This window comes from Symmachiella dynata (assembly GCF_007747995.1).
Classification (GTDB): Bacteria; Planctomycetota; Planctomycetia; order Planctomycetales; family Planctomycetaceae; genus Symmachiella; species Symmachiella dynata.
In genome coordinates, this window is record NZ_CP036276.1 from 1218014 (window position 1) to 1333356 (window position 115343).

A 115343-nucleotide genomic window follows, 5' to 3' on the forward strand; every position below is an offset into this window, starting at 1 on the left:
AGCATCCTTTCTGGTCATTCTTTTGGGTGATACTACTTAGATAACTTGTCATATTTTCCTAGCTGAGCATTTTATCGATTTCAGATCGTGAGAGTGAAAAGTCCATGGTCGCAGAAGATTACTCTGGCCGCGCCCTCACCGATGTCGTTGTCAATCGGATTCTGCTTATCGAAGCGGACGCCGAGACGGCGCAGTCCATGAAGACGCTGCTCGAAAGCCAAAAGTTCACCGTGTTAACTGCCAAAGACGGTGGCCAAGCGCAGTCGATCTTTGTCATGCGCAAGCCCGACTTTGTGATCACCGAATTGATTTTGCAAGGCGATACTGGATTCGAGATTTGCGAACGATTCAAACAAACAGATAAAACGGTGCCTGTCTTGGTCGTGTCTGAGATCGAACTGGATCAAGCCAAGAAGCTTGCCTCCCGAGTCGGCGCTGACGGTTATCTGGTCAAGCCGGTCCAGCCCGAAGTCCTCTTGTCGAAGATCCGAGAAATCGCCGAAAACGCATGGTGGGAAGTCCATTCGGATCGTCCACGCGAAGACCGTCGCGTCCGCTTTTCTTGTTCCTGTGGAAAGCGGTTTCGTGTCAGTCCCGTACACCGCGGCAAATCGTTAACCTGTCCTGAGTGTGGAGAACCCACGATGGTTCCAATTCACGATTAGCCGATCACCTCTTTTAACTGGTTTGCACGGGTTTCCCTTTCTGTTGAGAAGTTCAGAACTGACGTCGACAGAGTGTCAGTTCCAGGTTCGACCGCGCATTCCAAGCGGTGACTGTTGAGTTTTGACAATTATTATTTGCGGCATTATCCTTCCCGGTTTTTGCGTTTTATGCCGTTGATCTGAGTATTATTCCTATCCTTTCGAGGCGGTTGGTCATGGCGACGTTGATCGTTCAAAACGGTAAACACCAAGGCACAAAGATTCCGCTTCCCAACCGGGAAGTGACTGTCGGCCGCGACGACAAATGTTACGTCCGTTTAACATCGGGTGACGTCAGCCGGGTCCACTGTTCACTGCTGGCTACCAATGAAGGGATTCTCATCAAGGATTCCGGCAGCCAAAATGGTGTGATCATCAACGGCATGAAGATCGAAGGGGACCACATGATGCGGCCGGGGGACCTGCTGAAAATCGGTCCTGTGAAGTTCACCATGGAAATCCCACAATTGGCCGCACCGGCGGGGTCAGCCGACGACGATAGTATTGCGACCTGGCTGGCCGAAGGGGACACCAACGCCAGTGCCGCCGATTCTGAAACGACCGAAATCCAAACTGTCGAAGCGAATCGCGAGCATTCAACCACCGCTGAGCTGCCCCCCGCCGAGCCGGAAGCCAAGTCGATTGCCGAAGAGGCACAAGACATCATCCGCCGGCACTTTGAGATGAAAAAGAAGTAACCCGCTTTTTAGGCGGTTCAATCAGCAACGAACAAGCGACGAGACCTCGAAATTCACCATAGATGCGCATTATTTCCGGAAAGTACCGTCGTCGTAAATTGCTCGCTAATCCCGGTCAAACCACCCGCCCGATCATTGATCGGGTCAAAGTGGCCTTGTTTGATCGCCTAGAAGAAAAGCTTCAAGGCGCAGCGGTCGCCGATATTTTCGCAGGGACCGGTAGTTTTGGTTTGGAGGCCCTCAGTCGCGGCGGGCGGCTAGCGGTCTTTATTGAGCAGGACCATCGCGCCTGGGAATTGCTCAAGCAAAATGTCGAGTCGCTCAAGGCCGAAGAAGAGACGCTCTGTTGGCGCACCAATGCGTTACGGTCCTCCTTCAAACCCAAAGGGCTGAACGATTGGAGCCCTTACGACATTGTTTTCTTCGATCCCCCGTACCGATTCATGGAAGGGGCCGACGAAACCTCCGAGCCTTACAAGGCGCTCACGCGCTTAGCCCGCGCCGATGTCACAGCCGACGATGCGTTGCTGGTCATCCGCACTGGGGGCAAGGCTGAATTTGCTGTCCCCCCGGAATGGACGCTTCAGGAATGCCTTAAGCCGTCCAGTATGGCTTTGCACTTCTACGTGAAAACGACTGATCCCCCGGCTCCCGGCACCGCCCAGGAGTAATCACCGCCACGGTGGATTGCAATTCGCCGCCTCCTTTTGCATAGTCGGTCCAGTGACTAAGCAAAAATACGGAGACCAGCGATGAGCATTTGGGATCGATTGCGGTTAGATGGGCGGAAGCTCTTCATCACCGGCGGGAGCCGCGGATTGGGCCGGGAAATGGCGCTGGCCATCGCCGAAGCAGGTGCCGATGTCGTGCTCGTTGGCCGCGATGCGGAGAGTTTAGAACGAACAGCTGAGGATATTCGCGGATTCGGACGCAACGCGCACACGATCATCGGCGACATCGGGCAACCGGAACAGGCGGAACAAATTTGCCGCGATGCTCTCGCCGAACATGGTCCATTTGAGATTCTGATCAACAACGTGGGCGGGCGGCGGATCAATGTCCCGACCGAGGAATTGCCGCTGGATGATTGGCAGACGATTCTCGATTTGAATCTCACCAGCACGTTCCTCTGCACAAAAATCATTGGCGGGGCGATGCTCAAATTGCCCGGCGGTGGACGGGTGATTAACAACGCGTCTATTTCAGGCATGATTGCCAGCCGCAACATCGGTGGCCGCAGCTACGAAGCCTCCAAGGCGGCGGTGATTGCTTTCACGCGGGCGACAGCCGCCGATTGGGCGCCGCAGGGCGTGACGGTCAATGCGATCTGTCCCGGCGGATTTATGACCGAACCCAACCAGCGCTGGGCCAAGGACAATCCCTCGGTCATCGAGTCCTTCGAGGCAGCGATTCCCGCGGGGAAATTCGGCGACCCGGAAGACCTGGGACCGTTGGCGGTCTATCTCGCCTCAGACGCTTCACGTTACATGACCGGGGCGACCTTGGTCATCGACGGCGGATATACGTTGTGGTAATGTTCACAGTCCCTCGGATACTCTCCGCGGGGACAGGGACAGCGCCCTCCCGATTATCTCCATCAACCCTCGGATCCGCCGGGGGATCAATCCACCCTCCTTGGAAAGGCACTCCATGAAATCCTCCTACCGATTGGCCGCCTGCGGCTTCGCGATCCTTGCGGCACTGGTCGCCACCACACGATTCACCACAAGCAACGACAGCCATGCCGACGAACCGGCCGAGAGTCGTATTTTTGAATTGCGGACCTATACCACTAACCCGGGAAAGCTGCCCGCACTGCACGCGCGGTTTCGCGACCACACAATGAAACTGTTCGAAAAGCACGGCATGAAAAATGTCGCCTACTGGACGCCAAGCGATGAAAAACTGGCCGACAATACGTTGATCTACGTCGTCTCCCACGCCAGCCCCGAAGCGGCCAAGGCATCCTGGAAGGGTTTCATCAGCGATCCGCAATGGAAAGAGGCATACGCCGAATCGATCGCCGATGGCAAACTCGTCAAAAAGGTCGAGAGCGTGTACATGACACCGACTGATTTTTCTCCGATGAAGAAGTGACGCACCACATGGCAACGACGAACCCCACCGACATCCCGCGCACGCTTTCCTGGCAAGGGGAGACGACTGGTTGTCTGCGGATGATTGACCAAACATTACTGCCGATGGAGTTGCGCGAAATCGATTGCGACTCCGTCGAGCAGGTTTGGGAAGCGATCCGCGCACTGCGCGTCCGCGGCGCCCCGGCCATCGGCGTCGCAGCGGCCTACGGCGTGGTGCTGGGCGTGCGCAGCGCAGCGTCCGGTTCGCGTGATGAATTCGATGCGGCACTCGACAAGACAGCCACATACCTCGCCAGCAGTCGGCCGACGGCGGTTAATCTGTTTTGGGCGCTCGACCGCATGCGGCAGTTCGCCGGTGGACATCCGGAGGCGTCACCGTCAGAGTTGACGGCGCTGTTGTTGGACGAAGCGCGGCGGATCGATGATGAAGACCGCGCCATGTGCGCCGCAATCGGACGCGTCGGTGCGGAGTTGCTCAGCGATGGCGATGCGGTGCTGACCCATTGCAATGCGGGTGGATTGGCGACCGCCGGTGACGGAACGGCCCTCTCGGTTTTCTTTGCTGCCGCCGCGGCTGGCAAAAAGATCGAAGTCTATGTCGACGAGACCCGCCCGTTGTTGCAAGGCGCGCGGCTGACCCAATGGGAATTGATGCAGCGGAACATTCCAGCAACGTTGATCTGCGATTCAATGGCCGGCTGGGTCATGAAGCAAGGCCGCGTGCAAGCTGTTGTGACCGGAGCGGATCGTATTGCCGCCAATGGCGATGCCGCGAATAAAATCGGCACGTACTCTGTTGCCACGTTGGCCAAAGCGCATGGCATTCCGTTTTATGTCGCTGCTCCGACCAGCACATTCGACCTTGCGCTGCCTGACGGCTCGCAGATCCCGATCGAAGAACGGGCTGCGGAGGAGATTACGCATGGTTTCGGCCGGCAAACCGCGCCCGACAATGCCCAGGTGTTTAATCCGGCCTTCGACGTAACCGACGCGGCGCTCATCCAAGCAATTTTCACCGAGCGGGGAGTCATACGTCCTGTGACGACGGAAAATGTGCGCAAAATGGTCGGCAGTTCCGCCGCGGACAATTGATCACTATAATACGGCTGCGCTCCCGAAATCCGATGCACACACCGCGCGCCCGATCGAAAGCCGAGTGATGAATTTTGCCCTCTTGGGTGACGCCCCCGAAGTCCAACCGCTGCTCAGGGCCATCTGCGCAACCCCTGACCATCAAGTGACGGCCCTCTACAAAGCCAACGACTCAGCCGGTTGTTGTCCTGCAGCGGTCGATTGTCCGTCCATCCAGGCCGTCCAACAGGATGCGACCATCGAAGCGGTGATTGTGGCCAGTGAATCGGATGAAGTTTTGAAGGCGGCCCGTGAAATGGCCGAAGCGGGAAAATCGTTGCTCGTGCTGCCGCTCTACGGCCAGGATTTGGGGGTGATTTATGAGTTATCGCTGGTGACGGCCGATGAACCGATCACGTTGTTCCCCATTTGGCCGCTCCGCCAACATCCGTTGGTGGTGCAATTGCGGCAATTGCTCGATGACGGGGAATTGGGCGTCGTGCAGTATTTGGAATTAAACCGCACCCTCGTTCCCGCGAGCGACAACAAACAATCGCCGTTTTTGACCAAGTCGCAAGTTGACCGTGCGTTTTTAGCGGACATCGATCTGCTGCGGGATTTGGGTGGGAATTACAGCCTCGTCACGACGCTACGGACCGGTACCGACGAAGCGCTTTCGTCACTGACCACCACACTGGCTTGCGACCAAGCGCCGCAGGCGACTTGGATGGCGAAGGTGGACCGGGAAGAATCGTGGCAACTGAAAATCGCCGGTATGCGTTCCACGGCGGTCCTGAGCGGTAATCCGGCTGACTCGTCTTTGACATTGCAGGCAGACGGTCCAGATTTTGAGTTGCCGCAACAAACGGCTGTCGACGATTGGGGACCGGCGGTCCTGGCATCGTTTTTGGCGGCGCGGGACAATGACACATCTGAGCCGAAATGGGAAGCTATTCAGCGAGGCATGGAATTGATGCATGCGACCGACCGTTCGCTGCGTCGCAAACGAACGATCGAGTTGTTCTTCGAAGCGCATTCGGAGCGGAGCAACTTCAAAACACAAATGACGGCCATCGGTTGCTGTTTGATCATGCTCACGTTGTTGGGAGTGATTGTGGTCCTTGTCGGTGGCCAAGCGGGGCTGCCACCGGTCGTCATGTCGGTGTTGCGGGTCGCGGTCTTCGCGCCGCTGGGGATTTTTCTGCTGTTGCAAGCATTGTATGTGCTGGCCAAGCCGGCAGCGCCGGCGCGGCCTGCGGCAACGGCGCGGCACGATTCGTCTTGATCCCTTGCATCGCGTATAATCGACCGGCAATCGACGTGCGTTGACCATCGCATTCCTGAGAACCAATTGCAAAACTGAGTTGAGCATGTTCTAGCAATTTGTAGGTTCCTGTCAGTGGTGCGCGTCAAAAGGTTTTGAAACGAGTCGTAGAGAAAAGACCATTCATGTCCGCTAGTGTGAGCAGTGCATCGATTCTCGGTCCCGACGGTCGCATTGCCGCGCGGTTGACTGACTATGAGCATCGGCCCGAACAATTGGAAATGGCCGAAGCGGCCGAACACGCGATTCGTGAACGGTCGCATCTAATTGTCGAAGCGGGAACGGGCGTGGGGAAGAGCTTCGCCTATCTCGTCCCGGCGATTCTACATGCCACTGCTGCTCAAGGAGCCACGCCCAACAAGAGCGACAAAAAGCCGATCATCATCTCCACCAACACGATCAGCTTGCAAGAACAGCTCATCCTCCGCGACATCCCATTTCTCAACGCGGTGCTGCCGGTCGAATTCTCCGCTGTGTTGGTCAAAGGACGGTCGAATTACATCAGTTTGCGGCGGATGAATGGCGCCATCGATCGTGCGAAAACGGTCTTTTCCCAGTCCGAAGAGACCGAGCAATTGGCGCAAATCGCTGAGTGGTCGCAAGAAACGGGCGACGGCAGTAAGTCGGATTTACGGTTCCGCCCGCTGCCCAAGGTTTGGGATGAAATCCAAAGCGAGCATGGCAACTGCCTCGGCAAACGCTGCCCGACTTACGATGCTTGCTTTTACTACAAAGCCCGTCGCCGCGTGTGGAACGCAGATATCTTAGTTGTGAACCATGCGCTGTTCTTCTCCGACTTGGCCCTCCGTCGCGAAGGGGCCAAGGTGTTGCCCGATTATGATGTTGTGATTTTGGACGAAGCTCACAGTGTCGAAGGGGTGGCGGGCGCGCATTTGGGGATGACCATCTCTAGTGGACAATTCGAATATCTGCTCAACAAGCTCTACAACGACCGGACGCAAAAAGGGCTGCTCGTTCCGCACGGTCTGACCGCAGCACAGAAACTGGTGGTTCATTTGCGGCATGTGGTGGGCGATTTCTTCGATGCGTTGAAGGATTGGTTGCGCCTGCACGGCAACTCCAACGGTCGCTTGCGCACGCCACCGGATGTGATCAACGAAGTCAACGGTCCGTTGCGGGAATTGGCCGGCAGTATTGCCGTGCATGCGGAAAAACTCAAACGCGAAGAAGAGAAGGTCGAACTGACCGCCGCGGCCAATCGTTGCGTGACATTGGCCGACGGCTTGAGCAATTGGCTGCACCAAACGATGCCCGATTCGGTCTATTGGACGGAGTACATGAGCGGACGCCGCGAGCGGGTGACTTTGTATTGCGCGCCGATTGAAGTGGCGGCGACGCTGCAAAAGGAACTGTTCGATAAGACGCCGACCGTGATTTTAACCAGTGCGACGTTGGCTGTGGCGGGGAAGGATTTTAATTTCACCAAACTGCGCTTGGGTGTCGGCAACAGTTTTGAGAACAAACTAGGCAGCCCGTTTGACTACCGCCAGAACGTGCAATTGATTTTGCCGAAATCGATGCCCGACCCGGGCGGGTCGCCGTCGGAGTACGAAGCGGCGGTGTGTGAGAAGATTAAAAAATACGTCGCGCAAACCGAAGGCCGGGCGTTTGTGTTGTTCACCAGTTACGGCATGCTCCGCAACTGTGCCGCACGTTTGCAGTATTGGTTCTCCGACAATAGCTTCGGACTGTACCAACAAGGGGAGGGGATGCCGACGTCGCTGATGTTGGAGCGATTCCGTAAAGACGAGCGGGGAGTGATCTTCGGCACGGATAGTTTTTGGCAAGGCGTGGATGTGCCGGGAGATGCACTGCAAAATGTGATCATCGCCAAATTGCCCTTCAGCGTACCCGACCATCCGCTGTTGGAAGCTCGCATCGAAGCCATCAAGTCCCGCGGCGGAAATGCCTTTATGGAATATCAAGTCCCCGAGGCGATCATCAAACTCAAACAAGGCTTCGGCCGCTTGATCCGCCGCAAAACCGATCACGGCCAAGTGGTGATCCTCGACCCCCGCGTCCGCACCAAACAATACGGCCGCATGTTCCTCAGCAGCTTGCCCGATTGCCAAGTCGTGATTGATGATGAATAACGGGATTTGCTAGACGACATTGCTTAAATACAAAATTGGCATATTGACCCGTTATTCGACTAGGCATAAAATTGCCATCATGAGTATCTTTCGTCTGCAATACGTCTGTCTGTTCTTGGCGCTGGCAATCGCCTTGCCGCCGATGACGTGTTGCGCCGAGAGCACCTCTGCGAAGCAGCCACCTGCCTGTTGTACGGTTCATGACAGGCAACCGCTGGGTGATGACCACCCAGCGCCAGTGGACGGGCAGTGCGACTGTTGCCTAGAGCGCGTTGCCGTGACGGCTGAAACAGTTGGCCTCACGCGCGTCGACGTGCAGTGGCAATGGGCTTTACCGCCTCTGTCCATCATCGTTCCCGCGACTCCCTGCTCGGGAGGCAATGAGTACCGTCTCGTCGACGGGGACACCTCTCTCCAAACACTCCAGTGCGTCTGGCGGATATAAGCTGCTCTTCCACGGATGATCTGTGAGTTTTTTTCTGTTTTTCAAAACGGTCTCCGTGCGCGCTGAAGTGCGCGATGTGAGGACCGCCTTTATGGAGAGATATCATGTTTACGAAATTTGCATTGGCCTCGTTTGCAGCACTCGCAATGGCAATCACAACGGTAAATGCCGGCGGCACCGCCAATACCGGCGAAGACTGTTGTGCGTTGGGTTTACCCTGTTGTGAAGCGGGAGCCGCATGTTGCGCCTCTGCTGAAAAACCGGCTTGTTGCCAAAACGGCGAAGCTTGTTGCGATGGCCAAGAGAAATGTTGTGACGCCCAAGCCGAGTGTTGTGCTGCGGAAAAGGCCTGTTGCGAGAGCGGCAGCCAGGAGTGTTGCACAACGGCTCAACCCTGTTGTGCGGCTCAGACATCGTAAGTCGCCAAGTTAGGCAACTGACGTTTCAACGATGAAACTCACCCCGGCAGAGCCGTTGCTTTGTCGGGGTGCTGTTTTTTTATCACTGGTGGAGCAGGCAGGGCAGCGAAACTGCTTGGCAGGGGCGTGAATTGCATAGCATGTAATTCGTCGCGGGGATGGCTTCCGGCGGATTTCGTGGTTGCCTTTGGTGTTTCTGGATTGGTAGGATGAAGGTTGTGCGGGCTTTGCGGAAAATGCGCGTTTTTTCTGCAGTCGAGGTTTGATAGGTCGGTCCGCTGCGATTTTCACCGACATTCATCATTGGTCAAGAGGTGCAACATGTTGAAATTGAACTGTTTACAGAAAATGGTCCTCAGCGGATCGGCGATCTGCGCGGTTGTCTTGGCGTTGCCTGCTGCCACTGCGTTGGCTCAGGACGATGCGGATTGGGAAATCACGATTCGTTATGCCGAAAAGGAAGAGGCCCCCAAATTTGAGAAGAACGGTGTGACCTACGAACAGGCTTACAATGCCATTCCGTTCAATCGCGCCGAGTACGATGCCAACCCTTCGTATCGCCACGATTCGGCCATGGAGTTGTTGTTTGACCAAATGCGTCCCACGACAATCATCCGCACGCAAGATGCCCGCGCTTCGAAATTTCCCGCTTACAACCGTTTGAACTACCGCTGGTCGCATCCGTTCAACTATGGATACGGCGGATATTACTACGGTGGATGGCGTCGGGGGTATTAGACGACCACGATATGGTCGCATTGCTATGCGTTGGAGGCTAAAGCCGTTGCATCGAGAACCCCCGTGAACGGGGGTTTTTAGTTCGGTGGATGTTGCAATCAAACCCGCCGTAAACGACGGGCCTACGACCCGCTTTCAGCGGGGCAAGTCCCGTGAACGGGACTGTTTCAGGGACGCGTTCCATTGATCGGGAACGGTTCTGTGATTTGCCTCGAACCGCGCAGCCCATAAAGGAGCGGGTGCATCACCCACGACGTAACCGGGAGGGCGAGGCTCCGCCCGAGCCGCGCGCTATCGGGCGTGTCATTTTGCCCGATGATGTTGCAAGCCAAGTCGCAGGGACCGTTGCGGTCCAAACCGACGGCCTACGGTCTCATGCCTACAGCCTCCGTCCCGTCATGCGGTGGCGTGGCGGTGGCGGATGGCTAGCCAGAGGGCTGCCAGCATCACGATCACGAATCCCACGGGGGCCAGCGGCAATAGGAAGTACCAGACGCCGCCGGCGATCATCAGGGCGATGGGCGCTAAATTCATAATGGCAGCCGAGGCGGTTGGGCGCCGTAGGGCGAGGACGATGCTCAGTCCCAATCCGGCCCAGACGACCAGCCAAGCGGTGTCGAACAGGGTGTCACGAAAAGCTTGCGGTCGCAGGCTGAGAGCTAACTTTGGACGGCCGCCAACCTTGGAGAGGGTCAGTTTCTGGCCGGTGGTGGGGACATCGATCAACAATGACAGCCCGCCGGCGGCGGTCCATTGTTGGTCTTGGGGTACCGCCTCGCCATCATCGAGTGCTCTGCCTCCTCGTCCTGCGAACAGGACGCTTGACTCAAGAATGGCTTCGCTTACCGGACCTGCAATCCGAGAAAAATCATTCTCGCCGCGGCCCTGGTCGGGCTTCTCCCCATCAATCTCAGCTCCCGCGGAAAAACCATTTTGGTCGGAAAAACCAACGATACTGCCGTGCGTCGGGTACGAATCCAAATCTAGAAGGGCTTGAGCCGGCGGTTCTGCTTCGCCGTCTCCCTGCGTTTGGCCTTTCCCGCGTCCCTGATCTTTGAGGGCGCCTTTTTGCTGCGCGAGCTGTTCCTGCAGGCGTCCGCGGCGTTGTTCGATGCTTTTAGATTTTCCCATTTGGGATTTGTCTTGCGGGGCGTCGTCTAGTGTAAACATGCTGTCCGAGTTGTCGATCGTGATACCGACTGCGCTATTGCTGTTGAAGAGATCGTTGCTGATGAAGCTGTTGCCGATAGCGCCGTTGTTGTCGCTGTTCACGCCGACTCCGATCATGAGTCGTCCCGTGCTTGCGGTTTGGGATGGAGACGACTCCTTGACGGTCTGTTCTTCAAGCTCAAGTTTCCGGCGGACTCTGCCTAATTTATCCTGCAGACGCGCCTGTTGATTTTTCAACTCGGCGAGTTTTTTCTTGTCGTTCGTCTGAGAAATGCTTTCGTTCAGGCCGCGGTTGATCGATTCGATTTTTTCCTCAGTGGAGCTAATCGAGGAAGATGAAATGTAGCGGCTGGCGCGGTTGCCTTTTTCTAAAGCCGTAGTGAGGACCTCCTCCGCTTCCTTCATTAAGGTGATTCCCAAGTCATACCGCTGTTGGTCGGTGGTGACGAGTTTTAGGTTCGAGCGGGCGGGGTCGTCGATGATGCTGGCTTCGATGTCGTTGGGTAAGTAGACGGTCCAAGCTGTTTTTGAAACAGGTATGCCGAATTCGTCGTCCTCTTTAGGGGTTACGACGTCGGCGTGCGGTAGGTCGAAGTTCAGGGACGTGGCGCGGACTCCGTTGGGGAGCCGCTGGGGCAGGCGGCCGGCATAGACGATATCGACGGTGAAGGAAAAATCACCGGCGACTGTTTTGGGCAGCGCGATCAGTGTGAGTTGTTTTCCATCCTTGGTCGTCTGCACGGGGCGCGACGGTTTGCCGGCGACAAACACCGACAGGATCCGTGATTCGGTCGGCATGGTGAGCGCCAGGAATTGCCGGTTGCGATTGTTGATGCGATAACTGGCCTGCGCTCGCCATGATCCGTCTTGGGCGATGACTAGTTTGTTGTCGGCCAGGTTTACCGAAGCGGGGAGCGATTTGACCTGTTGTAGTTTTCGCAGGTTCCAAGTGACGGTGACGTCTGGTTGCGTGACCCGCAAGATGTCGACTGCTTGTTGCAGCAGTGAGTCGGGCAGGTTGATGATGCGGACTTCTTCGGCATCAGTGGTCTGGACCGCATCGGTGGTAGCCAGATCAATTTGGTCGCGGGAATGGTTGACCAGAATGAGATACTCGGTCTGCGTCTCTAGCTGAGAGATGGTGCCGTCGTCGTTGGGTTGCGCGTTTTCGAATTGAATCGAGGGGGCGATGATCTTGCCGTTGGATGGCGGCGGCAGGGTGACGTTGGCGACGACGAAAAACTCATCGCGGCGGGGATCGTCTAATTCGACGGTCCAGCGGACGCGTTCCTCACCGGCGGGAGTTTCGGAGATTTGCCGGTAACCGGTCCCTTGGAAATCCATTTTGCCGGACAGCCAGGCGGGGGTGGTGAAGGAAAAGGTATCGGCCGCGGCGCGGGTGATTTTCCATTTGCAGGCGATTGAATACTCAACAGCTGTGTCTTTGGCGATGATGGTTGTCAGTGCGGCGGCGGCCAATAGCGGGCGGCGCTGCTGCAGAGTCAAACCGATGTCCGGCAGTTCGGTCCCGGCGGCGGTGAAGGCGAATTGTACAGGCCGTTGAATGCGGCTGCGCAGTTCTGATGACAATCGCTCGGGGTCGACAGATCGCCATTCGCCGATGTTGTTCATCGTGCCGGAATAAATCGAATCGAGCCAGACTGCCACGGAGGAACGCATGCTGTCCGCCTCAGTCGCTGTCGGGACTTGCAGGGCGGGATTCAAGTCGTCGGGCTGCCTTGGAATGACTCCGGAGATTTCCAAGGGGACCGCGCCTGTCATCGGCGAAGCCAACTCCAGGTGCAGGAGCGCGCCGTTGTCTGTGTCTGTCGTGGACCAATCGGACAAGTGGGGTGAGACCGCATCGAGCAACAAGTAATTCGGCGGGAGTTGCACGGTGATGGTCGATTTGGGAGCACCGGCCAATTTCAGATGCATTTGCGAACGCAGGCGAATTTTGCGCGTGCTAATCAAGATCGCATGTTCGGCCGATCCGGTCAGCCCGGGTTGTTGCCGTCGCACGAGCAGATCCAATTGGAAGGGCCGCGTGGTGAAGCGATAGGCGGCGACCGCTTGTTGTTTTCGAGGATCGACATGCGCGTAGCGGACCGGCAGGACGAGGTTTTTGGTTTCGATCTGCGTCAAACCGGAGATCACGCTGCTGGTGACGGCGAATTGGTTGCCGGCATAGACGGCAATGCGGCCTGTTTCGCGGGTGATTTGTAACGGCGCGAACGCGGGCAATGTGAGTACGTTGGACTCGGCGGTGAATTGTCGCGCGACGAACAGGTCGAAGGTCAGTTCGGTTTGGTCTTCGACTTTGCGTCCCAGAAAAACGCGCAGTTGGCGATCGTTGTCAGGTCCTTCGATGGCCCAACCGGCGACGTCATTTCCGCTGATTTTGCGTACAGTGACATCGGCTGGTAGCGCGAACAGGGCGAAGTTCATCGAACCTTGGCGTACGCGATAGTCGAACGTGGAGGTGATATTCACGCCCGCATCATCAACCGAGAGGGCGGTGGCTGTTTCGGTGTGGATCACGCCATCGACTCCCGCGCGGGTTTGGCGGGGTTGCCAGGCGACTTCGATTTCGCCACCGCGATCGACGGGAATGACCGCCAACTCGGCGTCGCCCAATTTTTGACGTCGATAGGCGCCGCTGCCGCCATTGATGCGGAGGTTCAGATCGCTGCCGGGGAGTTGGAACCGCAGTGCTCCGGCGGCGACCGGGCGGAGTGGGAGGGTGAAGCGTCCGGCTGGTCCGGTTCGTTCGTAGGGGATACGTAATTTCAGGTCGATGACGTGCATGCCGGGCCGGTCGAGTAGGATTTCGTAGTTGGTCCCCAAGTCACCTGTGCGCGGTGTGAGCGCTGCCGCTTTTCCGTCGACCTCGACCGAGTCGAGTGCGATGTTTCCCAGCGGCAACGTGAGCGCGACTTGCCGGTCGCGATAGCTGTAAGCGACGATGCGGCCGGTGATATTGATGATGGCCGATTCTTGCCGGGCAGTGGCATCGATTTCAGCGGCATACATCGCTTCGGCAACCATGACTTCGACGGGAGCAGGGGCGAGGATGCGTTGGTCGGGATGCGCCTGGTTCCACAATTCGACGAATTTTTCATGCGGCAGGAAAATCCGTTCGGCCGCGGTTGGGTCGTTGCCGGTCTCGTAGGGAATCACGATCGATGGTTCGCGGATGGGTTGCGGCTGTACGATTGGTGGCGCGGGTTTTGCGATCCGTGTTTTTGATCGAGGAGTTGATTTCTGGTTCTCATCCGCTTGAAGTGGGCCGGCGAGGGCGGTGGTGATCAAGCTGACGAGCAGCATGGTGGCTGTCCGTTTGAGGATCGAGGTTTTCAGCGTACCGCCGAGGCTTTGTTCGCCGTCGAAGCATTCGCGGATAATAGGAATGGCAATCCAGACGGCGATGCCGGCCAGCGTGCCCAGGAAAATTCCATCGAGTGCGGGCATCCAATTCGCCGGGGCCAGCGCAGCCAAGCCCAATGGCAAGCTGAGCCCTAGCACGGCGACGGCGGCGCGGGCGGCGAGCAGTTTGGCCCGCAGGAACCAACAGACAACCAACATCCCGGCCATCCAGGCGATGGTGACAAAGGGGACGGGGCTGTCTTTGAGGTAATCGACTTCCAATTTGGGACCGACAGCAGCATCAGCGGCGCCGACGTAGTAATACTTCGATTCCCGACTGCCGGCTGGCGGGGTGAGTTTTACGTCCAGGGAGAGTAGTCCGCCGAGACTTGTGGGCTTTGCCGTGCTCGCTTGCTGGTTGGCGGCTTGCGGAGCTTGGATGGCATTGGCACCGAATTGCGCAGCGAACGGCTCAGCATTTTCGGCGGGGGCGTTGGGTTCTTGTATTCCGTCGCCGTCTTGGTTTTGGGCGAGGTTATCGTTGATGTCAGCGATATCTGTGCGGAAACGGGATTGCGCGCCGAATCCTTGCTCTTTGACGACCGGATGGCTTCCTTCATTGCCAGCGACGTTTAAGCTTGGCAGTTCGCCTTCGCTTATTTGTTCGTCCGCAACAGGCAAATCTGCGAGTTGTCTGTTGCGGCTTGACCGTTGCTGTTGTGGTCTGGTTCGGGATAGGGGACGGCTCAATTGTTTGCCGCGAGACGTTCGTCGTAGATGACTGAGTTCCAGCCATTCCTTTTGGATTTCGACAGAATCTTCCTCGACTGGTTGTTGCACGGTAACGACATCAGCCATTTCTTGTTGCCCTTGTTGGGGAGTGTCTAACTCAAAGGCGATCTCGGTTCCGGCGCTCATCTGGGTGTGCGCCGATGTCTTGTTTCCGTACTGCGTTTCGCCCATGCTGCCGGTTGAACTCATGTGGACTTGTTGTACCGCCGGCATCATGGAGGCCAACACGAACACGCCCACCAGACAGGCGATGCCTACGCCGACAGCGCCGCTGGCGCCGAGTTTGCGGTAACCCACGGTGACCAGCAATAACACGGCCAAAGCGGTGATGAGCACGAACGCTTTTCCTAACAGGTCCTGCCAACTGCCGATGGAGACGCCCCGTTGCAAGCCGCCCAGCAGGCTGGGGGCGACTGGTTCGACTTCGGGTTGATACAGATCGTGGGCGGCTAGGAAACGGGTGTCGCGGGGATGATGGACGGTCCAGGCCTGGCGGAGAATTTCGAGGGGTTGTACCGCGCCTGCACCGCTGACGATCGCCAGTTGCGGCGGCGTCTGTGACAAACGGCCGGTGGCATTCAGAGCGCCCATTTGTGATGTGTAGGAAAGAACGATCTGGTGTTCTGATTCGTCGTTGCCTGAGACGGGGAGCGGAACGCGATAGGCATCGCCGATGCGACGGACTTCGACGGGTTGATCGTCGACGAGTGTCGCCCACAGCGCGGCTTCACTCGGCAAGCGGACTTCAAGTCCTTGCACGCCGACCGCGCGGAATTTGAAGGAGGCCTGATGTTGCAAAAATCCGGTTTCGCCCAATACGCTTTCGACAAGCAACTCGTCGCAAATGGCCGTTGGCACCGGCAGGCGTTCGAAACGGGTTTCGGAGAGCGAAATGTGCTCAGCCGGTCGGACATGGTGATAGGCGGCAACGATCCGTTCCTGCGGACGATAATTGGCCGGGAGGGGTAAATCCTCGGGTGCGATTTCGGCCAGCGGCGCGTCGTTGGCGTCGACGGCGGTGAGCGTCAACTGCTGTTCGCCACTCCCTTCGATGGCGGTAAAGCCGTTTTGCCGTTCCGCACCGACGATTCGTAGGTCGGGGACGGTGAACGTTTCCGCATCGCCGCGGGGCATTTCAACATCGACACTCAACCGCAGCACGCCGCGATGTCGTTGGTCGAATCGTAACGTCCAGGTCCGTCGGCCCTCGGCGATTTCTGGGGCGGCGTGTTGTTCGACAATGCGCAGGTTGCGGTTGTGGAGGCGAAACCGTAAGTCCTCGCCGCTAGCTTCGGGGAGTTCCAAACGGAGTGACCGCAAGCCGCCGCCGTCGATGTTGACGGCTGCTTCGAGGTGTGCGTGCCATGTTTCCGGTTCGAGCCGCGCAAAGCTGAGGGTGGTGGCGGAGATCCGCGAGGGTTTGCGTTCGATGCGCAACTGTCCGGCAAAGCGCGTGTCCTGATAGTCATAGCTGAGCCATTCGCCGCTGCTGCCGTCTGTTTGAATGTCGCGCGACGGATCGAGTCCGGAGAGCCCCCTCGGCACGACCCGCAGGTCCTTGGTGGAGCGGATCGTGAACGTGCCTTCCAGCACATCGACTTGCGGCAGTCGGATTTCGGGGATCGCGAATTCGAGTGGTTGGTCTTCAACCGGCCAATCATCCGGTCGCCATTGGGCGACGAGTCCGATTTGCAGCATTTGGTCGGCGGGGAGTGGTTTTTCAAAGGGGATTTGCACGTGCTGCACGCCGTCGGCCAGTGATGTGACGCGCCAGGCAGGCGTTGTATTGCCGACAGTGATTCTGGAAATTTCCCAAGCTGCCAGCAACGAGAGATCTAATCCAAACAACGGCGCAAAACGTGGTTCGATGCTGATGCTGGACCGCAAGTCGAGTCCGATGGTGCCGACGTCTAATTGTGTGGCAATGGCCGCTTGCAGTTCCCCCGCCTTGGGTTGCGTGACAAAGGCCAGTTTGAAATCTTCTTGCCAAGCGGCGAAATACAGCGACTGCCAGTTTTTTTCTCCCGGTGCGGTGTCGGCGGCGATGCGGCGAATCTCGGTGGCCACTTCGTCGGAATCGGCAATGCGGCGTACTCCGTCGAGTTGATCGGCTCGCAAGCGTAGCATCGGCGCGTGTTGTACGATGATGCGGCTGGTGTGCGACGTGGCGTTGCTGAGGGTTAAGTTGGGAACGTTCCAAGGAGTCCCGGTCGTGGTGGAGGTCACGCCGCGAAAGACGATCCGCCGGGTGTCGCGAAATGCCTGCCGGTAGGAGAGGGTGAGCATCGTGCGTTTTTCTGCCGGGTTCGGTTCAAAACCCCAACCTTCTAGGCCGGTGGATTCGACTGAGACGATGTCCAGTGAATCGGGAATGCTGAAGGTCAATCGGTCGATCGGTTTTCCGTAGACGCTCACGTCGCTGATCGCCTGCCAAGTCAGTTCTTCGGGAGCGACGCGGACGCCGATGCCGGTGGTTCCAAATACCAACGCGTCTTCGCCTTGCTGGGCTTCTTTGCCGGTGATGCGCAGGCTGATGTTCTGCTTTCCGCCGATGGCTTCGCTGTAGTGCGCCGGTTGATCCTCGTCGGCGCCGCGTTGGGGCATCACGCTGTTGAGCACCAAATACCGCCCGGCGGGTAGATCGATTTCTAGTGTGGCAGAGGGAATTGCCAGGCAGCCGAATTTCGCCAACTGATCGCTGCCGCTACTGACCAAGGGGGCGGATAGTTCCAGCGTGAGCGTTTGCTTGCCGACTTGGTCATTCAACAGATAGACGGTATCCACCTGTTGTGTATGCCGACCTAATTGCGCGGGGCCGTCGCCTAGTTTGGCCTGCTCCACCGACAATCCCGAAAATCGCAACGGGACCGCATGCCAACCTGCTTCGAGTTGTGTGACTTCAATCGTGGCGGTGATTAACAAACGGTCGCCGGAGGTGCGTGCGCGATAGGCGGCCTGCGAGAGAATCACACCGTGCGGCGGCTCTGCGGTTTGTTCGTTGTTTTTCTTGGCTGCGGCATAGAGTTCGGAGAACTTGTCGCGGGGCAGCAACACGCCTTGTTTGTCGCGGTTAAGGACAACGTCCAGGTCTTCGACGGGCACGAAGATGCGTCGTCCCGGAATTTCCGCCGTCGGTTGTTCCTGGGCGATGACTGGCCGCTGTGGAGAGATCGCGGCAGCGAAGAGCAGTAAACCGACCGTAGCGATCGCGCACCGTCGCGGTCTGAATTCGAAGCGGGTGGCCGACAAGTCGTGTGGGGTGCGGCGCTGTAACATGACGATTCCTACCTGAACTTTGTTGCATCTGGCTGGGTGTTTTGACTCAACGATTCGGTCGACTGGGGCGACGATTTAATCGCGCCGCTTGCGGAAGTTTGCATTCCAGTCCGCAAACACGCCCGGAGGGGGGACGACGGTTGCAAGGGAAACCGGTTGCGCGAGTTGAGAAACGTTTTCGCCAATCGGTAAATGCGGACGTAGCCGGAATAAGCTATGCACGCACCACAGGACGGCCATGGCGATGATACCGAGTAGGGCGGCGCTGAATGCGTGGACGGCGAGATTCGGGAAGCGGACCGCCAACAGGGCCAACACGAATCCGCCGATAACCAACACGCTGAGTTTGTTGTGCCATGATGTTCTGCTCAACAGCAGTGCCACCAAGAACAGCGCGCCGCTAATAACGACCATATACATCGCGGACCGCCAGTAGGTGACGGTAAAGCGGTCGGTGCCGCCCAGGTTGGTGTAACTATAGGCGTGTCCGGAGATGGGGAATTCAAACAGCCCCGCTGAGTCTCCGCCAATCCAGGTATTGAGGTCGTTGGGGTTGTCGGTCGAGGCGATTGCCGCGGGATTCCAGTTGGGGAAAGCCTGACGGTCATTGCTGAATTGCTCGGGGGACCCGACCAGTGCGTATTCGTCAGGGACCCAGGCAGCGACGCGAAGTTGCTGGACCGGTACGGCGTTGGATCCGCCAATGCGGGGAATGTCGATGGAGAGCGGTCCGCCCCATTGAGGAAAGGTCGCGTTTACGCGTTCGACGCGGAACAGGACCATTAGGTGAAATGGTTTTTCAGAGCTGCCTTCGCGGGCGACGTTCACAAAATATGATTCCCAACCGGCTGGGGGTGATCCGGCGGCGTTGCGTTCGAGCGATCCCCGTTTACCGGCGACCGTTACGCCCAGCAACTCAGCTTCGGCGGGCAAATCGATCGAGAGGCGTTGGCGTTCGCTGGAGGTGATTTTGTAGCGGCAGCGATAGGTCGTTCCCGCATCGGTGCTCGTGACGGCTTCGATTAAAGCGCGGGGGACGACCGTTTCGACGACTTCCTGGATTTCGTGTTTCGAGGCGGTCAATTGAACTTCGACCGGCTGCTTGAAATAGCGATAGGCCAGATCCGTGTTTTGATTAAGCAGTTTGAGTTCGCGTACGTCGATGGCTTCCAGCGTCTCGGTGGCAGCGGCGACGGACAATGCGCGATCCTTGTTCACCGCGACTTCGCCGTAAACGCGCGCCGGTGAGACCGCTGCTGTGCCGCGGGAAGTATTAGCCGGAACGTCCAACACGCGCGGCGGTTCGATCAGCACCGTTGCGGTTGTCCCCTCGGTTTCGGGTTTGAGGTCATATTTAATGCGAAACTGTTGTGAACCGGTGACATCGCGTTGCATGGCGACGGTCCAAGTGACCCAACCCTCTTCGGCTTCGTCCGCGCGACTTCTCTGTTTGATGGCGGTGCCGTTTCCGGAATCGACATTTTCAATTTGAACGTCCTCTACGGATTCGGGCACGGCGAAGACAAACGTATCGATGCCGGCGTATTGAATGTCGAAGTGCAACAGGGCGTTGACTTCGACAAGTTCTTGTTTGATGTTCACCTGCGTTGCGACTGATGCGGTCAAACGCGTCGGTTTGCGGAGGGTGGTGACGGTGATTTCCATGGGACGCTGCGTATAAGCCCAGACGGCTGTGATCCGCATGTTGGGTACGGGATGGATGTTGCGGGGACGGATGGGTTGTGCGGCGATGACCGCATCTTCTTCGGTGACGATTTCAATCGCCTCGGGCGCGAAGACAGCGACGGTCCCCGTTTCGCGGGTGGTGCCGATGGGTGTCAGCACGGGGAGTTTGAGTTCGGTTTTTTCCTTACCGGCCTGAAAATCCACATTGCCGCTGATGACGACATAGATCTGGCCCATGTTTTTTTGCGAGAGAGCAACTACCAATTCTTGCGTGTCCTCGGTGACTGTATATTTTTCCATTTGCTCGCAATGGACGGCGGCGACTTTGAAGTTTTCGGGTAATTGGTAGCGGAGTTCGAAAACGCCGGCTCGTTCGACGGTATAGATTGTTGAGGTATCGACGTGCAGTTCGTCATCACGGAATTCCAATCGCGTGTTTTGCACGGCGGTTATCCGTGGTTCAACGGGTTTGGCGCGCAGTTGGAAGTCGAAATCGCGGGTGTAGAATTTGAAATACATGCCGCCCGGTCGCCGCATGGCTTTGGGGATCTCAGCTGATTCAATCCGCGTGAGGCCGGTTTGAGTTTCGATCGGCAGGGTGATGTCCGCAGCGTGGTTGACGGAAATCAAACCGCTTTCGCGAACCGCGCCTCGCGCGTGAATCCCATGATTGACGCCATCGGGATCGATGCCCGCGAGGGAAAATGTGTCGTCCGGGACGGGACGTTCGGTATGGACTTCGATCGTGATAGTGCGTGATTTGCCCGGCAACAGATCGACGGTGATCACCTGTCCCGATTGTTCCTTGGCCGCCTGCCAGCCTTTGAGCGCGGGAGAGGCGACATCGAGAATGCGATGTCCAGTGGGAACAGCGATGCGGACTTGGTCCAAATTGCCCCGGAGAACTTTGTAGGCCAGTGCTGCGTGCGTATGGATCAGCCCGTCCGCCACGCGAATGTCCAATTGGTTTTCAACGCTGGCCAGCAGGTCCATTTCGGGAGCGGAACTGACACGGGGATGCCACCGCGCGGAAATGGTCTTCGTCGCCCCCAGTCCCGCCTGCACGCGGGTGAGGTTGCCTTCGGTTTTGATGGGCGTGGAGACGAGATGCGGCGTGACTTCGACTGTTTGGTCGGCGGCGGGGATTTCCAAATCGAAGTTGGTGATGCCGACCGTGGGGCATTGCAGTGAGAAACTCCGTCCATCGGGCGACGTGCGGATTCGTGACACGAGTTCCAACGTCACCGTATGTTCCCCTTTTTCGGGAAGCAGTAAGGCATACGTCCCTTCGCCGGTGCCACGTAGTAGAATCCGTTCGTTGCTGGCAGTCATTTTTCCGACAGCGGCGTCGCCGAATTGCAAGGGGACTTCGGCCCATGGTTTGCCGAGCACTTGCACGGTGAAGACCGCTTCGATTTTTACCAAATCATTGACGACTTTTCCGCGATAATCCGCCCGAGAAATCACCGCCCCGATCGGGGGTTTTTCGGAGTCGCCATCGGGTATGGTCTTGCCGGCCCACAGTTTGAGGTACTGGGAGTACGGCATGAAGACGGTCGCCGTTTCCTTTTCAAAGACCTGTTTGAGGTTTTTGTAGGGTAGGTAAATTAGCCGTTCCCAGTCCGCGGCCGGATTGGGTTCCGCGTCCGGAGTCGGTTCCTCGGCGGGGCTGGTTTCCGGTTGCGAATCGTCCGCGACTTCCGTGGCGGGCGTCTCTTGGGAGAAGGCGTTGACGGGCAGCGCGGCGACGAGTCCGCAGCACAATGAGCCAAATAACATGCGTGTGGTGAGCGAACGGATTCGCATGGGACAATGCCTCGCAGAGTTAAACAGAAGAGTTGTGGTGTCTGGCGGATTCAAAAAGCGGTGAGCAATGTGTCGGTCTCAGGAACCGATAGATGCAGTGTTCCCCGTTATAAGACGTCGAGAATGATAAAATCATTGCAAGAAATCCAGGTTTTTTTAAAAATTGCGCAGCATTTCTCACGGGAGTGATTGGTTTTGTGACAACGATGTCACAATCGTGAGCTTGTCGCGTACCGCATGGGGGCACTGCGCGCAAAGATCGATCATGTCGGCGAGACGCCGAAAAGCGAATGTCGATGATTTCGTTCCCCCTGTGGTGACGCCGACTGCCAATCCCGTGTCGTTACGCGTCCCGTGCCGCCCAGCGGGCGGCGGCTTCTCCAGCGCAGAGAAGCGAATCGTTATCTCGGCCTCACGCAGCCCGCGCTGGTGCAATCGTCTGAGATGTTTCGCTATCCATCACTTCTTCGATGAGCGCGCCATAGTCTTCCGAGCCATGACATTTGGGTGCATATTGAAAAATAGGTTTGCCGTGACTAGGAGCCTCGGCCAATTTGATGTTTCGGCGGATTTTGCTACGGAAGATTCTAGCGCCCGCCCAGGGAGCATGTGGATCGGCATGTTCCAAGAACTCGGCCAGATCCTCGGCAATGTCCGCAGCCAGGCGCGTTCCGGTTTCATACATGCACAGCACCACGCCGCTGACCCGCAGTTGCCGGTTCAGTCGGCGATTGACGAGAGCTGTGGTTTCAAACAATTTCGAGAGCCCGTGCAGCGCTAAGAAGTGCGGTTGCAAGGGGATGAATACCTCTTCGGCGGCCGCCAACGCGTTGACGGTTAACACCCCCAGTGACGGGGGGCAATCCATGACGACGTAGTCGTAGGGTTCATTTTGCCGCAATTCGTTGATCGCTGCTTTCAAAATGAGTTCGCGGCCCGGGACATCGGCGAGCTCCATTTCAGCGGCGGCCAGATCAATGCTCGAGGGAATGCACCACAAGTTCGAAGCGACCAGTTGTCGAGCCTCGGTCATGGTTTTGGAGTCGGCGAAGACATCGTAGATGGTGGGGGTTTTGCCGTGGGCTTCGATCCCGACGTGGAGCGAGGCGTGGGCTTGCGGATCGAGATCGACCAGGCAAACGCGGCGTCCGGCATTTGCCAGTCCGGCGGATAAATTGACGCTGGTTGTCGTTTTGCCGACGCCCCCTTTTTGATTCATTACAACGATCGTGCGCATGGGATTCCCTTCCCTCTATATCTATTGGGCAACGTCTAAAACGGCTCGTGTGTCGATCACCTACTCGTGGCGCCCCGGTTTTCTCCGAAGGCAGGCAGGCGCGGAGTATAGACGTCATCCCAAAAGAGCGAAAGAGGAGTTCGGCGGCAGGTCGTCGACAAGTCGTTTCAAAATCCTCCGGCGCGTCCCACTGACACCGATTTGCAAGTTTCGAGAACCAGCGCAAACGGGTTTTGAAGATGGTTTTAAGGTTTTAGGATAGGAAAGCGGGGCAAAAGCGGTGTTGCGTCAGCGGTCCGGATTCCGTAAAAACCGTTCGCTCGATATTCCGAAATGGCGGACGGCTCCAGGTAACTTGTTGTGTTATGTCAAAACTCCCCAAAAATCGAATGATGCGGACGATGGGGTGGTTGCTCGTCGGTTTGCTATTCTTAGGGGTCGGCTGTTCCCGAAGACCACGCACATCGGCGCTTCCCCGTCCCTCGTCGGCCGGATTTAGCCGCGTGAACGGTGCGTCCGCTGCGCGAGATGTCGCTGAATCGGGCGATGGACAGGCGGAACAGGCTGGTGTAGTCAGCAACACCGCTACCACATTGCAGGTCCCGGCCGCTGATGAAACTGTTTCGGAACTGGATGGCGCCATCGCCGCCGCTACCGAAGGTGTGGCCATTGAAGATCAGACCGTGGCGGAGCATCCGGCGGACAAGACCACTGAATCATTCAATCCATTGCGGCGGTTGATCAACTGGAATAGTGGTGATACGCCGAAATCGGAAACGCTCGAAGATGTCGTTGAAGAGAACGACGTCGATGTGGCCGAACAAATTGACACGAACGCAGATCCCGAAACAAAAGAGGCACCCGTGCCTCCGGTCCGCACGCGCGGCCAACGATTGTTGTCGATGTTGCGGTTCCCTTGGGGAAATGAGGCTGAGGATGCGACTGCGACTGATACGGACGAATCGGACTTAACGGATGCCGAATTCGAACCCGATCCCTTGGATAGCTTACCGGCGTTGGGGGCTAGTGAGGATCAGTTTTCGGACAGCGCGGAATTGTCCGAAGAGATCGGCGTGATCGAGATCGACGAATCGATTCCAGAGAGTGTGCCGACCGTTCGCGAACCACAACCTTGGAGCGAATCCCCTTCCACGACACCACCGACCGGTGTCTCCAATCAGTCCATCGCAACATTGGCTGACTTTAACTTCGACGAATCCGCGGAGGGAGGGGCGGAGAGATCGTCTGCGGAGGCTGCTGATGTTTCAGACACTGAAGGTTCGTCGGAGCGTCCAAAGCTTTCGAATCAATTCCGTTCGCCGGCACGGCCCTTGGCCGACAGAGCGCATACGCCGGTGGACGATCTTCGCCGCGCCATTTTTCCCGAGTCGTTGATCCCCGAAGGAGACGTGGACGAGATTGACGCCGGTCTGGTTGCCCAAGAAGAAGAGGAACAAGCTCCCGCCGCTGTCGTGCAAATTCCGAATCGGCTGCCGGCTCCCAAATTTCGTGGAGTCGCCAAGGCATGGCCGACGAAATTGGCGAATCGCAATTCGCTCCTGATCGGCTCTCTGGTGGGCTTTGGACTGTTGTTCGCGTGGGGCCTCTGGCGGCGATCGCGCGCCCGTGATGAGGTGTGATCCTCCGGCCACGAAACGCTCGCGCGCCGGTCAATGACGCTGCTGAGCGACACCCAGTTCACTCAAGGACGTTGGGTATCACGTTGGTTGCTCGCGAAATTCCGGTTGCAACGATTATCGGAGCAAGGGATTTGACCCGACCGGATTTGTACGCCCGCCTCACTGCCGGCGGCGACCTATACTTCAGGGAATTAAACCGCGTCTTCGTTCCGTAAATCAACGTACTTTGCAACTTGGAGTGGCAGCGATGTCGAGCGACCCCTGGAGCCGACCCACGACAGATGACTTGAAACGTGTTCTGGAAAGCATCGGCGATTCCGAGGACCATCATGATCGCGCGGTCGAGAGGTTGGATCTATCCGTGCCGGCTGAGATTGTCACTTCGCGGGGCAACATCATCGCCTGTATGACGCGTGAGATCAGCCGTTTGGGGATAGGACTGTTGCACAAAGGCTCGGTGACGCCTGGAGTCGTGTTGGTGAAATTGGCCAGCGACAGCCGCGAGTTTCACTATCGCGTGCAGCTGGAGTGGTGCCATCCTTGCGAAGGAGGTATGTTCATCAGCGGCGGAACATTTCTGGAAAAAGTCGACCCCAACGAGTAGAGCGGAGATGAACCTCGCTATCGCTCGGTCGAGCAAGTTGTGAAATCAGCGTGCTTGCCGGGAATAAAATGCGTCTGCAGCGCATCGTAGTTTGTATGCAGACGCTGTATTCCCTACTTGCCGATGCCGTCGTGTTTCTGCACGGCGCCTATGTGGCCTTCGTGATCTTTGGCTTGCTGGCCGTATTGGTCGGATCACTCTGGGGCCAGCGGTGGGTCTCTAACTTTTGGTTTCGCAGTCTGCATTTGACGATGATTTTGGTCGTCGTCATTGAATCCTGGTTGGGGATTGTCTGCCCGTTGACGACGTTGGAGAAGTTCCTCCGTGAAAAAGCGGGGATGGGCGACTATACTGGTGACTTCATCGGACGGTGGGTGCACGATGTGCTCTTCATGGATTTGTCGCCCGCTACCTTCACGGTGATGTACACGCTATTCGGATTATCGGTGGTTGCGACATTGATCATCGTGCCGCCCCGATGGCCCTGGCGGAAATCGGATTCGCGGACTGCGGATGATATCAGTGGTTGATGACTTGGCGGTTCCGGCCCTGAGGCTTTAAACTTGGGGGATGGAAACACACGCTCTTAACAACCTGCCGCGCTATGACCCGTGTCGAAGTTATGCCTGGAACTACGACCATCCGCCGGGACCTGTCGAGTTGGGTCTTGCGCCCGTTGAGGGGACATGGTCGTTTTTCGGAAAGCCGGTTCCTTCACCGTTGGGAATTCCAGCTGGGCCGTTATTGAACGGTGCCTGGCTGTTGTATTACGCGAGTTTGGGTTTTGACGTCTTGACCTACAAGACGGTTCGCAGCAGCGCGCGGGAATGTTATCCGCTGCCCAACCTACAGCCAGTCGAAGTTGATGGCATGATGCGCGGCGGCGAGTCGGCGCTTCCCGTCTCGGCAACGATGCGGGGAAGTTGGGCCGTTTCGTTTGGAATGCCCTCGCAACCGCCGGACGTTTGGCGGGCCGATGTGCAACGTACGCGCGATCGATTGGCGCCGGAGAAAGTACTGTCGGTGTCAGTCGTCGGTAGCATTCAGCCGGGGTGGTCCACCGAGGACTTGGCGGCCGACTATGCACAGTGCGCGAAATGGGCGGTCGACAGCGGCGCTGACTGCGTGGAGACCAACTTCTCCTGTCCCAACGTGAACACGTGCGACGGCCAATTGTATCTGCAACCCGATGCTGCGCGTTGTATTGCCGAGGCGGTTCGCCAAGCCGTCGGCCGCACACCCTACATCATTAAGATCGGCCATGTCACGGATGATGCAGCGATGTCGGCGTTGATCGCAGCTGTGCAACCTTTTGCGGATGGATTGGCCATGACCAATAGCGTGGCAGCGACAGTTGCTGCTGATGGAGCGGACTTGTTGTTCGGCGGCGATCCGCGCGGAATCTGTGGTCTCGCTACGCGCGACGCTGCGCTTGAGCAAGTTGAACGCTTCCGGCAAGAGATCACCAAGCAGCGGGCTGAGTTGGAAATCATCGGTGTTGGAGGGATTGGCAGTGCGGATGACGTGCGTGCCCATTTGCGTGCTGGGGCGGTCAGCGTACACATAGCGACAGCAGCGATGGTTGATCCATTGATCGGTGAGAAGATTCGCCGGGCATTCGGCTCCGAGTCACGGTGAAGTGAGCGCACAAAAAAACGGTTCGACTCTTTTTTGAGAAGAGCCGAACCGCGTTATGCGTCGTGGTTCGTTGAGCATGGCCAGACAGCAGTTAACGACCGCCGCCATAGTATTGGCTGTGGTTCATGAACGATGAAGTGTGTCCGGTGACGCCCAAGCGGGAGCCGGCAGCCTGTCGGCGAATATAATTCACCGTGTCTTGCTGTTCCAACTGCAGGTTATTGGTTTGCTGCCGCAACTGACCGATCTCTTGGTTGTTATTCACAATCCCTTGACGGAATTCTTGTTGCGGACGGACGAGGTTGAAATAATTCTCGCCAATCGAGGCGTCGCGGCGCAACAAGTTCAAGTAAGGGCTGACGGGAGGATTACTGCGGACGCTGGGCCGGCGCGGTCGTCGAACTGGTGATTGTGCGTTCACATCAATTTCAACAACAGTGCTCAGAATCAACATCACCGCGGGTACGAGCAGAGTTCGTCGTAACATGGTTCGTCACCCTATTTAAGTCGTTGGGGGTTAGTCACATCCGGAGCCATCGAAAATCCGTTGATCCGAATGTGCTTGCCTCATCAACGATTATACCTGGAAAAGCAGCGAAGTAAACTAAAATGTCTAGGCCGTTCGCCGCATCAGACTTGGTAAACTATTTACTCGGCATTTTGTGGATACCATCGCTTCTAATTTACCAAGTCTGCTTATTAAATGTTCGGCATCCGTAGGATTAGCAATTAGAATCCGCCGCCACCGCCTCCGAATGAGGTACCTTGCTGAATATTCCGCACGGCACCGTTGCCGAGAATCGTGAATCCAAACAGTCGTTCAAACGGTGCAATGACTTTGGCAATGAAGATGTCTGAGGCGAACATCGGGTCGGCGGCTACGTAGATGCGGTCACCCGGGAGAATTTGGTAGTTCGTTCGCGTCGATCCCCCTTTGACGATGGCATCCCAGTCGACCGGCAGAATCTGTTCGGCATCCAATTCCGCCGGAGCGGGGCGTGCGACCCAGATCTTTTTCTTGCTACCGATCGTCGGCAGTCCGCCAACTTGGGCGAAGGCGTCGAGCACGGTTTCATTTCCCTTAATCGGCAAGCTGTAGAGTTGGTCTCCTTCGCCGCCTCCGTCGTTGATGATGTAGTAGACCTTGCTGTTGTAGCCGGAGACATCAACATTGACTTCCGGATTGAGGATATATTGCGACAGGTGCTCTTCGAGCAGCATCTTGGCTTGTTCCAATGTGTAACCGGCGACAACCACGCTGCCGTAAACTCCCAGGTGAACGGTCCCGTCCATACGGACGAGGTGCGGACCGTCGACGACTTGCTTACCGCCGAGTTGTTCCAACTCAACAGAGAGCTTGGGAGGATTGATGAAGATTTCATTCAAGTGATCCAGCACCGCGTTTTGAGCTTCGTCGATGGTCATTCCAGCGACCTCGACTTTGCCGTATTCCGGCCCCAGGTTGACCTTGCCGTCATTCTCGATGAGGTAGGCGCGGGCAATTTCCTTAAATGAGACCGTGACTTCAGAGTCTTCCGGCAAGATCGGAATGGTCGTGTTCGACAGGATCCGCAGGCTATCCCCGGGAAGAAGTTTATCGTCGCGACGACGGATGTTGTTGACCGTTTGGATCAACAATTCGTCAGGCGGTTCGATGACGTATGCCGGCATCATCGTTTTCTGCAGCTCTCTGGGCACATTCGTATAAATGGGCGTCGGAGTATCTGTCCGATTCGCCGCTGCGCACCCGGTGGCAAACAGAGAACTGATAGTAATCAAAGCCAATAGGCTAGCGCGTTGAAGGCGGCATGAGTGTCGCATGGCTGGGTCGATGCTCGCGAAAGGTTGGGTCGTTGTCCATCGAGCACGAGAACTAGTAGTGCGAGTGCGGGAACACCGCCCGTTGTTCTCGTGTTGTGTGAACGAACCGGTTTTGCCCGTCCGCCACACGATAATCGATCTGAAACATTCCGTTCATCGACCAGCGGCTGAGGACCCTTTGAGCGAATCGTGACGATTGTGCCAGATTTTCCCCTTCTACCGTGATTAACATCTGCGCCCAGTCGGTGAGCAGTCGGCGTATTTCCTGTCCCCATCGAAACTTGCAGCGACGGCAGTGCCTAACCTGTTGCTTGAAAAGGTTTTGCAACATTCAAAGGTCCGGTTGGGTAGACTTTAACGCTTGTAGCGATTGCGCCGGGGCGTGGTTACCGATCGTACCTGTTCCTCCGGCAAAACCCGATTGTATTGTGCCGGTTTTCCTGAAAATGTCGACGTTCGATACCACAAGACGTGGTCCCGGCAGTTACGTTTCGGCGCTGCCAGGGGAGTCTTGTTTGCGACAAATTTTGCGATAACGAGCGGGTATTGATCAGTGGAGGAATATGATGGTGGCAATTATCCAAAAAAACCGCGGACGATTTGTGAGCTTGTCCTTGGCGTTGGCCATCGGCTGTTCCGGATCTCAAGGGTACAACACGGTTGCTCGCCCAGCCGGTGAGTCGGATATTGCTCAGGCGCCACAGACCTCCTCCCCAGCGGTTGTGGTACAACAGCAAACTCCACAACTTCAGGCTCCACAGTCGCGTCAACCGGTTCAGCCAATCGCAACGGTTCGCCGTCCCACGAACGGCACAGTTCGCTTGGTGGGGCATACGGAACCACAGCATAAGGTGATTCAACGTGCGGCCGCCTCGCATCCGCAACATGTGGCCCCGCCGATTAGCGCACTGCACCTGACGCAGATGGAAAAGGACCGGCGTTCGATCGGTACGAAACCGGAAACGCCGGTCTTGATTCTCACAACGTTGCCGCCCAAGGCGGAAGGTGACGTCGCTGTCTTACTCTCGCAAGTTCGCTCGGGGGATGCGGCGACGTGTCGCGAAGCCATTTATCAGTTAGGCCGCCGGGGTGAAGACGCAATCGCAGCTGCACCCACATTGACAGTGATGCTGCGTGACCGCGATCACTTGATTCGCGTTCAAGCGGCATTGGCGCTGTGGCGGATTACTCAACAAGCGGAGTTTTCAGTTCCCACGTTGGCCGATGCGATCAACTTCAGCACGCCGCGAGCCAAGTCGTTTGCCGCTGTCGCGCTTGCGGAAATGGGACCGGCTGCCCGTGAAGCGATTCCGGCGCTGAAGATTGCTGCTCGGAAGAACTCGGGCAAAATTCGCGTCCAAGCCGCAGAGGCGTTGTGGACGGTTGCGGAAGGGAACCGCGACGCACTGGAAACGATGGCCTTGGCGCTGCGGGATGATGATCCGGAAGTCCGCTGGGCTGCCGCTTATGCATTGGGGGACATTGCTCCAAAAAATCCCATGATCGTCGACGCCTTGGCGCGTCGCCTGCGGGATGTCAACGACGGGGTTCGCGTTGCGGCCGCTTTTGCGTTGGGAGAAATCGGGCCGTCGGCGAAGGACGCGGAAACGGTTTTGACTGCCGCGGCCAGCGATCCGAACCAAGAAGTCCGCCAAGCAGCTGCAGTGGCGCTTGATCGTGTGCGAGACTAATCGCCCGCTAGGAAAGCGATCCTAGGGAACTTCGGTTGACGAAACGCGCGCAGTTCGGGATAACGTGGATCATTGCCTAACGCATTTCCCTTACTCCTTTTGAACTGTTGGCGCTGTGACGAACAAGGACGATATCACCCGCGAAGATTTAGAGCATGTTCGGCTCAGCTTTCAACGTTGCAAAACGCATGCAGAATTTTCGGATATTTTCTACGATCATCTAGCGCAACAGTCGTCGGAAATCGGCCCCATGTTCGCCGCGACCGATATGGTCAAGCAGAACGAATTGTTGCGAGTGGGGATTGAAAGTCTGATCGACTTTTCAGCGGGCGACGCGGACGTTGAGGTCGAGATCCGCCGCTTAGGTGTGCTGCATGATCGCAAGCATCATGCGATCCAACCCGCGCTTTATCCGTTGTGGGTCAATGCCTTGGTGGCGACCATTGGCGAAACTGATTCCGAAGTTACGCCTGAAATCACGGCCGCGTGGCAGCGTGTGGTGGCTCCCGGGATTGCGTTGATCGGCTCGTACTATTGAGCATGGTCCGCAGGCAACTCGCTGTGAGAGCCCCTCTCATCCCTTGAGACCCGTCGTGGCGATGCCGCGGATGAAGGTTTTTTGCGCTAGGAAAAACAACACGATGACCGGAGCGGTGAACATGACCGCTGCCGCCATCAACGGACCAAACTCGGTGTTGTAGGCGCTGACGAATTGCTGCAAGGCATAGGCAAGCGGAAATTTGTGCGGATCATTGAGATATAGCAGCGGTCCGGCGAATTCGTTCCAGGTATGCAGGAATTGAAACAGCGCCACCGTAGCCAGCGCCGGCCAGGCAAGGGGAATGATGATCCGCGAGAAAATCGTCCATTCGCCGGCACCATCCAGTCGCGCCGCTTCGGAGAGTTCCTCCGGAATCGTCAAGAAAAACTGCCGCAACAAAAAAACGTAAAATGCTTCCCCGGCCAACCAGCTTGGCAACACCAGCGGCCAATAGGTGTTGTACATGCCCAGGGCGGCGAACAATTGGAACCGCGGCAGCATCGTCACATGAAACGGCAACAGCATGGTGGCGATCAGCACAAAGAACAACAAATCCCGCCCCGGCCAACGCAGCCGCGCGAATCCATAAGCGACAACTGAACAGGACAACAACGTGCCGAGCACATTCAGCACACACAACACGATAGAATTGGCCAAGTAGCGGCCGAAGTTCCCGGCACTCAGTGCTTGCGCATAATTCTCCGTATGCCATTCGCTAGGCCACATTTCACTTTCGAGTTGTCCCGGCGGCTTAAACGAACTGAACAACATCCACACCAACGGCAACGCAAAGCCGACGGCGAGGAGGATGAGCAGCGGGTGGGCGAAACGTGGGGGGCGTTGCATGGGGGGCGGTCTACTTCGCTTGTGTTTTGTGATTGCCGGCACGTAACGCATCCAGGTGGCGTTGGATGTCTTGCGTGGCGGTGTTGAGGGCTTGTTGGGGGGAGGCTTTTAATGCCAGGGCCTCTTCGGTGGCTTGGTTGATGCGTTCGAAGAAGTAGGCCTGCACGGGGATGTTTGGGGTGGGCCATTGGTTGGGGCTGTGGGCTTGTTCGACGAATAGGCGGAAGTTGGGGTGCTCGTTGAGGAACGTTTGGAACGTCGGTTGCGTGACGACGTTTGGGCTGGCGGGGATCCAGCCTCCGGCGGCGGCGGTTTGGGCGGCCTCGGCTTCGTGGCCGTCGAACCCGGCCCAGAATTTCATGAAGGCCCATGCTCCACGCGGGTTTTTGCAGCCGCGAGGGACGAGGAAAAAATTGCCGTTCACCCAACCGCCATTGGGGTTGCCCTCAGGAGGGTGGGGCAGGGGGCCGACGGTATAATCAAAATTGTCGCTCACCGCCGCGTCCAATGGTTCGATCCGCCATTGGCCATCCATCATCACACCATGACTGCCTTCGAGCAGCATTGATTGCGATCCGGTTTCGCGGTTGGTGCTGCGGAAGGCGCGGATTTTTACCAGGCCGTGCAATTGGCTGTAAGAGACCATCCACTCCAGTGCTCGCACGATGGCCGGATCGTTGGCGGTAATTTTTCCCGTATCGGGGTCATAGAACCGACCCCCGAAAGCAATGCCCCAAGCCCACAAACGACGATCGTCGGGGAGGTAAACGATCCGCGTCGGGTCGTTGCTCGGTTGCCGCGTGATGGCATTGAATTCTTCGAGGGTTGTGGGAACATCGCGGCCGGCTAAGATGTCGCGGCGATAAAACATCATACGGATGTCCAGGCCGTTGCAGAGCGCATACAGTCGACCGTCGTAGGTGCCGATTTTTTGAGCGGGAGGACTGAGCCAGTCGTTGAGCCGGGCGTATTCTTCGGCCGGCATGAGTTGATCGAGCGGGGTGAGTGCGCCGCGCTCTGCCCATTGGCCGATGATTTGATCGTCTTGGTTGAGCACATCGGGAAAGTCGCCGCCGGCAAGCGCCATGAAGAATTTCATGTCGAGGTTTTGTCCCGGAACGGCAATCTCTTCGACCCAGAATTCGGTCTGCGAGTCATTGAACCGCTGCACGACATCCTGAACAACATGCCGGTACTTGCCGCCCCAGAAATGCCAGAAGACAACGCGCTCGCGGTCGGGGGGGATATCGCTTTCCGTGGAACGCATGCCAACGGCCCAACTGAGACCGAATAGGCTCACAGCGATCGTTGCCAATAAAATCGGTCGGATGCGATCACGCATACGCTTGTGGTTACCTGTCGGAGGAAAAGGGTTGTCATGGTCAATCTTATCGCTGCTATGCGCTGATCGCTAGGCGTGAGTTTTGTGGTTCGTCAAAGGAGTGGGGATTGATTCTGGGCGGCGAGTTTCGTTCAATGACTGCGTTGAAACGTGGTTGCTACAAATCGGGTAAGAAGAGGAGGGGGGCATGTCGACGGGATTCGAGTCGGACAGCGACGATTTCACCTGCCCGAATTGTGGTGCGGCGGTGGCCGGCGGGGCGACATTTTGCCGGGAGTGTGGCGCGAGCGACGATACGGGGTGGGGCGAAGAAGAAGACGATGTCGACGCCAATTACGACGAGGACGAGGACTTTGACTACGACGAATTCATCGACCGCGAATTCCCACAGCATGCGCCGGACGGCATGCGGGTGACGGGCAAGCAGTTGGTGATTCGAGTGATCGCGGTGATCTTATGCCTGTGTCTGTTGTGGCTCGGGCTGGGGTTTTGAACTCGCCGAATGGCTCCTCTCACAGCGGTTAAACAGCGATGTTATTTTGGGCTGTCGTGCGAACCTTCTTTCAGACTTCGGTGTCGAAGGGAGCATGGATACTGCATTACTCGACAAGAAGTTCGCGCAGATCGGTGCGCGTCTGAAGGTGATGGGGCCACCTCCCCGACGGTTTAGGGATCAGCAAGGAATTCGCCTCGATATCGGCATCGACCGCCGCGGCGAGTTCTTCGCGATCCGTGCGGCTGATGCTGACAATGTCGAAGTCTTGCACATGCAGCCGCGGGATCGGCATCTGTTGTTGATGGTGCGGGAGAACGGCGAGAAGAGCAAGTTTCTTTGTGGGCATGATGAGCGGCATTGGTTTGTGGCTGGGATTCCCGAATCGGCTCCGGTGGGAATGGTGGCTCAGGCCAAGGATGCATTGAAGCCGCTTGAAGTCCGCGCTGCCGAGTCGCAAAAGCGAGTCTCCGGCAAAGCCCGGAATCGTCGCAAGAACACCGCTTTTATCCGACAGGGCGAATGGTTCTTTCTGCCGACGGACGATTTGGCTGTTGATGAATCTTGGGTTCTGAGCAATGAACCGTTGCGGCGCGGCGGTGGTAAGCCGCACTGGGCGGAGTTTTGTTACCGCACTGGCGGTGAGTCCGTCTATGTTTGTTCGCGACACCCCAATGGTGTCACTGCCCAGCGGTATCGAAATATTCTTTCGGGAAACCGCAACGCCAAGAATTGGGGGTGGACATCGATGGTGCGGAACGCGGGTGTTTACGTTCGCGGTCGGATTCGGCATCCAGACCATGCCACGATTACTTTGGCGGGTTGGCATCGCGTAGCGATGAACACTGAAAACGAGTCGCGGGCCATGCGGCACGTGGCGTTTTTGGATTGACCGCGACTTGACCGATCCCATGCACTTGTTTGGAAATCAACGGGTGCGTGTTTTCTTGTCAGAAGAACAACAACAGCGTCCCTGCTGGTCTTGCCTCAATCCGACTCGATGCCCCACACGTCCTGTACGAAATCCGGGACGTACCCCATCGCGCCGCGGCCATTGGCCCATTTGATGGTCTCGGGCCGTTTCGCCACATCGGTGCACAGACGGCTGGGATGGGGTTGCATGCCAACGCGGCCAATGTCCAAACGATCCGCATCCCAACAGGTTTGGATGGTGATGTTCGGATGCGTGCGTTCGTGGGTATGACCGGCGCAAGCCTTATGAAGCAAGGCAAAGTCGTGGTCGCTCAAATGAAACACGTCGTTTTGCAGCGTGCGTGCGAATTCGGCGGCACGGGGTCCGTGTTCGGGGTCGTGACCGTCGCTTTGTCGCTGGGAATCGTGTAGCACGGCGAACAGTTTCACAATTTCAATGTTGGCGCCGGTTGTCTCGGCCAAACGTAGCCCGTTTTCTAGTACACGAGCCCAATGAGCGACGCCGTGGATCCCGGACGGCGACAACTCGTAGCTGTCCAGGACGATTGTGATGATATGAGCGACTGATGCGGGCATGTTTGTTGGAGTTCTTTGACTTAGAACGCCGGTTAATGTGAACCGATTTGACACCCGGTTTACAGCAGGCATCAAAAGCGGACGATCAGACTTGATCCGAGAAACGGGCCGGGGGCGATGTCGACGAGATCATACAGTTCGTCGCGACGATTTCCACCTTCGCCGTAGTAGCGTCCGAAGGCGTAGCCGGCATTGACGTCCAATGCGGCGTACTTCCAAACATTCCAACGCAGGCCGCCGATGACGCGCTGTTCGGAGGCCAAGAATTGGTCGCTGCGACTGGCTCGGTCGGTGAGTAGAAACGTTTCGCGAATGGTCTCGAAGCCACCATAGAATTGAAGATCGTCGGTCCAGTCGTACGTCACGAGCGCGTTGACATTGTATAGCGGGAAATAGGACGCATTGAATGCCAGTGCGTCCAATGGTTTCCAGGTGACGGAAAATGGAATCCCGACATTCATTTGAAAGGTTTCGGACGGATTCCAGCCGTAAGCGACGCCGGGGATGGGGAAGTTGAGGTCGGAAAACGGCGCGTACATGACCGAGTATTGCCATGTATCCCGGTCATTGCCGGCGGGCACTTGGAGGAAACCTAGTACCGAAGCTCGGACTTCGTCGATGCTGTGAAACGGTTTGTCGCTGGCAGACCCGACGGTTGTCATTAAGCCCCCGGACCAGCCGTTGTCGAATTGATGGATGTAATTTAATCCGACGTTGACGGTCCACAATTCGTCGGGAAATGCGCGTCCGGTATCGGGCAAAATGGCATCGGTTGAGAACAGGGAATTCTCGACCGTCGTCCGCAGGATCACGATGTCGCCATCTTGCCGCCAGATGGGAGCGCCCATGGTGAAGAGTTGTCGCACGAGGCCGAAATCTGTTTGTTGATCGTCGACGGAAGTCGAGGGATACCAAGTCGCGGAGTAACCTGGGCGACGCATACGCGCTCCGCCGAAGGGGTTGCCGCCGCGGCGCGCGGATGGGCTGGAGCGACGTTCTTCTTGCATCATGTCTTCGACCTGAATACCGGTCGGAGTGGTCATCACCAGCGGGGCATCATTCAGTGATTCCGAATCTGCAAAGGTCCCCGATGCGGGGACAATTTTGAGATCGGCCGCGGGCTGTTCTTCAGACCAGGCATTTGCCTGCGAAAAAAACGACACGATGAAAAACGCGACGCAGGAGATGCGGATTATGAATGATTTGGGCAATCTTAAAGTCACAACAACGAACCGACTGAAGGCACTCAGATTGAATTGGCGAAGTGGAAGTTTGAGCGACCGTTCACCGCAGGGCGGGGGATTCTAGACACGCGCTGCGGTTTGGCAATTCGATTGTATTAAAAGATGCTTGGTCGTCGTGGCAGAGAGGTGAGCCGCCCAATGCTTGGATGCGTGCGTGATTAAGAGATGTTTTGGAAATACCAACTCAGCAGTTCGCGCAGCGGTGGTGAAAACGTTTCCGGTTGTGTGGCGAGCATGTCGCGGACTTCGTCCAGTGTATGAAAGCGGACGAAGTCGATTTCGTATTCGTCGATGACCGGTTCGTCGTCGGAGACGGCGCGGTAGAGCATGGAATGCTCCATGGCCAGCTCTGGTGTGGCGGCGAATTTGTGCAGCGGTTCGAGGGGGCAGGACAAGCCGAGTTCTTCACCCAGTTCACGCGACGCGGCAACTTCGTAGGTTTCGCCCGTGTCGACATGTCCTGAACAGGAGGAGGTGTATGTCAGTGGATATTCGTCTTTGTGGGCGGACCGCATTTGCAGCAGGAATTCGCCGCGGCTATTGAACAGAAAGATATGCACGGCGCGATGCATCAGTCGTCGCGCGTGGACCTCCGCTCGTGGCGCTTGCCCGATCACGATGTCCCGTTCGTCAACGATGTCAAATATTTCCTGCGGCATGGCTGCATCGTATCAGAACGGGGGGGCGCAGGACAAACCGTAGCGTGACGCGCGCGATGCGATCGAGGCGAGACTCTCGCTTTTCCCGACTTATAATTCGGGAACCGTCATGAGCCGCGGCTTGGGATCCATGGGGAAGTTCAACATGGGAATTTCTTTGCCGTCTTTGAGATTGCGCTTGGCCTGAATTGATTCGGCAACCAGATGTATCTGGCCATTGTGTTCTCGCTGTTTGGCGCGAAAACGCTCGTACAATGTCTGAATGCGGGGGTCGTGTTTGTTATTGAATGAACCGACGGTCACATAGGACTGATAGCGGTCATGCCAGACATAGGCCTCGAAGTTCTGATTGCGCATCAGTTGCACGAGTTGATAGGATAGTTTGTAGGCTTTGTCGAGACTTTGACTTTCTTTCAGGCCTTTTTCGAACTTCTCGATTCGACGGGCACTTGCTGAATCCCCCGAGTCTTTCATTGAAATTGAGTCGCCGTGAAACGTGGCAACCACCAGGGTGAGCTTGCCGGGATTTTGGGAGAGGCTGTAGTCGAGGCCGTTGTTTAAATAACTGAGATGTTTATGGTCCTTGCGTTGTTGCAACTCATCGGGCGTGAGCAGCGGATTGGGGACCAGCATAGCGCGGCTAAACGGATTGGGTTTACCGGGCGTCTTGATATAGCGGCCTTTGCCGAGCGAAGTGGGGATGAAATTTTTAATCCATTCCAACGTTTTTTGAGCGGTTTTGCCTTCTTTGGTCGTGGGATCAATTGAGGAGTAGTTCCCCGCGATGACGGCGATTTGGTTGCGCTGAGCAGCGTAGGCGCCGGTTTGTCGGCGGCCCAATTGATCGACTGCTTCAAAGGATCGCAGTTTGCCTTCTTGGCTATATACGTAGGCGGGCAACCCTTTTTTTCGCAACTCCAAAACCAAAGCATCGGCCCCTTCAGCGGCGTTCTTGCGCGCTTCTTCGGTTTCTCCTCGGAGATTTGTGACCATGATCATCCACGGTCCGTGCCGTTTGTCGATTGTGTAGCGACGTCCTGGGACGGCGGAAATCTTGGCCTCCGCCACAGAGGGGATATACAAAACGGTGGCGAGTGTGATGCAACCGAAAACGATGGCGGCGGATTGTCTGCTGAACACGAGAAACTCCGTTTTCTCTTGTTGAACGATATCGCGGTCTCCGCATGGAGACCCACGGTTTCGTAGCGAATTCGGCGACCGGCAGTTGGCGCTGAATTGCACTGTAGAAAGGCTGATGAGGGAAAGGGGCGGGATGCTAACAATATGCCAAAAACGAGTCCAGCCCCGCTGTCGGTAAAATGTGCGCACAACTTCATCTTACAACAGGTTTTTTCGCGATTGAAACAAGAAACGCGATTTGAGATTGCCAAAGGGAGATGCGATGACAGACAGTCGTGCTTGGTTGGTCCCCTTTTCGCGCGCATTGAATCAGGGAAGGAATTGCCTGAAACGTCTCTTAGGGTGATGAACCCGTGCGGCTTATTTGTCGGTCGGTTTGTCTGTGAAGCTGGTGTCGACGATGGCGGCGCCGACGGAATCCCCGAAGGCATTTACGGCGGTGCGGAAGCGGTCCAACAGCCAATCGACCGGCAGGATCAGACCGACGAGCGTCAGTGGTAACCCAACGGCATTCAGCACAATGAGCAGCGTGATCAAACCGGCTTCGGGGATTCCGGCAGCGCCGACGGCGGCTAGGGTGGCGGTGATGGCGATTGTCATTTGGTCGACGAAGTTCAGGTCGAAGCTGGGGTCAATGGCCGCGTAGGCGTTGGCGATAAATATCGCAGCGGCCGCTTCGTAGAGAGCGGTGCCGTCCATATTGACTGTGGCTCCGAGCGGCAAGACGAATTCCGTGCTGCGCTTGGAGACGCCGGCTTGAACTTCGGCGCATTCCATGGTGATGGGCAGCGTGGCGGTTGAACTGGCGGTGGAAAATGCAGTCAGCACCGCTTGCCCCATTTGCACCATGAAGCGAAACGGATTGCGACGGGTGAAGATGTACAACAACAGCGGCAAGGTAATCAGCGCATGGATGGCGAGGCCGGCGAGGACGGTTCCCATGTAGCCGGCCAGAACACCGGCAAGATCGTCGAGTTTGTCTTCGGCATTCGCTTTGCCGAATCGCGATGCAACGAGACAGAAAATTCCAAGCGGCGCAACCTTCATCAACAGCATGATGAAGGCCATTAACGTATCGTTGATGCTGATGACGAGCGTGGCAATCGTGTGGGACCGCTCCCCCATGGTCGTCAGCATCCCCGCGAAGATGATGCTAAACACGATCAGCGGCAACAGGTTGACCTCGACCATCGATCCGAGCAGATTGTCTGTGAAGAGCATCAGCACGAGTTTTTTGAAGATCAAGCCGAGCGAGACCTCTTGTCCTTCGGCCGCTTTTTCAATCTCCGCCGTCGCTTTGTCAACATGTTCCGCAGCTTCCTCCTGGGCGCCGGTGACGATGGCTGGGTCGATGCCTTGTCCCGGGTTGATCAAATTCACGACCAACAATCCGGTAGCGACAGCGAGAACTGTGGTGGACATGTAATACAAAACGGCATAAGCGCCCGGTTTGCCGAGTTTGCGGACGTCGCCCAAGCCAAGGATTCCGCTCATCACACTGGCCATGACCAACGGCACCACGACCATTTGCAACAACCGCAGAAAGATCTGCCCTCCCAGTTCGAGGTGTATGGCCCAGTTGGGGAGAACCCAAGCCACCGCGATGGCCGCAATGATCGCGATCACGATGTACAAAGTGCCATGCCCAGCGGGACGAGCATTTTGTTCCGGGGGGCTCGTGGCGGTTTTTGTAGCAGGTTGTCCCATGGTGATTGCTCCTTGAGGGGGCAAAACGATTATTGGTGGTACCGTTTGGGGCGAATGGAATTTCGTTTTAAACAGGGGTGATCGCGTTGTGTGGCGTTTGGTGTCGTATTCGCAGGTGCCGGGCAAATAACGAAATGATGATCAAGATCAGCACAGTGCAAATCAAGACCAAAGTGTGGAGTTGCAGGTTCGACCATCGATTGGCAGCGGTCCACAAACTCCAAAATGGGATGAGAAGTAAGACTGTCATGGCGGGGAAGAAGACGGTGGGGATCTGTTCTAAGAAATGGAGATGCTTGCCGAATAGGGAGACGGTCAATAACGCAATCACGGTGAGACCGGCGGCAAGCAACGACAGGTCCCAGCCCAGGTAACCACCGATGATTGCCAAAACGATTGCGAGGTTGCGTTGTCGTTTTTTTCCATCAGTGTCATATCGCTCAGCGATGCCAATGCAGGCGCCCAATAGCCCACCCACGACTAGTCCCAGAGCCGCTTGCGTCACATCGGCGGCAGGCCAGTTGGCTGGAAGGGGCAGTGAGGCGTCGGCGCGAAAGGGTGAGAACAACCCAACGGCGATCGTGGGAATCACGAGCGACTTGGGCAAGGCGTGTCCATCAGCCGCGATCAAGACGCAGCACAACAGTGCGCTGGCCAAGAAGCAATGTGTGAAGTAAATGCCGATCAACTCAACGTTGAGCGCAGCTAAGGGAGAGACGGATGTGTCAACGAGTGTGTGGCCCGGTAAATTGGCGCCGCCGGATAATAATTCGACGAAGGCCAACATCAGGAAAATCAATGCTGTGGCCAGTTCCACGTACATGTAGCGGGGTGGAATCGGTGCGGCGCATTCGCGGCAGCGTCCGCGCAATTTTAACCACGCAAAAATCGGCACATTGTCCCGAAAAGCAATTGGCATTTTGCAGCGCGGACAATGGGAATCCGCCCGCAATAATCCCATGCCCAGTGGTAGACGATAGATGACGACGTTGAGAAAACTGCCAACGCAAGCACCGATGATGAATGAGCAGACGGCAAAGTACCAATAGATGGCATTGAATCGCCAGTTGGATTGCGGTGGTTCTTCGACGGTGTGGCGATGCAGGGGTTTGGCGGGGATCACCGACATGCGTGCGGGGTCGTCAGCGCTCTGTGTGGTGGGAGCGTCCTCTGCCATCAATGTTGACTGTGCAGCCACGGACCAGAGGGCCGCCGTGATCAGGATAACGGCTCGCAAAATTTTTGCGGCGTGTGCGGACTCGACCATTCGCGGTTTATTTTCCCAGTTAGTGTTCGGTCTCGGACAATCGCGGGCCGATCATTGCGGCGGATCGAAGTTGACTGTTGTGATGACACGTTTTTGTCCAATGCCAATTCCAAGTTGCATCTCGAAAAGCGCCTTCAAACCGACGACAGGATTCGCGGTTTTGAGACAGTTCGTGTTTGCATCACTAGGGACATTCTAGTGAGTTGGCAGCGCGCAATCGACCGTGAGGCATGACCTTACCGCAACGTTGCTGAAATTGGTGGAGTGAACGGTCCTGTTTTTGCGAGTGAGTCTCAACGATTTCACCGGGGCAGTGAGAACAGAATTAGAGGAATTCCGCGTGGAATTCCTAAGTGTTGTCTTCCGTTCATGTTCGAGGAGCGTGTGATGAGGAAACTGCTTGTGTTGGCCGCACTGGGTGTCGGGTTATCGGTGATCGGAGGTGCGAGCACTGCGAAGGCAGGCTGGGGCCCCGGCCGGGTAGTCTATGAATACGATGACTGTGGCTACGGTTACGGCGGCCTGTATACGCGGAATGTTTATGTGGAGCCTGTCTATCCTGCACCGGTTTACGTGGGACCCGATTTGCGGCGGTTCACTGCGTATGGCGCTCGGTTTGGCTACCGGGGAAATCGGTTTGATGTTCGGTATCGTGGCCGCTACGGGCGGTTTGGTTATCGAGGACGATATCGATATCGCGGCCGGTATTAACAGCGCCTGCAGATCGGTTGAGTGAGTTGGTCCACGATGTTGGTTGCAGGATGCGTTGGACCAGCTGCGCCCGCCTGGCCCACGTATCCTCAACCAGCGTGATCGGTCCGACTGTTTCCGGCGGCGCTACGTTGTGGCTTCGCTGAACCCCCACAAAGAATCGAAGTGTCGATAGGCGCTGGCGGCAATTGCCGTCGGCGTCTATTTGCTATGGCAGAGGGCATTCGTCTATTTGAAGTCAACGGGTGTCTGTGGTGGCCGATGCTTCTCACGTGGTCTCTCGCGACGAAGTGTTACGAATAGCAGATCGCTTCGTGTTGCTAAAAAAAGCGGCCGAAACTCGTTGACACTCGACGCAATAATTTGTTCCAGAATGCCATCGAATGAACGCATGTGTCTGGCCGATTGCAAACTGAATGATGACGCGTGCGCGTGGCCTTGCCGCGGCAAAAAAGTTGGTTGCATGTGCTGTCGAAATCGAGGTGGGTGCCAGGGAGTTGTGCTCACTTGAGGCGCGAGGTGGGTTTTCGTTGATCAACTCGAAACGTTTTGGCAAGTGGGTTTGGGCCGAAAAAATGATTCGTGGAATGTTGGCGGAATCGCCGAATCCGGTTTGCATTTTCTAATCGACCTGATACATACTGTAGCCAAAGCACATGACTGGTTTCAGTTGCATTTTGATGTCGGCTAACGGTTGTCTGTTGCGATTTGAAACCACCTGGCGTCGCGCTCGCCAATACACTCCGCCTTATTTTTTTGCCAAGGAGATGACGATGACTGATGATCGACGATGTCCGGATGTTGTAGGGAATGGCTTGGTCTCCTTGTCGCGTCGCGAGTTTGTTTCCACCGTCGGTGCCGCAGCGACCGTCGCCTCGGCGGTCTCTTTGCCGAATGTGATTTTGGCGGATGAAAAGAAACCACAACAACCGGAATCCTTGGTCAAAAAACTGTACGGTTCGTTGTCCGAAACACAACGCAAGCAGGTCTGTTTCGATTGGGATCATGTGGACGATGAGCGGGGGCTGTTGCGGTCGCGTGTCGCCAACAATTGGCAGATCACCGATAAAGAGAAGTACAACGTCGCCAGTGCTTTTTACACCAAAGATCAGCAGGAAATGATCGAGGCGATCTTCTATGGGTTGTACAGCGCCGATTGGAAAAAGCAGATTCTCAAGCAGCTCAAAGACGATGCGGGGGGATATGGCAAGCAGCAAACCATCGCGATTTTCGGCCAACCGGATACCGGGAAGTTTGAATTCGTGATGACTGGCCGGCACTTGACGGTCCGTTGCGATGGCGACAGCGCGGATCACGTGGCGTTTGGCGGTCCGATCTTTTATGGACATGCTGCGCAATCAGGCACCGAAGCACCGGACCATCCGGGGAACGTGTATTGGCACCAGGCGATGAAGGCCAACGCGCTGTACAAAATGCTCGACGGCAAACAGCGTAAGGTGGCACTGGTTGAAGCGGCTCCCGAGGAAAGTGCGGTCGATTTCCAAGGCAAACAAGGCGGCTTCGATGGAATTCGGATCAGCGAACTGTCACGCGATCAGAAAGAGCATGCTCAGGGCGTTCTCAAAACGCTTTTGGAGCCGTATCGCGATTCGGATCAGGTCGAGGCGATGAAGTTGTTGGACAAACAGGGCGGTCTGGACAACTGCCATTTGGCATTTTATCAGTCCGAAGATATTGGCGATGACGGCGTCTGGGATATTTGGCGACTGGAAGGTCCGTCGTTTGTGTGGCACTTCCGCGGCGCTCCGCACGTCCATGTGTGGGTCAATGTTGCTGATGACGCTTCTGTTGAATTGAATGCTTAGCGCCGAACGATCTTGAATCGGGGAGCGCCGTTTTGAAAAGGCGCGGTACACGATGTTTATTGTGCCGCGTCGCTCTATTTCAAAACAGGCACGCTGCGGATTCGCGCGTTGCGCCATATCGCAACTGAATGTCGACTCGCAGTGATTTCACATTTGTGCCGATTGGCACAGGACGATTCATGGTTCCGCATTGAAAATGAAAAGTGCGGGAAAGCACTGCTTGACAGTCACGGCTATCTCGCGATATATCTGGTCTGCTAGGAAAAGTACGTGGTCCAGCGGCACGAAGTGTTGTATTCGTGTTACTGATTCACGGAATTGATGTTGTCGGTTGCTGGTGAAAGATTAACGGCCATCTCACAAAGATTCTCATCTGGTTCGCTGTAAAACGATTCTTTCACGCGTTCGCCCGCTCTTTCTTGGCGTGGCACATTATTTCGTAGCGCGTGTATTGATTTATAATTGACATTCCTTGTTTCGGCTTTCGAGTTTTGCGACGGATGGGAATTGGACGATTGTCCAATTCGTTGTCGCAGAGGTCGTTTGTGTGGAACATCCTTCATATAGAGGAATTGGGCGCATGCCGAAGATGTCGATGAATGAAGTGACCACCTTTCGCTGGTCATTTATCGAAGACGTCATAGCATTTTCAAAAGCGGGCCTGGATGGCATCGGTGTTTGGCGAAACAAGATCGCGGAGTTTGGAGAAGAGCGCGCGGTCGAGTTGTTACGGGAATATGACCTGTCGGTTTCCAGTTTGTCTTGGGCCGGAGGTTTTACCGGGACGAACGGTTATTCCTATCGGGAAATGGTTGACGATGCTCGCGATGCCATTCGGCTGGCCGGCGATATGCGGGCGGCCTGTTTGGTGCTGATTAGCGGCGGACGCAACGGACACACAGTCAACCATAGTCGTCGCTTGTTGTGTGAGGCATTGGCGGAGTTAGGCGATTTTGCCGCCGAACACCAAGTGGAGTTGGCGTTACAACCGTCGCGTGAAGAGTTGTGCGGGCATTGGTCGTTTCTCTCATCCATCGATCATGTGATGGATATTCTGGACGCGTGCGACCATCCGTATGTCGGCATGGCCTTTGATACATTTCATTTGGCCGGTGAGGCGGACATTGTTTCCCGCATTGGTACGATTTTGCCCTACGTCAACACGGTCCAGCTCAGTGACTCCGGCACCGCTCCACGGACGTTGACCGACCGCGTGATGCTAGGGGACGGGCGGTTGCCGTTAGTCGGTATTATCGATGCCTTCGAACGGGGTGGGTATGACGGATTTTTCGACGTGGGGATTTGGTCCGATCGTCTCTGGCAATCCAACTACGATCGTGTGATCGACCGATGTCGGGTGCAGTTTGATCGGCTGCTGCTGGACGCCGCGGGTCAAAAGACTCCGCAGGCGATTCCCTCGAAATAGTCCCTCCCCCCAGCGTGAATCGCCAGGTGGATTGCGGAAAATTCCTGGCCGGGCTTGCGGGGCACAAGCGGCGTTGTCATCTTTGATTCAGCGCAGGCGCGCGATTTTTTCCGATCGTCAGACTCCAGGTTTGTGGAGTCGCTATTGCGGTGCATCTGCAGAATGCCCACCGTGAAAGCTTTTGGCGCGGAGAGAATGGACGATCCGGTTGATTGTATCCCATCGGCGTCGCGCACCGTTTTTGCCCCTTTCATTTGCGACATAGAGAAGTGCAGTCCATGGCTCACGAGTTCATTACGCTGGAGCAATTGGCCGAACAATTGGGGCGTGACCGTCGCGACTTGGAAAAGCAAGTGAGCCGCGGCCGTCTGCCCGGGCATCGCGTTGAAGGCCAGTGGCGGTTTCATCCAGCGGAAATCACACAATGGTTGGAAATGGAGATGCGGGGATACAATGACGTCGAGTTGTTAGAGGTGGAAGAAGCCCAGGTTTCGGCGGAGGTCGAAGGAGGGTTGCCGGTCAGCAGCTTTTTGTATCCGGAAACCACGCAAGTCCCGATGGAAGGTAAGACCAAACGTTCGGTTCTAGAGGAACTGATCGAAGTGGCGGGGCGGACTTGGCAAGTGTGGGAGCCGGCGGCGATCCTGTCCGCAGTCCAGGAGCGTGAAAGCGTGATTCCCACCGGGTATGAAAACGGTGTCGCCATTCCGCACCCCCGTACACCGATGGCCGATGCGTTGGGCGAGTCCATGATTTCCTACGGCCGCACGCAATCGGGAATTGCCTTTGGAGCGCCGAAACGCCAGTTGACCGACATGTTTTTTCTGGTGCTTTGCCGAGATTCACGCACGCATTTGTTGGTGTTGGCTCGGTTGGGGCGGATGTTGCAGTTGCCGGGGTTTATCGACGAATTGCGCGAAGCGGAAGACTCGCGTACGTCTTACGAAATCATTTGTCAGGCGGACAATCGATTGACGGAAGAGGCCTGAACGCAGCATGCTGCTGAGGGGGGATTCCCATGGCAGGTATTGATTTCTCCTGTCTGGCCTCGATAATTACTATCCGGTTTGCAATTTCAATGCTTATCCCAGCAAGATGTTTTTTGGGTCGGGGTGAGCCGGTGATCAAGCCGTTGATCTTGCTCACCAAATTATTCGTATTGCTGTAAGATTCTCTTAATGCCCAGCGTTTCATGATCATGCCGTCCAATAATTCACAATCAACCGCTGCCACCGATGCCGCGCCGGGAGCATCTGCCCTCCCTGAGGAGACTGAGGAATCGTGTTGCGACGCTTCTTCCCCAGACTGTGGTGAGGATGCGGCAGCTGCCGGTGGTGAGCCGGCTGAGTCGGGCGGCACGTGCCCGACGCCGATGTCGTGGCGGGGGGTGATGAAGAAGTTTGGCGAAGAGGCCACCACGGCGGTCGTGAATCGCGATGGTTATTCGTTGTATTGCCGCGCCTGGGGCGAGGGCGAGCCGCTCTATTTTTTGAATGGCTTTGGTGGGACGAGCGAATTGTTCGTATTGACCGCCGCGGTGCTGCGTGATGAATTTCGTTGTGTGTTCATCGATGAGTTTTCCAGCGAACCGGGGGCGCAATTGCCTCCGCGCAGGGTGACCGTTTCGGAGGCTGTTGAGGATTTGTTCGCGGTTGCGGATTGTTTTGGTGACGATGTCATTTCGTTGTATGGCGCGACATTGGGGGGGGCGTTGGGCCTGGCAGCGATGCAGGATCAACCTCAACGTATCCGCCGCGCGGCATTGCAAGGTGGCTTTGCCTTTCGACATTTTTCGCCAGCCGAACGGTTGTTGATTGGGTTAGGTAAATTTGTACCCGGCCGATTGCAGCATGTTCCGTTGCGGGCGAGCGTGCAAAAACAAAATCATGGTCTGTGGTTCCCGCCGTTTGATGGTTCGCGGTGGAAGTTTTTGGCAGAAAACTGTGACTCGGTGCCGCTGCGCATCATTGCCCGGCGGGCGGCGTTGGCGCAGCAGATTGATTTACGATCCCAGTTGGATCAAATCCAACAGCCGACCTTGATTGTGCAGACGGAGGGGGAAGGCCGCATCGCCACCGCTTGTCAGGCGGAGTTGAAATCTCGTTTGCCGAATGTTGAGGAATTCTGGATCGACAGCACCGGACAGGTGCCGTATCTAACACATCCGCATCGCTTGGCAAAATTGTTGAAACCTTTCTACCGCGGGGAGCCGTTGCCGGAATCCGGCAGTGCCCCTCCCGCCGCGCAGGACGCAGCGGCGACACCTATTGCGAACACAACGGAGTCCCATGACGATTGAACTTCCTGAAGCATTGGATGTCGTAGCTGTCGGTGCTCATCCGGACGATGTGGAGATTGCCTGCGGGGGAACCTTGGCGAGTTTGGTTCGCCAAGGGTATCGCGTGGGGATCATCGATTTGACCGACGGAGAGCCGACACCGAGAAGCCCGGGGCCGGAAGTGCGATTGGCTGAAGCGCGCGAGGCGGCGGAGATTTTGGGGGTGCAGGTTCGCGAGACATTGGACTTGCCCAATCGCAAGTTGTTCGACAGCTTCGAGACGCGGGTGGCCTTGGCCAAGGTCTTTCGCCGTTATCGGCCGCGGGTCGTGTTGGGGTTGGCAGGCAAGACCCCGCTGGCGTCTCCCGACCATTGGCAGGCGATGCAAATCACCGATGCAGCCATCTTCTATTCGCGACTGACCAAGTGGGACGCTGATTTCGACCACCTGCCGGTCCACTCGATTTCTAAGCAATTGTGGTATCCGCTGGGACTTTCGACGTTGCAGTTTCCGGAGAGTTCCGGGCATTTTGTAGTGGATATTAGTGAGACAATCGAGCTAAAATTAAAGGCGATTCGCGCTTATCGCACACAATTTCCTCCGGAAAAGGATCGCGTTTTCCGTCTCGTCGAAAGCCAAAACCAGTTTTATGGGGCAAGCGCAGGCTTTGAGGCGGGAGAAATGTTGCTGTGTGCGACTACCTTAGGCGTTCGGGACTTGTTAAAAACAGTACTGCCGGATTCGTAGGACTGAATTCGGCAAAAATGTTAAATTGGGGCAAGGAATTGGCTCGGGGCAAGAATTGAACGGGAACCGTGGGCTGGTTACGATGGATAATTGATGGTTTAAAACACGTCATTCAAGCGTGTCAAAATGTAATGCGGTCGGTTGTCGGCCGTCGATGGCGACGGGAATCGGGCGGAAAGGATAGTCGGGTGGTGGCAAAAAAATTCCGCTGGGGTGCCAAGAGCATCACCAATAAACGGGATAACAATGAAGATCGGTTCATGATCGATCCCGATGGGCGGTATTTCATTGTCGCCGACGGTATGGGTGGCCAAGCCGCCGGAGAACGGGCCAGTGAAATGGCTTCGGAAATCGTTCCCGTGGAATTGGAAAAACGTCTTGAGTTCAAAGACGAGTCGCCGGAAACTGTCGAGTCGGCAATCAAAGACGCGATCAGCCACGCAAACGCCGATATCATGACGCTTGCGGCAATCGACGTGAATTCGCTCAACATGGGGACGACCATTGTCTTGGCGGTCGCCGTGGGGGATTCATTGTATGTCGCCGGAGTGGGCGACAGTCGGGTTTATCGATTTGCCGACGACAAGCTACTGCAATTGACCAAAGACCATTCGCTCACACAGGCGCTGGTCGATGCGGGAACCATTTCCGAAGAAGATGCAAAGACACATCGGTTCAAGAACGTGTTGCATCGCTATTTGGGATCCAAAGAAGGGAACAACGGCGCAGAAGTCAAGATGCTGCCGTTGACCACAGGGCATCGCTATCTGCTGTGTAGCGACGGCGTGAACGAAGGCGTGGAGGATGATCAGATTGCTGAGATTCTCAAGCGTTGTGCCGAACCACAGCAGGCCGCGGACGAGTTGGTGCAAGCGTCGCAAGACGGCGGGGCCAACGACAACATCACCTGCGTGGTGGTTTACGTGGACTGACTTGGCTGTAGCGAGCCATTGCCGGAAGAGTCGGCAGCAACCACCATGTTACAGCCAGAGGTGGAAGCGCTCTTTTAGCTTTGCGGGCAATCGCTTTTCGACCGCGCGGCGGATCTCTTTTTCGTGATACCGCGTGCTGAAATGCGCCACGATGATCAGTTCGTTTTGGAACTTCTCGGCGCGGGCGATCAGATCGTCCAGGTGCATGTGTCCGAACTTGTGGATTTTTTCCTTGCGATGCTCGGGGCGGAAGAAGGTCATCTCCGTGATCAGCACGCGGGCTTCATAGGTGGCCGCGTCGTTATCGAGCCCCGGAGGAGCTGTGTCTCCCGTGTAGCAGACCAGCGGATAGCGGATCTCCCGCGTGACATCTTCGCCTTTCAAACGAAGGTCTCGAATCTGATCGCCGGGAAGCCCTTGATATTCGGCTTTCAGTTTGCGGCGACGATCCCAAACGATAAAGCCGACCGAGGAGACGGTGTGGACCGTCTCGAATACGGTGACCACGTGTTCGCGCGAAATCTCGAATTCATCGCCCGGACGCACGCCGACCAAGTCGCACAACATGCGTCCCCGGTCCAGGCGTTGCCAGGCCTGCAACATCCGCCGCACTTGATCGACCATGTCCGCAGGAAGATAGATCGTGGGCGGTTCCATCTTCATCATCCGCCGCCGCGCGACGTAGACAGGGATTGCGGCCAGGTGGTCCAGGTGGCAATGGGAAACAAAAAACGTTGACGTGCCCATGAATTCCCAGGGGCTGCCGCCCAGGTCGAAGCCGAGTTTGAGTTCGGGGATTCGCCAATAGCTTTGGACAGCCGCGCGGGAATAGCCCTCGATGGTCAGTCCTTTGAATTCCAATGTTTTCAGCGGCAGATTATTCAGCATGCTCGTCGTCGGTTCCACCGGCCGAGCCGGGGGGAAGGGAAGTTCGTTGGTAGGTTGAAACGACACTCTGCGTTGGGAAATGTTCACCGCGTGTGTGCGAATTCATGTCGCTTTGGTGGTGCAGTTCCAGCATCTGGCCATTTTTCGAAAAGCCGGTCTGCCGATGGTACCACTGTCATGGATGATGGCAAGCCGACCGCCGCTCCCGCAGTTGGGAGAACAGCGGCGTGCATGGGGGCGACGATGCCGGATGGCCTGTTTTCGCTGCTAGGCGTCGCCGTCCATGGAAACCGGTTTTCCGGTAGCGATGCTCTGGGCTTCGTAGTGACAAAGTTTGAGTGCATCGCGGGCGAGTGCGCCGGAGAGCAGACGGGGTTCTTCACCGCTGCGGACAGCATCGACGGCGACCTGCAGTTCAGCGGTAAACGCGGCGCACCACTCATCGTCCCCATCGAGTTGTGGGACTTCGACCGTTCCGTCCGCATGCAGCACGGTGAGCGGCTGGCTGAGTGTCGGTTCGCTTCCCAGAGTGGCGAAGTCATAAACCAATGTCGCTTTTTCCAGATAGATTTCAAAGCCATGGGCAAAGGGCATTGCTGCGGCTGAGATTCCGCCGCTGACGCAACTGACGGTTAGTTCGGGGTCGTCGAACAGGTACTGCGTGTTGAGGTACTGTGCGTAACCGTCTTCTAAGATTCCGCGCGACTGCACCGCTTGGGGAGTCCCGCAGACCCAGCCAATGAAATGCGTATCGTGAATGTGCAAGTCGATACCCGGTCCGCCGGTTTTGGCCGGATCGGCCATGTCGTCCGACCAGTCGGGCTTGGAGATCATCCGGCGAAAATGCGCGGCTCGCAGTTTGCCGTATTTGCCACTCATGATGGCGTCGGCGGCGAATTTGAATTCGGGGAAAAACGGCAGCACGTGGGCCACCATGAATAGCCGACCGGCGGCGCGGGCGGCTTCGACCATGCGGTCAGCGGCGGCCACATCCAGGGCAATCGCCTTTTCGACAATAACCGCTTTGCCGGCGGCGATCGCTTCGAGCGTGACGGTTTCATGCTGATCGAGCGGCAGACAGATATCGATGAGATCGATATCGGGATCGGCCAGCAGTTCGTGGTAGTCGGAATAGGTTTTGACGTCGGACAGATCAACCTGTCCGCCGCGGGGGCCGAAGTTACCTTGGATACTGGTCCAATCGCCGGCAAGTTTAGCGGGGTTTCTGGTGGCGATGGCGGTGACTTTCGCGCCCTCAACTTTTTTGGCGCCTTCAAAGTGCGTCATGCCCATGAAACCGAGCCCGATGATTCCTATCCGTACCATGCGAAAAGCCTTTTGTAATTTGCGCGAAATGGCAAGTGTTATTTTTCGTAAACGACCCCTAGCATTGTGCCCAAGGCGTTATCCGTCAAGTCGTGGCGGGTATTCTTAGCCGCAGATTGAATCGGGATAAAACCCAGCGCGACTATGCCGCAATCAAGATTTTGAAAATAAATAGCCACAGAGTTCACAGAGGACACAGAGCAAATCTGTTGTCAGTAGTCATCGAGGTTTACGGCCCGTTGAAAAAACAAACACATTCGAAAATCGGGTGCTGCCGGCTTGTCCAGTACTCTCTTTTCTGATCACACAGTTTGCACTGCCGGACAAGTCGCCACTGACCCTCTTTTTTAGGCGGACCGTTGAATAGAATTCTCTGTGTCCTTGTATGTTGGATTTAACTGAAACAATTGATGTAATGGACATTGCCGTGGAAAAGGCTGCGCAGCGTAGCGAAGCAGGCTTTTCCACGGCGGCCGGCGGCAGATCGATCGTGCCCAGGTCCCCAGAGACCGTCACAGAGCGAGGTCGTCGTCGGCCTGTGGATTTTAGCCCGAACAGCCGCAAGAGCCGATCGCAACCTCGCGTCGCATCGAGCTCGCATTTGCAAGACAGGGACCGCTCCATGGACAGCTCTATTACTTCCTTTGTCGGCATCGACGTCGCCAAAAACTCTTTCGATCTGTGTCTCCTTCCGCAGGAAACACAACACTCCCTCACCTATGACACGCAGGACCTTGAGCATTTGCATCAACTCCTGCCCCAACCGGAAACCTGTTTGATCGTCCTCGAAGCCACCGGCGGATATCAGCAACGGCTCGTCGCCGAACTGGCTGCCGCCGGACATCTCGTCGCCGTCGTCAACCCCCGTCAGGTTCGCGACTTCGCCAAAGGTCTCGGCATCCTGGCCAAGACCGACCGCATCGACGCTCGCGTCATCGCCCGCTTTGGGCAGCACGTCCGCCCCAGAACGATTGCCGAAAACCACGAAAAACAAGAGGAATTGCAGCAACTCGTCACTCGACGACGACAACTGATCGACCTCAGAACGGCCGAAACAAACCGGCAGGAATTTCCCGTCGCGAAGATCGTTCAAAAAAGCATGCAACAGATGATTACGTTGCTCAACAAACAAATCAAAACCCTCGACAAGCAGATCGCCGAACTGCTCGAATCCGACGACCATTGGAAAGACAAAGGCAACATCCTCGCTTCCGTTCCGGGCGTCGGCACGGTCACAGTCTGCTCGCTCTTGGCCGAACTCCCGGAACTGGGGCTGCTCAACCGCAAGGAAATTTCCGCCTTGGCTGGCTTGGCACCGTTCAATCGTGATAGCGGACGCTTTCATGGCAAACGCTCCATCCGCGGCGGACGCGCCTCGGTACGCAACGCCCTGTACATGGCCGCTTTCAATGCTAAACGCTGCAATCCCATCATTGCAGACTTTGCAAAACGGCTTACAGACCAGGGCAAGCCGTTCAAAATCATGATGACCGCCTGCATGAGAAAACTCCTCGTCATCCTCAATACGCTCGTCAAAAACAATTCGATGTGGAACCCCAAATATGCCTAAAAAACAATTGACAACAAACACAGCCGCTCTGTGGCTAATCCCCTGTCTGCAAGGCTAAGTCGTTACGAAATAGGTGCGGAAATTTCAGCGGAATGAGGGGGTGATGCGGCTCTAAAAGTGTTGACTGGCGGGGTGGGATTTTTTGTCTGGGGAGGGTGGCGGTGGGGGTTTGGACTTGAGTTGGTCGCCTGGCTGCGTCATGATATTGGCGACGGTCCTGTACGAACCTTTGGGGCCGTCGTTAAAGGATTGGGTCGTTCGTCGATTTTAATCGCCTTCCAACTGGTGCAACATGCGGAAGGTGACCGCTGAGGGTCTCGACGGACATAAACAAAGGACGCTGTTTGAAGGGGACCGAGATTATGCTTGTTCTGTCACGAAAGACGGGAGAGCGAATTCTGCTTGGGGACGACGTTGCAATTACGGTCATCCGTGTGGGACCGAATGCAGTGCGACTGGGATTTGACGCGCCCAAACACCTCAACATCGTACGTGAAGAATTGTGCGTCGATATCGAACTGCCCGAATCGCTCGAGGCAGCACCGCGTACCGACGGATTTGCCGCAGCCGGTTAATGGCAGGGCGGATGCCGCATGCTTTTCGAGAAAACGGATGATCCCGCTGACAATTGGCGGGATCATCCGGATTTCACGCTGCGCAGATGCCCAGATTGCCCTCAACCACGCGTGTTGGCAGTTGCTTTGGGCTTCCTCGGGGCGGTATCATCAGAATTGTGGTGATCACATCCGCCACACGTTGGCGGACTCTCGATAGATCTGTGCCCAGAACCGAATCGCCGTTTGTAGCGAGGCCGGTCTTCTCCCATAGCGATGTTGTATTGGAGACGTAGCGATGATGAACCTAGAAGGCGCCGGACGCGTGCAAACGTGTGACGGTGTGTCGCGACGCGATTTTTTGCAAGTGGGATCGTTGGGCGCGCTCGGTTTGGGGATGTCGGAAATGGCGGCGCTTCAGGCGCAAGGCGCGGTCGACAAAGATAAAGACGTCAACGGCATCATGCTGTTTAATTTGGGCGCGCCGAGCCAACTCGATACCTGGGACATGAAGCCCGATGCACCGGCGGAGATTCGCGGTCCGTTTCAGCCGATTCAAACTGCGGCTGAGGGAGTGTTGATTTCCGAAATGTTTCCGCAGATGGCGAAAATTGCGGATAAGGTTTCGTTTGTGCGCAGCGTGTATCACACGGCTGCCGCAGTGCATGATACCGGACACCAGATGATGCAAACGGGGCGCTTATTCCGTGGTGGATTGGAATCGCCGCACGTGGGATGCACGTTGGGCTTCATGAAGGGGCGACGCGGTGATTTGCCGCCGCACGTTGTCATTCCCGAATTGATGGGCCGCACCGGCGGCAATCTGCCGCACGGGCAAGAGGCGGGATATTTGGGAAAGCAGCATGATGCGTTCGTGCTGAATGCCGATCCTTCGGTCAAGGATTTTAAAGTCCCCGACTTGTTGCCTCCGGCGGATCTACCCGCTGTGCGGACGGATCGTCGGCAGAAATTGCGTTCGTTAGTGGATCAGAACGTTGCCAAGTTCGAATCGGCTCCACGGGCGCAGTTGTTGGACAAAAATTTCGAGCAAGCGTATCGACTGATGACCTCGACTCAAGCGCGTGAGGCATTTGATTTGAATCAAGAACCGGACTCGGTTCGCGATCGTTACGGGCGGACGCGGTTTGGTCAAAGTTGTCTGTTGGCGCGAAGGTTGGTGGAGCGGGGCGTGCGGTTTGTGACCGTCAATACGTTCCTGACCGTCTTTGGCGAAATCACCTGGGACATCCACGGGTCGAAGCCGTTCACGTCGATTGAGGGGATGAAGAAGATCGTCGCTCCCAGTTTCGATCAAGGGTACTCGGCATTGATCGAAGATCTGGATCAGCGCGGGATGTTGGCGAACACCGTGGTTTCGTCGTTGGCGGAATTTGGACGGACGCCGAAAGTGAATCCCGCGGGTGGACGCGACCACTGGCCGCAATGTTGGACGGTGTTCTTTGCCGGCGGCGGTGTTCAGGGGGGACGCGTCGTGGGTGCCAGCGACGACACGGGCGGCTACCCGGCCGATCGTCCGGTGAATCCTGCTGAGATAGCGGCGACGATTTATGAAGCGCTGGGCATTGATCTGGAGCATTTGCTCCCCGGTCCGCAAGGGCGACCGATTCCGGTGGTGGATTCCGGTGTACGTGCGGTTCGCGAGTTGTTTGCTTAGTGCCGTTTCAGATTCTTTTCCCTCGCATATGGGAGAGGATGCTGGGCGTTGGCTGTTCGACGCGAATGGTCGCCGGGAGGAGCACCGGTGTTTGACACGTGATGGGCGTTTCCGGCCTGTCCCGAACTCTGTTTTAGAGCAACGGTTTTACATCATGATGCGACATATTCTCGTAGCGATTTGCCTGTTGCCGGTGGTGGCCAATTTGGCGGTGGCAGACGGCCCGGTGGTTTTGCCGGCCCAGGTGACATTGGATGGTCCGCATGCCGGGCAACGGTTGATCGTGGAAGAGATGCGCGGCGGGAAGGCGTTTGGCGATCTGACCGGACAGGCCAAGTTTTCCACCGCTGATCCCAAGGTCGCCACGGTCGATGCCCAAGGCCGCGTGCAACCGGTTGGCGATGGCGAAACAGTGATTCGTGCGGAAGTTGCCGGTCAGACATCGGAGGCGAAAATTATCGTACGTCATCATGGGCGGACGGAGCCTTGGAGTTTTGCCAACGATGTCCAAGCTGTTCTGACCAAGACCGGTTGCAACATGGGATCCTGTCACGGTGCGCAATCGGGCAAGAAGGGATTCAAACTGGCGCTGCGGGGATATGACCACGAAGCGGACTACGACACGTTGACGCGGCGCTCGCGAGGGCGGCGGGTGATTCCCAGTGATCCGGCGCGAAGTTTGATATTACTCAAAGCGACCGGCGCGATCCCACACGGGGGCGGAACGCGCTTTGGAACGGACAGCAGGGAATATCACATTGTCTCGCAATGGATCGCCGAAGGAGCTATGGGGCCCAGTGAAGCGGATACGCATGTTGCCGAACTAGCAGTGCTGCCCGAACAGGTCACGCTCAAACCAGGAGATGCGCAGCAGATTGTTGTGCTGGCAACTTACAGCGATGGCACTGTGCGCGATGTGACGCAATGGGCGATGTATGACACGACGGAAATGGGCGTTGCCGCTGTCGACCAACAAGGGAAAGTCGACGTGGTTGGAGCGGGGGAATCGGCCATCACGGTTTGGTTTGGTAGCAAGGTTGCCGTGGCGACAATCAGCGTGCCATATGACAACAAGGTCGATGGACAACTTTTCGCACAAACGTCGCAGGTGAATTTTGTCGATGATTTGATTTTGGAAAAACTGAAGACGCTCCGCATTCCGCCTTCGAGACAGGCCGGCGACGGGGAGTTTTTGCGGCGGGTCTATCTCGACACGATGGGGATACTGCCAACTGTTGAAGAAACGCGAGCGTTTTTGGCGGACGAGTCGCCCGGCAAGCGGGCGCGGTTGATTGATCAGATTTTACAGCGAACGGAGTACGTCGATTATTGGACCTACAAGTGGTCCGATCTGTTGTTGGTCAGTAGCAAGCAATTGGATGGGGCGGCCGTTTGGGCGTTTTACAGTTGGTTGCGGAAATGCGTTGAAGAGAACAAACCGTGGGATCAACTGGCCCAGGATGTTGTGACGGCGCGGGGCAGCACATTGGATAACGGAGCAGCGAACTTTTTTGTATTGCACAAAGATCCGCAACAACTGACCGAGGCGACGTCGTTGACCTTTTTAGGGATGTCGATCACCTGCGCGCGGTGCCACGACCATCCCATGGAACGTTGGACGCAGGACGATTATTACGGCATGGCCAATTTGTTCGGCCGTGTGCGACAAAAGGATGGGGCTGTCGGCGGCGAGATTGTTGTGTTTCCCGTAACTGAGGGGAACGTTCCGCACCCGCGGCGTCTGGAAGTCCCGATACCCCAACCGCTCGACGGCGAACCGTTGGCGGTGGATGATCCGCGTGATCGCCGCGCGCATTTGGCGGAATGGTTGACGGCGGCGGAGAATCCGTATTTTGCGCGGGCAATCGTGAATCGAGTCTGGGCGAATTTCATGGGACGGGGGTTGGTGCAACCGGTTGACGATTTGCGGTCCACGAATCCCGCCTCGAATGAAAAATTGCTGTCCGCTTTGGCCGATGATTTGCGGAAACACAACTATGACGTGAAACATCTGATCCGCACGATTCTCAATTCGGCCGCTTATCAGCGCTCAGCGGAGCCGGTGGAGGGGAACGAGGCGGACGATCGTTTTTACTCGCATTTTTTGTTGAAGCGCATGCCGGCCGAGGTGATGCTGGATGCGTTTTCGCAGACGACCGGTGTGCCGACTCAGTTTCCTGGATTTCCCAAAGGTTGGCGGGCGCAACAGTTGCCCGATAGCAATATCGTCTCCTACTTCTTAAGCGCCTTCGGCCGCCCGTCACGGGAGTTCGTGTGCACTTGCGAGCGAACTGAAGATCCGAATGTGACACAGACGTTGCATTTGACCAACGGCAAGACGCTCAATGACAAATTGAAGTCGGATGACTGTGTGGCAACGACGATGACCAAAGAAAAACTGACGGACGAGCAGGTCATCGAGCGGGTTTATTTGGGCGCTTTGACGCGGTTTCCCACAGAAGCAGAGAAAGCGGCGCTGTTGAAAGCGTTTGCGGAATCGACCTCCGCTGCAGTTGATGAAAAGCAGGCGGTGGATGAAAAAGTTGCGGCGGAACAACGCCAAGCACTGATTGCCGACTTCATCTGGGCGACACTGTCGAGCAAGGAGTTTTTATTCATTCATTAGCGACGGCAATAAATTGCTCGTTTCAAATTAGAGTGCTTTTGGCGGCTTGTAGGTCATTGTAAAACGTGTGACCGGAAAGGGACTGCTGGATAAGTCAGCAGTAGCATCCGGCGCGGTGAGGGATGTTTGGGTATGCGAAGAATTTCACTGATGATTGTTTGTCTTGTCGCTGCTTATGCCGCGATGCCGGTCGGCGCTGAGGAACCGGTGGATAAACAAGAATTCCCGGCGCCGTCGTATTCCCGCGATGTGCAGCGCGTGTTTAAGAAGTATTGCATCGCTTGCCATAACGAGGACGAGCAGGAGAGCGGTCTGAGTCTGCACGATTTTTCCGCGTTGATGCGCGGAGGGGACAGTGGCGAGAAACTGATCGTTCCCGGCAAACCGGCGGAGAGTTGGTTATTGCTGCTGCTGCAGGGTGAAGAAGAGCCGCAGATGCCGCCCGAGGGAGAAAAGCAACCGCGCGCTGAAGAAATTGCCGGCATTGCGCGGTGGATTGCAGCGGGTGCTAAGAATTCCGATGCGGACGAAGTGAAGTCTACCGGCTACGACGCGCCGGACGTGCCGCAGGTTCTCCCCCAAGGCCCAGTCACTCCGGCGATTGTCTCCGTTGCGGTTTCGCCTGACGGCAAACGGTTAGCGGCTGTGCGACATCGTGAGGTGGTTTTGCTCAACGCCGACGATGGGAAAGTGATTACCAATTTCAAGGGGGCCGAGCATCCGCTCAATGCAGTCGCGTTCAGTCCCGATGGACAATGGATCGCAGCGGCGGGTGGTCCGGCGGGAATTGGGGGGAGTGTGCGGCTGTGGAAAATTGACGGCGAACCAGCAAGGGGATTCCACGGGCATGACGATTCGATTTACGGATTGGCGTTCAGTCCCGATGGAAAACTGCTGGCCACGTCGAGCTACGATAAGCTGATCAAATTGTGGGACGTGGCCACAGGCCAGGAGGCGGCCACGCTTAAGCATCACACGGCTGCCGTGTTTGACGTTGCGTTCAGTCCCGATGGCAAAACGTTGGCCTCGGTCGGCGACGACCAGACAGTCAAGTTGTGGGACGTTGCCAGTGGAAAGCGGATGGTCACGCTCAGCGAACCGACTGGCAGCATGAATGCGGTCGAGTTTCATCCGTCGGGCAAAGAAGTGGTGGCGGTGGGTATCGACAAGACGTTGCGGGTTTGGAACTGGGATGGCAAGTCGGCCAAGATTCGCAAAAGCGTATTCGCCCACGATGCGATCGTGTTGGATGTGGCGTACGCACCGGACGGAAAAACATTGTTTACGGCTGCGGAAGATGGTCGAATTAAGGCGTGGGATGCTGTCGGGCTGAATCTGTTGCGGACTGTAGAAAATTTGACGGATTGGCCGCACGCCTTAGCGGTTCGCCCAGACGGTAAACGGATCTTCGCCGGTCTGTATGACGGCAATTTACTGGCGTTTGACACTGAAAAATCTCAGCCGCCGCAGGTGCTCATTGCTGGACGACGCGCGGAACCCGTTGCGGAAGAGAAGCCGGAATCCGCCAAAGTGGCCGAACGTCCCCGCGATCCGGAACTCTCTTCAATCAGCCCACGGACGGCGGTGCGGGGGACGACGGCGAAGTTCACCTTGTCGGGACGCAATATCGCCGATGCCGACGCGTTGTTTGTCGCTCCGGGAGACCTGAAAGCCAAATTATTGCCTTCCGATGGCAAGGACCCGAACAAGATCCAATGCGAAGTAGAACTTCCCGCCGACTTGATGCCGCGGATGGTTTCGCTGCGACTGCATACGCCAACGGGCAGCACCGGGAGCCGGGCGTTTTATGTTGGTCCATTTGCGGAGCAGGGGGAGAAGGAAGCGAACGATACGCCTGAAACCGCGACGGTGGCGGAGTTGCCCAAAACATTGGTGGGGACGATCAACCGCAAAGGGGACCGCGATCTGTGGCGATTTGATGCGCCCGCTGGAGCGGAGATTGTGTTTGCGCTGCGAGGGACCGGCTTTGGATCGAAATTAGATGCCGAGTTGTCGATCTTGGACGAAGCGGGAAAAGTGTTGGCCCGTTCGCAGCGGCATCCCAACCAGCGGGATGCGGTGATCGGGTACCGGTTTGAGAATGCAGGATCGTACTTGTTACGCGTCGAGGACCTGCGGTTTTCCGGTGGCGGTGGACACTATTATTACATCCATGCCGGCCAGTTCCCCTACGTCGAGGGCGTGTTTCCGTTGGGAGTGACAGCTGGGGCAAAAAATGCTGACGTGCTTCAAGCTCGCGGTTTCAATCTGGGCGATGCGTCGCAGATTGACGTCGAGGGCAAATCGCCCGGTGACCGTAACGACCGGTTGAAAACCGAATTGGGGCCGACGTTGAACACCGTGCGATATGAATTGAGCGAATTTCCCGAGGTGGTTGAAGTCGAGCCCAACGACACGCCGGCACAAGCACAGTTGTTGTCAGTCCCAGGCGCTCTGAGCGGGCGAGTGATGACCAGTAGCGAAGGCAGCGGCGCGGCGGATGTTGTGGCGTTTGAAGCGAAGCAAGGGGACCGGCTATTGATCCAGGTCTCCGCGCGGCGGGCGGGGTCGCTGTTGGATTCGGTGATCGAGATTCTGACCGCTGAGGGCGAACCGGTCGGTCGGCAAACGTTGCAGGCGGTCTCTGAAACGTTTATTACGCTGCGGGACCATAGTTCGAAGCGGGATGGCATTCGACTGCAGAACTGGGATGGCTTTGAGATCAACGACTATCTGATGTTGGGCGGCGAGGTGATCAAAATCCGCGCCTTGCCACTCGGGCCGGATGAGGATGTGAAATTCTTCGCCAACGGCGGGCGTCTGGGATATTTCGGCACCACCCCGCAGGGGCACGCTGTGAATTCGTCGGTGTACAAAATCGAAGTGCATCCACCCGGTCAATCGTTTCCGCCCAGCGGCTTGCCCATCGTGGCCTTGAACTATCGAAACGACGATGGCGGGCCGGGGCTGGGGAGTGATTCCCAACTCTTTTTTGACGTACCGGCTGACGGCAAATATTTAGTGCGCATCAACGATGTCCGTGGACTGTCGGGCGACGACTTTTTTTACCGCCTCGCCATTCGCCGGCCGCAACCTGATTTTCGGATCTCGATGAACCCCGCCGATCCGAACATTCCTCGCGGCGGAAATCTACCGGTCACGATCAATGCGTCGCGTCTGGAAGGGTTCGATGGAGCGATTGATGTTCGAATCGAGGGGTTGCCCGCCGGCATCACCGCAACCGCTGGGCGGATCGGCCCCGATGATTCTTCGTGTGTCGTGACGTTTTCAGCTCCGGAATCGGTCGAGACATTGGGTACCGAAACGAGAAACGTGCAGGCGATTGGCACCGCAACTGTGGGTGACAAAACCGTGGAGCAGCGTAGTTCGACTGGGTTTGGATTGCATCAGGTCTCCTTGGCGCCGCCGCCGACATTGGAGGTAGCCGTCAGTCCCCAGGAGGCGGTGATTGAACCGGGGCAGGAAGTGCGGTTTCAGTTGAAATTGAAACGGAACTATGGATTTAACAGCCGAGTGCCGATTGCGGTCCAGAACCTGCCGCATGGAATTCGGGTATTACACGTGGGGCTCAACGGTGTGTTAATCCCCGAGGGGCAGACCGAGCAATCATTTGTGGTGAAATGCGAGCCGTGGGTGCCGCGGCAAAAGATCTCGTTCTATGCGACCGCCCGTGTCGAGGCGACTGGGGAGCGAAATAGTTCTGTGCCGATTTTGCTGGAAGCAACTGGAGTCCCCAGCGCCGTGGCTGGAGGGAGGTGACGCGTGAGCGAGGACGCTGAGGCACAGTCGCCGTATACCGAACGGGTGATTTTTCGAGGTCAGGTGCAAGGGGTCGGTTTTCGCTATCGGACGCGTCGCCTGGCAAGGGGTTATCCTGTAACGGGTTATGTCAAGAATCTCGCCGACGGCACGGTCGAGCTGATTGCTCAGGGGGACGAGGATGACGTCAGTAAGTTTGTGGACGAACTCAGCCGGGTCATGGAGAGGAATATTTCTGCAGCGGACCGTCGTCCTCTAGACCCGAGCGAGCGGTATGCCGGGTTTTCGATTCGCCGTTGAGGCAGCGGTCTTGTTGGACCGATTTTAGGGCCGCTGGATGGTGTATCTCTTAAAAAATCGGTGACAACCGCGGCTTAGGCTATGACAAACCCCCGTGGATTCGTTCTACTACAACTGGTTTCAAAATCCTCGGATGCGGCAAGTCGGCCCCTGTTTTAGGAGCTCGATTCAGCCAAAAAGAGGTTTGAAACAGGTTCTGTGAGAAAAGCGTCAGAAAAGCGTCCGCGCCATCCAACGGCCGGTGCGAAATTGACGTAAAACGGTCATTCGCCGACGTTGCGCTGCTGTTTGATCGTCCATCCGGGGGATGGCGATCCGCGGTCGACGGATTCGACCAGCGTGGTGAGTTTTGATGGCCTTGTGTGAATCCCGTCTGATATTTTTGCGGAAACGTCGTTGTAAGGGAACGTGATGAGAAGTTTTTCCGGCACGTGGATCATTGCTGTGGCCACGATGAAAGAAGCGATTCGGCAGCCGTTTTTTTTCCTGCTGATCGCGATTTCAGTCATCCTGATGGTGCTGAACACGTTTTTGCCATTCTTTTCGTTGGGCGATGACGTCAAGATGCTCAAAGACTGCGGATTGGCGACGCTGTTGATCAGCGGTTTGCTGCTGGCGGTCTGGACGGCCAGCCAAAGCATTGCGGCAGAAATCGAAGGGAAAACGGCAATCACGCTGTTGTCCAAACCGATCACGCGGCGGCAGTTCATCATGGGGAAATATCTTGGAATTCTGATGGGGGTGTTCATCTTTTTCGTCCCCGTCGTCATCGTGTTTCTGGCCTGCATTTATTACAAGGTTCCCTACGATTTTCGGGAAGCCTCGGAAGTCAACTATATGGCGGCACACTCTTGGATCGAGATTGTCCAAGTCTTACCGGGAATTGCGTTGATCTTTATGGAGGTCAGTATTCTGGCGGCGATTAGCGTGGCGATTTCCACCCGCCTGCCGATGGTCGTCAACATGGTCGCCTGTTTGGCAATTTTTGTTGTGGGGCACCTGACGCCGACGTTGGTGAACTCGGGAGCATTGCAAAACGAGTTGGTCGACTTCTTTGCCCGACTGATTGCGACGATCTTGCCGGCCCTCGAGGTCTTTAATGTCCAGGCAGCTGTTGCGACTGGTGCGCCGGTGCCGGGGATCTATTTGGGTTGGTCCGCCATCTATGCGGTCGCATATAGCGCCGCGGCGATATTGCTGGCATTTATTCTTTTCGAGGACCGCGATCTGGCGTAAAATGGCTGAAGACGGGGGCGGCGTGCTCTGAGCCTGTTGTGGGCGGCGCGCCGGCCGAGTGTTGATGCTTTCTTCACCCAGCCCCGTTTGGCTGGGTTTTTTAATTGGCGAAATTCGGTTTGCGCTGCCCAGCCACAGGCATTGCGTTTTGCGAGGAATCCTCTCGCGGTCATTCATCGCGATTTGCCCTGCTGTCGGCTGTGCGAGATGCGGCCGACGGGTTATGGAACGTTTATCGCATGGAGGGAGCGTGCCTGATGTCATGGCACGGCAGCGCGGGAAGTGTCAAGTTGAGGACAGCGGGTTTCTCGGAAGAATTTACCAAATCCGCTGTTGCAGTAAAAAACGCAACTTGATGCCGATCTGTCGCCTGTGTCGTAATTGAGCTGAAGGTAGTGATCGTGATCACCAAGAATCCTCATCCCTTGGAACGCCTCGTCTCTCGGAAAAAGTTGTTTCAAGGGCAGGCACTGCGGTGTCTACTCTGGTCGGCCGGCGGGTCGATCGTGCTTTGCTTAATGCTGGTGTTCGGTTGGTTGCTGGCGAGCGTATTGGTCGACGATGGACAGTTAGAGTTAACCGCGGCCGAATTCAAACAGTTGCAGGCGATTGCCAGCCCCTACGAGATTCCGGTGGACCCTGAAGTCTCCGACAGTGTCGAATTGGCCGATCGCGGGATCTTGCCGGCGGTTTGGCGGGCGCGGACGTGCGTGTGCGGAAAAGTATTGGCAGCAGCGCATGGACGAATTGAGGCTCTGCAGAGAAACTCCAGCGCTGTGACGTTCTTGGCGGTCATGATCGGTCTGAGCGGCGCGCTGTGTGCGATGATGTATTCGCGGGGCCGGACCTGCGCCATGCGCGAGGCGGTGGGCATCACCACCTCGCAGCGGCGAGCCGTGCATCGTCAGACGTTGCGATTGGCACCGTCGGCGTTGCCGGACCATCGCAACGGGGAACTGCGGACGTTGTTCTCGTCGGACATGGATCAATTGCAGGAGGGACTGTATTACTGGACGCTGCGTTGGGCGCGGGAACCAGTGAAATTGTTGCTGCTGGCCATGCTGGCAATTGCCACCGGGCCGATCGTCGCTGGAAGCGTGATGTTGTTGTTGCTGGGAAGTTGGTTGTTGATCGCTTGGCAGAAGCAGCAGGGCCGCGCGTTGCGGGCATTGGGCAAGTCGCGTGCAGAAGAAAAACTGCGGTTGCTCGCCGAAAGTCTGAACACCACGCGGTTGGTACGGGGATATGGCAAGGAGATGGAGGCGTTTGAGGACGAACAATTCCAGCAGCATTTGGCGCAGCTCTCACAGGAAACAACGCAGTGGATGAGGCAGGATTGGGTGCAGCGTTGGGGGTTAACGATGTTGGCCGCATTTGTGGGCGGCGTGGTGCTGATGTTTGTCGGGAATCAGATTCTGAATCCAGCAAGGGCATTTTCTTTGCCCTCGGCGATATTGCTGATTCTGGCAATCGGTTGCATGCATGTACCGCTGCGCAATCTGTGGAATTTACCGCGAGACGTCGCAGACGGGGCGCGGGTTTCGGCGCGGATTGAAAATTACCTCGCGCGAACTCCGCACGTGGGACAGGCGGTGGGCGCGAAATTCCTGCAGCCGATGGCAAAGTCGTTGATTTTTGACAACGTCGTCTTTGAAGGCTCGGACCATGAATTGCTGCTGAACGGCTGCAGTTTTCAGGTCAAAGCTGGGACGCAGGTGGCGGTGGTCTCGATGGATCCCTGGGAGGCGCGGACGGTGGCACACTTGTTGCCGCGGTTCATCGAACCCAAGTCGGGGCAGATTCTCATCGATGGCGAAGATGTCGCCTGGGTGACGCTCGACTCCCTGCGAGCCGAAGCAATCATGGTCAGTGCCCGAGATCCATTTTTTACCGGGACCGTGTTAGAAAACATCCGCTGCGGCGATACGCATTATTCATTGCAAGACGTGACCGATGCGGCGAAGCTGACGCACGCGCATAACTTCATTCTCAAATTGCCGCTGGGTTACGAAACAGTAATCGGCGAGCATGGGGAACAACTCGATCCGGGGCAGGTGTTCCGTTTAGGGTTGGCGCGGGCAATCCTCCGTGATCCGGCGCTGTTGATCATCGAGGAGCCTGAGGAATCGATGGACGAGGGGGCCAAGTCGCTCCTGGACGATGCCTACAGTCGTATCCGACCGGGGCGGACGATCATCTATTTGCCGCACCGCATGGCGACGCTGCGCCGCGCGGATGAAATCATCGTGCTTCACAAAGGGCAAGTCGCCGCAATGGGGAACCATGCGGCACTGGTGAAGTCTTCGTCGATTTACGCGCACTGGGAGTATTCCAATTTCAATACGTTCCGGCATGAAGTGGAAGCGAAGACATAGGCGCGTCGGGTGAAAAAGACTCGCGCAAAGGCGCAGAGCCGCGAAGAAGAAAAAGAGGAAACTGACAAAACCCGTGTTGGTTAATCAGTATTGCCCTTTCCCAACCAAGCCGCGCGTCACGTAACACCTTGCTTATTGCAAAAAACACTTTGCGCCTTGGCGCGAGTCCTTTCTTTTGCAGGATGCACCGCGACGCATCTTTGCTGCAAATTAAGAAAGACTTACCGCATTAAAACGTGTTAGGGAAAGCATCGCTCGCAGGTGCGATCGTGCATGTTTTGCACTGGCGGGCAAGCCGCCAGTGGCACCCGTTGCGGGTGTTGATTCAACGGCGCTGCAGTTTTGAGTAGCAAAATTGGTGTCGCGAGTTGAATAGGCGGCGAAATCCCAGCAAGACCACGCCCACGGTTCCCATGGCGGTGCCTGATGCGATGAGAAACATGATCACGATTTGGTATTTGACTGCTTGGCCGGGGTCGACGCCGGCGATGAGTTGTCCGGTCATCATGCCGGGCAGGCTGACGATGCCGACGACCATCATGGAATTGATGATCGGAATCATACCCGTGCGAATCGCTTGGCGGACCGGCTCGCGACCTGCTTCCCAGCGCGTGGCACCCAATGATAGCAGCGTTTCCACACGGTCGCGGCGGCTGGAGAGTTCTTCGCCGAGCTGGTTTAGGCCCAGCGCGATGCCGTTGAGCGTGTTGCCCAGAATCATGCCCAGCAGTGGAATGGCATATTGTGGGTCGTACCAGGGGGTGACCTGCCGCATGACGGTCAGCAGCGCAAAGGCTGACACGATCCAACAACTGGCGCAGATGGAGAGCATGCTATCGAGATAGACACCGGGATAAACCAAGCCGGTGCGTCGCACGGCAGCGATGGCGGCGATCGCGGTCATGACCAACATCACAGCGACGACGATGTACCATTGTTGGACCGCAAAGACCCATTTGAGCACAAATCCGACCAGTACCAATTGGACGATCGTGCGGAGTGCTCCGAGGAACAGCATCCGCTCCAGGCCGAGGCGTAGGAAGAGTGAGATCAGGCCATTGATAATGATCAGGGCAGCCGCAAACGCGACTTCGTAGTTTGAGAGTTCGACGTAGGTGGCTTTCATGTGCTGTCACTCCTTCTCCGCGCCGTGGTCCAATGCGAACTCACGGGTGGCGATCCGCAGGACTTGTGCGGGGTCGTGGCTGACCCAAATCACCGCTCGGCTGTCGTCAGCTTGTTGCCAATCGACGACCATCTGTTCGACGGCCGTTGCCGAGGCGGGATCGAGCGAGGCGGTCGGTTCGTCGAGCAGCAGTAATGTGGGATCGCATTGCAGCGCGCGGATCAGGGCGGTGATTTGGGCTTCGCCGCCGGACAGTTCAGCGGCCGACTTGTCGAGAAAGTCCGCATCGCGACCCGCTTGTGTTAAAAGATCGATCACGCGTTTTTTTTGAAACTCTGCATCGCCGCGGATGCTTAATGAATAGGCGATGCGGAGGTTGCTTTCGACAGTTCCTTCGAAAATTGCGGGGCGTTGACGCAAGTAGATTGCTTGGCGACGAAAATTCGGGACGTCCGCGTTGGTGATCGTGTTGCCGCGCCAGAGGATTTCGCCGGCATCGATGGGATCGAGTCCCGACAGAGCGCGGAGCAACACGCTTTTGCCGGAACCGGTGGGGCCGATGATCGCCAATCGTTCTCCGGCGGCGATTTGCAGGTTGATGTCTTTGAGCAGCCACTGCTGCGCGCCGGGAATCTTGCGACCGAGGTGACGGGCTTGGAGCAAAGGAGGGGCGGACGGCATCGGCATACCAACGGTTCAAACGGAATACAAAATGACGGCGGACCGGGCGAGGGATCAATCGAATTCGCCGTCGCTTTGTACCGACTCATCAATGGTGCGTGCAATGCGAATGGCTTCGCGGATTGCGCGGTCCATCCACGGTTTTTCCTCACCATTGGCGACGCGTCCGGCAGTAATATAGGCGGCATAAATCCCGGCAGCAGCGGTCGTCAGCGTTTGTTCGGTCGGTTTGAGGGAGATATAGGGCTTTGCCATCTGACGGCTCCTGGATGCTGAGGAATCGAGGTGCAACTATTGGAGTTTCATCGTAACAGATTGAGGGGCGTGGGCAGTAGGCTGTCTGAGAGTGGCCGGTGGTGAGTGGCCGGTGGCCAGAAAAGTGGGGGAGCGGTTGGAGTTTGTGCGTGCCACCGGTTTGTGTGCGAGGCGATTATTGGGGTTTGATAGCGTGCATTGCTTTAATGACAAGGCGCCGCGTTTCTTCATCGGGATCGTTGCGCAGTTTTTCGATTGCGGGAATCACCGATTTTGCCTCGGGACCGATTTCAGCTAAGTAGATCAGTCCCAGGCGGCGGTGGGTGGCGTTGCCGTGGGTGAGCATGCCGGAAATGCCTTCCATCAACTCCGGCGGGACGTCATTAACGTCAAGGACCTCTTTTAATCGCAGCGCGCCGCTGGCGACGATCTTTGCAGCGCCGGTTTCAAATTCTTTGCGTTCATCCGGTGGCAAATTAAGAGCGCCGGTGATTTGTGGAATTGCCGCGGCATCTTGTTCGATAGCCAAGATTGCGATCGCGGTCAAATAACGGATGGATGGATCGCTGTCGGCTAAATGTTTCCGCAGACCGGGCAGGGCGGCGCGGGCTTCGGACTGCAGTGTCATCAGGATAGAAAGTGCGGTAGAGCGGACGCTCGGCGGGTATTTTTTGTCGGTGGCTTGGAGAAGCGAGGGGACTTCGACGCGTGTGCGACCGGAAGCTAGCAGGTGAGGGATGATGATTTCTGAAAGGAAACCATAAGTCCAAACTAACATCGAGTTTCGACTCGGGAAATTAGGGAGATTGACGGGACTTTCTTCATTTTCTTGTAGAGCGCCTACAAGTCGGTCGCGTTTTTTATTGGGAAGACCATCGAGCCATTGCAGCGCCAAAGGCATGACTGGCTCGTCTTCGGGGGTTATATACATCAGGGTGACGAGAAGGCCCAACGGCGCCACTTCAGCATCGTGTGTTTTCTTGTCAAAGAGCATTGCCTTGAGCTTAGGAATCGCTGCTTTGGCGTCGGGGCCCGTAAGTCCCAAAACACCCAGGGCAATATTCACGTCTTCCATGTCGTCGCTGTCGAGCATTTCGATCAGTTGTGGAATCAGTGGTTCGGCTTGTCTTCGGTACTCGCTGATTACAGAACGAATATTGGGGGTGAAGACGACTGGTGTCATGCTTGGCGGATAACTATCGAGGATTCCTTCCAGATTTTCTTTTGCCTGGCGCCGTTCTTGCGGCGCGCCGGAAAGGTCCGTGAGCCATTTTTCGAGCTGAATTAACTCGGCCAAGTCTGGCTCCTGGCCATAGCTAGGCGTGGCGACAAATAGCGAAAGCAGGAGTGCAAATAATATGAGGCAGCGCATGGGATTCCCTCCGTGGTACGCGTGGTCTGGTCGTTCTCATACGACTCGCTGTGAAATCTGTCAAGATAGGCTTGTATTCAGGTGGGTTCGGCTTGCTTTCACGGTTTCTCGGCATTCGCTATAGTCGGGTTGTTGTTTCTTCCCCCGATGGGTAGCGGCCTCGCCCTTCCGGTTTTATGGGCTGCTACCGAGACTCTTCTAGAATGATCACCGAGGATATCCATGGCTGATACCGCGAAACTTTTCGCTGCTTTGGCGAAATATGATACGCCGACCGTTTGCAACGTGGTGGAGCTGTTTGACCTGCATCCGCGAAGCAGCGGGTATATGGACGATTCGATTCGTGCCTGTTTTCCCGAAATGCCGCCGATGGTGGGCTATGCGGTGACGTCGACGTTTCGCAGTTTCGCTCCCCCGCGTGGAGGGGACGTCTATGCAGGGCTGAAAGAGCAAATTGAAGCGTTTGGCGAGTTGCCGGGGCCGGCGGTTGTTGTGTATCAGGACTTGGATGAGCCGACGGCGGCCGCCACGTTTGGCGAGGTGATGTGCACGACCTATCAGACATTCGGCGCAGCGGGGTTGATTACGTCAGGTGCGGGTCGCGACTTGGATCAAGTGCGCGACATCGGTTTTCCCGCGTTTACCAATGGCACGATCTGTGCGCATGGGTATTGCCACACGTTGGCGGTGAACGTGCCTGTCACCGTGGGGGGCATTTGTGTTTATCCCGGCGATTTGTTGCACGGTGATTGCAACGGCGTGACCACGATTCCTGAGGAGATCGCCTCGGAAGTGCCTGACGCTTGCGAAGAATTGATGGCGGCCGAATCGATCATTATGAACTACCTCAAAGAACCGAATCCGACCGTGGCGGGTTTTGTGGAGGCTCGGGAAGCGTGCGGAAATAAGATTGCAAAATTGGGCGCGCGGTTGCGGGATGACTCTTAGTGTCGTCGGTGGTTGGGCAAATCGGGCGCAGCTATTGCCAATCCGCGCTTGCAGGCCAGGTGTGATTCGTTAGATAGTTTTGCCCGCCATGCTCAACGGATCGATGCGGCTCAGCAGGAGCTTCGCCCTCCCGGGACGCTGAAGGCCAGCGCACGACGATTTTAGAAAACATGCTTTGTGGGATGTGGGTTGATCGGTATGAGCAGTAGCCGCGATGATGCGATGCCGACCCGTCTTCCGCTGATGCGTGCTGTCTTAGAACGTGTGCCGGAAAGTTGCCGCCGCGCGTTGTACTTCGAAACGTTTTACAGCGTTGGCAGCGGCACCTTCGTCGCCCTGTTTTTGCTTTCGTTGGCTGCGCTCAAGACCGTGCTGCATGGGCAAGCGGTGCATCTAATGATGCTGGGCGCGATGTTCGGTGGCAGTAGTCTGCTCAGCCCGCTGGTGGGCTACATGGCGGGCAGGGTGCCGATGCGGTTGTTGGTGATCGTGCCGAATTTGGTGACAGCCGTCTTGTTGCTGGCGATTGCATTACCGGTGGCCGGGCCGATGTTTTTTACCTGCGTGGTGGGCAGCTGTTTCATCTTGCGCGTGTTTCCCCGCGTGGGAGAGATGAACATGTACCGCGTGTTGTATCCGGCGACGCACCGTGGGTTGGCAGTGGGTTGGCTGAAGGCGATTGCGGCGATTTCGGCGCTGTTTTTGACCGTGGCCGGAACGTGGTGGTTTGACAATCACGGTACGCAGTATTGGGTGGTTTATGCCTATGCCGCTTGCATGTTGGTGATGGGGTCTTTTTGTTATTCGCGGATTCGCATTCGCGAAAACGGTGCGTTTGGCAACGGCGATCGCGTCTCGCCTTGGGTGGCCATGCGGAATGGTTGGAAAGTTTTCACAGCCGACAAACGGTTTGTGCGTTACCAAAAAGGTTTTGCGCTGGCTGGATTTGCCAATCACATGGGGATGGCGTTTATCCCGGAGATTTTGCGGAATGCGGATTACATTGCTGCCACCGATCGTCAGGTGTTTGTGATATCGGCGGTGATGCCGGCAATGTTGATCATGGCTTCGTCTCCGTTTTGGGGGCGGTTTTTGGACAAGATTGATCCCATGTCGGGCCGCGCGCTGTTCAATTTGTTGCAGACATTTGGTTATGGCATGTATTGCTATGGCGGGGTGTCGCGGCAGATCTGGCCGATGTATGTGGGAGCGGCATTTCATTCGATCAGCAATGGCGGCGGCACAATCAATTGGTCGACGGGCAGTTTGTATTTTGCGAAGCCGGAAAATGTTTCGATATATAACAGTTGGCACGTTGGTTTAACGGGAATCCGCGGAATGATCGCCCCACTGTGCGGGTGGTTGTTGCTCGCCTATTTTGGATTGGGGCCGTGGATGTTCGCGGTCTGTGTCGTGTTGTCGCTGGCAGGGAGCATTTATATGTATCGCTTAGCGCAGACCGATACAGGGTCGGTGGAGCAATCACATGATCGTGTGGTCGAGGGTTCCGCATCGAGTGGAGCGGGGTGATTTCTGTTTGCGCGCGGCTTAGCTTTGCGACGTACTCTTTGGAATTGCGAAGAAGACCGCGCGCAGAGACGCAGAGCCGCAAAGAAGTAGAAAAGAAGATCAAAGGGATTTGTGTTCTTTAAAACCTAGGAGCCTCAGATTCCTTCCGTGCTACGCGTGACCCAATAGTGTTGTTCAACACTGCACTTCGCAAAAGTATCCTTTTGCAACGTGAAGAGTTAAAGAGCACAGACTCCAAGTTTTCTCTCTTTTCTTCTTTGCGGCTCTGCGTCTTTGCGCGCGGCCTTTATTTAGAGCGGTTCAACTCTCGGCCGACATCGAAAGGTGTGTCGCGACGCGCCTTATGGGGTGACTTCCGCGGCCCATTGTTTGTGGAGTTTGGTTAAGCGGGTGACGATGTCTGGGTGTTGGGCGGCGATGTTATTGGTTTCGGTGACGTCGACCGCCATGTTGCTCAAGAAGATGCGGTCGTTGCCTTCGAGGCGGGTTTTGTGTTGGGTGTCGTTGCCGTTGACGACCAGTTTCCAATCGCCGTCGCGCACGGCCCATTGGTGGCCGAGTTGCCAGTGAAATGTCGGATGAGGCGTCGCAGCATCCGGATCGTGGATCACGGATTTGATGCTGCGGCCGTCGAAGGTGCGGTCGGGCAAGGTGACATCGCAATAGTCGGCGATCGTGGGAAGCCAATCGATGCTGACCGCGACTTGGTCACGGGTTTGTCCCTCGGGGATGATTCCCGGCAGGCTGACGATGGCGGGGACGCGGATGCCCCCTTCCAGCACGCTGAATTTTGCGCCGCGATAGGGACCGGCATTACCGCCGCCGAAATTGGCGCGTTCTTCGGTAGAATGTCCGTGATCGCTCAGGAAAATCACCAACGTCCGCTCTCGCAATTTGAGTTCATCGACCTTGGCCATAATCTGGCCGATGGCATCGTCCATGTGAGAAGTGATGGCGGCATAGGAGCGGCGCGGTTCGGGGAGGTCGGCGTACATTTCACGAAACCGGTCGGCGGCTTGCATGGGGTAGTGCGGGATGTTGAACGGGACGTACAGCAAAAATGGTTTGTCTTGATTGGCTTCGAGAAACTGCTCTGACTCGCGCACGATCAGGTCGCTGAAATGCGTGCCTTGCTCCCAATGTTCTTGGCGGTTACGCCACATGTCGTGAAAATGGGGGCCGGCCCAGTAGAAGAAGTGCGAATAGTTGTCGATGCAACCCGCTTTGTGGCCAAAGAATTCTTGGAAGCCTTGGCTGTTGGGATGGTAGTCGGGCAAGGTTCCCAGGTGCCATTTTCCCATAAGCGCGGTTTTGTAACCGGCGCCGCTGAGGATCTCGCCGAGGGTAACCTGTTCGGGCGGCATGCCACGGTGGCCCGGTTGAGAGGGGACATTGCCGGGGACGCCCGCGCGTTGGGGATAGCGGCCGGTGATCAGCGCGGCCCGCGATGGCGAACAGACGGGGCTGGCGACGTAAAATTGCGTGAACCGCACGCCGCGCTGCGCAAGGTCATCTATGTGAGGCGTGTTTAAATCGGTCGAGCCGTAACAGTTCAGATCGATTGAGCCGAGATCATCGGCGAAGAAGAGAATCACATTGAGGGGGCGGTCTGTTTCCGCGGACGAGCACGGCGACGTGAACAGGGGGATGGCCAGAAAGATGACCGCAATTGTGCAGGTTGGTTTGACGGAAAGCATGAACGGCCTCAGTTCCGAGAATGGTAATAGTCTGCAAGAAAGGAAAACGTTGCAGTTCTATTAGAGCCGGAAATGGTGGCGGTTGTCTACCGGATGAGGCGACTTGCCGATGCGCAAAAAAAAGGACCGCGGCCTTCTCAAATTTGGAAGGCCGCGGCCAAGGTTCAGGTCATAGGTCGATGGCGACGGTCGAGTCGCTGCGAGAATGACGAGGGTCCGGCTCCGCTAGGCGAACACCGATTAGTGACCCCGGCCAACGCAAAAAATTTGGTCCCTCCGCCGGAATGCGAGACGAATGACTTGAACCGAATAGTATAAAAATCGCGACGGCATTTTGAAACCCGGTCGTCATCGATCAAACTTTCGTTTGCCCGTCCGATGCCGTCGACGATAACTGACTACATCGACATCTCCGCCGTTTGTCGTTGAGTTTTTTTCTGAGTAGCAGCGGGGGATGGGGAATAACAAAATCCACTCAGGCAGGTCAACATCGGTTTGGGCAAACAACACCAATCAAAAATAACCGATGCGAATCAAGGGTACACCTGTCCCTCATTTTTTATCGAGCGACTCATTATTTTTAGGAGTTGGTTTGGGGGTGGGTTTTGCCTTTGGGGTGGGGAAAGGAGTGGGGATCGGTTTGGAGGGAATGGTTACGCCCGCGGCTTTTTTCCGTTCATTGCGTTTCTTGTCCTGGAAGAATTCCCGCCAACTTTTTAGACGGACATCGGCGGAGAGTTCAACCTCTTCATCAATATTATCATCGTTTTTCATCTGGCGGAGAAATCCGACCTTGACTGTGTCGCCGACTTTATTTTTTTTGATCATCTCGACCAATTGTTCAAAGTTATCGACGACTTGCCCTGCGTATTTAATGATCACGTCACGGTCCCGAATTCCGGCGGCAGCGATAGAGCCTTCTGGTGTGGCTTTTTGGATTTCAAACCCGCGTGCTTTGGGGGGACCCGCTTGGAGACCCAGACAAGCCGCTCCACGTTCTTGCACGCTTGAGTTGGGGATTTGTTGTTCAAGTTTTCGGACGGCATCCAGTGAGGCGGGGCAGTCTTGGACGCGGTAGACAGCCTGTAGCCGGCCGGGGCGGAGACGCCGAAACTGTCGCAGTTCCTTGTCGCCCCCTTGCCACTGATCGTCGATCCAAATTTGCAGCGGACCGCCGATGTCCTCGTTGGGGCCGTTAATCCCCGCAGGAAGAACCATGGCCTTCAATTCCTTAAGTTTTTTAATGGCGCGACGATCACGGTCGTCGGCATGGACTGCGATGGCTGCCGCGGCGCGTCGCGCGGCCGAGGGTTCCGCTGATTCGACAAGTTCTTCTAAAGCGGCATCCAATTCATCGAGCGTTGCATCGTCGTTGTTGTCGTAAAACGATGCGAGAACTTGTAGAACGCGGTTCGTGGTTTCCAGTTCCGCGTTCGATGCGGCTTTGGCTAGCGGGGCAATTGCTGGACGACCCAGGGTTTTTAGCCGTTTTGTGGCAGCTTCACGCTCGGCGAAGTTATCACTGCTCAGCGCCGCGATATCTTGTTGAATCATGGCGGACTGCTGAGTCGATTCGTCGTCGCCCAGTAGGGGCAACGGAAACAACAGAATGAAGGCTGTCAGCAGAAGCAGTTGATCTCGAAACGTCATGTTCGGGAATACCTTTTGAAATGAAACGTCGCGACGCGTCACTGATCACGCAATGTTTGTTCATACTCGGCTTGTGTTCGTTCGTCCATCGGGTATGTCCCGACCAGTGACGCTCCGCTGCGGATTTTGTCGATGATGAAATCCTCGCGATGTTCCTGGGCAGCCGCTTCGCGTGCGACCTCCTCAGCCAGATGTGGCGGAATGACGACGACCCCTTCGTCGTCTCCAATCAGCACATCGCCGGGGTAGACCGCGACACCCGCGCAGGCGATCGGCAATTGGAAATCGCAGGGATGGTGGATTGTTTTGTTGGTGGCGGCGTGAGCGGAGCGGGCATAAGCAGGCATGCCGCATTGGGCGATGACGGGAGAATCGCGAAAGGCGCCGTCGGTGACGACCCCAGCTGCGCCGCGGACCTGCATACGTGTTGCCAGAATGGCTCCCATGGTTCCGCCTCGTTCATCACCACGAGCGTCGATGACGAGGATTTCTCCCGGGCCAACTTTTTCGATGGCCAGTCGTTGCGGATCGGTCAGGTTGTCGAAATTGAGCGACGTATCCAAATCCTCACGGGAGGGGATATAGCGCAGTGTAAACGCGCGACCAGCCATGCGTTGCCCAGCGGCGAGGGGTTGGACGCCTGTTAAAAAGGTGTTCCACAGCCCTTTTTTAGCGAGCACGGTGGTCAGTGTGGCGGTACTGGGAGTTTTCAACAGCTCCCAAGTCTCGTCGCTGATCGTGATTTGTTCCGGCATGGAGATGTTAATCTTGCAGTTGGGAGGGAGTCTGTTCGGGGAGCATGGTCTTGATGATGAAATTATACGTTGTTCGCGTATAGTGTGCACCATGAATCCCATGTTTGGCGCGGGGATAGAGCATTAGCTCGAAATCTTTGTCCGCTCGTTGCAGCGCGTTGACCAATTGCGTCGTGTTTTGCAGGTGGACATTGTCGTCGAGCATGCCGTGCAGCAGGAGCAGCCGGCCGTGTAGGTTTTTCGCGGCTTTGACGACGGATGTCTCGTCGTATCCTGCGGGGTTGGCGGCGGGGGTGTTCATGTAGCGTTCTGTGTAGATCGTGTCGTAGTTTCGCCAGTCAGTCACCGGCGCACCGGCGATACCAGCGGCAAAAGACTGGCTGTGGGTCAGGGCGAAGGCAGTCAAAAACCCGCCATAACTATGGCCGCCCAGTCCGATTCGCTGGGGGTCGACCCAGGATTTCGATTTCAACCAATCGATGGCGTGCTCCAAGTCACGGAGTTCGTTCACGCCGAGCCGACGGTAGGCGGTCCAGGCGCTTTGCGCGCTTGAGCCGGAAGCGGAGCGGGGATCGACGCGAAGAATCACAATGCCCGATGTGGCCAGGACTTCATCGAATAAGCGGTGTGTTTTTGTCCAGCGGTTGCGGATCGTGGGATAATGGGGGCCGCCATAGACTTTGATCCAGATAGGGTATTGCCGCGAGGCATCGAAATCGGCCGGCAGCATGAGACTGCCATCGAGCGTGCCGCCATCACCGGTCTCGATGGAGACCGTTTTGTGTGTGCTCCATTGATATTCGTTGAGGTCGGATGTGTCGGTCTTGTGTAACTCGCGGATTCGCTGGCCATCACTGTTATAAATTTCTGTCGTCGGGGGACGTTCGAGAGAGCTATGCGTATCGAGATAACCGCCGCCGCTTGGAGAAAAACGAATACGGTGGGAACCGTCGGCAGTCGTCAATTGCACCGGTTTGCCGCTGTCGAGGGAAACGCGATAGAGGTGGTCTTCGAGATGCGATTTTTTTGCCGCTGAGAAATAAACGTCGCCGGCAGGTTCATCGACGAAGTGGACTTCGCTGACCTCCCATGGTCCGGCGGAGACGGCGCGGCGGAGTTGGCCGTCGGCGGTGTAGTGATAGAGATGCCGCCATCCCGAGCGTTCGCTTTCCCAGAGGAAGGAACCGTCGGCGAGGAAATGGGGCGGGGCGAGGTTATTTACCCAAGCAGCGGTGGTTTCCCGAAACAATCGACGGGGCGTTGTGCTGCTGGGATCGACGACAAGCAGATCCAACCAGGTTTGCGCGCGGTTTTGCAGAAACAGGTAAACGGTTTGGTGGTCGGGCAGCCAACCGGCGCGGACGACCAATCGATCTTCGGGCGGGTATGCGCTGAGGTCGACCCAACGGACCGTTGCGTCAGCGAGGGAAGCGATGCCGACTTGGACCAGGGGGTTTGCCGTGCCGGCTTTGGGATAGCGCATTTCGTGGATGCGTTGGGTATCCGGAACGTTGTTGGGAATGCTGAAGGGCGCCACCGGTGTGTCGTTGAACTGCAGGTACACAATCTGTGCGCCATCGCCGCTATACCAAAAGGTTCGGAACTGTCGATGGAATACTTCTTCCCAATAGACCCAGTCGGCTTTCCCGTTACGGATGAGTTGGCTGCCATCGGTCGTCAATCGCTGCTCCGCTTGTGTCGCCAGATCGACGGTGTAAAGGTCGTTGTCGCGGACAAAGGCGACGGATTCTCCGTGAGGCCCGAACTGTGCTAACTCAGCGGTTCCGGCCGCGTCTGTCAATCGGCAAGCGAAACTGCCGTCCAGTTTGGCAAAGTAGAGACGGTCCGTATGTGGGATCAATACGGCATCGTAGGCGGGGTTGAATTTTAGGTGCGATTTATTCGCCAATTTGCGGGCGGTTGATTCATCGATATCGGAGAGTGATTCTAGTCCCTGCGCCAGTTGTGTGGGGTCGAACAACGGGGAAGAGTCGCCCGTCTTTGCGTGGACTTTGGTGTATTGTCCTCGGTGCGTTTGTAGCAAGTGCGCGCCGTCGGGCAGCCATTGAAAGCGGGGGGTGGGATGGCGGAATGGATTCAGTGTCGCGTGTGGTCCGTAAACGGTGTCGAAGGTGATCGGTTTCTTGGCGGGGATTTCGTCCGCAACGGTCCCCTGGTGGATTGCCACGCAGGTTAAAAAGATCCAGAGGAGACGAGATCGGCGCATGTTATTTATTTTCAGTGAATTGTGTTTGTGTGCAGGAACGTCGCTGGAATACTTTGATTTTCGTTTCCCGACAGTCGGTGCGTCAAGTGGAGCGGAATTGCCGTTTGTGGTGCGGTTGAGTATTGTGAGCGGATCGAACTGTTTGTTTGACTTCAATTAGTTTCAAAACCCTCTGATGCGTCTCGCAGATGCTTTCAAGAAAGATTCTCTGACAAGCACAACCGTGTTTTGAAGCTGGTACTTAGCAATTTTCCACAATGACATTACTCAGGACAGATGACCATGAGTAAGGCGAATCTTTTTTTCACGGTATTCCTGGCCGGTGTGATCAGTCTTGGCGGAGGGGTGGCGTTGGCGCAGCGTTCGCCGTTGCAGCAACCTGCGGCCACTGAAAAACCGCAGCGGAGTTGGGATGGTTTTCCGGAATGGACGACGGCGGTGGCGTTTGCGCCGGATGGCAAATCGCTGGCCGTGGGGACGTATGAAAAGCTTGAAATTGTGGAACTGGCTGAGGAGGGTGAGCGAAGGTCCATCGACTTGAACACCGGTTTCGTGCATGCCTTGGCCTATGCGCCCGATGGGAAATTGATTGCGGCGGGGAGTTATCAGTCGGTTACGGTGATTGATCCGGCAACAGGCGAGTCGCGCGTTTTCAAAGGGCAGCGGGGTTATGTACGGGGCGTGGCGTTTTCGCCGGATGGCCAGTGGTTGGCGACGGCGGCGGAAGATGAATCGGTGCGGATTTGGTCCGTGTCAGACGGCGGGGAGCGACTGACGTTTGCCAATCATCGTTTACCGGCGACATCTATTGCCGTGTCACCCGATGGCACATTGGTCGCTTCGACCGACGGCGATGCGGAACAACCACGAAAAAAAGGGACCGCCTACATTTGGGATGCGACGACCGGAGAAGTTCGCGCCACCTTAAACGGGCATACGCGCGGGATCAACGGTATTGTTTTTTCGCCGGATGGAAAGCAGGTCGTCACCGGAGGGACCGATGAAACGGTCCGTGTTTGGGAGACCGCGACCGGCAAGCCAGTCAAAATGCTGGAAGGGCATTCGCGTCCGGTCAATGCGCTGGCCTTTTCTCCGGACGGCAAGATCCTAGCGACCGCCGGCGGGGGGCGGTTCAAAGGGAAGAACAATATCCTGTTGTGGGATACGGCGACCTGGAAAGTCCTCAAGACAATCGAGGCGCACGACGCCCGTGTGACGGACGTGGCCTTTTCGCCGGATGGCACCCAGGTGGTCACGACGAGCTACGACAAGTCGGTGCGGTTGTGGAAGGTGCCGGGCGGTGGGCAGTAGGCAGTAGGCAGTAGGCAGAAAAGTGGCCGGTGGTTAGTGGACGGTGGCCAGTGGTGGGGTGGGGGGCGTTGATTTGGCTATTCTTACGCCTGTTTCCTCACGCCTTTCTGGGAGACTGGCGTTATTGAGCGTTGCTGGGGTTTTCGGTGACTGTGATGCGTTCGATTTTGTCACCTTTTTTGATGGCATTGACCACGTCTTGGCCTTTGACGACGCGTCCGAAAACGGTGTGTTTTCCATTCAGGTGGGGGGTGGATGTGTGTGTGATGTAGAACTGTGATCCGTTTGTGTTGGGGCCGGAATTGGCCATGGCGAGGATGCCTGGCCCGTCATGCGTCAGGGCGGGATGGAATTCGTCGTCGAACTCGTAGCCCGGTCCGCCTGTGCCTTTGCCGTCGGGGCAGCCCCCTTGAATCATGAAGTTGGGGATCACGCGATGAAAGATCAGCCCATCATAAAAACCGTCCTGGGACAGTCGCGTGAAATTATCGACGGTGTTGGGAGTCTTGTCGGCGTGTAGCGCGAGTTTGATTTTCCCCCGGGTGGTTTCTATGACGGCTGTATGTGTTCCGATCGGAGCGGCAGTTTGTCGCATTTCACTGGCCGGTCCGAGATCGGTGGACTCGAGTGAAGCGTCTCGCGTTGCTGACGAACAGCCGGCGCTAGTGATGATTCCTGCGCAAACAAGCATTGCGCCCACTAAGCGCGTGTGTACCGTGATCGTCCGCTTCATAACCCGAGTCCTTTCAGGGGCTTTGCCTGTGCCGATGGCCCACCATGCGCCGTCGGTCTCTCCTGGGAGGGCGGAGTTTAGCACAAGCGGCGAAATGGGGTAAGACGTCTTGAAACGGGCTGAAAACGCCGTTTTTTACGGGAAATCTGCCGGTGAGGCGGATTATTCCTCAGCCGGTTTCTCTGTCTCAGTTTCCGAGGCCGCCGGTTCCTGTGCGGGGTTTCGATCGATGGTGATTGATTCGATGATGTCCCCTTTGCGGATGGCGTTGACGACGTCTTGGCCTTCGATCACGTGTCCAAAAACGGAGTGTTTGCCGTCGAGGTGCGGAGTGGCATTGTGGGTGATGAAGAATTGGGAGCCGTTGGTGGTGGGGCCGGCGTTGGCCATCGAAATAATGCCGGCGCTGTCATGTTTTAAGTCGGGGTGGAATTCATCGGCGAATCTATAACCCGGCCCGCCGCTTCCGTCACCTTGGGGATCTCCCCCTTGGATCATGAAGTTGGGGATCACGCGGTGGAATTTCAGTCCGTCATAGAATTTGTCTTCGGCGAGCGTTACGAAATTTCCGACGGTCATCGGAACTTTGTCGCCATCAAGCCACAGACGAATGGTCCCGCGATTGGTCACGATTTCGGCGATCACCGGTTTGTCGACTTTGGTGGGTTCAATAATCGGTTCTCCCTCAGTCGCAGTCTCTCCGCATCCGATGCTTGTGAGAAATAGCGTGGAAAGCAGCAGCGCGCGGCGCGTGAGGGTTGGATTCATGGAATGAACCTTTGTGGAAGAGTCTCAAATGATAACCGACGCCTGTTGAGCGTCCAGGATAAAAACTGATCATCCGGATCTTAGCAGAGTGCCCCTGCGGCGTTAAGGCATTGCGCGGGGCAGTTCAAATACTTGACTGAGTTCCATTGCACTGGCGAAGCCAATGGCACCCGAATTTTCCGGTTTGACTTTGCACAACTGGAAAACATTTAGAGCGGTCTCGGTGCTTATTCGTCGTCCGCTGCGGGGGTGACGTACAGCCATTCTCGGATCGCGTCGAGTTTCTTAGCGCCGATCCCGTTGACGCGTTGGATGTCGTCGACGGTGGCGAAGGGGCCCTGTTGGTTGCGGTCGGCGACGATTCGCCGCGCTAGCACTTCGCCGATACCTTCCAACTGTGCCCATTGCACCCAGGTGGCGCTGTTGATGTCGAGGCGGAAGTCATATTCTCGTGCCGGCAACCGCTTGATTTCGACCGGTTTTTGCCCCCAGCCGCTGAGCTTCGTCCAATAGACAAAGGACAAGATCACCAGCGCAGCGAGCATGACGGCGACGAAGACTTGATCGCTGCGATGGAGGCCGAGGATTGAGCGGCTACCAGCGGAATCAACAGTCGAATTGTCGGTGTTGTCCATTTGTGGATCAGCGGAGGGATCTGGCATGATGTTAACGCAAGACCTCCGACCGACCAGTGATTGATGGATCAGGTTGATTTCCGTTTTCGCCGTCGATATGCGGTTGTGCTTTTGATGCGGAATTCTGATGGATTCGTGAGGGGTGGACGAATGCGGTGAACTCAGACTGGGGTAAATCGTGCAGTGGGATCTCCCTTAATCCGCTTCGGTGCGCGCGTGCGCGGTGAGCTGCGCGGACGGGGCGTACCAGGATAAGCAAATCGGGGTGGGTGTATTTTTTCTGAATTGTATTGTAGAGGATGTTGGGCATTTTCCCGACTGTGTGAAATCCGACGCGTCCAGATTTCCGATCGGTTTCGACCTTTTCAAATGGGCCGAAGGTCGTGCGTAGGTATTTTCCCAAATTCGCTTGTGCCACGCGACTTTCGTGGCGGCTGGTGAGTGCTTCGAACCAAAATATCAGAGAGACGCTGAGCACGAACGTAGCGGTGACGACAAGTTTTTGATGGTGACTGATCGTCTTCGGCAGGGCGACGGACTGGATGATCTGAATTAAACAAGCGGCTCCCGCTGCTTGGATGGGCAAGGTAATGATGAACACGGACAGAAAATACCGTCCATTGATATTCCGGTGTTGAACGAGCAGGACCAACACGGCGAGCAGGATGGCCGCTGCGATCATGAGCAACGGCGCATAGGTGCGTGATCGCAAGAGACGGTGACACTGCGTCAGTCCCACAATCAACAAGACTAGATTGAAATATTCATAACTTTCACTGAACTTGTTGAGGAATTCAAACCAGATCGCCTTTTCATCGGCGCGCTTCTCAATTGATTTCAGATTGCTTGATGAGTTGTCGGTCTCAGTGGTGGAGTGGGAGAGGCGCGGGCGGGATTGCGTTGCGGCTGCCATTGTTTTGGCTTGAGGATTATTCGTGGGCGATACTTGTGATTGCATCCATGCGACAATTTTGGGGACCCGATCAAAGCGTCCCCATTGCCAGTGGGGGTATTCTGCGAGCAGTGTGAGGTTCATGGCGAACATGCAAAGCGGGATCATGGCCAAAACGATCACGATGCGTTGGGTTTGCCGCAGTCGGGAGACAGTTGCAGGAGCTAGGCTGAACAGCCAGAAGCAGGCCAGCGGGATCAAGGTCCAACCTTCGGTACGTGTGAGGATAGCGCAAGCCGTGGCGAGGCCAGCGGCGATGGGAGTAGCGATATTATCGCGGGATGTCGCGCAGCGCAGCAGTAAATAACTCGCCAATATAAAACAGAACCAGTAGGTCGATTCGCGAATTGGTTCGACGGAGAGTTTGACTAACTCCGGATGCATGGCGAACAGCAGGACGGCAATGGTGGCCCAACGGTCATTGAATAGACGACGGACCAACCCAAAGAGTGGCAACACGGTGAGACCGGAGATCAAAATGCCCCAGATCTTGAAGTGCCAGGGAAAAGCGAGCCCCGCACTTTCCAGTCCCCATAAAATAAACGGAAAGATATTGAGGTTCAAATAGTTCAGAGCTGCATCCGTCTGACCTTGTTTCCACATCTCGACGACCGACAGATAAAAGTATCCGTCGTCGCAAATCACCGAGATTTGCCTGGCCAGTAGCAGACGGGGAATGACGGTCAGCAGCATCAAGAGGGCCAGGATCAGACCCAGCTGTCTTTGCGTGAAGGGCTTCCCTATGAAGAATTCGGGTATACCTTCGAGATTTCGAAGGGAGGGCTCTTTGCCTGTTTGATTCCACGAAGCGAATTGCAAAGAATTCTCCAACGGTAATCGGGCGAACTCGGATCTCGATTCCGAAGAGTTGAACCGGCGCAGTTCGGCAAATGGACGTCGCAGTTGGTTCGGCGAGTTTATAGCAAAGGCGGGGGGAGGGAGGAAGGCGAAGATTTTGGTAGAAGCAAAGGAACAGTTCCTGCAGCTGCCGTTTTTTACCGTCTACCGCCTACTGTCTACTGTTGTAAAGCGACTCACATCAGCCATCGCTTCCGGCGTGTTGGATCTGGTCGATAAAATCGTCCGTCAGGCCGGCATCCAGGCGGGGTTGGCGTTGGAAGGCTTTGCCTTTGGCTTTTTCGGGGCGGAGCGGCCAGTGAAGGTGGTCAATATAAGCGTCCCAGTCGGTTTGGTCGGTTGGTTTCAAGGCGCGTAGCCAATGGATGCCAAAGGCGACGTGTCCGATTTCGTCTTGGTGGATGGCGCGCATGATTCCGGCGCCTTTTTTATCGCCGGCAGCTTCGTAGGCTTGCTCGAACTCGATGGTGTGATCGAGATTGCCCGCCTCGAAGGTGAGCGGTAAACCGGCGAGGTAGTCGAGTGGGCTTTGGAAATCCTGAGCTTTGAGCCAGAAATATCCGTTCACCGGAAGGTCTCCGAATGTCATGCCGAATTCTTCGAGTCGCTGGGCATGCATGCGGGTGTGGCGTTGTTCATCGGCCATGATGGGCAGCATGCCGTGTCGAAATTCGGTCGGCGCATCGGGAAAGGCGCACAACGTAAATGCCATGACTTCCAGGGCCTGGAGTTCGTGGTTGGCCATGATATGGTGGGCGACGGCGCGTTTGGCGGGATCTCGAAACGCGGCCGGCGCGGGCATGGCGGGCGCTTCTTTACGGCCGGCGAATTTCAGGTGGGCCGGGCGAGCGGGGAGCGGAAAACGCTGCGGTGGGCCGGGAATCCGATCCGTCGCGGGGCCCTCCAGCGGCTGAAGTTTTTCGGCCAAACTGTCGGATTGCAGAATTCGTTGGGCGAAGTCGCGTATTTCCATGAGTTCGTGGGCAGCGAGTTGAGTTTGTTTGCGGCAGTGCAATAACCAGTGTACCAACCAGGAGCGTAAGAAGCAGGGGCTGGTCGAGAGGGTTTGGTACCTGAGTATCGAGCGGCGCAAAAAAACACGCCCCGTGGGAGGCGTGTTTTAACGTAATGTCATTGTGACACATGCCGAGGGCACGGTTGTGTGTCGGCGACGGGGGGTTTTTCAGAACCCGTGATCACAACGTAAAACCTGCGTTAGGATTCTTCGTGGAGTCCGTCGGCGAGTTTTTCGTATTTGGCGATGCGGTTGTGCGGCGCGAAGTTGTACATGGCGTCCTCGGGGTCGAGGCGGTACTTCATCACGTAGGCATCTTCGGCGGAGTCTTCGTAATGGTCGCGGAGCACACCCACGGCGACGAAATCGCTGTTTTGGAAGAAGAGCTGCGCGGGCAAATTTGTCTCGCGGACTTCCAGTGTGATTTCTTTGCGTCGTTGTTGCGACAACTTGCTGACGAGCTTTTCGATCATTTGTCCGCCGATGGCTTGGCGGCGAAAATCGTCGGCGACGGCGAAGTTGAGAATATGCAGACGAGTTTTATGCAATTCGTAGATCATGAAACCGACGACTTGCCCGTCAACTTCGGCGACCATGCCAATGCAATTCCTCTGTCGTAAGCAGCAGAGGAAATCTTCTTCGGTCCAATGGTATTCGAAGCTCTCGCGTTCGATTCGCAGGACTTCGGCCATATCTCGCCGAATCATCCAACGGATTTGGACTTTGACGCTGACGCTTTTAATGCCTTGTCTGTGGTATTGTCCGGAATCGGAATTCACGGCGGCCTCCTTGCCTTTACTGAGGCTTCAAATCCGGCGTATCTGCGAACCGCTTCGTTGCGATCGTTTTCGAAACACAAACACGCGCTTGACCTCCAACCACGACGGAAACCAGCTGATCCGTTTTGCTGGCACGGAAACGATTACCCCCGGTGGGGCAACTGAACCCGCAACACGATAGTATCGTGTTCAGTCCGAGAATGGAATTCCCAGCAGGCCGTTCTTGCAATGCGCAGGAAAATGGCCAGCGTATGCTGGTTCAACTAAACTCAGATTTTAGGGGAGAACTGGTAACCGAAGTGTGAAAGCGCGATTTCTATCACAACTGCCGAAACAGGAAAAGACAAATCTGCGGAGATTATTTGTAGCCGTGATTGATCGATTGCAAAGGGTAACAAACCGGCTGATTGGTTGTGTTATCTCAGAAGCAAATGGACTGTGCGGAGGCTGCAGACAAGTCTGCAACCGCCGTTTTCCTATTGTCGCATGGTTGCGCTGGGCGGTTAGAGAATTCCGCTCAGGGGACCGCCGGAAGTGGCGAGCGCGTCGACGCGTGCGGTGATGTTTGGATCTTCAATCAGCGGCGGCGCGTGGTGCGGTTTGCGTCGGGCATCGATGACCAAACTGCCGTGGCAGCCCCAATGTTTATCTTGGACATAACTACCAATTCCATTGATGTCGGCCGCGGGATTGGAGCGTGTGAATGTGACCCATAAGAAATTGTTGAGTGTGCGAGCGGTGAACTCACTGTCGTCGGCGATCACGATGAGTGGAAATTGATTGATGGGGGCGTCGGCGGAAAAATGATTACAGAATGCGTCGACGGCCTCGCGGGTTTGGAAAGTGGGGCCGGTGATTGCCAGGACGCCGGGTAGGCAGAGGCGCGGATTGGTGAAGCCCTCGGGGAGGTTCAACTCGCTGGGAATTTCGGTGGGCAGTTTGCGGATCGGTTCCCCAGCGGCGGCCAGCACTACTTTGGAACCGCGATTCAGGCCGCTGCCGGAATAATCGAGCGTGTCGATCGTGGTTTGAGTCTGGAAATGCAAATCGCGCCGCCAATCAATACGACTGAGTAGGTGCGCGAAGACAGCGGGGATGTCGTTAACATCCAGTTGCGGGGCATCGTTTTCAGCGACGATCAACAGATACTTTGCCAACGACATTTGACCTTGTCCGAGAATGGCGTTGGCTTGGGTGAGAATTTCTTGCGGAGCAGAATCGCTGCCCCAAGGGACATAACGTTCGCTGCCGATGGCTAACAGCAAGGGATGCACGCCCGCGGCATCGACGGCGTTTACGGCGCGGACTCCCGGCAGGACAGTGGGGATCATGGGGCCGGTGATTTCGTGAATCAGAGCGCCGAATAGCGTATCTTCTTGCGGGGGGCGTCCCACCACGGTGAAAGGCCAGATGGCGCCGTCGCGGTGATAAACCTTTTCGACACAGAACACGGGAAACTCGTGCGCTAAACTGTAGTATCCCAAATGGTCGCCAAAGGGTCCTTCGGGGAGGGTTCGCTCAGGGATGACGTAGCCGCTGATGCAAAAATCGATTTCGGCGGGGATCGGCAATGGTTGTGCGCCGTGGACCATGCGCACGCGTCGTCCGCCCAGCGCGCCGGCGAAGTACAGTTCGGGGAGACCTTCAGGAAGGGGCATCACGGCGGCGACGCTCATGGCGGGGGGGCCGCCGATGAGGATATTGGCCCGAAGTTTTTCGCCCCGGCGAATCGCGGCGGCGTGATGTACGCCGATGCCGCGATGGATTTGATAGTGCAGTCCGATTTCGGTATTGGGTTGGTATTGGCCGCCGGAGAGTTGCACGCGGTACATGCCCAGGTTGGATTTAGCGATACCGGGCGTGTCGGGGTGTTCGGTGTAGACTTGCGGCAAGGTGATAAACGCGCCGCCATCGTCGGGCCAGGATTTGAGTTGTGGAAGTTGATCGATTGTGGTGGTGTGCTCGAGTATGGGACCGCGACGGACTTTGCGGGGGAGCATGCTGAGTGCGGTCGGGCTGGCGCGGAAGGACTTCCACGGGTGCCGGGCAGCGGTCGAGGGGTCGGCTTTGATACGGACAAGCTGTGAAACCGCTTCGAGCGTGTCGCGAAAGATATACCGTACGCGGTCCATGCTGCCGAACAGGTTGCTGACCATGGGGAACGGGCTGCCGGTGACGTTGGCGTAGTAAATGGCCGGGCCGCCGGCGGCGAAGACGCGGCGCTGGATTTCGGCAGCTTCTAAATGAGGATCGACCGGTTCCTCGATACGGATCATCCGCCCGGTGGCGAGCAGGTCGTCGGTGCAGGCTTTGAGAGTGCGGTATCCCATGTCAGGCGGATGATTCTTCGTTCGTGATGGTTATTTGAAAAAAGGTCTCGCGCAGAGGCGCCAAGACACAGAGAGAAGAAGGGGAGGGCTGTGAAATCTCTTTGCGGCTTGGCGTCTTGTAAGTTGTTGGTGTTTATGGCGTGGTGGAGGTTTTGGCTAAGCTGCCGGATAAATCCTAGACTCGGTGATGATCTTGTCCATGTCGACGTCGTGCGATTCGGTGGGGATTTTCGGAAAAATTTGGCAGTCGAACGCCAAGGCGATGAGTGGGGTTTTATCATTGGCGGATTGGAGGAGTTTATCATAATACCCCTTGCCGTGGCCGCAGCGGGCGCCGTGAATATCGAATGCGACTCCGGGCACGAGAATGATGTCGAGTTGATCGGTCGTGGCGCTGCGGTCGGGCTGTGTGCGGAGGTCGCTGGGCGGTTCGGGGATGCCGTAGGCTCCGGGGGTGAGCTCGTCGAGATTTTGTAGGTGAAACAATTGCAGTTCCCCGTCGCGGCAATAGGGGATGACGACTTTTTTGTCGTTCTCTAAAGCAGCGGTGATGAGGTCGGCGGTGGCGACTTCTTCGCGGACACTGACGTAGAGCATCACGGTCTGTGCGGATTGGTATTCGGCGAGAGTGTGGAGGCGATTGGCGATTTGTTGGCTGCGTGTGTGGCGGTCGTTGAGTGCTTGGCGCGCGGCGCGGGCTTGCTGGCGGATCTGTGGTTTGGCGAGTGGTGTTGGTGCGGACAAGATTTGTATCCGTTGTTGTGGTCGGGTAGGATGCAGAGGCGAGCATTGTTGGTATCTGGTGTTATTCCGTCCGTCAATGGAGGTCCGTCATGTCTGCGATGAATCGACGCGGTTTTTTGGGTACGACATTGGTTGCGGCGGGGACGTTGGCGTCTGCCGCGCCGGTCAAAGCAGCGGCGAATGATACGGTAGGCGTGGCGGTGTTGGGAGCGGGGCGGGGGGCGAATCTGGCAGCGCATTTTGCCGCGTTGCCCGACAGCCAAGTGGTGGCGATTTGCGAAGTGGATGCGGCGCGGGGGCAGAAATTGGCGGAGCGGGTGCAGTCGATTTCCGGTAAGCGTCCGCCGGTCGTGACTGATTTTCGCACATTACTGGACCAGCAGGATGTGGATGCGTTGGCCGTGGCGACGCCCGATCATTGGCATGCGCCGGCAACGATCCTGGGATGTGCGGCGGGAAAAGATGTGTATGTGGAGAAACCGGCATCTCATAACGTCGCCGAAGGACGGATGGCAGTGAACGCGGCTCGCAAGTTTGATCGGATCGTGCAGCACGGTACGAATTTGCGCGCGGCTCCGCACTATGAAGAAGCGTGGGAGCTATTAAGACAAGGGGTGATCGGCAAGGTGTTGATGGTCAAGGCGATCAATAATCAACGGCGGGGGCGATTGGCGCAGCGGCAAGACGAAGCGACGCCAGCAGGAGTGGATTACAATATGTGGTTGGGACCGGCTGAGAAGCGGGCGTTCAATCGGAATCGGTTCCACAGCAGTTGGCATTGGAATTGGGAGTACGGCACGGGGGATATTGGGAACGATGGCGTGCACCAAATCGACTTGGGACGTTGGGCATTGGGTTTGAAGGCTCCCAAGTCGGTTTCAGCGATGGGGGCCAAGCTGGGTTCGAAAGGGGATGCACAGGAGACGCCCGACACGATGGTGGTGACGTGGGAATATGACGACTTGTTGTTTGTGTATGAGCAGCGAGACTTCACACCGTATCGCATGCAGGGGCATCGGTTGGACAACGACAACATCTTTTACGGTGATCAAGGGTACTTGATGATCGACCGCGATGGTTATCGCGTGTTTCACAAGGGCGGGGAGCGGGGGCCGGTTGGGGGCGAGAAGTGGGTTGATTCGCCGCGGCATTTTCAGAACTTTATTGATTGCGTGAAAAGCCGAGACCGGAACGAATTGATTGCGGATATTGAAGAAGGGCACTATTCGGCGTTGCTCTGCCATTTAGGCAATGCTTCATTCCGCACGGGACGTCGATTGCAATTCGACGGCGAAGCTGAGCGATTTGTCGACGATGAGGAGGCGAATCGGTATTTGGCACGCGATTACCGGCAGGGCTTTGAGTTGCCGGTGATCTGACCGGGCTCTCTAAAACTGGTTCAAACGTCTTTTTGGTGAGTTGATTCCCGTCTTGGCGCTTTGGGCGGGCGGATTTTGATTTTGCCCCTCTATTTCCGACGTGGCAGGTGTGCTGCGTGGGGCGTCGGCGTGAAGCTGCGCCGGTTGGTCCGGTTATATCGCCGAATGGGACGACACGGATTTGTTGGTTCCGGCTGTTGCGGTAGGTCTTGCGAAAAAAACTCGGCAAATATCGCAACAAAATTGTGCCGTAGAACCGGGAGTGCATACCTAGCCGGATGATGTGGCAAGTCCGGCAGGGGCGCGGGCAATTGCCCCAAGTTATCGCAAACGGGGGTCTGTGGCTGAGCTTCTCGGCGGTCAGGTCGGGGTGGGTTTCGTGTTCGGTATAACCGGAACAATCGGTGGGGCGCGCGACGGTCTGCTGTGCCGGAGAGTCACGCAAATCGCGTTGCAGCGATTATCCGCCGCGCACCGATACAGTGGGTGAAGCCGTAAAGGAATCCGGCATGCCGTCCGCCGAATTGGGCGACAGCAATTGCGTTGATGGTCATGGGAGATCCATGAAACCAGGGCGCGGTGAAAGGATTCTGAGCGGATGGAACAGTCTGTACTAACTGTTCTCCGAAGGGGAACTTGCGCGTCGAGATTTGACTGCGGATGGGATACCTCCATTTCGCATCTGATATCTCGCATTACTCCTTCCCGGACGTGCATCGACCCACGAAATCCAAGCGATCCGCAGACCACGCGGATATCGACAACGAGCTACGATTTTTATTGAGAGATCGAAAGGAAGCTAAACCTCATGAAATGGCTGAATCTTATAGGCGCATTGGTGTTGGCGCTGGGCATGAACGGAACGGCTCAGGCCGGTTTGTTCGGCGGACACCATGGTAGCAGCGACTGTTGCGGCGCCGCAAAGAGCTGTGATTGTGCGTTGGCCTGTCCGCGCATCTGTTGTAAACCCGTCATCTGTCGTCCGACCTGTCACAAGGTCTACAACTACCAACGTTCGTGCTGCAAGCCGACTTGCTGCGACACATGTGCTCCCACGGATTGCTGCGCCCCCAAGGCGTGCTGTGCTCCTGCCGGTAATGGTTGTGCCCCCGCTGCTAAGGCGTGCTGCGCTCCCGCTGGCAATGGTTGTGCCCCGGCAGGCAACGCTTGCTGTGCCCCGGCTGGCAATGCTTGCTGTGCTCCGGCCGGCAACAACTGCTGTGCTCCGGCTGCGAACAGCTGCTGTGGCCCGGCGTCCTGCTGTGCCCCGATGCCGTGCTGCCAACCTCGCGTTGTTTGCGTTCCCAAGTGCTGCCCCAAGCCGTGCTGGAATCCTTGCAAATGCTGCGAGCAATTGTGCGACAACAACTGCTGTGACAAAGCTTGCTGCGACAAAGCTGGTTGTGCCCCCGCTGGCAACGCCTGCTGTGCTCCCGCTGGCAACGCTTGCTGTGCCCCGGCCGGCAACGCTTGCTGTGCTCCGGCTGGCAATAGCTGCTGTGCTCCTTCCTCCTGCTGCAACACCGGTTGCGGTGGTGGATGCTGCGACTGCGAGCAAATCTGCTGCGACGATGATCCGTGCGAAATCGCGCACTACATCTACGTTTCGCAAACGGCTTGCTACGCTCGTCAACGTGCACGTGCCATTGATAAGCTCGGCAACAAGTTCAAATGTGTCTGCAACCCGGAAATCATGTGCGCCTTGGTTGTGGGATTGAACGATTGCGACGAGCGGGTTCGCCGCCAAGCCGCCGATGAAATTGGCGATCAGCTTCGCAAGTACCCCTGCTGCTGCAACAAGCAAATCGTCTGTGCCTTGGCCTGTGCCTTGGGTGACTGCGATCGCCGCGTCCGCCGTCAAGCGGAAGAAGCGTTGGAGATCTGCGGATACGAAGTTGACGATTGCTGCAACTGTGGAACCAGCTGTGGCCAAACTTGCTGCAACAGCTGTGCCCCGGCTGCCTGTGGTGCCGCTGGTGCTGCCCCCGCCGCTCCGGCTCCGGCCGACGCGAGTGAAGAAGCTGCTCCGGCTCCGGCTCCTCCGGCCGAACCGGAAGCGTACTTCCCCTCGCGGATTCCTCAGCGTCAATCGCAAAAATCGCATCGCGGTTTGGGCAACCTGTTTGGCCTGAAGTAAGCGACGGATTTGGTAACGACGAAGTATTGAAGCGACTCATCTCCGTTCATAAGGAAACGGGTCGAACGCAGGCGGCTCTGGGCATTTTGCCGAGGGCCGCCTGTTCGTATTTACAGGTCATCATTTTTTCAGCAGAACTTCTACACCATAACGGCAGGCAAATTGAAGCTTACGGCGTCTCGGTAGTCGATTGTTGTCCGATCATACGAAGCGATTCAGGAGTCGCTGTTCGTATTGCGATCGGTGAGGTTGATCCTGGCGGTGTGGTGGTGACTGTGAGAGGTGTCGATGGTAACGGGGGGGCGAAGTCGGTAAGATCGCGTCGCGTGCGTTGGTGCTTGACGAAGCTTGAGGCGACAGGCTGAAGGGTTCGTTGCGGCACCGCTTTTTTTCCTGCCGATGCCATTTTGCTTACTGAATACTGATTTCATGTCTCGCATTCAACAATTGACTCCGGCGGTGGTGAACAAAATTGCCGCTGGTGAGGTGATCGAGCGGCCGGCGAGCGTGGTCAAGGAAATGCTGGAGAATTCCGTCGATGCGTTGGCGACGCGGATCGAAGTGGAAGTGGCCGCTGGCGGGAGTGAGCTGATTCGGATTACCGATGACGGCGAAGGAATTCATCCCGACGATGCGCTGCTGACGATCAGCAGCCATGCGACGAGCAAGATTCGCTCCGCTGAAGATCTCTTCAGCGTGCATACGATGGGATTTCGCGGGGAAGCGCTGGCCTCGATTGCCGAAGTGAGCCAATTTTCATTGCGAAGCCGACAGGCGGAGAATCCGCGGGGCTTTGAATTGGAAGTGAATGGAGGGCAATTGAGCGAACCGAAACCGTGCGGCTGCCCGGTGGGAACGACGATTGAAGTTCGCAATCTGTTCTGCAATACGCCGGTTCGTCGCAAGTTCTTAAAAACGCCGGCGACGGAAATGGGGCATATCACTGAGCAATTCACGCGGATTGCGCTGGCGAATTCGCGGTTGCATTTGTCGCTGCGGCACAATCGCAAAGTGATTTATGACCTGCCGGCGACGGAAAAGATGATCGACCGGTTGGAATTGTTCTATGGAGCGGAGTTGGCCGAGAAGTTGATTTGGGTTGAATCGGAACAGGAGGGAGTGCGGCTGTGGGGTTATGTGGCGCACCCTAGCCAAAACAAATCGACCGCCAAGGGGCAGTATTTGTTTCTCAACGGACGTTGGATTCAGGACCGCTCACTGAATCATGCATTGCGGGAAGCGTATCGCGGGTTGTTGATGGTGGGGCGATATCCGATTACGTTTTTGTTCCTGGAAGTCCCGGCGGAGTCGGTGGATGTGAATGTGCATCCGACGAAATCGGAAGTTCGTTTTCGGGACAGTCAAATTCTGTATCGGCAGTTGTTGTCGACGTTGCGGAAAAAGTTTTTGAGCGTCGATCTCGACGGTCGATTGAATGTGGCGGGTGAGGGGCCGCGCGAGGAAGCGGCGGCGCCGACACCGGAAGTTCGGGCGGAGGCGCAGCGGGACCTGGTGGCTTGGGCGGGGGAACAGGTTGCGGCGTGGAAGCCAACAGAGTCGACGGGAAGCTGGGAATTGCCGCCGCGTTCGATTCCACTCTCGGCGGCCGATATTGAGGAACGGGAGTCTGGTGCATCCGAAACGCCTGCTGCGGATTTTCCGGCCGGGGAGATGCAGACGCGGCAGGATGCGGCGCATCACGATTTCCATGCGGGTGAACGCCCGCGGGCGATGCAGGTGCACGATTGTTATTTGGTGGTCGAAACCGAAGAGGGGATTGCGGTGATCGATCAACATGCGCTGCACGAGCGGATCATGTATGAGCATTTGCGGGGGCGGGTGTTGGCCGATGATGTGGAATCGCAGCGATTGTTGCTCCCGGAAACGATCGAGTTGAGTGCGGGAGAGGCGGGGTTGTTGTTGGAGAATGCTGAATTATTGGGGCAATTCGGGCTGGGGATTGAGGGGTTCGGCGGCGGGACGGTGTTGCTAACGCGGTATCCAGTCATGTTGTCGCGGGCGAATTTGCGGCAATTGATTTTGGATGTGGTCGATCAACTGTCGGGATCGGGTGAAAAACCGACGCGGCGGGACTTGATTGATGAGTTGTTGCATATGATGTCCTGCAAGGCAGCGATCAAAGCGGGGCATCGGTTGAGTCCCGAGGAAATCGACAGTCTGTTGGAGCAACGGCATTTGGTGGATGACGCGCATCATTGTCCGCACGGTCGGCCGACGGCCTTGGTTTTGTCGCGAGCGCAGCTGGATCGGCAATTTGGCCGCCTGGGTTAATTGCGTGCGGGGTAAACCGCGTCAAATGTTGCTGATCAGCCCGCGGTCGTAGTGCGGCGGCTGCGAAAATGGGTTACACTCGAAGGTTGGAGACGATGTGTCGGCGGCAGTCCGGTGATTGTGAATTGCTGCCGAATCGGAATTTGGTTTGGGCGTAATGTTTGATCGGTGCCATGGTGTGCACGGCATGGGGATCTACGCTCGCGACGATAAACACCCTGTAAATTAACGACTTATGATTTGCGTCAGTATTGGCAGAACCCGTCACAAGATGATGCAGGCCGAGTATCGCGCCCTGGCGGAGCGTGGGGCGGAGTTGGTGGAGTTGCGGCTGGATTGGCTGGGGCGACTGCCGGATTTGAGTCGGCTGTTGAAAGATCGTCCTTGCCCGGTGGTGATCACTTGCCGCCGCAGCGAAGACCAGGGGCGCTGGCGGGGGACGGAAGAGCAGCGGCGGACGATACTGCGAAACGCGATCGCCGACGGAGTGGATTACGTCGATCTGGAAGAGGACATTGCGGGGGGCATTCCGCGCTACGGTTCGACCAAGCGGATCGTCAGCCACCACGATTTTGAGGAAACGCCTCAGGATCTGTGGGAAATCCATCGTCGGCTTTGCAGCCATGATCCGGACGTTGTGAAGTTAGTCACGATGGCGAATTCGCAGCAGGATAATATCCGAATGTTGCAGGTTGTGCAGGCCGCCAAGGTTCCCACGATTGGTTTTTGCATGGGGGAATTGGGGCTGACCAGCCGGATTTTGACTGGGAAATACGGCGCGCCGTTTACGTATGCGACATTCAATAGCGGGCGTGCTATGGCGCCGGGGCAATTGTCGTTTTCGGATATGAAGAAGGTTTATCATTACGACGAGATCGATGAGGCGACCGAGGTTTACGGTGTTTTGGGAGATCCGATTGCGCACAGTCTGAGTCCCTTAATTCACAATCGAGCATTTCGCGCAGCGGGTCTCAACAAGGCGTATCTGCCGTTCCATGTGCTGCCCTCGGTGTTTAAGCAAACGCTAGAAGATTTCCAATGGTTGGATGTGAAAGGTTATAGCGTGACTTTGCCGCACAAGGTGGCGGCAATCGATGTGTCGGACGCTTGTGAACAATCGGTTGAGGAGATCGGGGCGGCCAATACGTTGTATCGGGATCCGGAATCGGGTTGGGTGGCGGCGAATACGGATTACGATGCGGCGTTGACGACGATTTGCTTGGGATTGGATCCTAAATTCGACCCCGCGACCGACAGTTATGAAAAACTGATTTCGGGACGCCGAGTGTTGATTTTGGGAGCTGGTGGCGTGGCGCGGGCGATTGCCGCCGGATTGAGCGAGGCGAAGGCGGACGTAACCATTACCAATCGGACGCATCAACGGGCGATTGAATTAGCTGCGGAATTTGGCTGTCGGGAGGTGCAATGGGAAAATCGCGGCAGTGGCTTTATTGATATTTTGGTGAATTGCACGTCAGTCGGAATGCATCCCAATGTCGATCAGACGCCGTTCCAACAAAGTTGGCTGCGGGATGGCATGCTGGTTTTCGATACGATTTATACGCCCGAGCGGACGATGTTGATTAAAGAAGCTCGCGAGCATTTGTGCAAAACGGTAACGGGTGTGGAAATGTTTGTGCGGCAAGCAGCGGCGCAATATGAACGCTTCACCGATACGGCGGCTCCGTTGGAGTTGATGCGGGAAACGTTGCGTCACAAGATATCACCCGCTCAATACGACGGTGCGTGATGGTGTGTCGTCATTGGCAAATGATTTTGATCCGCGATGCTGGTTCGCGATCTGGCAAATCGTTTTAAAACCCACCGGCACGTTCCGCTGAAACTGATAGGTAAGTTTCCGGAACAAATGCAACCGGGTTTTGAAACTGGTTCTCGCTCCGCGGAATTCTCCGCAGCGGTGTAGTCGGGTAAGACGCTGTTTCTATGGTGATCACCTTTATTGGATATCGAGGTTGCGGGAAATCGACTGTGGCGGCTTTGTTGTCGGCGCGGCTCGGTTGGGCGTGCGTTGATGCCGATGATGCGATTGAAAGCCGCGCGGGATGCTCGATCAGCGAGATATTTGCAGAGCGGGGTGAGCCGGTCTTTCGGGAGTTGGAGCGGACGGTGATTGCGGAATTGCTCGGCAGGGAGCGGTTGGTGCTGGCGGCGGGGGGCGGGGCGATTTTGGCTAAAGCAACGCGTGCGGGGATGCGCAGCGCAGGTCCTGTCGTTTGGCTACAGGCGCCGGTTGAGGATTTGAGCCGACGGATTTCCGGTGATGGCAGCACGGCATTGCGGCGCCCGCAGTTAACCGATGCGGGGGTGACGGCTGAGATTGAGAGTGTATTGACCGCTCGTGAACCGTTGTATCGCGATGCGGCGACGATTGTGATTGATACGGCGGGCCGGACTGTTGAGGACGTGGCGGCGGCTGTTTACGATGCTCTGCCCGATGAAGTAACGAAGGATCAATAACGTGATGGACCACCTCATCGATCTTGCACCGCGCCTGGTCCTCGTGTTTACAGCGGGCGTACTGATTGGGCGGTTTCTCAATCTTTGTATTGTCCGCTTTCCGCGCGATGACAGTTTTGTTGGGCAATTGAAACTACTGTTCCGGCGTCCGCGAGCCTGCGATGGCTGTGGGCTACCACGCAGTTGGTGGCAGTGCTTGCCCTTGACCGGTCTGTTCTCAAAAACAGCACGCTGTGGAGGTTGCCGGCGACGGATTCCACGGCGATTCGCGGTTGTCGAGTTATTGACCGGCGGGTTGTTGGCGGTGCTGTATGCTTTCGAGGTCCAACCCGAGGTAGGATTGTCCGATGCGCAATTGCATGTGCGGTTTCTGTATCATGCGGTGATGTTTTGTGCCTTGATCGTGGCAACGTTTATTGATTTTGATTTGAAGATCATCCCCGATGGCTCGACGTTGCCGGCGATGGCGGTGGGGGTCCTGGGGGGGTGGTTGTTGCCTTATGTGTTTCTCACGGAAGTTTGGTATCAGCAACCGCATTTGTCGTTCTTTGAACAGTTGGCGCAAGGGGAGTGGTCGTGGTTGGCCGTTTTTCAAGGGCGGCCGGAGTGGATTGAACGTTGGCCGCATTTGCATGGCTTGGCGGTCAGTTTGGCGGGGTTGGTGGTGGGCGGCGGGATTGTGTGGTCGGTGCGTATTATGGGTGAGCGGGTGTTGGGCCGGGAGGCGATTGGGTTTGGCGATGTGATTTTGTTGGCGATGATCGGTAGCTTTGTAGGGTGGCAGGCGGCTGCGATTGTGTTTTTTTTAGCGCCGTTGTTTGCTTTGATGACAGTGGTGCCGTCGTGGATCTTTTTACGCAATCGCGAAATTCCCTTCGGACCGTATTTGAGTCTGGCCGCTGTGGTGGTCGTGCTGTTTTGGCAGGAGATCTGGGCGGAAACGGACCAGATTTTTTCTTTGGGCGTCTTTTTGCCGGTGGTTGGTTTGGTGATGCTGTGCGCGTTGGCATCGCTGTTGGGGATGTGGCTGGGGATCAAACGCTTGTTCGGCTTTGAAGCTGAGGAAGAGTTCATTGAGGAATGGACTTCGGGGGACCAGTTGTCGTTTCTGGCGAACGAAGTGATTGACCCCGATCAGGGGCAGTGGAGTCGGGCGTCCTGGTTGGGTGGAGACACAGGGCGGGGGCGGTCGCATTATCGGCGGTGGCGGGGGGGCGGGGGGTGGTAGTAGGCAGGGAGGAGTGGCCGGTGGCTAGTGGCCAGTGGCCAGAAAAAAGGGGGGGAGTCTTGTAGGTGGGACTTGGTTTGTGCTGCCTGATTTGATTGGGGGAGTGTGATTGAAATTGCGAGGAGACCTTCGGTCGGGGGAGTGCGGGGTCGGGAGACCCGCGCACAACGAAGGAGGGGCGGGTGCGGGGTCGGGAGACCCGCGCATGACGTTGGACGCGCGCACAACGTTCTTCTTTTCCTCGAGCCTGTTGCCTCACGCCTCTTTTCCTACAGCCTACGGTCTATGGCCGACAGTCTGGCGTCTCACTGGTGTCGGGGGTCGAAGGCGTCTTGTAGGGCGTCGGAGACTATGTTGAAGGCGAGGACTAGGCCGAACATGAAGGCGGTGGCGGCGCCGATTTGCCAGAAGAAGCTGTTGATGACTTCCGAGCCGGACTGGCTGATCATGATGCCCCAACTTGGTCCGCGTTTGACGCCCAGTCCTAGAAAACTGAGGATGACTTCGGACTTGATCGCGCCGATGAAGAGCAGTGAAAAGTTGATCAGTAGCAGGTGAGCGGTGTTGGGGATGATGTGCCGCAGCATGATGTAGACCCGCCCGCAACCCATAGCTGTGGCTGCCTGGACGTATTCCAGCTCTTTGATCTTGAGCGTCTCGCCCCGTAATACGCGGCAGGGACCGATCCAAAAGGTGAGACCGAAGGCGACATAGACGGGAATCAGCGTGCCGTCCCAGGTGGTGCCGGTGAACATATAGGCCAGCAGCACCAAGAGGACGAGGTTGGGGATCGAGGAAAAGGTGGTGTAGAGCCAGATCACCAGATGGTCGACCCAGCCGCCGAAAAATCCGGCAGCGACTCCCAGGAAGCCGCCAAATAAGACGGCAAACAGAGCGGTGACGATGCCGATTTGCATGGCGACTTTGATGGAGTAGATCGCTCGCAACATGATGGAGCGACCTTGGCGGTCGGTTCCCAAGAGCATTTCAAAGCTGCGCCAAACCCCTTTCCAGCCGGTGGGGGGTGGGTAGAGTTGATTGACGATTTGCTCTAACTCGGCCAGTTTTGATAACTGCTCGGGGGCTTCGTTGAGGTTGGCGCTGGTGGCCAAGCTGTCGAAGGTCTTCCAGCCTTGGTCGACCAGGGTTTTTAGTTCCGGCTGGGGCAGGTCGGCGACTTTGAGGGTGCCGAAATCGATTTCAGCGAGGGCTGTTTGCGGATCGGGTTTTTTGAGTGCGCGGTCGACGATTTCTAGTAGTTGCTCGCAATGTTGCAAGCGTTTTTCCGGCTCTGGCTTTAGGAAGAATCCGGGCATGTTTTTGGTGCCGACCCGGCCTTCGGTTTGCTCCAGGTTGATGAAACCGTAATTTTTTGGCGGGGTGTAGTCTTTATCCTGCCAGCTGCGGAAATCGAAATACATTTCCGGAACCAGGATCACAATCGCGATCGCCAGATAAGCGGAAATGACGAGTAGCGCCAGGATCGATGACCGGCTGCGGAAGAATTTTCGGGCGGCCCGGGATTCTTTCCAATTCAAAATCATGAGAGGCGAATCCTCGGATCAACCAGGGCGTAGAGCACATCGGTGAGAATGATGGTGATGATGAATAAAGCGGCGAAGACAGCGGTGAAGGCTTGGATTACCGGGAAGTCCTTGGCATTGACCGCCATGATCAGCGCCCGACCCATGCCGGGAATCCCGAAGTACATTTCGAGCACGATCGAGCCGGTGATTAAAAAGGGGAGGGTGATCATCACTTGGGTGACGATGGGGATCATGGCGTTTTTGAGCATGTGCACGAACATGACTTTGCGTTTGGTGACCCCTTTGGCGCGGGCGGTTTTGATGTAATCGCGGCCGGTTTCTTCGACCATGACCGCGCGGTAGAAGCGGGTGTCGTAGCCCATGGCGACGATGACTGAAATCATCACGGGAAGCAGGCAGTAATGCGCCCAGTATTGGAGTCCCGGCTCGTAGCCTTGGATGGCGAAGAGTTCGTGTCCGGTTTCTTTGTAGATCAAATAGGCCCCGAAGTATTGTCCTAAAATGATGTAGACCAACACGCTGATGCACATGCCCAACACGGCGAAAAAGACCAACGTTTTGTCGACGGTCCGCCCGCGGTAATAGGCCGAGATCATGCCGACGCAAATGGAGAGAATCGTGGTCAGGATCAGTGCCGGCACGGTGATGGAGAGGCTGGGGACGATTGAGCGGCGGATCATGCTGCCGACGGTGACGCCGGGGAAATCCCAGCTTTGTTCAGTGAAGTCGAATGTGACAAGCTTTTTCAGGAACGTGGCGTATTGTGTGATGAACGGTTTGTCTAAACCGAAAGCTTTTTTCGTGACGGCGATTTTTTCCGGCGTGGCATTTTTGCCCAGATGGATTGCCACCGGATCCTGGATGCGGAGGATGGCCATGACCATCAGGATGACACCCAGATAGACGGGGATGTAGTAGATCAAACGGCGAATGATGTAGGACCACATAGCTCGGTCACTTTAGTCTGGTTGCTGGAAGCGAATCAGTGGCTTCGAAGAGAAACCGTATTAGTTCTCTGAGGGATAGACGCCGCGCTGGGTGACGTCTAGGTATTTGGGCCAGTTGTAGAAGTCTTCGGTGACTTTGAAATTTTTCAGCCAGGGATTGATCAGGTAGAACCGTGTGCGGCCCATGGAACCGGTGTAGGGGGTGTCTTCGATGACCATGTCCCGCATTTTGATATAGAGCTCCGTCCGTTCGGGAGAGGGGGGCATGCTGCGGATCTGTTCGTAGAGGCGGTCGTATTCCGGCCGGCTGTAATTGAAGCTGTTGGAACCGGGGGCGGCGTTGGGACTGTAAAACAGGGCGAGGTTATTTTCCGCATCGGGGTAGTCGGAACCCCAGGCGAAGCCGAAGAAGGGGGCCTTCTTGTTGTGGACTTTTTCGATCAGGGTGGAGAACTCGACGATCTGAGCGTTGATTTCCACATTGATTTTTCCGAGTTGACGTTTCAGTAATTCGGTCTGTTCGACGTTGTTTCTACCGCTACTGGTATAGAATTCGATTCTGGGTAAGCCTTTGCCTTCTGGATATCCCGCTTCGGCGAGCAGTTGCCGGGCGCGTTCTAAGTTGGGACCGCGATAGCTGACGTCGGCTTTGCCGTCGGGGGGGAAACCTTCGAGGCCGGGGGGGATGGGGCCGTCGTAGACGGTGTTGATGCCGCTGTAAAAGGCTTCGTTGAATTCGTCCAGATCGATTGCCAGCGAAATTGCCTGGCGGAGTTTTTTTTGTTTCTCGCCGTAGCCTCCCAGCAATTCGTCTTCCATGTTGAAACCGCGGAAGATGAAGTCGAGCAATTCCACGTTCTGTGTGGTGATGCCTTCGCGGACTAATTTGGGCCGCAATTGTTTCGTACGCTTGAGAAATGCTTCGTCAAAGTATTCATCGGGGACTTGTGTGTAGTCGATTTTTCCGGTGCGAAACGATAGCCACATCGGTTGGTCTTGGACAAAAAATTGGAACTCCAGACGGTCGACGAGCGGCAAGCGTTTGCCGGCGTCTTTGGTCCAGCCAGCGGCGACGTCGCTCGGCATATGTTCGGTGGGGTAATAGCAGGGGTGGTAGCTGGGGTTTTTGTAAAAGACCATCCGCTGTCCGGGACGCCAGTCCTCTTCGGCGAGGGTAAACGGCCCCGTTCCAACGGGATGCCGACCGAAGCGATCGCCGTACTTTTCGACCGCTTCGCGGGGGACGATCGCGGTTTGGAACATGGCGAGCACCCACATGAATCGCTGGACGGGCTGTTTGAGTATCACGCGGAATTCGTGGTCGTTGATCTTCTGCATGCCTGCGACGGGTGCGTCGTAATCGAAGGAGCCTGTTTGGGCTTCGACGGCTGCGTTTTGTTGTTCGCGGTATTCGTCGAAGCCTTTGATGGTGTCTTTGAGCAGCCACCAACTCTTGGGGTTGTTGCCATTGTCGGCCATCCGCTTCCAAGAGTAGAAGACATCGTCGGTGACCAGTTCGCGGCCTTTGCCATCGGGGAAACAGGGGTCGTCGTGGAAGAGGACGCCCGGTTTGAGTTTGAAGTGGTAGGTGAGTCGGTCCTCAGAAATTGTGGGCATCTCGCTGAGCAGCAGCGGTTCTAATTCTGGAGGACGGATGAGGTACTTGTATTGCACCAACGTTTCGTAGACTTGGCAGGTGGCTTTGTTGTCGTAGACCGTTGAGCCTTGGACCGGGTCGAGCGATTTGGGGTCGTCGGCGCGTAACGGTAAACGTAAGACCTTGCCCTCTTCATCGATACGCGAGCAAGAGGAGCAAGCGAGGAGGGCCAACACTGCGGCGATGTGCAGCGTGCGAGCTAACCACTTTACGCTGGGGGTGTGTTGGGTTTTATTCATACGTTGGCGAGTGATTTGTGTGAATAGACGCGATGTTGGTTTGTGTCAGGTGGTTGTTTGCCGGCACTGCTGGGCGAGCCAGCAGTGGCACCCGGTGGTTTTACGGCACTGGCGGACAAGCCGCCAGTGGCACCCGGAAAAACTGACCTGTACTGGGGGGCAAGCTGCCAGTGGTACCCGATTGGTGAATTATTGAATGCGCATCATAGAGGATGTTGCGGAATTGTCACGGTGATTTGGGGGGATCGTTGTTGCGTTTCCAGTCGGCGATCCAGAGTTGGCTGGTGCCTTTGGGGCCGCGGGTGGAGGTCCACATCAGTTTGCTTCCGTCGGGACTGAAGACGGGCAGTACATCGGCGGCGGGGCTGTCGGTGATTTGCGTGACAGTGCCGGCGGTTGGTTTGCCGTCTTTGAAATCGAGGTCCATGACGTGGAGTTGGAATTTGGCGGACGTTGGTCCGCGGGAATAATCGGCGCCGGACCAGACGAAGTATTTGCCACTGGGGTGGAAATAGGGGCACCAATTGACCTCTTTGAGGTTGTGGGTCAGTTGGACTTCGTGCTTGCCATCGACGGAGATCATGAAGATTTGCAGCATGTGTTCTTCGTCACGGTCGCTGCGGAAGATGATCCATTGATCGTCGGGCGAGAAGAAGGGGCCGCCGTCGTAGCCGTCGACGTTGGTGATTTGGCGGACGTTGCTGCCGTCGGCGTCCATGATGAAAATATCAGGATCGCCATCGCGGGTGGAGGTGAAGACGATTTGTTTGCCGTCGGAGGAATAACTGCCTTCGGCATCGTAACCGGGGGCGTCGGTCAGTTGTTTGAGGTTGGTGCCGTCGAGGTCACAGGTATAGATGTCCATGAAATCATCGAAATCCCACTGGTAACGGCGGCGGCCGGTGATGGCACGGGCGTCGCGTTCGATGGTGGGGAGATTGGGGTTGGTGTGAGCGGAGGCGAAGAGGAGCGATTTGCCGTCGGGGTTGAAGTAGCTACAGGTGGTCCGTCCGCGGCCGGTGCTGATACGGCGGGGGTCGTTTTTGTCGAGGTCTTGGAGATAGATTTGGTAGAAGGGATAGCCGACGGGGTAGGCTTGGTAGATGATCTGTTTGCCGTCGGGAGAGAAGTAACCTTCGCCGGCGCGGGGCAAGCCGGAGGTGACTTGGCGGAGGTTGGCGAGGTGTTCCGATTCGAGCGGGGAGAGCGCGGGGGTTGACGGCTCGTCGGGCTTGGGGGCATCCTCGGCCAGTGCAGGGGAACTGAAGGTGAATGACAGTAGTATTGCGGATAGCGTGAGGCGTTGCATGGTGTCTCTCCTTGGAACGAGCAGCACGTTTTGGTTGAATTCGTTTGACGTTTTTCGACGCCCATGAGTATACATGGGAGGCTGTCGAGTTGTCTCCCCATCGGGAGGCTGTGGCCGATTGATGGGAGGGAGGAAAAGATGGCGAGCCGATATTTGTTTGCTGATTATTCGTCGGATTGGCCACGTTTGTTTGAAGAGGAGGTGGCGCGGTGGCGGGAGATGTTGGGTGAGCTATTGGTGAAGGTACATCACGTGGGAAGCACGTCGGTGCCGGGGTTGGCGGCGAAACCGGTGATTGATTTGCTACCGGAGGTGAGTGATATTGCGCAGGTTGAGGCACGCACCGAAAAAATTGTAGAAGCAGGGTACCGCGCTTGGGGGGAATATGGATTGCCGGGGCGGCAGTTTTTTACGAAGGATGCGGGGGAGTTTCGCTCGCATAATATTCACGTCTACGAGACGGGGAACGTTGAGATCGTGCGGCACGTGGCGTTTTGCGCGTATTTGCGCAGCCATGATGATGAACGGCGAGATTACGAAGCGCTGAAGCGTGCTGCGTATGCCGCGCATCCGGCGGACATCAAGGGTTATTGCGCATTCAAAGATGCGTGGATCAAACGGGTGGAGCCGTTGGCGGTGGCGTGGTTTGAGCGGCAACCGTGGGCTGTTTGATGGGTGCGGCCTTTGCTGTCGTGTCGTTTTTCTTGCCGGGTGGTTTTGTTACGGGGCAGGGTTGGGTTCCTGGATCAGGAATTGGATTTCTGTGAGGTAGTTTTTGGGATTGCCGCGGAAGATCATGCCGGGGCCTTTGAGGTAGACTTCGCGGGTCGGGGTTTGTATTTCGTAGCCTTGGTCGGCGCAATGTTTGAGTACCCGTTCGTAGGAGCGGCCGAGTTGTTGGTAGGGTCCGCGATGGACGAGCGTGACGCAGCGGCCGCCGGGGAGTTCGCGAACAGAGATACCGTCGACGGGAACGTGTTTGCGGAGCGGCATACAAGGTTCGAGGTCGGCGTCCTTTTCGCGATATTCGTTGTCATAGTAGAGGCAGAGTGGTTTGCCGGAAATATGACGTCCTAGTTTGCGGCCGATTTGGGAGAATCCGGTACCGATTTCGTCGTAGCGGCACTGCATGCGGATCCCAGCGACGAGTTGTGGCGGGAGCGTTTTCTCTTCGATTTCAAATTGCTTTTGAGACATCGTACGACGGGCCTCCTGTTCGTTGTGGACAATGCGGTCGATGGTGGCGACGATATCGCGATCGCGTTCGATACGGTCTTGTAGCGACTGTTTACGTTGCTTAAGAAAATGCAGGATATCCGAGTCGTCGTCGTGCTGGGCGAGGATTTCAGCGATTTCGTCGAGTGAAAATTCGAGTGCGCGGAGCGCTGTGATGACGCGAGCGGTTTGGATATTGCGGTCGTCGTAATAACGATATCCCGTGCCAGCTTCGACGCGTGCCGGAATGAGCAGGTTCTTTTCGTGATAGAACCGTAAAGTTTTAACCGGTAGAGCAGTGATTTTGGAAAATTGGCCGATGGTGAACATGCTGGGAATCCGTGGAAATGTGACTTGTGAGGTCCACAGTTTACAGCCTCCAGTAACTGGAGGGTCAAGCGGGAAACTGAGGAATACCGGTGACTGTTTGTTATGAATTGGCAATTTCTGTATTGCTGAGGGGCGGAGGGAGGTCGCATGACCGGTGGGAACGGTTTTGGTAGGATCGGTGTGACTTAGTGGCCGGTGGTCAGTGGCCGGTGGCCAGCAAAAGTAAGCGGTATGCAAGTTGGGTGGGGGGGGGAGACCTTCGGTCGGGGATGTGCGGGGTCGGGAGACCCGCGCACAGCAAACGGTGCGGGGTCGGGAGACCCGCGCACAACATTTTCCTTACGCCTGTTGCCGCAAGCCTCAAGCCTTTATTTCTACGGTCTATAGCCTAAAGCCTACAGCCTATTAACAAACAGGAGTTGTTGTGCGAACATTTGAGATTGCGGTGATTGAAGGGGATGGGATTGGGGTCGATGTGACGCGGGAAGCGATTAAGGTGCTCGAAGCGGCGGGGGGGGTGGATGAAGCGGAGTTTTCGTGGAACTATTTTCCCTGGGGCACGGATTATTACTTTGAGCATGGGCGGATGGCGGCGGAGGATTACTTGGATCAATTGGCTCCGCACGATGCATTGTTGTTAGGAGCAGTGGGGCATCCTGAGGTGCAGGATCATATTACGCTCAACGGGTTGCTGTTACCGATCCGACGACGGTTTGATCAGGCGATTTGTTTGCGGCCGGCATTTTTGTACGAAGGGGTGCCCAGTCCGCTGCGGGATAAACCGGCCGAGTCGATCGACATGTTGGTCTTTCGGGAGAACACCGAAGGGGAATATGCGAATATTGGTGGGCGGTTGTATCAACATTCGGATCACGATGTGGCGGTACAGACGTCGGTGTTTACGCGGCGAGGGTGCGAGCGGATTATTCGCGCGGCGTTTGAGAAGGCCATGACGCGTCCCCGCAAGCGGGTGGCTTCGATTACGAAGAGCAATGCGCAAGGGTACGGGATGGTGCTGTGGGACGAGACATTTGCGGCGGTAGCGGCGGAGTATCCGGCGATTGAAACCGAATCGTTGTTGATCGACCGGGCCGCCATGGAATTTGTGCGGCGGCCGGAATCGTTTGATGTGGTGGTCGCCAGTAATTTGTTCGGGGATATCTTGACCGACTTGGCGGCGATTGTGGTGGGCAGTATGGGCTTGGCGGCGAGCGCGAACATTGCGATCGAGCGGAAAAATCTGAGCATGTTTGAACCGGTGCATGGTTCAGCGCCGGATATTGCCGGGCAGGGGATTGCGAATCCGTTGGCGGCGATTTTGTCGGCGGCGATGATGTTGGAGCATCTGGAATTGCCGCGTGCAGCGGCGTCGGTGCATGCGGCGGTGAAAATGTTGCTGGCTGAAGGGGAATTGCTGCCGCCGGATTTGGGGGGGACGGCGCGGACGGAGGTGGTGGGGGATCGAGTGGCTGCGCTTGTTGGTGAGTAGGGGGGGAGTGGCCGGTGGCGAGTGGCCGGTGGCCAGAAAAAGAGTAGGCAGTAGGCAGTGGGCAGGGTTGGGCGATTGGTTGAGTTTGATTGCGAGCCTCATGCTTGTTGCCTAGGTTGGGAGACCTGCGGTCGGGTAAGTGCGGGGTCTGGAGACCCGCGCACAACGTTTGATCCGCGTATAACGCGATTGGTCAGTGGCTGCTTGTTGAAGAGTGTGTGACTAACTTGGGGCGGCCCTCACCCCCGGCCCCTCTCCCAGAGGGAGAGGGGGGATTGATGTTGCTTGCAGTTCTTACGCCTCACTTCCTACGGGCTATCGTCTACGGTCTTTTTTCCTCGAAATGCTTTTTGTGGAATTGCTGCGCAACCTTGACCGGGTAGGTTGAGAGGTGTTGGTTGCTTGTGGTTCTTAGCAGGGGGCTTGTTGAGGTGATGACGACGGAGACCGCGACGAACTTGCCGGTACGGGTTGTGGAACGGATCGGGGATTGGCGTGCTGCTGAGGTTGTGATCGATTTGGAGACGGGGATCGTTCGCAATGTGGCATTGGCTGGGCCGGATTCGAAGAACGGATATCGCTATACGGATGAGTCGCTGCGGAGGGCGACGGTGTTGTATGCGGACAAGCCGGTGTTTTTGGATCATGGGCGGGACCTGTCCAAACCCCAGGAACGCAGCACGCGGGACTTGGCGGGACAGATTGTAAATCCTCGCTTTGTCGATGGGCGGATTCGAGGTGACATTCAGACGCTTGGCACGGAGGCCGGGCGTACGTTTTTGGCGTTGGCGGACAGTGGCAGCGGCTCGGTGGGGATGAGTCATGTGGTGTTGGTCACGCAAAACCGCGAACGGACATTGGTTGAGGAAATCCACGAAGTGGTAAGCGTGGATGCAGTGATGTTTCCGGCGACGACGTCATCACTGTCCGAGCAAACCAATGAATTGCCTGGCGCTGCGCCGCTGTTCGGATCGCTGGAATCGGTCTTGCGGCAGTTGGATGGGCAATTGCCGGGGCACGCCCGCGATTGGACCGGTGATGCGGACGTGGTCTGCGAGCGGGTGGCGTTGTTTCCGCAGAGCGTGATCGTGCGCTTGGGGGCGGCGGACGATTGTGAGCAATACCGCATTGGCTGGCGGGTACGCGACGGGCGGGTTTGGCTGTCGGGCGAGTGGGAACCGGTGGGGGATCTCGACCTGAGTGCGGAGTCGTGGCAGGATTTGAGCCGTGCCCAGGATACGTCGGAGGCCGACGACTCGGATTCCTTGGAGACATACGCCGAGCGGTTGCGCGAGTTGGAAGCCGAAAAACAGCTGTTGTTGGTTGAAGTTTCGGATCTGACGGCAGAGCGGGACATGGCACAGCGAGTGGAGGCGGTGGGGCGGTTGTTGGCGGAAGCGGAATTGCCGGAAGAGGCGATTACGGAGACGTTTCGCGAACAATTGTTGGATGCGAGCGACGATGAGCAACGCGGGGTGTTGTTGGATGATCGCGTGGAGTTGTTTGAGCGATTGCGGTCTTGCAGGCCGACGAGTTGTTTGCGTGCTGATGACGATAGTGGCGCAGGTACAGATGCGGCGTTGGTGCGGCTGCTTGCTTGTCGGCGGTGATGAGGGTGGCCGGTGGCCTGAGAAGAGTAGGCAGTAGGCAGTAGGCAGTAGGCTGGGTGGAGGTGCGTTTGGTTTTCCCTCGCCGGCCTCACGCCTGTTACCTCGAGCCTTATGCCTCTGTTAGGAGACCTGCGGTCGGGGCTGGTGCGGGGTCTGGAGACCCGCGCACAACGGAGGTCGGGGGGCTGGTGCGGGGTCGGGAGACTCGCGCACAACGATTTGTTTTTTCTATGGCCTATGGTCTACAGCCTACGGCCTTTTTTCCCGGAGGGAATGATATGGGGATTCAGTTGCGGTTTCGTAGTGGTGAAGTGCAGTTGCATAAATTGCGTGTGGATAGTGGGACGGTGTTGGAGGCGGGGGATTTGGTGTATTTGGACACCGATGACGTGAAGCCGGCCAGCAGTTTTTCTTGGACGAGTGATCTGGCGACGACACAATCGGCGTTTGCCGCTTCGTTTCTTGGGGTGGTGCATCATCAGTCTGCTGACGGTGATACGGATGATGTGTCGGTCGATATGAGTCCGTCGGCGATTTATGAGTTCGACGTTGATGCGGCGACCTATGAAGTGGGCGATGAGTTGGGGCCGGACGAGTTGTCGTCGTCACTGATGGATCAACAGTTGGAAGCTGTGGGGACCGGGACGTTGGCGATTGCGCGAGCCGCGGAATATAAGGCGGCCGCGGCGACGAAGTTGCGGGTGACATTTGCTTCGGCGTTTCATGCCGGGTCGGCGAATGTGAATGCGGCTGTGGGGTAGGGGGGGAGTGGCTGGTGGTCGGTGGTCGGTGGCCAGAAAGAGTGGGCAGTAGGCGGTAGGCAGTAGGCAGAAAAAGGGGTGGGGTGCGTTTGGTTTTCCCGCGCCGGCCTCACGCCTGTTGCCTCGAGCCTCACGCCTACGTTGGGAGACCTGCGGTCGGGGGGAGTGCGGGGTCTGGAGACCCGCGCACAACTTTGGGGGTGGGTGCGGGGTCTGGAGACCCGCGCACAACATTTGGTTTGTTTTTCTATGGCCTACGGTCTAGCGCCTACGGCCTTTTCAATAAGGAACGGTGAGATATGCAGGGGCAGAGTTTGCGGGGGTTGGTGGAATCGTTGGGGGCGGAGGGGTTTTATCAGAAGGTGTGTGGTCTGCTCAATGAGCGGAAGATTTCGGTTGATGATTTTAGCTATTACGAGTTGGCGGATGCGTGCGGGGTGTTGCCCGATTTGCGGCGGCTGAATGAGATGGCTTCGCCGGTTTCGAGTCCGTTGCATGTGTTGCGGGAATCGTCTCCGGGGGTGAGTACGAATCTGTTTCAGGTGGTGACGGGTGAGCTGATCGGGCGGAAGGTGATTGAGGGGTACGAAGACGATTCGGGTTTCATTGGCGACAAATTGGTCTCGGTGATGCCGAGCCGGTTGCGGAATCAGAAGATCGCCGGCTTTAAGGCGTTAGCCGGGCCGACGGAGGTTTCCGAAGGGCATCCGTATGAGGAGTCGACGTTTGAGGAGAAGTACGTCACCTCGGAGGAATCGAAGCAGGGGCGGATTCTCACGATCAACGAAGAGTTGATTGCCTTTGACCAGACGGGCGAGATCAATCGCCGTGCGATGGCGTTGGGGTTTTATCTACGTCAGGAGCGCGAGCGGACGATCGTGCGGGGCGTGACTGACGCGGATGCGGCGAGTTCGAAGTATGTCTATCGGCCGAACGGGGCTGGTCAGGCGCTTTATAAGACCGACGGTTCGAATCGGAACTGGGTGGGCAGCGGGAATACGACGTCGACGGCGTTTAACAGTGCGGTGCCGTTGGCGGATTGGACCGACGTCGACACAGTGTTGCAGTACCGGGCGACGCAGGTCACGGACGATCGCATCGACGGGACGGCCCGTCCGATGGTGATGCCGGTCAAGCACATGTTGGTGCCCGAAGCCTTGCGGGGGACGGCGATGAGTGTCGCCAACTCGACGCAGGTCACCGTCACGAGCGGCGATAATGAGACGACGTTTGCGAATCCGATTCATGGATTGGCCGAGGTGCTCAGTTCGCCGTTTATTGACGAGCAAGGGGGCCAGGCGGTCAATGATTGGTACCTGGGCGATTTTGCGCGGCAGTTTGTCTGGACGGAAATTTGGCCGGTGCAGACGTTCCTGCAGCGAGCGGACAGCGAATCGGCGTTTGATCGCGACGTCGTGTTGCGGGTGAAGGTGCGATACTACGGCGGCGTTTCGGCGGTGGATACGTCGTTTGTGACGAAGGTGGATGGTGCTTGATGTGTGGGGGGAGTGGCCGGTGGTTAGTGGCCGGTGGCCAGAAATAGTAGGCAGTAGGCAGAGGGCAGTAGGCAGAGAAGAGTGGCTGGCGGTCGGTGAAGGGTAGGCGGGAGACCTTCGGTCGGGTGGGTGCGGGGTCTGGAGACCCGCGCACAACAGAGTGCGGGAGACCCGTGCACAACTTTCCCGTATCCTCAAGCCTGTCCCCTCACGCCTCACGCCTTCTTGCCTACGGTCTACAGTCTCAAGCCTACAGCCTCTTTTACTGGGGAGCGGTTATGAAATACGGGGGTGCGGATTGTTGCGGGGGGTATTGTCGGCGGGTGGAGTTGCCGCGGGGGGATGGGGCGGTGTGGGGGTTGACGGTTAGTCCGTTGCCTTTGGCGTTTCATCGGCGGTTGCGGGAGCGGGGGATTGTGGCTCCGCGGCGGCCGACGCGTGTGGCGCGGGATTCATCCGGGAAGCCGCTGCGGGATCATCAGGGGTTAGCGGTGTTGGTGCCTGATGCGGAGAGTGGCGAGTATTTGACGGCGCTGGATCTTTATAACCAGCGCGTGGCGGCCTTGGTGTTGGTTGAAGGATTGCGGGCGGACGAGTCCTTGCAGTTTGAAACAGCGTTGCCGCACGTGGATGGTGATTGGCTCGGTTATGCGGATGGAATTTGTGAGGAGTTGGAGCGGGCGGGTTGGTCGGCGGGGGATGTGGGGTTGGTCTGCGAACATGTGTTTCGCGTGAGCAACTTGTTGGATGATCATGTGCGGGAGTCGGCGGGAAATTTTTCGCCGGCGGCGGCGACGTAAACGATGCCGTCGCCGGTCCGCGGTCCGTCGATTATTGGATTTTGCGTTGTTGCGAACAGTTGGGGCTGCAGGAAGCGGAGTTTGTCGCAGCGGAGTATGCGGATCAGGTGCGGTGGTTGGGGTATGTGATGCTGCGGGATGGGGAGGCTGGTCGGCGGTAGGCGGGGAAGAGTGGCCGGTGGTTAGTGGCCGGTGGCCAGAAACAGTACGCAGTAGGCAGTAGGTAGTGGGTTGGGGCTTGTTTGAGTTTGTTTGTGGGGCTCGTTTCTGTTGCTTGGCGTCTTGCGCTGATGTTGGGAGACCTGCGGTCGGGCGAGTGCGTTGGGAGACCTGCGGTCGCGATTGGTGCGGGGTCTGGAGACCCGCGCACAACTTTGGGGGGAGGCCCGCTCACAGCGTATTGTGTCCTCAAGCCTGTTCCCTCACGCCTCACGCCTTCCTTCCTACAGCCTACAGTCTCAAGCCTACAGCCTAGTTTAAAAAGGGTGTGAAACGTATGGCGGATTTATCGGGGCTTTCTTCGGTGAGCGGGGCTCCGCTGACTGAGACGCAGATACGGGGCATTTTGTCGCAGATTGATTTGGATATTACGAATCTGCTGCGGGATGGGAAGTTGTCGGCGCTGAAATATGCCTTGCCGGGGGCAGCGGGGCGGACGGCGGATCGGGCGGGGAACTTGCGGGCGTTGTTGGAAGCGCGGTCGTATTACCAGGCGTTGTTGACGTCGCGGCCGGGTTGGGAAGTTTCTGTGGGTGAGTGATAGTAGGCAGTAGGCAGAGGGCAGTAGGCAGTGAAGGAGTGGCCGGTGGGGAGTGGCCGGTGGCCAGAATGTGTTGGTGGGAGACCTTCGGTCGAGGGGGTGCGGGGTCGGGAGACCCGCGCACAACTTTCCCATATCCTCACGCCTGTTCCCTCAGGCCTCACGCCTTCTTCCTACAGCCTAAACACAAAGGAGCGCTAAGATGGTTTCTGTGGCAGCGGGGGTGTTGGGGGCGGATTTGGATGTGGTGTTTGCGGACTGGGGAGTGGTGGTGACTTATCGTGAGGTGAGTCAGGCGTATGTGCCGGCGACTCAGCAGGTGAGTGAAGAGTACACCGACACCGAAATCACGGCGCTCGTCAGCGGCGATGCGGGCGAGCCGACGCGGGGGACGGCGGGGCAGCATACGACTGACATGATTGAGTTCTTCGTCAAACAAGCGGACCTGCCGGCTGGAGCTCCGAAACTGACCAGCCGCATCGTGCATCAAGAACGCGAATACGAAATCGTAGGCTACGCCAACAGCGAAGACGGCACCACCTACCAACTCCTCTGCCGGCCTTAACCAGGCGGGTGGTTCGTGCTGCCGCACGAGGGGGTTGGGGCGCTCCCGTTGGTCGCTTGGTGGTTGGCGCGCGGATTGGTTTGTTGCGTCGTTGGGGTTGGGTGGGGCTTTCGTACTACGTAGAAAGGTGCGTCGTGACGCACCCTACGGGGCTACGGGGGATGGGGCGTTATTTGGTTGTGCCTCGCCCTTCCTTTGCATTGAGTTTGCCTGCGTGGGGGATATTTGGATGGGGATTTCGGTTTCGCTTGAAATTGTGAATGAGCCTACGGTGCGGCGATGGTTGGGGGAGATTCGAGGGCGTGAGGTTCCACGGGCTCGTAGGCGGTTGGTGCGGCGGGTTTCTCGGTCGGCGTTGTTGCGGACGATTGAGAATAATCCGGTCGATACGGCGCGTTCGCGGGCGTCTTGGGTGGCGGCATTGGAACAGTTGGGTGGTGCGGCGCCGGCCGGTTGGGAAGGCGCGCATCCGGAGGGTGCGGCGATATCTGAGGGGCGGAGTCGGAGCGGTCTTGTTGAGTCGAGTGAGACGGAACTGACGGAAGTCGTGGCGACGAGTGGGGTGGATTACATCAACTATTTGGAGTTTGGCACGCAGCGGATGTCGCCGTTTCAGATGGTGGTCCGCAGTTTGCAGAGTCTGCGCCCGACGGTTCCGCTGCAACCGTTTTTTACCGCCTCTGAGGATGAAATGGGGAGCATGGTGTGAGCGGATTTGGACAAGAAGCATTGGCGGGGAGTCTGTTCGCGCATTGGAGTGACAACTTCCCGTTGGCGGTGACGACGGTGTATCCGGGAACTCAGATCGATGCGGCCGGGCAAAGTGAGTGGTTGGAGATATGGATCAATGCCTGGCAGCGCGATCCGCGGCGGTCGGCGGGCAAGGAACAAGTGGATGTGTCGGTGACCGTGCACTGTTTTGTGGAGCGGACTTTGGACAAAGGACGGATTTTGGAATTGGCCGATGCGACGAAGTCGACGTTAGAGCATCAGCAAGTTTCGGTGACGGATCAATCGTTGAGCGATCCGCCGGTGGTGGGGCATTTGCAATTGTTTGAGACGCAAACGCGGACGATGACGCGACGGGATCGCGATGCGGGGCGGCATGGATTGCAGCACGTGGTGCTGGTGACGTCGGGGGTGGCTACGGAGGTTTGATGGGAGTGGCCGGTGGTCGGTGGTCAGAAAATAGTAGGCAGTAGGCAGTAGGCAGTAGGCAGTAGGCAGTAGGCAGTAGGCAGGGTTGGGCGGTTGTTTGGATTTGTTTGCGAGTCTCATGCCTGATGCCTCAGGCCTGGAGCCTATGTGGGGAGACCTGCGGTCGGGGCTGGTGCGGGGTCTGGAGACCCGCGCACAACTTAGGTGGGTGCGGGGTCGGGAGACCCGCGCACAACGGGGCGGGAGACCCGCGCACAACGATTTGCCTTAGGCCTGTGGCCTCAAGCCTCACGCCTTCTTCCTACGGTCTAAGGTCTACAGTCTCTTTTGATAGCAAAGGTGGTAGACGGCGATGGCGGTTACGAATGTGACGCGTAATTTGCGCGATGGGGAATTGGTGATTCAGGATGGGACTTCGGAGACTCCGCAGTCGTTGACGGTGCTGTTGGACGAGGGGGATTTGTCCTGGACGCAGCGGTCGAACACGATCGAGGTCAAGGATCGGGGGTCGATTGCAGCGGGGCATACGCGGCCGGGGGATGAGGAATCGATTGCGTTGTCGTTTACGGCAAAATGGACGCAGTTGATTGGGAAATACAACGACAGCGGCGATCCGTTGCAGTTGTATGAGTTTCTCAACTTCATGTCGGGGCTGAATATTGTCAGCACCTCGGAGAGTGGTGAGCAGGAGACGCTGCAGTTGGAGTTCACGGTGACCGATCCGGCGGGTGTTGCCGGTGAGAAGATCGTGTTTGCCAAGGTGTATCGTGAATCGCTGACGATGAACGAAGGGGACGAGGCAAACTTGATTTCGTTTTCCGGTCGCGACTTTGAGGTGGCGCCGGTGATTAGTCGGGTTTAGTGGCAGGAAAAAAGTGGCCGGTGGTCAGTGGCCGGTGGCCAGAAAGAGTGGGCAGTAGGCAGTAGGCAGTAGGCAGAGCGCAGGCGTGGGGGTGCGTTTGGAGTTCCTGCTTGGGCTCACGCCTCATGCTTATTTTGGGAGACCTTCGGTCGGGGGGTGTGCGGGGTCGGGAGACCCGCGCACAACTTTTACTTGTCCTCAAGCCTGTTCCCTCACGCCTCACGCCTCAAGCCAATTTTCCTACGGTCTACAGTCTAAAGCCGACAGTCTAATTACGGAGGCATTGCGATGGTGGCGTTTCGGGAGTCGTTGACGATTGCGATTCGGGGGGATAGTTCGCATTTGTCGCGGGAGTTGGATCGGGTGGGTGAGCGGATTTCTTCGCTCAGTGAGCGGTTGGGGCGGTTCAATCGGGCGGCATCGGAGATGGGGCGTTCGTTTGAGCGGATTGGTTTGGCGATTGGGCCGCTGCAAACGATCAGCACATTATTGGAGCGGATTACCAGTCAGATTCGATTGCTGTCGCGGACGCCGATTGTGTTGGACATTCGTCCGGCGGTGCAATCGCTGTTGATCTTGGGGCGGTTGATTGATGCGACCGCTGCGCGGCTGGCGCGGTTGTCAGCCGTAGGTACTGTCGGGGACGCGGGTGGAGCGACGGGACCGATTCGTGCGTATGCCAGTGGCGGAATGGTGACGGGGCCGGGCGGGGTGGATCGCGTGCCGGCGATGTTGACAGCTGGCGAGTTTGTGATTCGTCGACCGGCGGTGCAGCAATTGGGAGCGGCGTTTTTATCGGCGCTGAATCAGTCGTCGCCGACGAATCCACGGCCCACGCTAATGCCGGGACCACCGGTGGGGCAATCGACCTCAATCACCAACAATCTGGGCGGCGTGACGGTGAATGTTTCGCAGGTGGGCGAAGTCGCTGGGGTGGTGCGCGACTTGCAGTTTCGTGATTCGGCGCTGCGGGCGCGGCGGGGGTGAAACTGTTGGCAGGGGCGAAGTGGCCGGTGGCTAGTGGCCGGTGGCCAGAAAAGTAGGCAGTAGGCAGAGGGCAGTAGGCAGTGGTGGGGGGGAATTGCGTTTGGTTTTTGCTTGCGAGTCTCACGCCTGTTCCCTCACGCCTCACGTCTTCCTACCTGCAGCCTAAGGTCTCAAGCCTACAGTCTAATGACACTTGGAGAATTGCGATGTCGTTTGTGTTTAAGCCGGCGGTTTATAAGAGTTCCACATTGTATGAATTGCCGCGGCCGGTGCCGGTGTTGCGGGTGCGGGATGCTTGGGATGCGAGTCGGTTTAAGGTGCCGTTGGCTGATGGGGATGCATTGGTGGGGCATTCGCGGCAGGGGGTGGATATTTCCCTGGAAGGGCAAATCG

The 115343-nt window shown here is 56.7% G+C and carries 95 protein-coding genes (1 of these 95 cut by a window edge); 57 read left to right on the forward strand and 38 right to left on the reverse strand.

The features are described 5' to 3' along the window. Window positions 1–104 precede the first annotated feature (104 nt). The 11 genes from Mal52_RS04575 to Mal52_RS04625 all read left to right on the forward strand — a co-directional run bounded on the left by Mal52_RS04575 (window position 105) and on the right by Mal52_RS04625 (window position 9612). Window positions 105–665, forward strand: coding sequence for a response regulator transcription factor (locus Mal52_RS04575; RefSeq protein ID WP_145374535.1), 561 nt, complete (start codon window positions 105–107; stop codon window positions 663–665). Between the two features lie 215 nt (window positions 666–880). Further along, on the forward strand, window positions 881–1402 hold the full coding sequence (locus tag Mal52_RS04580; protein WP_145374536.1) for an FHA domain-containing protein: 522 nt from the start codon (window positions 881–883) through the stop codon (window positions 1400–1402). A 62-nt stretch (window positions 1403–1464) separates the two neighbouring features. Beyond that, a complete protein-coding gene (rsmD, locus tag Mal52_RS04585; RefSeq protein WP_145374537.1) occupies window positions 1465–2073 on the forward strand; it encodes a 16S rRNA (guanine(966)-N(2))-methyltransferase RsmD in 609 nt (202 codons plus the stop codon). An 81-nt stretch (window positions 2074–2154) separates the two neighbouring features. Further along, window positions 2155–2937, forward strand: a complete 783-nt coding sequence (locus Mal52_RS04590) for an SDR family NAD(P)-dependent oxidoreductase (RefSeq protein WP_145374538.1) — start codon at window positions 2155–2157, stop codon at window positions 2935–2937. 115 nt (window positions 2938–3052) lie between these two features. Further along, window positions 3053–3499 carry an NIPSNAP family protein gene (locus Mal52_RS04595; protein ID WP_145374539.1) on the forward strand — a complete coding sequence of 149 codons (447 nt, stop codon included), beginning with the start codon at window positions 3053–3055 and terminating at the stop codon, window positions 3497–3499. Window positions 3500–3507: 8 nt separating this feature from the next. Beyond that, window positions 3508–4593, forward strand: coding sequence for an S-methyl-5-thioribose-1-phosphate isomerase (gene mtnA, locus Mal52_RS04600; RefSeq protein ID WP_145374540.1), 1086 nt, complete (start codon window positions 3508–3510; stop codon window positions 4591–4593). A gap of 67 nt (window positions 4594–4660) precedes the next feature. Next, complete coding sequence (locus tag Mal52_RS04605; protein WP_145374541.1) at window positions 4661–5857, forward strand: hypothetical protein; 1197 nt, start codon at window positions 4661–4663, stop codon at window positions 5855–5857. Window positions 5858–6021: 164 nt separating this feature from the next. Next, window positions 6022–8010 (forward strand): ATP-dependent DNA helicase, encoded by a 1989-nt coding sequence (locus Mal52_RS04610; protein ID WP_145374542.1) that lies wholly within the window; start codon window positions 6022–6024, stop codon window positions 8008–8010. Window positions 8011–8089: 79 nt separating this feature from the next. Next, window positions 8090–8455 carry a hypothetical protein gene (locus Mal52_RS04615; protein ID WP_145374543.1) on the forward strand — a complete coding sequence of 122 codons (366 nt, stop codon included), beginning with the start codon at window positions 8090–8092 and terminating at the stop codon, window positions 8453–8455. Between the two features lie 104 nt (window positions 8456–8559). Next, window positions 8560–8874, forward strand: a complete 315-nt coding sequence (locus tag Mal52_RS04620; RefSeq protein WP_145374544.1) for a hypothetical protein — start codon at window positions 8560–8562, stop codon at window positions 8872–8874. A gap of 321 nt (window positions 8875–9195) precedes the next feature. Continuing rightward, entirely contained in the window at window positions 9196–9612 is a 417-nt protein-coding gene (locus Mal52_RS04625; RefSeq protein WP_145374545.1) for a hypothetical protein, read from the forward strand. Window positions 9613–10008: 396 nt separating this feature from the next. Here Mal52_RS04625 and Mal52_RS04630 read toward each other — a convergent pair whose 3' ends face one another. The 3 genes from Mal52_RS04630 to Mal52_RS04640 all read right to left on the reverse strand — a co-directional run bounded on the left by Mal52_RS04630 (window position 10009) and on the right by Mal52_RS04640 (window position 22945). After that, window positions 10009–18216 (reverse strand): hypothetical protein, encoded by an 8208-nt coding sequence (locus tag Mal52_RS04630; protein ID WP_145374546.1) that lies wholly within the window; start codon window positions 18214–18216, stop codon window positions 10009–10011. A gap of 75 nt (window positions 18217–18291) precedes the next feature. Next, the gene (locus Mal52_RS04635) at window positions 18292–21708 is read right to left on the reverse strand and encodes a hypothetical protein (protein ID WP_145374547.1); all 3417 of its coding nucleotides are present in this window, start codon (window positions 21706–21708) and stop codon (window positions 18292–18294) included. A gap of 412 nt (window positions 21709–22120) precedes the next feature. Next, window positions 22121–22945: a ParA family protein gene (locus Mal52_RS04640; protein ID WP_145374548.1), complete on the reverse strand. Its 825-nt coding sequence runs from the start codon at window positions 22943–22945 to the stop codon at window positions 22121–22123. A 365-nt stretch (window positions 22946–23310) separates the two neighbouring features. Between Mal52_RS04640 and Mal52_RS04645 the strand changes: the two genes are divergently transcribed. The 4 genes from Mal52_RS04645 to Mal52_RS04660 all read left to right on the forward strand — a co-directional run bounded on the left by Mal52_RS04645 (window position 23311) and on the right by Mal52_RS04660 (window position 26827). Beyond that, window positions 23311–24585 (forward strand): hypothetical protein, encoded by a 1275-nt coding sequence (locus Mal52_RS04645; protein ID WP_145374549.1) that lies wholly within the window; start codon window positions 23311–23313, stop codon window positions 24583–24585. A gap of 247 nt (window positions 24586–24832) precedes the next feature. Next, complete coding sequence (locus tag Mal52_RS04650) at window positions 24833–25189, forward strand: PilZ domain-containing protein (RefSeq protein ID WP_145374550.1); 357 nt, start codon at window positions 24833–24835, stop codon at window positions 25187–25189. A 68-nt stretch (window positions 25190–25257) separates the two neighbouring features. Beyond that, window positions 25258–25719 (forward strand): DUF2784 domain-containing protein, encoded by a 462-nt coding sequence (locus Mal52_RS04655; RefSeq protein WP_231962525.1) that lies wholly within the window; start codon window positions 25258–25260, stop codon window positions 25717–25719. Between the two features lie 40 nt (window positions 25720–25759). Continuing rightward, window positions 25760–26827 (forward strand): beta/alpha barrel domain-containing protein, encoded by a 1068-nt coding sequence (locus Mal52_RS04660; RefSeq protein WP_145374551.1) that lies wholly within the window; start codon window positions 25760–25762, stop codon window positions 26825–26827. Between the two features lie 91 nt (window positions 26828–26918). Here Mal52_RS04660 and Mal52_RS04665 read toward each other — a convergent pair whose 3' ends face one another. Together Mal52_RS04665 and Mal52_RS04670 are read right to left on the reverse strand one after the other, a co-directional pair. Then, window positions 26919–27314, reverse strand: a complete 396-nt coding sequence (locus Mal52_RS04665; protein ID WP_145374552.1) for a hypothetical protein — start codon at window positions 27312–27314, stop codon at window positions 26919–26921. Window positions 27315–27556: 242 nt separating this feature from the next. Further along, window positions 27557–28501, reverse strand: a complete 945-nt coding sequence (locus Mal52_RS04670) for a polysaccharide biosynthesis/export family protein (protein WP_197533705.1) — start codon at window positions 28499–28501, stop codon at window positions 27557–27559. 710 nt (window positions 28502–29211) lie between these two features. Between Mal52_RS04670 and Mal52_RS04675 the strand changes: the two genes are divergently transcribed. Continuing rightward, the gene (locus Mal52_RS04675) at window positions 29212–30339 is read left to right on the forward strand and encodes a HEAT repeat domain-containing protein (protein WP_145374554.1); all 1128 of its coding nucleotides are present in this window, start codon (window positions 29212–29214) and stop codon (window positions 30337–30339) included. Between the two features lie 115 nt (window positions 30340–30454). Then, window positions 30455–30877, forward strand: a complete 423-nt coding sequence (locus Mal52_RS04680) for a globin domain-containing protein (protein ID WP_145374555.1) — start codon at window positions 30455–30457, stop codon at window positions 30875–30877. A gap of 36 nt (window positions 30878–30913) precedes the next feature. Here Mal52_RS04680 and Mal52_RS04685 read toward each other — a convergent pair whose 3' ends face one another. Both Mal52_RS04685 and Mal52_RS04690 read right to left on the reverse strand, forming a co-directional pair. After that, entirely contained in the window at window positions 30914–31726 is an 813-nt protein-coding gene (locus tag Mal52_RS04685) for a carbohydrate ABC transporter permease (RefSeq protein WP_145374556.1), read from the reverse strand. Window positions 31727–31736: 10 nt separating this feature from the next. Beyond that, on the reverse strand, window positions 31737–33068 hold the full coding sequence (locus Mal52_RS04690) for an extracellular solute-binding protein (RefSeq protein ID WP_145374557.1): 1332 nt from the start codon (window positions 33066–33068) through the stop codon (window positions 31737–31739). Between the two features lie 187 nt (window positions 33069–33255). On the opposite strand from Mal52_RS04690, the gene Mal52_RS04695 reads away from it, so the two are divergent. Both Mal52_RS04695 and Mal52_RS04700 read left to right on the forward strand, forming a co-directional pair. After that, window positions 33256–33561 (forward strand): zinc ribbon domain-containing protein, encoded by a 306-nt coding sequence (locus Mal52_RS04695; protein WP_145374558.1) that lies wholly within the window; start codon window positions 33256–33258, stop codon window positions 33559–33561. Between the two features lie 94 nt (window positions 33562–33655). After that, window positions 33656–34453 (forward strand): hypothetical protein, encoded by a 798-nt coding sequence (locus Mal52_RS04700; RefSeq protein ID WP_145374559.1) that lies wholly within the window; start codon window positions 33656–33658, stop codon window positions 34451–34453. Between the two features lie 95 nt (window positions 34454–34548). Here the strand turns inward: Mal52_RS04700 and Mal52_RS04705 are convergent, their stop codons facing one another. The 6 genes from Mal52_RS04705 to Mal52_RS04730 form a co-directional block, all read right to left on the reverse strand. After that, window positions 34549–35070, reverse strand: a complete 522-nt coding sequence (locus Mal52_RS04705; protein WP_145374560.1) for an HD domain-containing protein — start codon at window positions 35068–35070, stop codon at window positions 34549–34551. 71 nt (window positions 35071–35141) lie between these two features. Further along, on the reverse strand, window positions 35142–36233 hold the full coding sequence (locus tag Mal52_RS04710; RefSeq protein ID WP_145374561.1) for a hypothetical protein: 1092 nt from the start codon (window positions 36231–36233) through the stop codon (window positions 35142–35144). A gap of 239 nt (window positions 36234–36472) precedes the next feature. Continuing rightward, entirely contained in the window at window positions 36473–36973 is a 501-nt protein-coding gene (locus tag Mal52_RS04715) for an NUDIX hydrolase (protein WP_145374562.1), read from the reverse strand. Window positions 36974–37063: 90 nt separating this feature from the next. Further along, window positions 37064–38113: a hypothetical protein gene (locus Mal52_RS04720; protein WP_145374563.1), complete on the reverse strand. Its 1050-nt coding sequence runs from the start codon at window positions 38111–38113 to the stop codon at window positions 37064–37066. Between the two features lie 360 nt (window positions 38114–38473). Beyond that, window positions 38474–39820, reverse strand: a complete 1347-nt coding sequence (locus tag Mal52_RS04725) for a dicarboxylate/amino acid:cation symporter (protein WP_145374564.1) — start codon at window positions 39818–39820, stop codon at window positions 38474–38476. Window positions 39821–39887: 67 nt separating this feature from the next. Next, window positions 39888–41087 (reverse strand): A24 family peptidase, encoded by a 1200-nt coding sequence (locus Mal52_RS04730; protein ID WP_145374565.1) that lies wholly within the window; start codon window positions 41085–41087, stop codon window positions 39888–39890. 387 nt (window positions 41088–41474) lie between these two features. Between Mal52_RS04730 and Mal52_RS04735 the strand changes: the two genes are divergently transcribed. From Mal52_RS04735 to Mal52_RS04745, 3 genes are all read left to right on the forward strand, one after another. Continuing rightward, window positions 41475–41798, forward strand: coding sequence for a hypothetical protein (locus tag Mal52_RS04735; RefSeq protein WP_145374566.1), 324 nt, complete (start codon window positions 41475–41477; stop codon window positions 41796–41798). 773 nt (window positions 41799–42571) lie between these two features. Next, on the forward strand, window positions 42572–43624 hold the full coding sequence (locus tag Mal52_RS04740; protein ID WP_145374567.1) for a DUF3500 domain-containing protein: 1053 nt from the start codon (window positions 42572–42574) through the stop codon (window positions 43622–43624). 580 nt (window positions 43625–44204) lie between these two features. Further along, a complete protein-coding gene (locus tag Mal52_RS04745; RefSeq protein WP_145374568.1) occupies window positions 44205–45050 on the forward strand; it encodes a sugar phosphate isomerase/epimerase family protein in 846 nt (281 codons plus the stop codon). On the opposite strand, the gene Mal52_RS04750 is transcribed toward Mal52_RS04745, so the two are convergent. Further along, a complete protein-coding gene (locus Mal52_RS04750; RefSeq protein WP_145374569.1) occupies window positions 45017–45313 on the reverse strand; it encodes a hypothetical protein in 297 nt (98 codons plus the stop codon). The two genes, Mal52_RS04745 and Mal52_RS04750, sit on opposite strands and share 34 nt — an antisense overlap. A 15-nt stretch (window positions 45314–45328) precedes the next feature. On the opposite strand from Mal52_RS04750, the gene Mal52_RS04755 reads away from it, so the two are divergent. From Mal52_RS04755 to Mal52_RS04770, 4 genes are all read left to right on the forward strand, one after another. Continuing rightward, window positions 45329–46039 carry a PTS sugar transporter subunit IIA gene (locus Mal52_RS04755; RefSeq protein ID WP_145374570.1) on the forward strand — a complete coding sequence of 237 codons (711 nt, stop codon included), beginning with the start codon at window positions 45329–45331 and terminating at the stop codon, window positions 46037–46039. 209 nt (window positions 46040–46248) lie between these two features. Further along, window positions 46249–47349, forward strand: a complete 1101-nt coding sequence (locus Mal52_RS04760) for an alpha/beta fold hydrolase (RefSeq protein WP_197534659.1) — start codon at window positions 46249–46251, stop codon at window positions 47347–47349. After that, complete coding sequence (locus tag Mal52_RS04765; protein ID WP_145374572.1) at window positions 47339–48076, forward strand: PIG-L family deacetylase; 738 nt, start codon at window positions 47339–47341, stop codon at window positions 48074–48076. The genes Mal52_RS04760 and Mal52_RS04765 overlap by 11 nt, the downstream gene beginning before the upstream one ends. A 191-nt stretch (window positions 48077–48267) precedes the next feature. After that, window positions 48268–49008, forward strand: coding sequence for a PP2C family protein-serine/threonine phosphatase (locus Mal52_RS04770; protein WP_231962526.1), 741 nt, complete (start codon window positions 48268–48270; stop codon window positions 49006–49008). Between the two features lie 48 nt (window positions 49009–49056). Here the strand turns inward: Mal52_RS04770 and Mal52_RS04775 are convergent, their stop codons facing one another. Continuing rightward, window positions 49057–49896: an MBL fold metallo-hydrolase gene (locus tag Mal52_RS04775; protein ID WP_145374574.1), complete on the reverse strand. Its 840-nt coding sequence runs from the start codon at window positions 49894–49896 to the stop codon at window positions 49057–49059. 267 nt (window positions 49897–50163) lie between these two features. Continuing rightward, on the reverse strand, window positions 50164–51222 hold the full coding sequence (locus tag Mal52_RS04780; RefSeq protein ID WP_145374575.1) for a Gfo/Idh/MocA family protein: 1059 nt from the start codon (window positions 51220–51222) through the stop codon (window positions 50164–50166). 622 nt (window positions 51223–51844) lie between these two features. Between Mal52_RS04780 and Mal52_RS04785 the strand changes: the two genes are divergently transcribed. From Mal52_RS04785 to Mal52_RS04820, 8 genes are all read left to right on the forward strand, one after another. Then, on the forward strand, window positions 51845–52792 hold the full coding sequence (locus Mal52_RS04785; RefSeq protein WP_197534660.1) for an IS110 family RNA-guided transposase: 948 nt from the start codon (window positions 51845–51847) through the stop codon (window positions 52790–52792). Window positions 52793–53154: 362 nt separating this feature from the next. After that, on the forward strand, window positions 53155–53367 hold the full coding sequence (locus Mal52_RS04790; RefSeq protein ID WP_145374577.1) for a carbon storage regulator: 213 nt from the start codon (window positions 53155–53157) through the stop codon (window positions 53365–53367). Between the two features lie 277 nt (window positions 53368–53644). Then, window positions 53645–55021 (forward strand): DUF1501 domain-containing protein, encoded by a 1377-nt coding sequence (locus Mal52_RS04795; RefSeq protein ID WP_145374578.1) that lies wholly within the window; start codon window positions 53645–53647, stop codon window positions 55019–55021. Between the two features lie 154 nt (window positions 55022–55175). Continuing rightward, a complete protein-coding gene (locus Mal52_RS04800) occupies window positions 55176–57647 on the forward strand; it encodes a DUF1549 domain-containing protein (RefSeq protein WP_197534661.1) in 2472 nt (823 codons plus the stop codon). Between the two features lie 132 nt (window positions 57648–57779). Then, window positions 57780–61427 (forward strand): c-type cytochrome domain-containing protein, encoded by a 3648-nt coding sequence (locus Mal52_RS04805; protein WP_145374579.1) that lies wholly within the window; start codon window positions 57780–57782, stop codon window positions 61425–61427. A gap of 3 nt (window positions 61428–61430) precedes the next feature. Further along, a complete protein-coding gene (locus Mal52_RS04810) occupies window positions 61431–61727 on the forward strand; it encodes an acylphosphatase (protein WP_197534662.1) in 297 nt (98 codons plus the stop codon). A gap of 411 nt (window positions 61728–62138) precedes the next feature. After that, window positions 62139–62963 (forward strand): ABC transporter permease, encoded by an 825-nt coding sequence (locus Mal52_RS04815; protein ID WP_145374580.1) that lies wholly within the window; start codon window positions 62139–62141, stop codon window positions 62961–62963. A 401-nt stretch (window positions 62964–63364) separates the two neighbouring features. Next, window positions 63365–65338, forward strand: a complete 1974-nt coding sequence (locus Mal52_RS04820) for an ATP-binding cassette domain-containing protein (protein ID WP_145374581.1) — start codon at window positions 63365–63367, stop codon at window positions 65336–65338. A 325-nt stretch (window positions 65339–65663) separates the two neighbouring features. On the opposite strand, the gene Mal52_RS04825 is transcribed toward Mal52_RS04820, so the two are convergent. The 4 genes from Mal52_RS04825 to Mal52_RS04840 all read right to left on the reverse strand — a co-directional run bounded on the left by Mal52_RS04825 (window position 65664) and on the right by Mal52_RS04840 (window position 68697). Further along, on the reverse strand, window positions 65664–66464 hold the full coding sequence (locus tag Mal52_RS04825) for an ABC transporter permease (RefSeq protein WP_145374582.1): 801 nt from the start codon (window positions 66462–66464) through the stop codon (window positions 65664–65666). 6 nt (window positions 66465–66470) lie between these two features. Further along, the gene (locus Mal52_RS04830; protein WP_145380544.1) at window positions 66471–67145 is read right to left on the reverse strand and encodes an ABC transporter ATP-binding protein; all 675 of its coding nucleotides are present in this window, start codon (window positions 67143–67145) and stop codon (window positions 66471–66473) included. 54 nt (window positions 67146–67199) lie between these two features. Next, window positions 67200–67400, reverse strand: a complete 201-nt coding sequence (locus Mal52_RS04835) for a hypothetical protein (RefSeq protein WP_145374583.1) — start codon at window positions 67398–67400, stop codon at window positions 67200–67202. Window positions 67401–67575: 175 nt separating this feature from the next. Beyond that, window positions 67576–68697 carry a HEAT repeat domain-containing protein gene (locus tag Mal52_RS04840; RefSeq protein WP_145374584.1) on the reverse strand — a complete coding sequence of 374 codons (1122 nt, stop codon included), beginning with the start codon at window positions 68695–68697 and terminating at the stop codon, window positions 67576–67578. Window positions 68698–68994: 297 nt separating this feature from the next. Between Mal52_RS04840 and Mal52_RS04845 the strand changes: the two genes are divergently transcribed. Next, a complete protein-coding gene (locus tag Mal52_RS04845; RefSeq protein WP_145374585.1) occupies window positions 68995–69720 on the forward strand; it encodes an RraA family protein in 726 nt (241 codons plus the stop codon). Between the two features lie 222 nt (window positions 69721–69942). Further along, complete coding sequence (locus Mal52_RS04850) at window positions 69943–71250, forward strand: MFS transporter (RefSeq protein ID WP_197534664.1); 1308 nt, start codon at window positions 69943–69945, stop codon at window positions 71248–71250. Between the two features lie 341 nt (window positions 71251–71591). Here the strand turns inward: Mal52_RS04850 and Mal52_RS04855 are convergent, their stop codons facing one another. The 4 genes from Mal52_RS04855 to Mal52_RS04870 all read right to left on the reverse strand — a co-directional run bounded on the left by Mal52_RS04855 (window position 71592) and on the right by Mal52_RS04870 (window position 77579). After that, a complete protein-coding gene (locus tag Mal52_RS04855) occupies window positions 71592–72947 on the reverse strand; it encodes a sulfatase family protein (protein WP_145374587.1) in 1356 nt (451 codons plus the stop codon). A gap of 552 nt (window positions 72948–73499) precedes the next feature. Beyond that, window positions 73500–74597, reverse strand: a complete 1098-nt coding sequence (locus Mal52_RS04860) for a PDZ domain-containing protein (protein WP_145374588.1) — start codon at window positions 74595–74597, stop codon at window positions 73500–73502. A 38-nt stretch (window positions 74598–74635) separates the two neighbouring features. After that, window positions 74636–75352, reverse strand: coding sequence for a ribonuclease activity regulator RraA (locus Mal52_RS04865; protein WP_145374589.1), 717 nt, complete (start codon window positions 75350–75352; stop codon window positions 74636–74638). A 7-nt stretch (window positions 75353–75359) separates the two neighbouring features. Continuing rightward, entirely contained in the window at window positions 75360–77579 is a 2220-nt protein-coding gene (locus Mal52_RS04870; protein ID WP_145374590.1) for a S9 family peptidase, read from the reverse strand. On the opposite strand from Mal52_RS04870, the gene Mal52_RS29570 reads away from it, so the two are divergent. Together Mal52_RS29570 and Mal52_RS04875 are read left to right on the forward strand one after the other, a co-directional pair. After that, window positions 77578–77739: a hypothetical protein gene (locus tag Mal52_RS29570; RefSeq protein WP_197534665.1), complete on the forward strand. Its 162-nt coding sequence runs from the start codon at window positions 77578–77580 to the stop codon at window positions 77737–77739. The two genes, Mal52_RS04870 and Mal52_RS29570, sit on opposite strands and share 2 nt — an antisense overlap. A 122-nt stretch (window positions 77740–77861) precedes the next feature. Then, on the forward strand, window positions 77862–78890 hold the full coding sequence (locus Mal52_RS04875) for a WD40 repeat domain-containing protein (protein WP_197534666.1): 1029 nt from the start codon (window positions 77862–77864) through the stop codon (window positions 78888–78890). Window positions 78891–79011: 121 nt separating this feature from the next. Here Mal52_RS04875 and Mal52_RS04880 read toward each other — a convergent pair whose 3' ends face one another. From Mal52_RS04880 to Mal52_RS04915, 8 genes are all read right to left on the reverse strand, one after another. Beyond that, a complete protein-coding gene (locus tag Mal52_RS04880; protein ID WP_145380545.1) occupies window positions 79012–79485 on the reverse strand; it encodes a peptidylprolyl isomerase in 474 nt (157 codons plus the stop codon). Between the two features lie 300 nt (window positions 79486–79785). Further along, complete coding sequence (locus Mal52_RS04885; protein WP_145374592.1) at window positions 79786–80391, reverse strand: peptidylprolyl isomerase; 606 nt, start codon at window positions 80389–80391, stop codon at window positions 79786–79788. A gap of 227 nt (window positions 80392–80618) precedes the next feature. Beyond that, a complete protein-coding gene (locus tag Mal52_RS04890; RefSeq protein ID WP_145374593.1) occupies window positions 80619–81053 on the reverse strand; it encodes a ComEA family DNA-binding protein in 435 nt (144 codons plus the stop codon). Between the two features lie 4 nt (window positions 81054–81057). Then, window positions 81058–82671, reverse strand: coding sequence for an ArnT family glycosyltransferase (locus Mal52_RS04895; protein ID WP_145374594.1), 1614 nt, complete (start codon window positions 82669–82671; stop codon window positions 81058–81060). Window positions 82672–83017: 346 nt separating this feature from the next. After that, complete coding sequence (locus Mal52_RS04900; protein ID WP_145374595.1) at window positions 83018–83809, reverse strand: ferritin-like domain-containing protein; 792 nt, start codon at window positions 83807–83809, stop codon at window positions 83018–83020. A gap of 242 nt (window positions 83810–84051) precedes the next feature. After that, entirely contained in the window at window positions 84052–84558 is a 507-nt protein-coding gene (rimI, locus tag Mal52_RS04905; RefSeq protein WP_145380546.1) for a ribosomal protein S18-alanine N-acetyltransferase, read from the reverse strand. Window positions 84559–85133: 575 nt separating this feature from the next. After that, window positions 85134–86960, reverse strand: a complete 1827-nt coding sequence (locus Mal52_RS04910) for a UbiD family decarboxylase (protein WP_145374596.1) — start codon at window positions 86958–86960, stop codon at window positions 85134–85136. A 156-nt stretch (window positions 86961–87116) separates the two neighbouring features. After that, window positions 87117–87704, reverse strand: coding sequence for a 5-formyltetrahydrofolate cyclo-ligase (locus Mal52_RS04915; RefSeq protein WP_145374597.1), 588 nt, complete (start codon window positions 87702–87704; stop codon window positions 87117–87119). An 89-nt stretch (window positions 87705–87793) separates the two neighbouring features. On the opposite strand from Mal52_RS04915, the gene Mal52_RS04920 reads away from it, so the two are divergent. Next, entirely contained in the window at window positions 87794–89083 is a 1290-nt protein-coding gene (locus tag Mal52_RS04920) for a Gfo/Idh/MocA family protein (RefSeq protein ID WP_145374598.1), read from the forward strand. Window positions 89084–90088: 1005 nt separating this feature from the next. On the opposite strand, the gene Mal52_RS04925 is transcribed toward Mal52_RS04920, so the two are convergent. After that, window positions 90089–90574 (reverse strand): hypothetical protein, encoded by a 486-nt coding sequence (locus Mal52_RS04925; protein WP_145374599.1) that lies wholly within the window; start codon window positions 90572–90574, stop codon window positions 90089–90091. Between the two features lie 202 nt (window positions 90575–90776). Between Mal52_RS04925 and Mal52_RS04930 the strand changes: the two genes are divergently transcribed. The 5 genes from Mal52_RS04930 to Mal52_RS04950 all read left to right on the forward strand — a co-directional run bounded on the left by Mal52_RS04930 (window position 90777) and on the right by Mal52_RS04950 (window position 97218). Beyond that, entirely contained in the window at window positions 90777–91220 is a 444-nt protein-coding gene (locus Mal52_RS04930) for a HEAT repeat domain-containing protein (protein WP_145374600.1), read from the forward strand. A 429-nt stretch (window positions 91221–91649) separates the two neighbouring features. Then, window positions 91650–93512, forward strand: coding sequence for a DNA mismatch repair endonuclease MutL (gene mutL / locus Mal52_RS04935; RefSeq protein WP_145374601.1), 1863 nt, complete (start codon window positions 91650–91652; stop codon window positions 93510–93512). A 235-nt stretch (window positions 93513–93747) separates the two neighbouring features. Beyond that, window positions 93748–95262, forward strand: coding sequence for a shikimate dehydrogenase (gene aroE / locus Mal52_RS04940; RefSeq protein WP_145374602.1), 1515 nt, complete (start codon window positions 93748–93750; stop codon window positions 95260–95262). Between the two features lie 194 nt (window positions 95263–95456). After that, window positions 95457–95990, forward strand: coding sequence for a shikimate kinase (locus Mal52_RS04945; protein WP_145374603.1), 534 nt, complete (start codon window positions 95457–95459; stop codon window positions 95988–95990). A 4-nt stretch (window positions 95991–95994) separates the two neighbouring features. Then, on the forward strand, window positions 95995–97218 hold the full coding sequence (locus Mal52_RS04950; protein WP_145374604.1) for a prepilin peptidase: 1224 nt from the start codon (window positions 95995–95997) through the stop codon (window positions 97216–97218). 305 nt (window positions 97219–97523) lie between these two features. Here the strand turns inward: Mal52_RS04950 and Mal52_RS04955 are convergent, their stop codons facing one another. The 4 genes from Mal52_RS04955 to Mal52_RS04970 form a co-directional block, all read right to left on the reverse strand. Then, a complete protein-coding gene (locus Mal52_RS04955) occupies window positions 97524–98762 on the reverse strand; it encodes an ABC transporter permease (RefSeq protein ID WP_145374605.1) in 1239 nt (412 codons plus the stop codon). Further along, window positions 98759–99712 (reverse strand): ABC transporter permease, encoded by a 954-nt coding sequence (locus Mal52_RS04960; RefSeq protein ID WP_145374606.1) that lies wholly within the window; start codon window positions 99710–99712, stop codon window positions 98759–98761. Before Mal52_RS04960 ends, Mal52_RS04955 begins: the two co-directional genes overlap by 4 nt. Window positions 99713–99772: 60 nt before the next feature. Beyond that, complete coding sequence (locus Mal52_RS04965; protein WP_145374607.1) at window positions 99773–101608, reverse strand: ABC transporter substrate-binding protein; 1836 nt, start codon at window positions 101606–101608, stop codon at window positions 99773–99775. Between the two features lie 226 nt (window positions 101609–101834). Further along, window positions 101835–102917 (reverse strand): TolB family protein, encoded by a 1083-nt coding sequence (locus Mal52_RS04970; protein WP_145374608.1) that lies wholly within the window; start codon window positions 102915–102917, stop codon window positions 101835–101837. A 138-nt stretch (window positions 102918–103055) separates the two neighbouring features. On the opposite strand from Mal52_RS04970, the gene Mal52_RS04975 reads away from it, so the two are divergent. Further along, complete coding sequence (locus tag Mal52_RS04975) at window positions 103056–103589, forward strand: GrpB family protein (RefSeq protein WP_145374609.1); 534 nt, start codon at window positions 103056–103058, stop codon at window positions 103587–103589. Window positions 103590–103637: 48 nt separating this feature from the next. Here the strand turns inward: Mal52_RS04975 and Mal52_RS04980 are convergent, their stop codons facing one another. Further along, entirely contained in the window at window positions 103638–104462 is an 825-nt protein-coding gene (locus Mal52_RS04980) for a MerR family transcriptional regulator (RefSeq protein ID WP_197534668.1), read from the reverse strand. A 424-nt stretch (window positions 104463–104886) separates the two neighbouring features. Here Mal52_RS04980 and Mal52_RS04985 point away from each other — a divergent pair, with 424 nt between their 5' ends. The 12 genes from Mal52_RS04985 to Mal52_RS05040 form a co-directional block, all read left to right on the forward strand. Further along, window positions 104887–105951: an isocitrate/isopropylmalate dehydrogenase family protein gene (locus Mal52_RS04985; protein ID WP_145374610.1), complete on the forward strand. Its 1065-nt coding sequence runs from the start codon at window positions 104887–104889 to the stop codon at window positions 105949–105951. A 434-nt stretch (window positions 105952–106385) separates the two neighbouring features. Next, window positions 106386–107561 (forward strand): hypothetical protein, encoded by a 1176-nt coding sequence (locus Mal52_RS04990; RefSeq protein ID WP_145374611.1) that lies wholly within the window; start codon window positions 106386–106388, stop codon window positions 107559–107561. Window positions 107562–107791: 230 nt separating this feature from the next. Then, complete coding sequence (locus tag Mal52_RS04995) at window positions 107792–108322, forward strand: hypothetical protein (protein ID WP_145374612.1); 531 nt, start codon at window positions 107792–107794, stop codon at window positions 108320–108322. A 299-nt stretch (window positions 108323–108621) separates the two neighbouring features. Then, a complete protein-coding gene (locus Mal52_RS05000; protein WP_145374613.1) occupies window positions 108622–109818 on the forward strand; it encodes a phage major capsid protein in 1197 nt (398 codons plus the stop codon). Window positions 109819–110096: 278 nt separating this feature from the next. Further along, window positions 110097–110618, forward strand: a complete 522-nt coding sequence (locus Mal52_RS05005) for a hypothetical protein (RefSeq protein WP_145374614.1) — start codon at window positions 110097–110099, stop codon at window positions 110616–110618. A 496-nt stretch (window positions 110619–111114) separates the two neighbouring features. Beyond that, entirely contained in the window at window positions 111115–111378 is a 264-nt protein-coding gene (locus tag Mal52_RS05010) for a hypothetical protein (protein WP_145374615.1), read from the forward strand. 202 nt (window positions 111379–111580) lie between these two features. Next, the gene (locus Mal52_RS05015) at window positions 111581–111943 is read left to right on the forward strand and encodes a hypothetical protein (RefSeq protein ID WP_145374616.1); all 363 of its coding nucleotides are present in this window, start codon (window positions 111581–111583) and stop codon (window positions 111941–111943) included. A 229-nt stretch (window positions 111944–112172) separates the two neighbouring features. Continuing rightward, entirely contained in the window at window positions 112173–112652 is a 480-nt protein-coding gene (locus tag Mal52_RS05020; protein WP_145374617.1) for a hypothetical protein, read from the forward strand. Then, window positions 112649–113101, forward strand: a complete 453-nt coding sequence (locus Mal52_RS05025; protein WP_145374618.1) for a hypothetical protein — start codon at window positions 112649–112651, stop codon at window positions 113099–113101. Before Mal52_RS05020 ends, Mal52_RS05025 begins: the two co-directional genes overlap by 4 nt. A 352-nt stretch (window positions 113102–113453) precedes the next feature. Beyond that, complete coding sequence (locus Mal52_RS05030) at window positions 113454–113963, forward strand: hypothetical protein (protein ID WP_145374619.1); 510 nt, start codon at window positions 113454–113456, stop codon at window positions 113961–113963. A gap of 288 nt (window positions 113964–114251) precedes the next feature. Beyond that, the gene (locus tag Mal52_RS05035; RefSeq protein ID WP_145374620.1) at window positions 114252–114950 is read left to right on the forward strand and encodes a hypothetical protein; all 699 of its coding nucleotides are present in this window, start codon (window positions 114252–114254) and stop codon (window positions 114948–114950) included. Between the two features lie 206 nt (window positions 114951–115156). Next, window positions 115157–115343 carry the beginning of a hypothetical protein gene (locus Mal52_RS05040; protein WP_145374621.1) on the forward strand. Its footprint extends 266 nt past the window's final position, so only the first 187 of its 453 coding nucleotides appear in the window; it begins with the start codon at window positions 115157–115159; its stop codon lies off the right edge, out of view.

Coding starts and splice junctions, on each gene's coding strand:
- Mal52_RS05020 (WP_145374617.1), top strand. CDS start 112,173: ATGGGGATTTCGGTTTCGCTTGAAATTGTGAATGAGCCTACGGTGCGG.
- Mal52_RS04675 (WP_145374554.1), top strand. CDS start 29,212: ATGATGGTGGCAATTATCCAAAAAAACCGCGGACGATTTGTGAGCTTG.
- Mal52_RS04860 (WP_145374588.1), bottom strand. CDS start 74,597: ATGACGTTTCGAGATCAACTGCTTCTGCTGACAGCCTTCATTCTGTTG.
- Mal52_RS04705 (WP_145374560.1), bottom strand. CDS start 35,070: ATGCCCGCATCAGTCGCTCATATCATCACAATCGTCCTGGACAGCTAC.
- Mal52_RS04790 (WP_145374577.1), top strand. CDS start 53,155: ATGCTTGTTCTGTCACGAAAGACGGGAGAGCGAATTCTGCTTGGGGAC.
- Mal52_RS04825 (WP_145374582.1), bottom strand. CDS start 66,464: ATGAAAGCCACCTACGTCGAACTCTCAAACTACGAAGTCGCGTTTGCG.
- Mal52_RS04635 (WP_145374547.1), bottom strand. CDS start 21,708: ATGCGAATCCGTTCGCTCACCACACGCATGTTATTTGGCTCATTGTGC.
- Mal52_RS04685 (WP_145374556.1), bottom strand. CDS start 31,726: ATGCAACGCCCCCCACGTTTCGCCCACCCGCTGCTCATCCTCCTCGCC.
- Mal52_RS04990 (WP_145374611.1), top strand. CDS start 106,386: ATGACGACGGAGACCGCGACGAACTTGCCGGTACGGGTTGTGGAACGG.
- Mal52_RS04730 (WP_145374565.1), bottom strand. CDS start 41,087: ATGGTCGAGTCCGCACACGCCGCAAAAATTTTGCGAGCCGTTATCCTG.
- Mal52_RS04885 (WP_145374592.1), bottom strand. CDS start 80,391: ATGAATCCAACCCTCACGCGCCGCGCGCTGCTGCTTTCCACGCTATTT.
- Mal52_RS04890 (WP_145374593.1), bottom strand. CDS start 81,053: ATGCCAGATCCCTCCGCTGATCCACAAATGGACAACACCGACAATTCG.
- Mal52_RS04780 (WP_145374575.1), bottom strand. CDS start 51,222: ATGGTACGGATAGGAATCATCGGGCTCGGTTTCATGGGCATGACGCAC.
- Mal52_RS04595 (WP_145374539.1), top strand. CDS start 3,053: ATGAAATCCTCCTACCGATTGGCCGCCTGCGGCTTCGCGATCCTTGCG.
- Mal52_RS05005 (WP_145374614.1), top strand. CDS start 110,097: ATGAAATACGGGGGTGCGGATTGTTGCGGGGGGTATTGTCGGCGGGTG.
- Mal52_RS04920 (WP_145374598.1), top strand. CDS start 87,794: ATGTCTGCGATGAATCGACGCGGTTTTTTGGGTACGACATTGGTTGCG.
- Mal52_RS04970 (WP_145374608.1), bottom strand. CDS start 102,917: ATGCAACGCCTCACGCTATCCGCAATACTACTGTCATTCACCTTCAGT.
- Mal52_RS04965 (WP_145374607.1), bottom strand. CDS start 101,608: ATGAATAAAACCCAACACACCCCCAGCGTAAAGTGGTTAGCTCGCACG.
- Mal52_RS04795 (WP_145374578.1), top strand. CDS start 53,645: ATGATGAACCTAGAAGGCGCCGGACGCGTGCAAACGTGTGACGGTGTG.
- Mal52_RS29570 (WP_197534665.1), top strand. CDS start 77,578: ATGTTATTTATTTTCAGTGAATTGTGTTTGTGTGCAGGAACGTCGCTG.
- Mal52_RS04575 (WP_145374535.1), top strand. CDS start 105: ATGGTCGCAGAAGATTACTCTGGCCGCGCCCTCACCGATGTCGTTGTC.
- Mal52_RS04980 (WP_197534668.1), bottom strand. CDS start 104,462: ATGTTCACCATCGGCCAATTTTCCAAAATCACTGCTCTACCGGTTAAA.
- Mal52_RS04775 (WP_145374574.1), bottom strand. CDS start 49,896: ATGCTGAATAATCTGCCGCTGAAAACATTGGAATTCAAAGGACTGACC.
- mtnA (WP_145374540.1), top strand. CDS start 3,508: ATGGCAACGACGAACCCCACCGACATCCCGCGCACGCTTTCCTGGCAA.
- Mal52_RS04655 (WP_231962525.1), top strand. CDS start 25,258: ATGCGTCTGCAGCGCATCGTAGTTTGTATGCAGACGCTGTATTCCCTA.
- Mal52_RS04605 (WP_145374541.1), top strand. CDS start 4,661: ATGAATTTTGCCCTCTTGGGTGACGCCCCCGAAGTCCAACCGCTGCTC.
- Mal52_RS04960 (WP_145374606.1), bottom strand. CDS start 99,712: ATGTGGTCCTACATCATTCGCCGTTTGATCTACTACATCCCCGTCTAT.
- Mal52_RS04930 (WP_145374600.1), top strand. CDS start 90,777: ATGTGCGCCTTGGTTGTGGGATTGAACGATTGCGACGAGCGGGTTCGC.
- rimI (WP_145380546.1), bottom strand. CDS start 84,558: ATGATTCGGCGAGATATGGCCGAAGTCCTGCGAATCGAACGCGAGAGC.
- Mal52_RS04785 (WP_197534660.1), top strand. CDS start 51,845: ATGGACAGCTCTATTACTTCCTTTGTCGGCATCGACGTCGCCAAAAAC.
- Mal52_RS04830 (WP_145380544.1), bottom strand. CDS start 67,145: ATGCCGTCCGCCCCTCCTTTGCTCCAAGCCCGTCACCTCGGTCGCAAG.
- Mal52_RS04950 (WP_145374604.1), top strand. CDS start 95,995: ATGGACCACCTCATCGATCTTGCACCGCGCCTGGTCCTCGTGTTTACA.
- Mal52_RS04910 (WP_145374596.1), bottom strand. CDS start 86,960: ATGGGATACCGCACTCTCAAAGCCTGCACCGACGACCTGCTCGCCACC.
- Mal52_RS04875 (WP_197534666.1), top strand. CDS start 77,862: ATGAGTAAGGCGAATCTTTTTTTCACGGTATTCCTGGCCGGTGTGATC.
- Mal52_RS04765 (WP_145374572.1), top strand. CDS start 47,339: ATGACGATTGAACTTCCTGAAGCATTGGATGTCGTAGCTGTCGGTGCT.
- Mal52_RS04660 (WP_145374551.1), top strand. CDS start 25,760: ATGGAAACACACGCTCTTAACAACCTGCCGCGCTATGACCCGTGTCGA.
- Mal52_RS04995 (WP_145374612.1), top strand. CDS start 107,792: ATGGCCTATGGTCTACAGCCTACGGCCTTTTTTCCCGGAGGGAATGAT.
- Mal52_RS04750 (WP_145374569.1), bottom strand. CDS start 45,313: ATGTCGCAAATGAAAGGGGCAAAAACGGTGCGCGACGCCGATGGGATA.
- Mal52_RS04645 (WP_145374549.1), top strand. CDS start 23,311: ATGTCAAAACTCCCCAAAAATCGAATGATGCGGACGATGGGGTGGTTG.
- Mal52_RS04630 (WP_145374546.1), bottom strand. CDS start 18,216: ATGTTACAGCGCCGCACCCCACACGACTTGTCGGCCACCCGCTTCGAA.
- Mal52_RS04725 (WP_145374564.1), bottom strand. CDS start 39,820: ATGGGACAACCTGCTACAAAAACCGCCACGAGCCCCCCGGAACAAAAT.
- Mal52_RS05000 (WP_145374613.1), top strand. CDS start 108,622: ATGCAGGGGCAGAGTTTGCGGGGGTTGGTGGAATCGTTGGGGGCGGAG.
- Mal52_RS04615 (WP_145374543.1), top strand. CDS start 8,090: ATGAGTATCTTTCGTCTGCAATACGTCTGTCTGTTCTTGGCGCTGGCA.
- rsmD (WP_145374537.1), top strand. CDS start 1,465: ATGCGCATTATTTCCGGAAAGTACCGTCGTCGTAAATTGCTCGCTAAT.
- Mal52_RS04945 (WP_145374603.1), top strand. CDS start 95,457: ATGGTGATCACCTTTATTGGATATCGAGGTTGCGGGAAATCGACTGTG.
- Mal52_RS04735 (WP_145374566.1), top strand. CDS start 41,475: ATGAGGAAACTGCTTGTGTTGGCCGCACTGGGTGTCGGGTTATCGGTG.
- Mal52_RS04580 (WP_145374536.1), top strand. CDS start 881: ATGGCGACGTTGATCGTTCAAAACGGTAAACACCAAGGCACAAAGATT.
- Mal52_RS05010 (WP_145374615.1), top strand. CDS start 111,115: ATGGCGGATTTATCGGGGCTTTCTTCGGTGAGCGGGGCTCCGCTGACT.
- Mal52_RS04870 (WP_145374590.1), bottom strand. CDS start 77,579: ATGCGCCGATCTCGTCTCCTCTGGATCTTTTTAACCTGCGTGGCAATC.
- Mal52_RS04610 (WP_145374542.1), top strand. CDS start 6,022: ATGTCCGCTAGTGTGAGCAGTGCATCGATTCTCGGTCCCGACGGTCGC.
- Mal52_RS04755 (WP_145374570.1), top strand. CDS start 45,329: ATGGCTCACGAGTTCATTACGCTGGAGCAATTGGCCGAACAATTGGGG.
- Mal52_RS04760 (WP_197534659.1), top strand. CDS start 46,249: ATGCCGTCCAATAATTCACAATCAACCGCTGCCACCGATGCCGCGCCG.
- Mal52_RS04650 (WP_145374550.1), top strand. CDS start 24,833: ATGTCGAGCGACCCCTGGAGCCGACCCACGACAGATGACTTGAAACGT.
- mutL (WP_145374601.1), top strand. CDS start 91,650: ATGTCTCGCATTCAACAATTGACTCCGGCGGTGGTGAACAAAATTGCC.
- Mal52_RS04845 (WP_145374585.1), top strand. CDS start 68,995: ATGGCTGATACCGCGAAACTTTTCGCTGCTTTGGCGAAATATGATACG.
- Mal52_RS04955 (WP_145374605.1), bottom strand. CDS start 98,762: ATGATTTTGAATTGGAAAGAATCCCGGGCCGCCCGAAAATTCTTCCGC.
- Mal52_RS04625 (WP_145374545.1), top strand. CDS start 9,196: ATGTTGAAATTGAACTGTTTACAGAAAATGGTCCTCAGCGGATCGGCG.
- Mal52_RS04715 (WP_145374562.1), bottom strand. CDS start 36,973: ATGCCGCAGGAAATATTTGACATCGTTGACGAACGGGACATCGTGATC.
- Mal52_RS04815 (WP_145374580.1), top strand. CDS start 62,139: ATGAGAAGTTTTTCCGGCACGTGGATCATTGCTGTGGCCACGATGAAA.
- Mal52_RS04975 (WP_145374609.1), top strand. CDS start 103,056: ATGGCGAGCCGATATTTGTTTGCTGATTATTCGTCGGATTGGCCACGT.
- Mal52_RS04880 (WP_145380545.1), bottom strand. CDS start 79,485: ATGCGACAAACTGCCGCTCCGATCGGAACACATACAGCCGTCATAGAA.
- Mal52_RS05015 (WP_145374616.1), top strand. CDS start 111,581: ATGGTTTCTGTGGCAGCGGGGGTGTTGGGGGCGGATTTGGATGTGGTG.
- Mal52_RS04665 (WP_145374552.1), bottom strand. CDS start 27,314: ATGTTACGACGAACTCTGCTCGTACCCGCGGTGATGTTGATTCTGAGC.
- Mal52_RS04640 (WP_145374548.1), bottom strand. CDS start 22,945: ATGCGCACGATCGTTGTAATGAATCAAAAAGGGGGCGTCGGCAAAACG.
- Mal52_RS04835 (WP_145374583.1), bottom strand. CDS start 67,400: ATGGCAAAGCCCTATATCTCCCTCAAACCGACCGAACAAACGCTGACG.
- Mal52_RS04700 (WP_145374559.1), top strand. CDS start 33,656: ATGGATACTGCATTACTCGACAAGAAGTTCGCGCAGATCGGTGCGCGT.
- Mal52_RS04590 (WP_145374538.1), top strand. CDS start 2,155: ATGAGCATTTGGGATCGATTGCGGTTAGATGGGCGGAAGCTCTTCATC.
- Mal52_RS04850 (WP_197534664.1), top strand. CDS start 69,943: ATGCCGACCCGTCTTCCGCTGATGCGTGCTGTCTTAGAACGTGTGCCG.
- Mal52_RS05035 (WP_145374620.1), top strand. CDS start 114,252: ATGGTGGCGTTTCGGGAGTCGTTGACGATTGCGATTCGGGGGGATAGT.
- Mal52_RS05030 (WP_145374619.1), top strand. CDS start 113,454: ATGGCGGTTACGAATGTGACGCGTAATTTGCGCGATGGGGAATTGGTG.
- Mal52_RS04865 (WP_145374589.1), bottom strand. CDS start 75,352: ATGCCGGAACAAATCACGATCAGCGACGAGACTTGGGAGCTGTTGAAA.
- Mal52_RS04740 (WP_145374567.1), top strand. CDS start 42,572: ATGACTGATGATCGACGATGTCCGGATGTTGTAGGGAATGGCTTGGTC.
- Mal52_RS04745 (WP_145374568.1), top strand. CDS start 44,205: ATGCCGAAGATGTCGATGAATGAAGTGACCACCTTTCGCTGGTCATTT.
- Mal52_RS04855 (WP_145374587.1), bottom strand. CDS start 72,947: ATGCTTTCCGTCAAACCAACCTGCACAATTGCGGTCATCTTTCTGGCC.
- Mal52_RS04800 (WP_197534661.1), top strand. CDS start 55,176: ATGATGCGACATATTCTCGTAGCGATTTGCCTGTTGCCGGTGGTGGCC.
- Mal52_RS04620 (WP_145374544.1), top strand. CDS start 8,560: ATGTTTACGAAATTTGCATTGGCCTCGTTTGCAGCACTCGCAATGGCA.
- Mal52_RS04670 (WP_197533705.1), bottom strand. CDS start 28,501: ATGATGCCGGCATACGTCATCGAACCGCCTGACGAATTGTTGATCCAA.
- Mal52_RS04895 (WP_145374594.1), bottom strand. CDS start 82,671: ATGCTGCTGACCGTCATTCCCCGTCTGCTACTGGCCAGGCAAATCTCG.
- Mal52_RS04690 (WP_145374557.1), bottom strand. CDS start 33,068: ATGCGTGATCGCATCCGACCGATTTTATTGGCAACGATCGCTGTGAGC.
- Mal52_RS04695 (WP_145374558.1), top strand. CDS start 33,256: ATGTCGACGGGATTCGAGTCGGACAGCGACGATTTCACCTGCCCGAAT.
- Mal52_RS04900 (WP_145374595.1), bottom strand. CDS start 83,809: ATGGAAATACGCGACTTCGCCCAACGAATTCTGCAATCCGACAGTTTG.
- Mal52_RS04805 (WP_145374579.1), top strand. CDS start 57,780: ATGCGAAGAATTTCACTGATGATTGTTTGTCTTGTCGCTGCTTATGCC.
- aroE (WP_145374602.1), top strand. CDS start 93,748: ATGATTTGCGTCAGTATTGGCAGAACCCGTCACAAGATGATGCAGGCC.